The following is a 115,343-nucleotide window of genomic DNA, read 5'->3' as shown; positions in this document are numbered from 1 at the left end:
CAGTGCAGAATACTTTATCGCTAAAACGAAAGACGTGCTTTTAAGGTATCCGCTGTTGATCTCCACAGGAAATGATGGAGGTAACCCGTACGTGAATGGCGTAACACTCCAGAACAAGGGTTTCGAACTCACAGCCACTTATAGAGAAAATTCATCACTGTTCAAATACGACGTCACGGCAAATTTGACCAGGCTTCGTAACAAGGTAAGTGATCTCGGTTATGGTAAAAACCGCACATTTGTTGGCAACACAGTTACCGAGCGGGGTCAGCCGATTGGCATGTGGTACGTTCTGGAAACCGATGGGCTTTTTCAGAGTAATGAAGATGTCACTAATTATAAAAACGAGGCAGGTATGGTAATTCAGCCCAACGCCCGGCCTGGCGACATCCGTTTTAAAGATAACAATGGTGATGGGCAGATCAACAATTCTGATAAGCGGGTTGTGGGCAGTCCTTGGGCAGACTACGAACTGGGCCTAAATATGAATTTTTCATACAAGAATTTCTCTTTGAGCATGGACTGGTTCGGATCATTTGGCGCCACAGTCTTTAACGGACCCAGAAGTGTGATGGACATGTTTTCCGATAACACTAACTACCGGGCGGGTATACAACCCTGGACGCCGGAGACTCCAAATACCGACGTTCCCAGGGCATATTACGGTAGCACGATTAATTCACGAGGTGATACCGACCGTTGGCTGGAAGACGGCAGTTTCGTCCGCCTCAAATATATAGGTCTTTCCTATGAAATCCCTTCACAGATCATGCAGCGGGTAGGTTTCAGAAACGCTCAGCTAACTATCTCCGGACAGAACTTGCTCACCTTTACCGATTACACCGGACTCGATCCGGAATTTAGCAACAACAGCATCTTTGAAAAGGGGTATGACTTCGGTGCCTTCCCTAACCTCAGAACGATATCTCTCGGCTTACAGTTTGGATTTTAATATGAACAAAACATGAAAAATATTTTAGTAATACTCATACTCGCTACAACTTGTATAGTATGTTCCTGCAAGAAGGAATTGCTTAATCAGGACAATCCCAACACGCTAACCGTCGAACAGTTCTGGAAAACTGAATCAGACGCGCAAAGGGGTGTTAACGCCATATACCATATGTTTTATCAGCCAGGAGGCTGGTCGCGATGGATCTATTTCAGGCTCGATTTAACCTCAGATGAAGGCTTTAGCAAGAGTCCCTGGACCGAACTGGCCGACTGGACCCGCTTTCAATACATCAACTATAATTTCTGGGAGGGTAATGTGGCGACTTACAGAGATACATACAAAGCGATATTTCGTTGCAATCAGGTGTTGACGTATGTACCGCAGATTCCATTTTCAGACGAGAATAAGCGGAAGCAATTGCTTGCAGAGGCTAAATTCCTTAGGGCATTCTATTATTACTATGCGGCACTACTATGGGAGAACTTCCCTGTTGTTACCACCCTGCAGAGTGCGGTCGATACCCCGCCTGCGAGCAAACTTGCTGACGTATGGGCGCAGGTTGAAAACGATCTCTCTCAGGCAGCAACAGACCTGCCGCCCCAGTGGAGCGGAAATGATATCGGACGACCCACAAAGGGTGCAGCATTGGCTTTACTTGGAAAAGCCTATATGCAACAGCATAAATGGAACGAGGCAAAACAGGCCTTCGATTACCTCGTAACCGGAGAAGGAAAGGTCTATTACGACCTCGTCGATTATAAAGAAAATTTCCGTGCTGAGAACGAAAACAATAAGGAGTCAGTATTTGAGATTCAGTTCTCCGACGCCAACAAAACGGTAGAGGGAGACGGCCCTAGCTCAACCATGGGCACCAACCGCGCACAGTTTTTTGCACCGCGTACAATCGGCTGGTCAGATGGGCAGGCACGCAACTGGTTGGTAGCAGAGTTTAAAAAGGAAAAAACAGTTTCAGGACAGCTCGATCCTCGACTGAGGTATACCCTGTTCTATCCGCAGCTTGAAGCAGATTTTGGCGACAAAACTTATGGAAGGAGCTGGGCCTGGGATGCCGACGAGGCTTGGTTCAGAAAGTATTCAAGAGATTATATGCGAAACAACGAGGATTATTTTAACCAGATAAACAACCGCGTTATTCGTTTTGCCGATGTGTTACTTATGTATGCCGAAGCTTTAAACGAACTTGGCGCTACTGCCGATGCGTATCAATATGTAAACCGGGTAAGGCAGCGCGTGAATCTTGCTTCACTGGCAGTAGGTTACCCCCAGATAGGTAACGACAAGGTGCTTTTCAGAGAACGTTTGAAAATGGAGCGCGCCTTAGAATTATGTGGAGAAAGCGTCCGTTGGGCCGACCTGAAACGTTGGGGAGATCTGGATACTCAAGCTGCAGTAAATGCTGTTGCTCAGCGAGATCCTGATTTTAATAACTTCGTTGTCGGTAAAACAATCCGATTGCCGCTCCCACAAATTGAAGTAGAAAACAACCCGAATCTTGTACCGAATCCAAATTATTGATGTACGATGCGTAACTTGCCTACCGTAACACCAAAAGAAAAGCTAACAATGCGCTATGAGATTAAGCCAAAAAGCCTGGCTGCAACTGTTTTTATTCTATTGGCGGCATTTTGCTGCACTAAAAGTCAGCATCCTAAAATAGAGCAGCCAGCCGAAAAGAAAGGCAAACGCATTGAATGGGAGCAATCTACGCTCAGCAGAATTTCCTCGCCTACTGCCAATGCGAATTATTCAGGTTATTGCAGGATAGCACAGTTATCCGATGGTTCTCTTCTGGCCGTTTACGAAGCTGATGGAAGTATTGTAAGCGTCAGGAGCGGAGATGCCGGCAAAAGCTGGTCAGATGCAACGGTTGTCGCCGCCCGAAAAGATGGTTCCAACATGTCGGTACCAGATCTGTTGGTTCTTAACAACAATCATATTCTGGTGTTTTATAACGGCCGGCCCTATAATATTTCCCCCTCTCGGAAGTTTAGTATCCTGGCCAGGAAGAGTAATGATGGCGGAGCCAGCTGGAGCAGCGAACAACTTCTGTATGAGGCAGGACATGAGTTTAAGAACGGGTGCTGGGAGCCCTCCGCAATTCAACTTCCTGATGGGGAAATACAGGTATATTTTGCTAATGAAGGGCCTTATACCGACTCAGACGAGCAGAACATCTCCATGCTCCGCTCCGCAGATCATGGCGACAGTTGGACTACCAGTCCGGAGGTTGTTAGTTTTCGTCCAGGGAGGAGAGACGGTATGCCGGTTCCTTTGATGCTTCGCAACGGTGCCGGAATTGCGGTAGCTATCGAAGACAATGCTGTAAATACCTTTAAACCTTACATCATCAAAAACAGGGCTAACGGTACATGGGCAAGTCCGGTCGGGGCAGTCAGCCCCAACCGAATTTATGCTTTAGCTGATAGAATTGCAGATGATCTATACGCCGGAGCACCGTATCTGCGGCAGCTGAGTACCGGAGAGACCATCATGTCCTATCAAGGTACGGAAGGACGGACCAACAACATGAATTTTGCCGACATGAAGGTGGTTATCGGAGATGCTAATGCGGAAAACTTTACGCACAAATCCGTGCCATTTCTTATACCTGCGAATAAATCCTGTCTGTGGAACAGTCTCGTCATACTTAATGACGATACCATTATAGCTGTGGCGAGCACAAATGCCTACTCCAGCAAAACAGAGGTGTGGATGATTAAGGGCAGGCTAATTAATCACAACAAATGAATCCAATTTTTATAAACTCTATTTTTTATGAATTATCTATTTAAAACTACTGTTCCATTGCTATGTGCGCTATTGCTTTTCATGCAGAGCTGTTCTACCGTGAAATCATCTGAAGCACAAAATGTAAAATGGACAAAAGAGAAGGCTAGTGCCTGGTACGACAAGCAGCCCTGGCTTGTAGGCGCCAACTTCGTTCCAAGCACGGCGGTAAACCAGTTAGAAATGTGGCAGGCAGAGTCCTTTGACACCGTAACTATCAACAGGGAGCTTGGCTGGGCTAAATCAATTGGTATGAATACCGCTCGCGTTTATCTTCATGATTTGCTGTATCTGCAAGATCCTTCAGGCTTTTTAAAGCGCATGGATACCTTTCTGGATATAGCTGCGAAACATCAAATCAGGCCGGTGCTTGTATTTTTCGATTCCTGCTGGGATCCTTTTCCTAAGTTGGGAAAGCAGGCTCCACCCAAACCATTTACCCATAACCCTGGCTGGGTTCAGAGTCCAGGTCAGCTAGCGCTTAAAGATTCAACCCAATACCCAAGGCTAGAAAAGTATGTTAAAGCAGTCCTTACACGCTTTAAAAATGACCAGCGTATTCTAGCCTGGGATTTGTGGAACGAACCTGAGAACATGACGGGACCTTCGTACGAAAAGGTTGAAATTCCAAACAAAGTAGAGTTGATCATCCCTTTGCTTGCCAAGACCTTTGCCTGGGCGCGGTCGGTGGCGCCATCTCAGCCACTTACTTCAGGTGTATGGGCAGGCGATTGGTCGGAGGAAAGCAAGCTCAAACCCATTGAAGCGTTGCAGCTTGAACAGTCAGACATCATAACCTTCCACAACTATGGCAATCCGGATGAATTCGAAATGCGCATCAAATGGTTGCAGAGATATGAGCGTCCCATTATCTGTACCGAATACATGGCACGTCCCAACGGCAGTACTTTCGCAGGCTTTTTGCCCATCGCAAAAAAGCACAATGTTGGCATGATCAACTGGGGCTTCGTAAACGGAAAAAGCCAGACCATTTATCCATGGGACAGTTGGACAAAAACTTACACCGCGGAGCCACCGCTTTGGTTTCATGATATCTTCCATACGGACGGCACACCTTATAAAAAGGAGGAGGTCGATTTTATCCGTAAAATTACCAGCAAATAGGCAACTCACCAGCGAAGATTAATATCAAAAAGGCCGGATATATAAAAATTCCGGCCTTTTTGATAAATATTTGTACGGAGATCTTTTTTTCATATCTTTGCGCTCCACAGCGACAAGCTTTGGAAAGAAAAGATACCAGTTCGGGGTGTAGCGTAGCCCGGTATCGCGCCACATTTGGGATGTGGAGGTCGTAGGTTCGAATCCTGCCACCCCGACAAAATACCTGGAAGGTATTCAAAAGAAAGTCATAAAGACGATACCAGTTCGGGGTGTAGCGTAGCCCGGTATCGCGCCACATTTGGGATGTGGAGGTCGTAGGTTCGAATCCTGCCACCCCGACAAAATAGAAGTCAAATTCTATTAAAAAGGCCTTAAATCAACGATTTAAGGCCTTTTAGTTTTTGATCACAACGCTAGCGACGACTACTCAGGAGCAGTCATTCCAATCTCTGCCCATTCTTCTTTTGACGGGCCGTATAAACCAGGAACCGGTAAACCAAGTATTCGCATAATAACTGTCATTTGTCCGCGATGATGAGACTGATGCGTAATCAAAATATGCAGAACGGTTCCTTTAGTCCATTCGTCGCCATACATATTTACCTTCTCGGCGAGGACAGAATCTGTCCACTTTAGAGGTATGGCCTTGGCGATCTGAGCCGCGTAGTCTGCGTAGACCGAAATCAGGTCGGTAAAGCTCCCTGGCACGGGCAAATGCTCCAACGGATCTTCAGCAAATAAACCCGCTTTATGCCCCATTTCGGTAATCGTTTGGGTTAAGTGCCAGGCAAGGCGTTCTAATGAACGAACGTGTTCATGGACTAGTGTTGCACGGGTTTCCTCAGTAATGTGGTTAAGTAATTTAAGCGTGCTTTCAGTTTCGTATTTCCAGTTCTCCAGAAAATCGTGAATATTTCGGTACATACAAGTGTTGTTAAATAGTGGACCCAAATATATCATTTAAACTAATATAGTTAGTATAAAATCATCTTTAATAACTAATAAATTTAGTTAAACATAACTGTGAACGTTCTGCGGCCAAAACAAAATTGTATGCTTATTTTTGTGTATGACAAAAGCAGACATCACAGCAATTCACCCGATACATGAATGGCAGCAAGGATATATCCGGTTCGCAGACGACGTGCCGGTATCGGAAGTGTTGCAGAGGCACCGGAGTATATTCCGCGCAGATGACCTGGTGAAGCTGAAACAGTTGGGCGACCAGGTCTATGCGCCTGGAAAGTGGACGGCAAAAGATATCCTTCAGCACCTGATCGATACTGAACACATACTAAGTTACCGGGCGCTTCGCATTGCCCGTAACGATCAGACGGCTTTGCCTGGCTTTGATGAAGAGAACTTTGCTATACACACCAATGCCAGTCAGCGTACTATCGAGGATCTGCTGCATGAAGTTGACTTGGTAAGACAAAGTACCATAGCCCTCTTCAGCAGCTTCGACGAACCCATGTTGCGTCGTACAGGCCTGTGCAGCAATATCATTAATTCGACCCTTGCGCTGGCTTACATTATCGCCGGCCACCCGCTTCACCACGTTCAGGTTTTAAGAGACCGGTACTTCCCGAGGATAAATCTATCTATATAAAAAGTTCCAAAAGGTATCAGGCATGCCAGCAGCACCTTCCAGGTCGTTTCTCTAAAACGCCATTTTTCTTCTATACCCACGCTAATGGCAGAATACAGGAAAAGCAGAAACAGCGCCCCGTGTATCGGACCGAGTGCCCTCACCAGGTCCGGGTAGTCGAAAAAATATTTCAGCGGAACCGCAACGAACACCAGGACGAGGAGTGAAATGCCTTCCAGGTATCCGATCAGGCGAAGCCGGCCAATTGGGGTTTTAAGAAAATTGATCATATCGTTTTGCATTTAAAAGTTTCGGAAATAGGGGCGACTTGCCAATGGTGAAAATGGCCAGGGAATGGCTGCCAGAATGATCAGCAGCGCAATGGAAAACCAGACCAACATCGTCTTGAATTTTTCAGCACTTTCCTGTTGCCTTTTCGCTTTTGCAGAGCCAATGGTAATCAAGACAATACTTAACAGCATAAGCCCCAAATGTACAACCGCAAAAAAGGAGAAGCCTGCACGACCGCCATGGTCGGCCGGCGCAGAAAAAAATGCTTTAACCAGCGGACTTTTCGTGTAGATCAAAATACCCAGCATTAGCTGTATATGCGCAATTGTCGCTGTCCAATGGCGAAGGCTATTATGCCATTTGCTGAATGGTGAGCCTTTTACATAGGCGAAAAGCGCTGTAAAAACGGCACAGAAGAGACTGAAAAGAACAAGCCATCTGAACAAGGAATGGAGCGGGAGTAAAAGTTCGTACATCATGAAAGATACTAATTGGTATGTTTTTTTTAAAATTTTTTAAAATGCTTATTTTAATCGAGATAAATACGTTTTCATTTCTTTCAGGAAACCCGTATAGGCAGTTCTTCCCAAAACCTTCCCCAGGTTTCTGACACCACTGTAACCGGTTAGAATGAAAGTCGCCACCCCCTTGGTATCCACATCAGCCCTGATCTGACCATTCTTCTGCGCCCCAAGGAGCGCAGATTCCAGAGCCTCCGCAACCCGCTGCATCAGTCGGCCTAAGGCCTTTCTGAATGCTTCGCTTACTGGCGACATTTCCTCAACGAGATTTACCACAGGGCAACCGTATTCCACCCTGAAAACAGAATCGTCGAACAGCAATGTATGCAGCATCTTATATATCCCCTCAGTGACATCTTCACCCTGGCTCAGCGGCCTTCCGAGTCCATCCATTACCTGCGGGTAGAAGATCTCGTTGATGATGGCCAGGCCCATTTCTTCTTTCGATTTGAAATGATAAAAGAAGGCGCCCTTAGTTACATTGGTCGTCTTAATGATATCGTCAATGCTGGTGCCATGATACCCCTTCCGGTAAATGAGTTCCAGGGACTTCGCTAAGATCGCTTGTTTTGTGGCCGCAGCTTTCGACATGGTCATGAGCCAAAGATACCACTTGGTATGTTTTATAGCGCCGCTTTTGCGTCAGAATTTTGTAACTTAACGAAGGCTATGCTTATATTGCCAGCTTATTTAACCAGATAAGAACACAAATGAAGCTTGTTTTATTAACCATGCTGCTGTCCTTCAGCATGTCGCTCTATGCGCAACAACCCACCGGAACCCCACAAAGCAGGGGCAGATTTAAGCTGGGTGATGTGACTACCGATCCGGGTGTAAGGGATCCCTGTATGGCCAAAGAAGGCGATACCTATTATGTGTATTTCACAGGGGGAGGCATACAGGTATGGTCGTCTAAAGACATGAAGACCTGGGAAAAACGTCCGTCAGTGTTTAGCGAAGCACCCCAATGGGTGGCGCAGCGATTACCCGGTTTTAAAGGCCTTGGTTTCTGGGCGCCCGATCTGAGCTTTCATAACGGCAAATGGTACCTGTATTATGCCACATCTATTTTCGGTAAAAATACCTCGGTCATTGGGATGGCGACCAATAAAACGCTTGATCCGACTTCTAAGGATTATAAATGGGTAGATGAGGGCATGGTTGTTCAGTCAGTCACCGGCCGCGACGACTGGAACGCGATCGATCCAAACCTTACTGTAGATGAGAACGGTACGCCATGGTTAAGCTTTGGCTCACACTGGAATGGCCTCAAGCTTGTTAAACTCGGGAGTGATTTTAAGACACCTGCCGAGCCGCAGATCTGGCATACCATAGCAGCTCGGCCGCGCGACTTTAAATATACTGACGAGGAGGTGGGCAACGGGGCAGTGGAAGCGCCTTTCATTTTTAAGAAAGGAAAATACTATTACCTGTTCGTGTCCTGGGATGCCTGTTGCGCAGGTGCAAACAGCACTTACAATATCCGGGTCGGCCGTTCCGAAAAGATCACAGGCCCGTATCTCGACCGGGAAGGCAAGAGCATGGCCAAGAATGGTGGTACGCTGGTGCTGGGCGGCGATACTGGTCCCGACCGCAAAGTATACGCAAGAGGACACAATTCTGCCTACACTTTTGACGGGATCGATTACATGGCATTCCACAGCTATACCGACAGCTATGAGCGTCTCGGCATCGAGAAGCTATTCTGGGAAGACGGATGGCCGGTAGTTCAGAAAAAGCATTAGATTTGAAACTTACTCATAAACATGACTTTGAAAAACATTAAATTCTCCGCTGCATCGGCATTTATTGCCCTGGCGTTATTTTCATGCGGACTAAAAAAGCAGGATACGGGCAATTCAGCGACAACTGCGCCTGTACCACTGGTAAATCCTGCGCTCCCTGGAGATAACCCTGACCCTTCCATCATACGGGTAGGGAAGGTATACTACGCTACCTCTACTACCAACGAGTGGGCGCCCTATTTTACCATATATAAATCCACCAATTTGCGCGATTGGAAGCTGGTAAACCATGTATTCCCGGGAGGTTTCAAGGACATGAAAGACCAATGGGGCGAGAATAACTTCTGGGCTTCAGAGCTCGCCTACGATGCCAAACAAAACCGGATTTATGCGTATTATACCGCGCACAACAGGAAAGTAAATGGCAACCCGGGTTTGCAATGCGGTATTGCCTGGATAGATGCCGATGAGATCGAGACTGGCAAGTTTACCGACAACGGTCCGGTGATCATTGAGGACGACTGTGGAGCAATCGATGCCTTCGAGTTTCAGGATAACGGTAAAATATACGCGTTCTGGAAGAACGACGGTAACGGATGCGGCAAGGAAAGCTGGATATGGGTGCAGGAAATCAACGAAAGCCGCACAAAGTTGCTCGGTACCAAACGCAAAGTTTACACCAACAGCCAGCCCTGGGAAACAGCCCTGGTAGAAGGCGCCTGCTTTTTCAGGTTAGGCGAATACGTGTACAGCTTGTACGCTGTCGGCGGATGTTGCGATGCCAATTGCAATTACAAAACGGGTATTGCACGCACACGCAACCTGGCCGAAGGTAAATGGGAGAAGTACGAAAAGAACCCGGTGATGGTGAGCAACGACCGCTGGAGATGCCCTGGTCATGGTACCGTAGTACAATCGGCCGACAACCGTTTGTTTATGCTTTACCACGCCTTTAACAAAGAATACGATGTGTTTGTTGGTCGCGAAGGTATCATTGAAGAACTCAAAATGGGTGCCGATGGCTGGCCGGTGCTGCACAATGCCACTGTGGCCAACCGGCCTAAGCAAGAACTCGATTTCTATAACGACTTCCGTAAAGACAATCAGTTAAGCCTGGTTTGGCAATGGCCATCCAAACTGCAGAAACCGCAGATGAGTTTCGATAAAGGGCTTCACCTGACTGCAGGCAACGACAATCACGAGCTGGGCACATTCCTTGGACAGTACATCAAGACCGTTAACTTCGACATTACGGCGGAGGTGGAAGTAACCGGAGCTACAGCCGGTGTGTGCCTTGGCGGTGCTATCTTTGAAAGCAAATGGCCCGGAGAACTCGGCGGCATCGGCATCGCTGCCTCCAAGCAAGGGTTTGTTGTGTTCAATAACCTGAACAAAAAGTATGAGGTCCTGAAGCAAAGCAACGAGTCATTGTCGGGCACCATTGATTTGAAAATGCAGATCAGCAACAACGGCAAGTTCATCGATTTCTTCTATAAAAATCAAGAATCTGACTGGGTTAAGCTGTATTCAACTGATTTCAATGCTTCCAGGTATGCGCCATGGGGCATGGGCTATCGCGCAGGCATCGTAGCTAAAGGTACAGGTGAGCAGGCTATCTTCAGGCACTTCGGATTAAAGAACAATTAGGTATCGGTATCAGCAGGAAAGCATCAAGCTTCCTGCTGAGTGTAACCTGAATAGGGTGGTAGGGCCGCGCAATTCGAACTTTATTTTGTATATTGACTATTTAACGGGCCAGAACGCCCTGAAATATAACCAAATATACGATTTATGATCACGAACAGAACCTGTATAAAACACCTGTTTTTCTTTCTGGTTTTTCTTTCGGCATGTAAGAAAGACGAGAAACCTCAAGAGCCAGTTGTTGAGCTGAAGAGCGACAAAACACTGAAATCAATTGTGTTTAAGGCGGACAAAAATCCTGTGCTTGTGCACGACGTGCAGGGTGAAATAATCGGAGACACCGTTTACGCAAGAGCTTTTGCTGGAACCAATATTACTTCACTTATACCCGAATTTGAGTATGAGGGCGTCGGAATCAAAGTCGGTGCGCTCGAACAGTCGAGCGGCGTAACGGCCAATAACTTCAGCAACAAGCTCGACTACACCGTGCTGGCAGAAGACGGTACTAAAAAAACGTATACGGTAAAGTTTACCGACAATGGTATTTCAGTGCTTTACATCAATACCAATGGTGCACCTATAAACAGTAAAGATGTATATGTAAACGGTACCATCAAAATTGTAAGCAATTTCAAGGATGTGGCATTTGACGGTAAAACGGAAATTAAGGGGCGGGGCAACTCTACCTGGAACGACATGCCAAAGAAGCCCTACCGCATTAAACTGGAAAAGAAGGCATCGTTGCTCGGTATGCGCGAAAACAGGCACTGGGTTTTGCTTGCCAATTATGCCGATAAAACGCTGATGCGCAATGAACTGGCCTTTACGCTAAGCCGGAACATCGGCAGGGAATTTACGCCCGACTCCCGCTGGGTTGAGGTATATCTGAATGGCGACTACCGGGGTACGTATCAGTTGGTGGAGCAGATCAAGGAAGACGGGTACCGGGTAGATGTAGAGGATGGCGGTTACTTAATTGAGCAGGACCTGTTTGCTACCGGCGAGCCGGTCTACTTTCATACCGCTAAGCGTATGCCTTTTGTGATCAAGTACCCGGATGAAGACGAAATTACCAGCGAGCAAAAAGACTATATAAAGACGCATTTCCAAAAGCTGGAAGATGCCATGTACGGAGATCAGTATACCGATCCGCAAAATGGTTACCGCAAGTATTTCGATGTGGATAGCTATGTCGATTTTTATATTGTGAACGAGGTGATTGGCAATCCTGATGCTTTCCGGAGTACGTACATGTACAAGAAGAAAGATAACGATAAGATTTATGTGGGCCCTATATGGGATTTTGATAAAGCGGCCAACAACGACAACCGTTTGGGCAATCAGGTGAACGGCTTAATGGCCGATCATGCATTTGAACCTAAGATATGGTTTAAGCAACTGATGACCGACCGCAGTTTCAGGCAGCGGATCAGGAGCAGGTGGAATGAGCTCAAGCCCAAGATTCAGGCAGTTCCCGATCTCGTTCCGGTAATTGAAAAGCGACTTGCCGTATCACAGGTCAGGAATTTTACAAAATGGGATATTCTGAAGAAGCAATCGTATCTGGAAATGTATGTTTCGGGATGGTATACGGGCGACGTAAAATATCTTAAAGATTTCTTAACCAACCACATTGCCTGGCTGGATACAAAATTTAACAGCAATGAATATCAATAATTGGTTTTTTTGCCCAACATTTATACATTTGTGCTGCGCCGCATAAGTGCTTTATTTGCCAATGTTCGGGATGTAGCGTAGCCCGGTATCGCGCCAGCATGGGGTGCTGGAGGTCGTAGGTTCAAATCCTGCCATCCCGACTATCAGACCAGTCAGTTATTCTGACTGGTCTTTTTGTTTCCATACCCGGATTTTCCCGTGCCTTTGCTGCTACCAAGTGTCCACAAAATCTGGGATTAATCCGGGTTTTCTTCGGGAATAGTCCACAAAAGGTACCCTTTTTGCGAACAAGCCCCGGATTATTCCCGAAGAAATGTTGGACCAGGTTATACTTATCCCCGCCATTTAACCGCTGTCATGTACAAAAGAAAATGCGGGTTTTTGGAATAAGACCTGTAAATTTAACCCCGTACACACACAAATACACACGAATGAAAAGTACATTTATTTTTCTGCTTACGGCATCACTCTGCTGTTCGTCGGCTTACGCACAGGTTATAGGTAACACCTCATCAGAGGCCAATGGCGTTGGGAAGGAAACCTTTGTAAACCCTTTGCGCAAGGGTGCTGATCCTTTTGTAACAAAACATAACGGCAAATACTATACTATTTTTAACAGGGGTGGGGGTTTTGCGGTTACGGAGTCGCGTTTTCTTACCCGCTTTGAGAAAACTGAAGTGGTTTGGACGCCGCCAAAGGATGCCTGGAACAGCTATAATCTCTGGGCACCCGAGATTCATCATATAGACGGTAAGTGGTATATCTATTATGCCGGATCTGTACACAGGGGCGCGCCGTATTATGCCCAGCGTGCTGGTGTGCTCGAAAGTGATAGCCCTTTTGGCCCGTACACGGATAAAGGAATGCTATATACCGGCGACGATCCTGGAATGAAGAAGGACAATTGCTGGGCTATAGACATGACCGTTTTAAAACATGACGGTAAACTTTATGCCATATGGTCGGGCTGGGAGGCTTTGCACGACCATCACGATGTGAACCAAAACTTATACATCGCGGAAATGAAAAATCCATGGACGCTTGCGGGAAAACGGGTGTTGCTATCTAAACCTGAGCTCGAATGGGAGAAAGGCGACCATATCATCCTGCAGGAAGGTCCGCAAATCTTGCAGCATGGTAAAGATGTATTCATCATTTATTCTACCCGGGGGTCCTGGACCGAACATTACAAACTGGGTCAGCTACGGCTTAGTCCCGGCGCTAAAAACCTGCTAGATCCTAAGTTATGGGTAAAACACGGTCAGCCAGTGTTTCAGGGCACAGCTACCGTACACGGACTAGGGCATGCCAGCATGACCACCTCGCCCGATGACAGCGAATACTGGATCTATTACCATTCTAAGGCTGCTATTGGCGGGGGCTGGGACAACAGGGAGGTTTACCTGCAAAAGTTTTCTTTCGATGCCAAAGGAAACCCGGTGTTTGGAACGCCTAAGGGAAGAGGCGAGATGAAGCGCCCATCCGGTGAGCTGGAACTGGAAAAATAGACCATACGTATTCCTACGTATTTTTATATTTCGTTAAACATTTGTTGCGTGCGCTTGTAGTATAGCCAGAAATCTATTTATAAAGAACATAAACATAAGACTATGGCAACTTCAAAACAATCTCAAGACATGCCGAATGCACATCTTCACGAGTTATTCGTTGACGAGCTTAGAGATATGCTTGGTGCAGAGAAGCAATTATTAAAAGGACTTAAGAAATTGTCTGCGGCTGCAGGCAGCGAAAAGCTAAGAACTGCATTTGAAACGCACTATGCGCAGACTGAAGGACAAATTGAACGTTTAAAACAAGTTTTTCAGGCTGTGGGCTTAACCGCCAGGGGCAAAAAATGTAAGGCAATGGAAGGCTTGCTGAGCGAAGCTGACGAAATTCTTGAAAGTTTCGAAGATCAACCAGAAGTGCTTGATGCAGCCTTGATTTCGGCCGCTCAGAAAGTAGAGCACTATGAAATTGCAAGCTACGGATGCCTGGTAACTTACGCTAAGTTAATGGAGCATACGGAAGCTGAAGAGCTTCTGGCAGCTACGCTGGCAGAGGAAAAGGAGACAGACGTGCTGCTTACCGAAATTGCGATGTCGGAAGCTAACATGGGTGCAACCGCCTAAAATCCCTGTTTATACATAAATCATCTCTGTAAACCCTGCTGATTTTCAGTGGGGTTTTTTATTTAAGGCCGAAAGCGCCAAAGGTATTTGGTAAGATAGCCAAGTAATTTAGGTACAGTTCTTGTGTTTTTTGTGAAATAGTTGAAACTTTTAAAGATCTAACGGGTTATTATAGAAAATTGCATTTTTGACCATATAAAATATATTAAAAATTATGTTTATATCAAATCTAAATTTCAAAATGCGTAGTTTTACTATGCTTTTCGCAGCTGCACTAGCTGTATTTTCACTCTCGTCGTGCAAAGATGACGATGATAACGACTTTGCCATGAGCAATCAGGATTTTGTTACTAAAGCATCAAGCAGTAACATGTTTGAAATCCAGGCGGGAGCACTCGCTATCGAGAGAGGTTCAAACCCTGCTGTAAAAGCATACGGCGAGATGATGGTGGAAGAACACACAGCCGTAGGTGATGAGTTGCACAGTCTTGCCTCTCAGAAGGAATGGGGCGTTCCTGAAAAGATCCTTACGAAAGAACAGGATTTAATGGATATGCTTACACCGCTTACCGGTGCTGAATTCGATAGAGAATTTGCTCGTATCATGGTGCTATCACATAGCGACGCTGTCGGTTTGTTTACTACGGCTAGCGCAGAAATGGGTGTGGCTGATGGTGATTTGAGAAACTGGGCTGGAGCGAAATTGCCTGCTTTGAAACTTCATTTGCAGCACGCAACGGAACTTCAGGCTGTAGTTGCACCTTAGTTAGTTTGTTACATTATCAAAAAAGGCGTCAGATTTGACGCCTTTTTTATGGCCTAGCATGGAGGGATCATTCCCATTCAAGTTTAACGCGCTGATTTCCGGTAAGCTGGTACTCTAATCCGTCGTCTCGTTTTGCGGGACTTAGTTCGCGGATTTGCTTGCCTTTTCCCGTAGTTACTTTTAACTTGTAATTCTTTTTCTCATTTCCCTTTAAGACTATCCTCATCCGGCAGTAAAGCAGTTCACTACCGTTTGTGTGCAGTGTTACGCGTTTTTTTGAAACGCGAAAGGCTTTTAGTGGATAATCGACAAAAATCAGAAAGTCTTCGCCATTAACCTTAAAATATTGTCGCGGCAAAACTCCAAAAGCGATACCCGCTCCATATACTTCCTGGCCCACGGTACCCGATTTGTTCCATCCGTCCTGTAAGTCTTCCAAGGCTACCCAAAGGTTGGGATCAATTTCGCCTGTTTTAACCTCTTCACTGAGGAGCTCTTTAGGCAACATTGGCGGGTAATAGTAAGGCATGCGCGTAATAACGTACTTCACCATTTCGGAAAGCAGTAAGCTTACGGACGGTAGGAGTTTCAGTTCGGCCGCCTCTTTAAGATAGCCGTGCAAGGCAGCGTAAACCTCCTGCTCCTCATAGGCTGCCGTATACGGGGCATCGCGCAACGGGAAAATTGCAAAGAAAGTAGGGTAGTGTTTCGCGTTCCCATAGTTGCATTCCCAAAGCTGTACGTTATTCATTATAGCAGCAATACATACGTAGCTTAGGTCGAGGTAGTGTTCGTCGCCCGTTTCCTTGTAAAGCCGGAGCAGGGCAACGGCAGCGAAGGCGGTGTTGTTTCCCTGGTAAAAGAGGTCGAAGCTAAGTTTATCCAGTTTTTTAACAGCTCGCTTTGCTTCATTAAGAAACCTTTTATTTTTTGTGATCATCCAGATCTCCATCATAAGCTTGGCATAGGCCCCTGGTACATCCTTTTCTCCGCCGGCTCCCGGCTCAGTCTCTGCTTTAACTACCTCCAGGGTATCCATGCGGTAAAATACAGGCCACTCGTATTTGAAACGTTTGGCAACCTTAATGGCATAATCAATCGATTTGAGCAGCAGCTCTTCTGCATCTTTATCCTTGTATACCGCCAGTCTGGCCAGGTTCATCAATGGATGATGTAAATACCAGGAGTCCATCATCCTTTCCTGTTTTTGCTCCTCCGAACGGTCCAGGTTGCCTTCAAGAGCTGGCAACCATCTCACTATCGTACCCAGACCTTCATCGTAAAATGACCACAATCCTGCTTTAACCAGCTTAATAGACGCTATTTCTTCTCCCTTCCAACCGCCATATTCTATCATCGGCAGGAGTACAGCCAACTGTACCATTATTTCGGGCGGCGATTTATAATCGCTCACATAGGCATTAAGATAGGGATTCCCGTCGGCAAAGGTCCAGCAGCCTTTATGTGAAACCAGGTCGGCCAAGCCCTTTTCCCCAATCTCAAGCCAGTCGTGATACTTCGTTTCCGGCTTGGGAATAAGCGGATAAATGGTAGCCAGGCTGTCGAGGTATGCCCTGCAGATTTTAACATTTGTAGTGGGTACCTCGTTACTAAGCGTCACATAGGCGTCGGAGACAACAACAGCTTTTCCGGCAGGAAGTGGCTCTTCCATGCTGGTCGGCAACGAAAAACCAAGTTCAGGCCACACACCGCCCACCATGCCGCCAGCCGATGTTTTGGTGGCTTCACAGTAATCGTTCAGTGCAGAAAGATTTTGAAAATAAAAAACAGAGCCTGTTGCCGGTTTTTCAAGGGTAAAGTGCAATATACCAGATCTGGTGCCTACCTGCGCGGCGTGTATCTTACCGCCCGATTGTTTGATGTTGCCATTTTTCTGTAAAGGAAGAATATCCTTTGGCCAGTATGGAATAAGCAGGTCTGTGGCCGGGGTAAGTTTAGCACTGTAGTGAAAGAGCGGCTGGGTAGGATCCGGAAATTCGAGCGTAACCACATAGCTGAGGGACGAAGAACTTAATTTAAAAGTGTATTCGTTGTCTCCATGCTTGAGATCGTCCAGACCGAGATGGTCGGCCGGTGCAAAGGCCATTCGGAAGGCGGTTTTCCCGCCGCTTTTCCATTGGGCAACCAGCCACAAAGAATCGTTGGCCAGGTAGCATTCAAAGTTTATGCCCGCATGGGTTTTTTGTACCACTGCAGCCGTACTACGCAGGTCGTCCTGCGCATTGGCGGCCCAGGCTGTTACCGGTAACTTACTCATATACTTTAAATCATTTGTAAATGTGGTCTTATTTTAAGGTCCACTATATCGCATCGTTTTGGCTGTGCCAAACAATACAGCACGCTCATGGCGATGTCTTCGGCTTTCAGCATTTCTAATTTTTCTATTTTATCCCGTTGCTCCTCGGCCGAACTAGGCTGCATATCGGTGCCTACTGCCCCAGGTTCTATAAGGGTTACTTTGATGCCTTTCTTGTTGACCTCTTTTCTCAATGCTTCCGAGAAGCCTTGTATGGCCGACTTCGTAGCCACATAAACGGAACTTCCATCTTCACGAACGTCGGCGCTCATAGATCCGATATTTACAATATGGCCGCCGCCATTAGCTTCAAGTCTCTTGACGGCTTGGTGCGTACAGGCCATATAACCCAGCAAGTTCGTTTGCACAATGTATTGCCAGTCGGAATAATTTCCTTCGCTTATGCCCTGGAAGGCAAGAGCGGCATTGTTTACCAGGATGTCCAGTCCCCCCAGTTTACTGTCAGCCTCCGAGAAAATTCGTTCAATCTCATCCGCGTGGGCCACATCGGCGGTAAAGCCTAAGCATTCGCCTGCACCCTCCAGCGAACTGATCTCTTGCAACGTCTGTTGAAGTGGCTCCTGGTTACGACCGAATATCATGACCCTTGCGCCAACCGACGCCAGTAAAATCGCTGCAGCACGCCCGATGCCAGTCGTGCCCCCGGTTATCAATATCCTTTTACCACTAAGGTTTTCCGGTAAATAATCTCTTAAATTTTCCATAGTTAATACGTTGATGTTTACGTAATAACAAATAGAGATTCCCGTAAGTTTTATTACAAATACCAGAAAGGCTTTCGTACTTCTACGTAATTTTGATCCAGACCGGAGCGTGATCACTGGTTTTCTCCCAGCCCCGAACGTGGCGGTCTACCGCCGCCTCTGTAAGTCGCGGTGCCAGTTGCGGACTGAGCAGAAAATGGTCGATACGCAGTCCGGCATCCCGTCCGTAGGCATTGCGGAAATAATCCCAGAAGGTATAGATTTTCTCATCCGGATAAAGTTTACGGATGGCGTCTGTCCAGCCCTGATCGGTAACCGCCTTAAACGCAGCACGGGTTTCCGGTCTGAACAAAGCATCATCTACCCATCGCTCCGGCTTGTACACGTCCAGATCGGTAGGCATCACGTTATAGTCGCCCGCCATCACGATCGGAAGTCCCGTCTCCAGCAAACGCGCCGCATGAAGCCGGAAACGTTCAAACCAGGCCAGTTTATAGTCGAACTTCGGTCCGGGGGCCGGGTTGCCATTAGGCAAATACAGACAGCAGACAAGTATCCCGCCCACCGATGCTTCCAGGTAGCGGCTTTGAAGATCCTCATCGTCGCCGGGCAGTCCGCGCCTGATCTCCTGAATGTCCTCGTTTCGCGATAGAATAGCCACACCGTTCCAGCTTTTTTGTCCGGCCCAAATGGCGTGATAGCCAGCATCTTTAATGGCCTGCTCGGGAAACTTTTCCTGCGGGGCCTTTAGTTCCTGCAGGCAAACCACATCAGGCTGCGCTTCACTAAGCCAGCGCAAAAGCACAGGCAGTCTGCCATTTACTCCGTTTACATTATAGGTAGCTATCTTCATAATTTCTTAGTCATGTTACAACACAAACGTAAATATACGCCGCATTTTTGCTCGTTAGTAGAATTGTTTTAATTTAGCATCCTTCATCGGCCATATCGATGTGCCAAATATTTAAACCTCATTGTAATGAAAAGAACACTAAACACCATTTTAGCAGCAGCGCTTGTTCTTGCAGCAGCGGGCTGTAATCAGCCGGCAAAAACAGATGCTTCGGCGCAGGGCGACAGTACTGTGACCACCGTGCAGCTCGACAGCAGCAAGTTCCAGAAGGAGATAGACGGCAAGCGGACAAACCTGTACGTGCTGAAGAACAAGAATAATATGCAGGCGTACTTTACCAACTATGGCGGTCGCCTGGTGAGTTTGCTTGTTCCCGACAGTGCCGGTAACCTGGTTGATGTGGTGGTTGGATTTGATAGTGTAGAAGGCTTCGAGAAATCTACCGAGCCCTACTTTGGTGCTACCATAGGCCGTTATGGCAACCGCATTGCCAAAGGCAAGTTTAGTCTGGACGGCAAGCCCTACACCCTGTTCGTTAACAACGGTCAGAATACGCTTCATGGGGGGAAAAAGGGCTTCCAATACGTAGTATGGGATGCGCAGCAGCCCGACAGCAGCACCTTGGTGCTCACCTATCTTTCCAAAGACATGGAAGAAGGTTATCCCGGAAATCTGAACGTTAAAGTAACCTACAGCTTAACCGACGATAATGAATTAAAAATGGATTATGAGGCTACTACTGATAAGAAGACCTTGTGTAATCTGACCAACCACGCGTTCTTTAACCTGAACGGAGAGGGAAGCGGAACAATCCTGAACCATACCCTGCAGATCTTTGCCGATCAGTATACCCCGGTTGATACTACACTTATCCCTTTAGGAAAGCATGCAGATGTTAAGGGAACGCCTTTCGATTTTACTTCGCCTAAAACCATTGGGGAGCGTATTGAGCAGGACAATGAGCAGTTGAAGGCGGGTACCGGATACGATCACAATTTTGTGCTTAATGGAACTAAAGGCATGGGCATGACGCATGCTGCTACGGTAAAAGGCGATAAAACAGGTATCGTGATGGATATTTACACGCAGGAGCCTGGTCTGCAGTTTTACTCGGGTAATTTTATGCAAAGCAAGAACGTCTTTAAAGGTGGTGCTAAGGATGACTTCCGGACTGCACTTGCGCTGGAGACACAACACTTTCCGGATTCTCCTAACCAGCCATCGTTCCCTTCTACGGTGTTAAACCCTGGAGAGCAGTATAGGACATCATCTGTTTACAAGTTTAGTGTGGCTAAATAGTTTGTAAGCCATATTTACAGGTATATCAAGGCGTCTCCTCCGTATAAGGTGGGACGCCTTGTTTTTTATACCTGTTATAGTTGCTGAAAACCCTGTTTCCGAAACCTTTAAGGTTTGAAACTGTTTTATTTGTACAATTTACGCCTATGGAAGCGGATAAGGATTATGGTATAGAAGAGGTCCCCGAACAAAAGGTAGGCTCGGAGATGAATGCTGTGGAACGCCGGACATTTGATTCTGAGCAGGAGGCAATGGCTTTTTTTGAGCAGGTGAAAAACAGGATGCTCGATGTAAACCAGTGGGCCAATATGGCCAAACTTCCTATGTCGACCTTTCAGCTTATCGGCAGTTCCAGGGTGCGCGCCGAACGTCTGGCAGTAGACGGCGACTATATCCGTATTGATGTGCCGGGCCCGGGCACGCTGGCGGGTTGCGGTTACGACTGGGTACGGATTGAGCGGATCAGTGCACAGAAGTATCCTAATGTTGATGTGCTGACCATGACGGTGAGGCCATCGGTAAACCCGATGAACGACGATCAGAACATCGCGCATTTTCTGAAGGACAGTGCCACGTCTACCTTCCAGGTCAAGCGCATAGGCAAGGAAGTTTTTGCAGAAGAGCATGCGCGGAACGAGGTGCCTAATACCAGCACGACCCATACACTTGATAATATCAGAAATACACTAGTAGGCTGGAGTGCCAAGATCGGGTTGTCGTATCCGCAATGGAAGGGTTTGGTTAAAGGACTGTTGGATTAACAGGTCTTTTTGTATAGATTTGGTTATACCACATAACCAAAACCTAGATGAAAGAAGAAGCAAACAAACCTGAGGCGGCCAGGAACCGCCGCGACTTCCTTAAGACTGCCGCCATAGCCGCAGCCGGATTTATGATCGTGCCGAGACATGTTCTTGGAGGAAAAGGATTTCTGGCGCCGAGCGACCGCCTGCTCCTTGCCGGTATTGGCGCAGGGGGAAAAGGGGAGAGCGATATTTCCCTGATTGTGAAAGGCGGCAAAACAGATGTAGCCTTTTTATGTGATGTAGATGATCGCCGCGCGGCGACTTCTATACGCAATTTCCCGAAAGCGAAATACTATAAAGACTACCGGGTGCTGTTCGATAAAGAAGCGAACAATTTTGATGCGGTCACGGTGTCTACGCCCGACCATACGCACGCTCAGATCGCGATGGCCGCCATGCAGTTGGGCAAGCACGTCTACGTGCAGAAGCCCCTGGCGCATGATGTGTATGAAGCCAGGATGCTCACTGAGGCAGCCAAACGTTATAAGGTAGTTACCCAAATGGGAAACCAGGGCGCTTCCGGCGACGGGGTAAGGCGTTTACAGGAATGGTATAACGCGGGTAAGATAGGGAAGGTACATACCGTGTATTGCTGGACCGACCGGCCGGTGTGGCCGCAGGGGATAGCCTGGCCTACCACAACAGCGCCGGTTCCAAAAGAATTAGACTGGGATTTATGGCTTGGCAGTGCGCCGTACAAACCTTATATAGATAAAATGGTACCCTTCAACTGGCGCGGCTGGTGGGATTACGGTACAGGTGCACTAGGCGATATGGGCTGTCACCTGGTAGAGCCACCCTTCAGGGTCTTAGGGCTCGAGACGCCGGTGAGCGTAGAATGCAGCGTGGGCAGCGTATATGTAGATGAATTCAGAAGGGGCTATTTCCCTGAGAGTTGTCCCCCTTCCAGCCATGTGATCATGACCTTCAATAAAACAGGAAAGGCTAAAGATGATGTGCAGCTTCACTGGATGGACGGTGGTATAAAGCCGGAGCGACCAGAGGAGTTGGGTCCGAATGAAAGCTTTGGTGATAATGGCGTGTTGTTTATAGGAACAAAGGGCAAGATGATCTGCGAAACCTATGGCATGAATCCAAAGTTACTTCCGCTTTCAAGAAACGAATCCGACAAAACCAAAGTGAGCATAACCAGGGTGCCCGGACAGGAGGATGGCCATTACGCACAATTTGCCGAGGCCTCTATAGCTGGGTATGGCAAGATGGAACTGAGTTCGCCCTTTGAAACTGCTGGTCCCCTCACCGAAACACTGCTGATCGCAAATCTGGCCATTCGAGGAATTGATGTGCAGCGCAGAGATGCCAACGGAAGGATCAGTTACCCAGGTCGCGACATCAAGCTGCTGTGGGATAAGCAAAACCTGAAAGTCACCAATTTTGATGAAGTAAATCAGTTTGTAAAGAGAAATTACCGGGCAGGCTGGACGCTTGGTATATAAGCATGGACTTAGAGATGAATACGGATAAGCCCCTTCGGGTACTTGTGGTAGGCTGCGGCAATATGGGCGCTTCGCATGCCATAGCCTATCACCATATAGACGGGTTTGAGATCTGCGGACTGGTATCGACCGGCCAAAGCAAGAAGACACTGAACGACCGGCTTGGCGGCGGCTATGCCTTGTTCAGTGATTTCTACGAGGCGCTTGAAGCCACACGACCCGATGCCGTGTGTATCGCGACATATCCGGATACCCATGAAGCCTATGCAGTGAAATCTCTCGACGCCGGCTGCCATGTGTTTATTGAAAAGCCAATTGCAGATACGGTAGAAGGAGCCGAACGCGTAGCTGAGGCCGCACGCAGGAATGGAAAGAAACTGGTAGTGGGCTACATTTTAAGGTATCATCCTTCCTGGCAGAAGTTCATCGAGCTATCGGCGTCGGCCGGTAAACCACTGGTGATGCGTATGAACCTGAACCAGCAGAGCAGCGGCGCCAAATGGACGGTGCACCGCAACCTGATGAACAGCCTGAGTCCGATTGTAGACTGCGCGGTACATTATATCGATGTGATGTGCCAGATGACCCGTTCGCGGCCTGTACAGGTGAGCGCGATCGGAGCAAGGCTTACCGACGATATTCCGGCCTGGAACTATAATTACGGTCAGTTGCAGATCCGTTTTGAGGACGGTTCTATTGGTTGGTACGAGGCAGGCTGGGGGCCGATGATGAGTGAAACAGCGTTTTTTATTAAAGATGTGATAGGCCCCAGGGGCAGTGTTTCCATTGTCGCAAAAAATGCCTCAGCCAGCGGAAATTCAGACAATATAGATGCGCATACCAAGACAGAATCTTTGAAGGTTCACCATGCCGAACTAGGGGCGGATGGCCTGTTTGCACGCTCAGACGAATGGGTCGATTTAAGCGATGAGCCTGATCATCAGGAGCTTTGCAACAGGGAGCAGCGATTCTTTCTCGAGGCGATACGCAGCGATGCTGATCTTTCGGACGCTACAGCCGACGCAGTGAACAGCTTAAAGATTGCCCTGGCATGCGACGAGTCGGTCCGCACAGGCCATATTGTGATGTTGAACAGTTAAAAAAAATTAAAAAAGATTGTTGAATATTCTTTTGGACTATATTCAATAAAGAATTACTTTAGAGCGATATATTAAAAAAATATTAAAATCTTAAACGAAGAAAGACATGGACAAATTTTCAAAACTGAAAGAATTGGTTGCAAGCGTAGAGGCTGATGCTGACAAATTTTACAACTCAGGAAATGGCGCTGCTGGTACAAGAGTACGTAAGGCAATGCAGGAACTGAAGGGACTTGCTCAGGAAATCCGTACAGAAATTACTGAGAAGAAAAACACTAAGTAATCCATTGCAAGATATAAGAGGCTGGTTGTAAAACCAGCCTTTTTTATTTACAATAAGATTTGCGCTTATTTAGCCGATTTTATATCTTTGGCGCTTCTAAAGGGAATGCCTCGGTAGCTCAGCTGGATAGAGCAACGGTTTTCTAAACCGTGGGTCAGGAGTTCGAACCTCTTCCGGGGTACAGAGAAAAGGGAGTCAAAGATGGCTCCCTTTCTCGTTTCTAAAACTTAGCTGTTCTGTCGCTATCATCATTGAACACAACTTGTTTCCTATCGTACTGCTCGACTGGCTTACTTATGTCGATAATAAGCCTTACTCTCGCACTTATTTTGTATTTACGATTAGGCAATCCTTTCGCGGCCAGATAAATTTAATGAAAAGATTCGACGTTGATGCTCAAACTTTCAGGGATCTTCAGATATTTGGGGTCGAAAAGCGCGACAAAAGTGTATTTTCCCATTTCAACCAGACCTCTACACTAGGTGGAAGTGAAAAGCTAAAGCTCATCTTTGAAAACCCCTTGGTGGACGCAGAGCTGTTGGAGAGCAGGCATGCGTTGTTTTCCTATTTGCTTGAGCATGAAATAAAACTGAATTTCGACAAGGAGGCCGTCGACTTTATTGAATATTTTGTTAACCAAAGGAGCTCGCCCAGGCCTTTCAGTAAGATTGGAGTGGTATGGGAGGCGATCAATAACTTTACAGGGCTTAGCCAAGAGAGCTACAATAAGCTTCGCGGTGTTCATGAGCTCCTGGATCTTATCAAAGTCATTAAAGCATTTTGTGATGATCTTCAGGGCGAAATTCCCGAGTTGCTTTTAGCTATTAAAGATGCTGTTTTAGGGTTACTGAAGGATGTAAATATTCGCTCAGGGATAGACACCCGTCCTGGCATATTGAATATCAGCCAATTAAATAGATGTAATTTTACGATCAGAAAGAGTTTGCTTAAAGAGGTCAAAATTCTTCTCGAACTCATTTACCAGCTGGACGCGTCGGTCGCGGTCGTGAAAGCCGGCAAGATGTATGGGTTAAGCTATCCCATATTGAGTACCGGCACATCACATGTCCTCAGAATTGAAGGGGCGTTTCATTTATTTTTGAAGGATCCTGTCACGAACGATATCAATTTTTCTCAGGATAAAAATGTATGTTTCGTAACTGGGGTGAACATGGCAGGAAAATCGACATTTCTTAAGTCTGTGGCCGTATGTGTTTATCTCGCTCATCTTGGTTTACCCGTTCCCGCCAGGCATATGGAGTTTAGTGTTCTAGACGGATTAGTTACCACGATAAACCTGCCAGATAGCCTCAACGAGGGTTATAGCCATTTCTACACCGAGGTGAAGCGGGTAAAGCATGTAGCTGAAAAGGTTAGCGAGGGCAGGAGTATGCTTGTGATTTTTGACGAACTGTTCAGAGGTACAAATGTAAAGGACGCTTATGACGCGTCGCTTTCCATTATCGATTCCTTTGCTAAGATCAAAAGCAGTTTTTTTATGGTGTCTACCCATATTACTGAGGTAGCAAAGAAACTTGAGAAGAGGGAAAATATTAATTTCAGTTTTCTGGAGACTAAAATGATTGGGGGACAGCCTGTATTTACCTATCGCCTTCAGAAAGGGATTACAGATGAGCGCCTGGGGCTTTGGATTGTCGAGAACGAAGGGATATTTAGAATATTAAATAGTTAGAGGGCACCACATCGACAATACGGAATTATTGGAGCACATTTCGCGGGTAGGGATCGACTTTTTGTAAGCCCTTGCGCCTTGGCCCGAAAGGGGATTTTTCCGATATTTAGCTCAATGGAAAAAGATATGCTGGAACTATTGAAGGGACCCTGGCCCTGGTATGTTGCTGGTCCGCTGATCGGGCTTACCGTACCCACACTATTGCTTATCGGCAACAAATCGTTTGGTATCAGCTCATCATTACGGCATATCTGTGCGATGTGTATCCCTGCGGACATTACCTTTTTCAAATACGACTGGAAAAATGAGGTATGGAACCTTCTTTTCGTGTTCGGAATCTTTTTAGGCGGAATCATCGCTTCCAGTTTTTTGCCGAATCCAGATCCGGTGGAAATAAACCCGGTTTTGGCAGGAGAGCTCGCTGGATATGGAATCACCAACTACGATAATCTGGTTCCCGAGGAAATCTTTAACTGGCAGTCGCTGCTCACTATGAAGGGCTTCTTTCTGATCATTGTCGGTGGTTTTTTCGTGGGATTCGGTACGCGCTATGCGGGGGGATGTACAAGCGGGCACGCCATTATGGGCATAGCTAATTTACAATGGCCATCGCTTGTGGCTACCATATGTTTTATGATTGGCGGATTTGCCATGGGCAATTTGATTTTGCCTTTGATACTTTCACTTTAACCACGGCATATGAAGAACCTTAAATACCTGTTCGTTGGCCTGCTTTTCGGCATTGTCTTCGTAAAATCGGAAGTGATAAGTTGGTTTCGCATCCAGGAAATGTTCCGTTTGCAGTCCTTTCATATGTATGGGATTATTGGTAGTGCCGTAATTACGGCGATGATCTCGATCTTCATAATAAAGCGGTTCAAGATAAAAACCATCTACGGCGAACCGATTAAGATTGCTCCGAAAACGTTTAACAAGGGGCAGATTTACGGCGGCTTGATTTTCGGTTTCGGTTGGGCGCTAACCGGGTGCCTGTCCAGGGCCGCTTTTCGCGCAGATTGGCACGGGGGCGACGGTTGTTGGGGTGACTTTGCTGAGTGCCATTGCGGGCACATGGGTGTACGGCCTTATACGAGACAGGCTGCCGCATTAATACAGCGAGGTCATTCCAGGTTCTTGATGAAGGTACTTGGCGACATTTTGAATGCCCTGAAGAAGCTGCGACTGAAATGGTTAGGCGAGCTGAAACCGGTAATGTTTGCGACTTCTGATATTCGGTAAGTGCCTTCCGACAGCAAGGCTGCGGCTTTTTTTAACCTGGCTAAAGTGATAATCTCCGTTAGGGTAAGATTAGAGGCGGAACGCACCTTGCGATAGAGTGTGGGCCGACTTATGCACAATAAATCTGCGAGCGACTGGATGTCAAAGCCCGGATTGTCCAGGTTGCTGGTGATTGCATCATTGAGTCTTTCCAGAAACTGTTCATCTGCATTGTTGCCCGCTGTTGATTTTAAATGGCTTAGCGGCGATGATGCAAAGTAATTTCGGATGGTGTCTCGGTTTTCGAGCAGATTTTTGATCTGCGCCAGCAGGTGCCGGGGTGAAAAGGGTTTCTCGATATATGCATCGGCCCCGGTTTCGAGCCCTTCGATCCTTGATGTAAGCGTATTTTTTGCCGTAAGCAGTATGAGCGGGATATGGCACCAGGCCATGCTGGATTTGAGTTGGCGGCATAGTTCAAAGCCATCGAGGTCTGGCATCATAACATCGCTGATGATCAGATCTACTGGATTTCCTCTGAGTATATCTTCAACAAGCATGGGTTGCTGAGTCTTCAAAACCTGATAATGTGCAGCGATTGAATCTTCTATGAACTCAAGTATCTCCGGGTTATCATCAATCAAAAGAATTGTTGCATTCATCATAGCGGCAGCTTCAGGACAAATATATTCATCGCTTCATTTGTTTCCAGCACAAGTGTACCACCGTTCAATTCAGCTAGCGATCTCGCTAAAGTGAGACCTATTCCTGATCCGGAAATATGTGCTGTATCCGGGATGCGATAGAAACTTTCAAAGACTTTTTCTTTTAAATGTGATGGTATAACGAAGCCGTCGTTAGCCACCTTCATGCACAAATCAGCGTCCTTTTCAACTGTTTGGAACTCAATATATACCGCACTCTTGGCGTATTTAACAGCATTTCCAATCAGGTTGTCAACTATCTTGGTGAACGATTCTTCGTCTATACGGGCCAGTACACCGGGTTGCAGTTGGCTTTTTAACCGAATTTCGCTCTTAGCTACCATATCGGAATAGGCATCAATGATTTCCTGAAGGCAGGCAGATAAATTAATCTGCGCACTGGTTTTGCCGGCCAGCTCAGATTCTGCTCTGCGGAAATCGAGCAACTGATCACTGAGTTTTATTAGCCGTTCCGTATTGCGAGAGATGTTGTTTAAGCTTTTAGATACTGACTTCATTTGGCCAACCTCATCCATGACCTGTTCCAACGGGCCTTTAATCAAGGTAAGGGGAGTCCGGATTTCATGCGCTACATTCGTCAGAAATTCCATTTTAGATTGGTACATCTCTTTTTCTCTATTGAGCGCAAGCTGTTTTAAGTGTCGCTCGGTCTTTTCCCTGCTTTTTCTGCGGTAGTTGGAAATGAGCCAGGTCGACACTCCTAGGATTAACACACCATACACAGCGAGTGCGTAATTACTGAGCCAGAAGGGCCTGTCTATAACGATCACGAGTTGCTGTTCCGCGCCGAGCGTATCTGCTGTAGCTGCCGGCTTTACGCGGAAACGGTAGGTGCCGGGCGACAGCTTGGTGAAGTGGGCTATGTTGTTGTTTTTCAGGAAGGTCCAGGCCGTGTCGAGTCCGTCCATCTTGTAGAGGTATTGACTAACCCGCGGAGCGATAAAGCTCAATGCGGAAAAACCGATGCTGAAGGAGGACTGATCATGTCTGAGTTGTACGGTATCCGTATAGCTTATCGATCTCTTTAATATACTGCTGTCGATCTTAAGTTCAGTGTTATATACCTTAAAGCTTGTAATGTAGACACGCGGCAGGGTGGCGGACGACTGCAACTCGGCTGGCTGAAAACTTATGAGTCCGCGTATTGTACCTATGTAAAAAGTTCCTTTGTCGTTCAGTCCAGAGTTGTAGTTAAACTGATCAGTCAGAAGTCCCTGAGGCTGATCAAAAATAGTCCAGTTCCCGGCCTTGCGGTTATATCGCGCTAAACCTTTGGAGGTGGTTACCCAAATGTTTTTTTCTGCATCTTCAAGCGTCTTTAAAACAAGATTGCTCGGCAATCCATCGTCTAGGGTAATCCTCTTGAACCTTCTCTTGTTTTTGTCAAGGAAGTTAAGTCCTCCATTTTCCGTGGCAAACCAGTAATGATGGTCGCTATCCTGAAAGATATCCGATATCATGTTATTGCTAAGGCTGTTGTCCTCAGTATCACTATGTTTATAGCTTAGCCACTTTTTACGTGATCTATCTTTAAAAAACACACCGTTTCGGACGGTGCCCACCCACAGCGTTTCCTCATGGTCTTCAAGCAGGGTCGTCACATAACAGTCGCCAGGCAATCCTTCTGTCAGCCTGAAGCGATCTGCGACAGGGTCGTAGGCATAAAGTCCCCGGTCCGTCCCTGCATATATGATCTTGCTTTTGGTTTTATATAAAACGTTGATGAAGTTCGTTTTTAGTCCGCTCGAAGAACTTTCAGCCCCGTAATGCCTGATGACTTTACCTGTTTTGATATCGAGAATATCCAAACCCCGTTCAAACGTCCCTACCCATAGTTCTTTTCCCTGGGCCAGCAGCCCATGTACGTTATCAGATGACAAGGCGCCTTTCTTCGGAGCACTTCTAAAGCTGGTAATTTTACCTGTTGTTTTTTCAATTTTGTTCAGTCCGGCGTCTTCTGTCCCAACCCAGAGGTTCCCGTACTCATCCTTACATATTTCACGGACCGCATTTCCACTTATTGCGTCTGAGGCTGAGTTGGGAAAATACTTTTTAAAAACCGATAATCTTGGATGATAATAGCTTAAACCTCCAAAATACGTAGCTGCCCATATGCCGCCTTCCACATCTTTAAATAAACTATAAACGGCATTGTCGCTAAGCGCGTAAGGATCTGTATAGCTTCGCGTCAGTCGCGAAATGCTTTGCGTTTTACGGTTATAAATGACAATACCAGCCTCTGTAGCAATCCAAAACTCATTTTCACTTTTCTGCAGCATGTTTCTGACGTATACTGGCTGACCAAACGTATTGGAGCTAATGACATACCGGTGTTTTCGCGACTGACGATCAAAAGCGATCAACCCCGTAGTTGATCCCAGAAACACGGTGCTGCCTGCGCTGTATATTGTTGTGATCCGTCCGTGGCCCGCGGCAAGGGGATGGTCTGGGTTCGCGCAGACAAAGCGGTCTCCATCATTTATATACTCGTAAATATAGCCCGAGGTGGTGCAGAGCCACATCGCCTCTCCGTTTGTGTTAAAAGTTGCGATGTCGGCGTCCTGGCCGACTGAAAATCTCTTCGTTTCCTTACGAAGGGCTTTGTAACGATACAGCTTACGACCTGCAATGGCCCATATATTAGCCTGGCTGTCCACAGCGAGCTTCTCTATTTCAATCTGGGGAATCTGTTTCAACAATGAGAATCTTTCTGTCTGGTCGTTGAATTTATATACACCCGCCCTGGTCGCCATCCATATAGCTCCATCTCCAGCAGCCACAATTTTTAGGATAAACCCGCGGACGCTTTCCGGATAGCCTGCCTCGTTATAGGCTTTGAAGTTGCTGCCGTCAAATCTGATCAGCCCTTCCTTGCCGCCAAACCACATAAAACCTCGTTGGTCTTGGGTCACCGTAAAGATCGTATTGTTGCTCAAGCCGTCTTCTACGCGATAGTTCCGAAAATAGTAGGGCTGGGCAATCACATTACTGGTGATGGCAATAAAAGCAAATAGTGTAGCGGTGAGTATCCTTTTCAATGCTGATCTTTACTCAAAAGTACAAAAAGGCACCACCAATTTGAGGTGCGACTTCTCTGGCACAACGCTTTGAAACAAATTGAATAGCTTTTGAGACCCTGGGTTAATTGTATTAAATTCAACCTCAGTTATTTTGTATTCATGCATACCGCATTTAAAAACCACATGAAACGATACCTTTTACTGTTGCTGGCAGTCTGCACCCAGTCCTTCAACGTTTTGGCACAATCTTCCGCCTTATCGGAAAACCCTTATAAAGAACTTCCGCTCGGCGCTATCAAGCCCCAGGGCTGGCTGCGCGAAATGCTTGTCCGCCAGAAAACCGGGTCTACCGGCAAACTTGATCAGCTTTATCCGATCGTGATGGGCGAGCGAAACGGCTGGCTGGGTGGCGATGGGGATCAGTGGGAGCGAGGACCGTACTGGCTCGACGGACTGTTGCCTCTGGCCTATATTTTAGATGATAAGGAACTCATTGCCAAGACTAAACCTTGGGTAGAATGGGCAATTAAAAGTCAGCGGGCCGACGGATACTTTGGCCCCGCCAAAGACTATCCGTATGAATACGGCATGCAGCGCGACAATAGCCAGGATTGGTGGCCTAAAATGGTTATGTTGAAAGTGTTGAAACAATATTACAGTGCTACGGGCGACCAGCGGGTGATCCGGCTGATGACGAACTACTTTAAGTATCAGCTGAAGGAACTGCCTGCTAAACCATTGGATAACTGGACGTTTTGGGCAAGGTACCGGGGTGGCGACAACCTGATGATGGTGTACTGGCTCCACGGCATTACCAAAGAGAACTTTTTGCTTGAGCTCGGCGACCTGATCTATAAGCAGACCTTCGACTATACCAATGCCTTCTTAAATAGCAGGTTGCTTGCCACGCCGGCCAGTATTCATTGCGTCAATCTGGCCCAGGGTATTAAAACGCCCATCATTTATTACCAGCATCACCGCGAACAAAAATATCTGGATGCGACGAAAAAGGGATTTCAGGATCTGATGCACTACAATGGCATGGCCCATGGCCTTTATGGGGGCGACGAAGCTTTGCATGGTAACAACCCAACGCAGGGTTCTGAGCTATGTTCGGCAGTAGAAATGATGTTCTCCCTGGAAAGTATGCTGGAAATTACCGGGAATATTGGCTTTGCTGATCACCTGGAAAAGATTGCGTTCAATGCGCTTCCGGCACAGGCTTCAGATGATTTTCTCACGCACCAGTATTTTCAGCAGGCCAATCAGGTGATGGCTACGCGTCAGACCAGGAATTTTGAGGTGAACCATCACGGAACTGACGTTTGTTATGGGGTGCTTACAGGTTATCCTTGCTGTACCTCCAATATGCATCAGGGATGGCCAAAGTTTACGCAGAACTTGTTTTACGCTACCGCCGATAAGGGAATTGCGGCACTGGTGTACTCGCCTAGTGAGGTGACGCTGAAGGTGGCGAATGATATACCCGTGCGTGTAGTTGAGGAGACCAATTATCCGTTTAATGAGGATATTAAGTTCCGGATCAATTTCCTGAAGAAGAAGTCGGCCACCTTTCCGTTTCACCTGAGAATTCCCGAGTGGTGTAAAAACGCGACCATCCGTATCAATGGTGAGGTATATAAAGAAGAGAAGGGCAACCAGATTGTGAAAATAGTACGTGAATGGAAATCTGGCGATGTGGTTGAGCTCGTCTTGCCTATGCATATTTATAAAAATACCTGGTTAGAGCGTTCGGTATCTATAGAACGGGGCCCTCTGGTGTACGGATTGAAGATAGGCGAGGGTAAGCACTATGTGAAAAATACCCTCGACCCGCAGGAGTATGGTGAAGGTTATTATGAAGTTAAGCCGACCACGCCCTGGAACTATGGTCTCCTCAATGTTCAAAACGACCGCCTCGCGGAGAATTATATCGTTGAAAAAGCCGAGAAGCCTTTTCCGGCATATCCATGGAATCAGGAAGGGGCTCCGCTAAAGATCAAAACCAAGGCCAAGCGCATTCCGAGCTGGCAGTTGTATAATGAAATGGCCGGACCGCTGCCTTTCAGTACCATCTTCCAGCTTGAGACGGATAAGCAGACTGAAGAGATCACATTAATTCCCTACGGCTGCACGGAACTGCGTATCTCCCAGTTTCCGGTGATCCGATAGTCAGACGGCCTCCGCGATGATATGGCTGCCTTTGAGGGCGATCTTTTTGTGCGGATGCTGGGCAGCGTAAGAAACGATCAGATTCAGAATATAATCGTTTGATGGGTAGGGGCTTAGGACAGATTTCAGCGCTTCCGGTTCGGCGATGTCAGCATGGTGGGAAATATAACCCATGCCATAGAACCGGCCCTGCTCTACCAGCAGACAGCTTTGTTCGTCGTCATGCCTGCCGGTATCGATCAGTGCAAAAGAGGGCAGCATGGACCTAAGTTCTTCTATGGCATATTTTACCCTCACATTGTAGGCTGCGGCAGATTCCTTACCGATACAGGCACCGGTGCAGTTGCCTTGTGCGTGTGCTGTGCATGCTGCAGCCACACGCTGTATACAGCAGAGCTTTTCGCACAATAAATGCGATTTGATGAGTAGTCGCAATAAATTATGTCCTTCCAGCAAGGTGTTAAAGCTGTAAAGCGCCGTCAGATTTTTTTTGGCTTTATCGATGCCGAAACGGATATAGCCTTTCTGATCCTCAAAGGTGTACAGCGCATACTTATGCTCATACCGCTTCATGGCACGATTATTCTCGGGCCAAAGCCGTTTTATTTCTGCAGCTTCCAGGATAAATGCCATCAGCTCAGTGCCGCATAGTTCAAAATCGATGGTGTGGATGTCTTTCAGAAAATTTTGTCGTTGCCTGCCGGTGTTATTGCCAGTAAAATGGGAGCAGACACGCTTACGAAGGTTCTTTGCCTTACCCACATAAATGACCTTGCCCTTGCTGTCTTTGAAATAATATACTCCCGCACCAGCAGGTATCCGATCAATTTGTGCTTTAGACAGGTTGGGTGGAAGCACCTGCTCCTTCGAAGCTTTCTTTAAGGTTTGTGGTATGAAACCTTCCTGGTCGGCCGCTATAAGCATGCCCAGCAAGATAGCTGTCGCAGCCGCATCGCCGCCGGCACGGTGGCGTTGTTTAATCTCTATGTTCAGCGCACTGCACAGTTTGCCGAGGCTGTAGGAGCGATGCCCGGGCAGCAGTTTTCGGCTTAGTCTAACCGTGCAAAGTTTTCTGCATTGCAGATCGTAGCCGCAACCGCTGAGTTGATGCCGGATAAAGGAATAATCGAAATTGACATTATGGGCTACGAATACTTTATCATGCAGCATCCCGTAAATGCGTTCGGCGACCATCTTAAACGTGGGCGCAGTAGCCACCATTTCATTACTAATCCCTGTTAATGCTTCAATATAAGGAGGAATATCCTGAAGAGGATTGATGAGCGTTTCGAAGGTGTCGACCACCGCCGTACCATCGTGCACCTGGATGGAGATTTCGGTAATTCCATTTGCAGATGCATAGCCTCCGGTGGTTTCAATATCTACTACAGCATATAACATCTTCTACAGCATTTGGTGATGTAAAGATGCTAATAAAATTAGTATTAATATTAAAAATTGTGAAACTTTTTAATTTGCTGGCAGACTATCCAAAAAACAGGTAGCAGAGGCCGATAGCTGTGCAGATGCCCACCAGGTCCGCCAGGAGCATAGCGCCTATAGTATACCGGGTATTTTTGATGCTTACCGCGCCGAAATAAACGGCTACCACGTAAAAGGTAGTGTCCGACGAGCCCTGGAGGATGCTCGACAGGCGACCTGCAAACGAATCTGCCCCATGGGTGGTCATCGTATCTACCATCATGCCCCTTGCGCCGCTGCCGCTCATGGGCTTGATCAGCGCGGTGGGGATTCCATCGATAAAGCGGGTGTCAGCGCCAAGCATGCTGCACAGTTGTTTCATCCCACCGATAATCATATCAAAGGTGCCGCTGGTACGCAGCATACTAATGGCGATGAGCATCCCGACAAGATAAGGTATAATGCGTATAGCGGTTTCGAAGCCGCCCTTCGCACCGTCTACAAAGTCGCTGAACACATCAGTTTTTTTGTACACCGCCCCAAGCACAATCAGCAGGAAGATGAGCAGCAGAAGGCCGTTACTTAAAATCCCTGAAAAGGACTGCAATTCTGAGGTCTGCAGCCCAACAAGGTACCATACTAGTGCGGCAATAATGGCCGAAATACTTCCTACCCAGGCAAGTATGGCCGGTTGCAGCAAGTTTATTTTCTGCTTGAAAGACACAATCAGCATGGCTGCCATGGTCGCCGCAAATGTTGCGATCATGCAGGGGATAAAGATCTCCGTTGGGTTGCTTGCGTTCAGCGAGGCCCTCACGGCAATGATGCTTACGGGTATGAGGGTAAGCCCGGAGGCATGCAGACATAAAAACATGATCTGAGCATTTGAAGCAACGTCTTTACGGGGGTTGAGTTCCTGAAGACTTTCCATGGCCTTAAGTCCGAATGGTGTTGCGGCGTTGTCCAGTCCCAGCAGGTTCGCCGAAAAGTTCATCACCATGTGCCCGGTGGCCGGATGTCCCTTTGGTACTTCCGGAAAAAGTTTGGAAAAGAAGGGGCTGATGAGTCGTGACAACAGCCGGATGCCTCCTGCGCGTTCTGCAATAGTCATGAAGCCCATAAACAGCGCCATGATACCGATCAGCTTTAAGCAGATGTTTACCGCCGTCCAGCATGTTTCAATGATACCGTCCAGCTTTAGCGGATTGGCCGGGTCGTCAGCCTTTCCGATTACCATCCAGTTGAATATTTCTGACTGCCCCAGAAAGAAGCACTTTATTGCTGCCACAGTGATCGCAACAATGATGAATGCCGACCATATTCTGCTTAATGCCATTTTTCGCTATAGTTTGAGCTGCTCAATGTAGCATTTTTCTGAAATATTCTCAGGGCTTTTCGTCGGTCAGATCGAAACCCCAGTTTCTGCCTTTTTCTGTAGCCGGGATACCGCTAACCATCCATACCGGCGCTTTTGCCCCTTTCAGGTAGTGGTCGAAAAACTGCTGTTCCCTGATCTGTATGTCTTTACGGTTCTGGCGCTGTACCAGGTTATGGGCTTCGTTATTATAGTTGAGCATCCATACCGGTTTTCCGAGACGTCTCAATCCGTTAAACATCTCAATGCCCTGGTACCATGGCACTGCACCATCGGCATCGTTCGCCATAATCACCACAGGGGTATTTACTTTAGGCAGGAAGAACAAGGGCGAGTTCTCGATATACAGATCGGGTTTTTCCCACAAACTGGCGCCAATGCGGCTCTGCGTTTTTTCATACTGGAACTGTCGGTTCATTCCGCTTTCCCAGCGCATTCCGCCGTAAGCAGAGGTCATGTTAACCACCGGCGCACCGGCCCATGCCGCTGCATACATATTGGTACGCGTAATGAGGTGCGCCACCTGGTAACCACCCCAGCTCTGTCCCTGGATACCGATCTTCGTACTGTCTACCCAAGTGTTTTTAGTCAGCGAGCGCACACCCGAGTTGATAAACTCTTCGGCCGAGCGACCCGGGTAACCGGTCTCGTAACTGATGTCGGGTGCGAAAACAAGATACCCATTACTTACAAAATACGAGATGTTCAGACGCGATGGTGTAGGAGCTGGAGCGATATAGTTGTACAGGCCGTCCGACAATTTCTCATAGAAGTAAACAATCATCGGGTATTTCTTAGCCGGGTCGAAATCTTCTGGTTTATATAAAATACCCTCAGAACTGAGTCCTTTTGGTGTGTTCCACTTAACGAGTTCGGCAGTACCCCAGTTGTAATTCTGCTGCTGAGGGTTGGTATTGCTTAAGCGGTCTTCGGTTTTCAGGCCGGCCGACACAAACACGTTCGGTGAGCTGGTGTAACTGGCCTTGTCGTACACATAACGCTCGGCCTCTTTGGCCTTTTCCACCCCGGAGTAACTGGCCTTATTCATGACAATAAGCTCCGGGTTCTTAGTGGTGCCTAGAGTTGCCCGGTAAAAGCCTGCTTCTTTGGTTTGATTGTTAAAGGCCTTGAGCAACACACGTTCCCGCGATTCCAGGAATCGTTGCTCCGGATCGGTTTGTTCTATCCGGAAGGTAATTTCGTTAGTGCGTCCGTAACCATTGGTAAGGTTTTTTGGGGTCGATTTGCCGTCGGGTGAGCATGCCCAGATATCATACCTGTCGTATAGCAGTACAGACTTGTCATCTTCCGTCCAGCCTGCTACCCCGTAGGCCGAAGGGAAGTCCGGCACGTCATTTTGCTCATCGGTCAGTTTCACGATGATATCCCGGTTCAGGTGAATGGTATTGCCGGTGGCAACTTCGTAAGTGTACCAGCCGCCGGTTCTATTGTCGAAATAAAGTACAAACTTACCCGAAGGAGAGGGCATCGCTCTGCCGTGCAGACTCTCAATGATCTTTTTCCGGGATCCGGTTTTAGTATTTACCATGTAGTAGTCGCGCAGACTGCTCGCCGTCCACTGTGCGGCAATACGATTGCCGAAATCTGTAGAAGCCAGTACATAGTCGGCATTCCCTTCATCAACCAGACTTGCGTCGGGGAGCTTAAGATCGGTCAGCGGAATCATACGCACATCACTGCTGTACACGTCCATTACAGACAGATAACTTCTTTTGATCTCCTTATCGGCATTTTTCAGTTGCATGGGTTGCAGGTAGTCGTCTTTGTAACCCCATATATCCAGCTTAGCGTGTTCAAAGTCGACCAGGCTCGTATCTTTAGGTTGTCTGACCGGCGCGATGCCGAAGAACAGTTTCCTTCCGTTCTTGCTGAACCTGAGGTTTGCCTCTCCGCTCACAGCCCATTTTTGGGGCAGACCGGGCACGTCCTGGTCTACCAGGATCTGCGCGGTATCCAGAGTCGGGGAGCTGTAATAAATGCGATAGTTTTTGATTTCTTTCTTTTCAGGGTCAGTCTCTCCCAGGAAAGCAAGGGCTTCGCCCTCTTCATCGAATACAAAGTTTTTAAAATTGCCTTTAATGGCTACGAGTGTCTTAATGGTACCTCTCTGGATGTTTAGCAGGGAAACTCCTGCCGGTGCTGCCTTGTCGGTCTTCGATCCGGTGGTGCTGAACACCAGTCGCTCGCCTTTTTTGTCAAATTGGTAGTCGGACACATAAGTAAACCTTCGCTCAATTCCGGTACCCAGGTTCTTAAAAATCATATCAGTGCCTTCTTTGTCATCCCGTTTTGTTTTTGCTGTATCTGGTTGCCTTTCCAGTTGATATGCCAGACAAGCGTTCCCTTCTTCCGCGAGCTTATACGATTTGACCATCGCAGTTTTGGTGAGCGACAAGTTGCTCAGGTTAACAATTCCCAGCGAGTCCTTTGGCATTTCCTCTGGCTTTTTCTTTTTGATCTTAGCGGTGCGGACGTCCTGGTATAAAGGTTTGATCAGGAACACTGCAAATTTGTTGTCGGCACTGAACGCTACGTTTTCACCGCGCGGCACTTTCAGGTCAGCGTTGTTTTTCAATCCTTTGAAGTACAGGTTGCCATCGCCTTGCTGCCTGGCAATCACATAGGCAACCCAATTGCCGTCGTTAGACAGCTTTTTAGCGGAAATCGATTCCCAGTTGTCGTACACGGTATGGTCGAGTGGTTTTTTCTGTGCAAGGCATACGCTTGCACACAGCAGAAGTGTTAGGCTCAGGTACTTGTACATAGTGTGTTTGGTTATGTTACCCCAGTGTGGTGGCTTAAAAATAATAAAAAAGGGCACCTCATCGGGTGCCCTTTTGCATATTATCATAGAAAAATTACATTTTCTGCTGCTTATTTTTTCTTTTGAGCTTGGGCTTGCTGCTGCTGGCGCATGTATTCGTCTAACCGCGCCTGGAATTTAGACTTTTTCTTCTTTTCTGCAGGCTTTGCCTTATTCTCCTGAAGCGTACGATGAATCTTTTCGTCATCTACCATCGACTTGATGATAAACTGCTGAAGGAAAGTGAGCATGTTGGCCAGGAAATAGTAGTAGTTCAGTCCGGAAGGGTAGCTGTTCAGTACACCAAGAAATACCAGCGGCATGATGTAGCCGATATATTTCATCTGACCTGTCGCTCCCGAGATCTGGTTGTTGAAGTACGTATAGATCAGGGTGGAGATGGTCATCAGCAAACACATTAAACTCAAGTGATCGCCGATAAACGGAATGTTGAAGCCAAATTTGATGAAATCATCGTAGGTCGACAAGTCCTTCATCCATAAGAAGCTTTCGCCTCTTAATTCAAAAAGGTTAGGGAAGAAGAAGAAGAAGGCCATAACGAAAGGCAACTGCAAGAGCATTGGCAAACAGCCGCCCAGCGGGTTAACACCGACCTGCTTATACAGCTTTAGATACTCCTGCTGCAGGAGTGTCGGATTGTCTTCGCCTACTTTCGCTTTAATCACATCCATTTCAGGCTTCAGAATACGCATTTTCGCCATGGAGATGTATGATTTATAAGTAAGGGGCGACATAGCCACTTTAAGCAGGATCGTAAGTACCAGGATAATCAATCCGTAGTTCCATCCGAATCCTTCCAAAAAGTTGAACACAGGCAATACCACAAATCTGTTGATGTATTTCAACGGCCAGTAGCCCATATCTACCTGCTTTTCAATTTCATGTCCCTGTTCCTTAAGTACAGAGAATTTATTGGTTCCGAAATAAAAGGTAAAGCCGTAGCTTTGTGAAGCCAGTTGGTTGAAAGGCAATTGCAGGTTTGCACCATACCATTTAACCTTACCCGAATCTGTGCTGAGCTTTACCTCCAGATCACCCTTCTCGAAAGGTGCAGAGGGTAACAAAACCGCAGAAAAGAAGTGCTGTTTGAAGGAAACCCACTCAATTTTGCCTTCGTTCAACTCCAGCTTATCATCTTTAGCCACGCTCAGGTGATCCGGGTTTTCCTCCACATATTTAAAGTAAGGGGCCGAGTGTTCCTGCTCTTTCTTGCTTGACTTTTCCTGCTCCAGCAAAGTAGCTTCCCAGTTGAGCAACAGGGCATTACCCTGGACTACCTGATTAAGTCCGTTAAGATTAACGCTCAGCTCAACATTGTTGCTGTTAGGCTTTAAAGTATAATTGTACTCAAGGTACTGGTTGCCCGAATAATTGGCGCGCATGCTAACGCTGTTGCTGGTAGAACTTGCGGTGAAGTACAGATCATTCGTGTTAAAGACTTTACCTGCAAGGTTAAGCTTAAATCCGAATTTGTTATCATCCCCGTCGAACAGCACTACAGGTTTTCCGCTATAAGTTTTCTGACCTTTTACTTCTACCGAACGGATTTTACCGCCCTTGTTGGTAAAGGTCAGTTTCAATTTCTCGTTTTCCAGAACTGTTTGTTGTTCGGTGCCAGAAATGCTGCCTCCGAAAGGTCCGGCAAGCGCAGCGGAATCAATAGTATTTGTTGCTGTAGTGGCTTGGGCGACCGCCTTAGGCTGCCCGGCCGAAGCTTTACGTGCCGAGTCGGCCGCTATACGCGCCTGCTCTTGTTGTATTTCTGCTTCCGACGGCTTGAAAAAATAAAATGAGCCAGCCAGAATAATTAAAATCAGGAATAATCCTGTAAAAGTATTTCTATCCATTATGAGTATTTAAAGCGACTATTTAGTTCTCTTTTTGGAGAAATCCATCGCAGCGGCGACAAATTTAACAAAAAGCGGGTGAGGATTCGCTACAGTTGATTTTAATTCGGGATGGAACTGTCCGCCTACAAAGAAAGGATGGTTTTTTAGTTCTACGATCTCCACAAGTTTGCTGTCTGGGTTTATACCCGAGGCAACCATACCCGCCTCTTCATATTGTTTCAGATAGGCATTGTTGAACTCGTAGCGGTGCCTGTGGCGTTCGGTAATATGAGCCTTACCATAAGCAGCGTAAGCTTTGGTACCTTTTTTCAGGTCGCAAGGATAAGAACCAAGTCGCATCGTTCCACCTTTGGAAGTAACTTTCTTTTGTTCTTCCATCATATTGATCACCGGAAATTTTGTTTCCTCATCGATCTCGGTGGTATTTGCGTTCTGCAGGCCTAATACATTTCTGCCGAATTCAATAACGGAACATTGCATACCCAGACAAATACCAAAGAAAGGAACGTTGTTTTCCCTTACATAACGGATGGCTTCGATCTTACCTTCAATACCGCGGCTTCCGAAACCAGGTGCAACAAGCAGTCCGTCCAAATGCCCTAATTTCTCTTTGGCGTTGTCTGCATACACTTCTTCAGAGTGGATATACTGTACGCGGACCTTGCACTCATTCTTTGCCCCGGCGTGCACAAATGATTCTGTAATAGATTTATAAGCATCCGGCAACTCTACATATTTACCCACTACACCAATGGTAACCTCAGCAGTTGGGTTTTTTAAGCGACCAAGGTAGTCTTTCCAGCTTTCCATGTCCGGCTCATTTTTCTGAGGCAATTTCAGCTTTGTCAGTACCGTTTTGTCCAGTTGCTCCTTCATCATCAGCAAAGGCACGTCATAGATCGTCGAAGCGTCTATAGACTCGATAACAGCATTGATATTTACGTTACAGAACAGGGCGATCTTCTTACGGATGTCTGGCGTAATGTGATGCTCCGTACGGCATACCAGGATATCTGGCTGAATACCATATTCAAGAAGTGCTTTTACAGAGTGCTGCGTAGGCTTCGTTTTTAGTTCACCGGCTGCAGCAAGGAAGGGGATAAGGGTAAGGTGAATCACAATGGCGTTATTGGCGCCTTCTTCCCATTTAAACTGACGTACCGCTTCGATAAAGGGTAACGACTCGATATCGCCCACAGTACCCCCAAGTTCAGTGATCACGATATCGTATTGCCCGCTTTCACCGAGTATCCGCATGTTGCGTTTAATTTCGTCGGTGATATGAGGTACTACCTGAACTGTTTTCCCGAGATACTCTCCCTGACGTTCTTTACTGATCACGTTCTGGTATATACGACCCGTGGTTATGTTATTGGCCTGCGAAGTAGGCACATTCAGGAAGCGCTCATAATGACCAAGGTCAAGATCTGTTTCCGCTCCGTCTTCAGTCACGTAGCATTCACCGTGTTCATACGGATTCAGGGTTCCCGGATCAATATTAATGTACGGGTCGAACTTTTGAATGGTAACACTGTAGCCTCGTGCTTGCAGTAATTTAGCTAATGAAGCGGAGATGATGCCCTTACCTAATGAGGAAGTAACACCGCCCGTAACAAAAATATACTTAGTCATGTTTGAATGTGATATAGGCAGTATTTACGCTGCCTTAATTGTTTTTGTACGGGATACAAAGTTAGCAATTAAAACGAAGTCGGGGGGGTATTTTTTTAAAATCTGCTTATCTGCCCGGCGCACTTCTTCTAAAATTACCGCTGAAATTCCAGTTGATACCCAGCAAAGCATAACGGGGAATATAGCTAAAGGTGTTCTCGCTTATAACGTTACCACCCACGTAGCGGCTGTAGCCTATTTTTTGGTTTAACAGATCTGTGGCTGTAATTCTCACTTCAAGCGACTCATTTCTGAGTAGTTTTGCCGCCAGATAGCTGTTTAAAATCGCCACGTTTAAGGCGCGGTCGAACGAAGCATTCGACGGCCTGAAATTTAAAGAAAGCGTCGTGTTAAACTCCATGCGGTAGGGCAGCTGAACACTTCCGGAAAACTCATGCTCGTGCGACAGGCTCTTTCCGTCGTTCAAGCCGCCAATGGACGACTTGCCATACATAAAGTTTGCGGAGGGCGAATAACTCAGGTCCAGCCTGGGTGTATTATAATTGATATGCGTACGCAGATTGTAACGGTTGTTCCTTGTCTTGTTTGTCGTAAAGTTTATTACCGTAATTGCGTTGGCCGTATTGAAACCAAGATCCAGTCCCAGGCGCAGGTTAATCTTCGAGAAATTTCTGGAAAAATAGATATTTCCGGAGGTCGAGTTGATACCATTAAGGTTGGTAAAACTCAATATCCTTTTATTGAAGTCGTCGACAAGCTCCGTATCGGTTATCGCATTTCTGGTGAATCCATAATTCAGATAGGCCGAAACAAACAGGTCTGATCTGGGGCTGTAGGTATTATAAGAAACCCCAAAGGTATTTGTGAAAGAAGGCTTCAGATTAGTATTTCCAACAATCTGATACAGGGGGTTGTCCAACTGTTTCACCGGCTGAATTTGCTCTATGCCTGGCTGCTGCATGTAACCGTTATAATTTACGGAAACTGTACTGTTGTCGCCCAGTTTGTAAAAGATGTTCGTACTGGGCGCGAGGTTCAGATAATCACGGTCAAACTCATTACGGACATCCAGATCTTTCAGCTCAAAAGTGGTTTGTGTAGCCTGCAATCCGCCGGAAATGGAGAAGTTTTCGAACTTGTACTGCATGGTCATTTTTCCAACGTTCGAGAAATTGACAAACTTAAAATTGTTACTTAGCGAGTCAATCTTTAGGTTCCGGTTGTTTCGGATGAGCCGGTAACTGGTAGAGGATATGGTCTTGAAACTATACCCCGCCTCCAGTGTCCATTGCTCCGTAAGCGGCTCGGTATAATTAAATCGCGTTCCAAGCGAAAGGCGCTTGTTGGTATTGTCTTTATTCAGGATAACGTCTTCAAAGCGGTTCATTCCACCCTGGTCATCGAAATAGTAGGTGCGGTTTACGCTCGTGCCGGCCGCACTACTTACCTGACGCTCAGGCTGAATATCGATAGAAAGCGTGCGACCTTTCTTCTGAAATCGTTTAAACCAGTTGATGTTCCCGTTGGTTGTCGCATTTTCGCCGCTCTCGACCCGGCTTTGATTGTTCTGGCTGATGAATACATCGTTTTTTTCATTCTTTGTGTAATCCAGCCGGTCAGCCTCCGTAAAATTCCGGGATTGCTGCGCCCCAAAAGCAACTTTCAATGTCGAACCCGCATCGAGTTTATAGGTATAATTGCCTCTTACACTCTTTCCGGCACTTTTAGACCTGTCGTCATCGCGGGAAAGGGACGTAAATTGTGATCCGCCCGGCAACAGCTCCTGGGTCAGGGTTGTTCTCAGGTCCTTATTTCCGTAGTCGAATGCTTTCAGGCTAACTTTCATTCCCATTCGGTCTTTAATGCGCTGAGAGAAATAGCCGCCTACGTTCAGGTTGTTTGGCAAGCCGCCCGACGGCTGAGTATAATCCTCATCATCATCCATGCCGTATGCATACATCACTGAACTGCCATCGTCGCCCACCTCAATCACATCATAATCTTCGCCTTTCAGTTTACGCATAGAGGTATATATACGCGATTCATTGATCAGATTGGTATATGTGCCGAAGGCTGCAGCCTTTGTGCGTTCCCCAAATACCCCCGCCATTCCGCCATAGTCCTGAAAATCATTTGTTCCATGGTTAAGATCAACCGAGCTTAGATATCCATTTTTTGAGTTTTCCTTCAGTTTGATGTTCACGGTCCGGTTTCTTATGCCATCGTCAATTCCTGTCAACTCAGCCTGCTTGCTTTTCCGGTCATACACCTCTATTTCCTCAACAGCATCTGCCTTAAGATATTTCGTGGCCAATTGCGGATCATCTCCAAAAAACTCCTCACCGTCGACCAGAACACTTCGGACGGTTTTTCCTTGAGCTGTAATTGTTCCGTTCTTGTTTACCGACATGCCGGGTAGCTTCTGAAGAAGCAACTGCACATTGGAGTTCCTGCGTACCGCAAAACTGTCGGCCTGAAATATAATCGTGTCGCCCTTCAGTCTGATCGCTCTTTTAGTTGCCCGGATCACGACCTCGTTTAGTATTTTAGCTTTGGGATCGAGGTAAATATGACCCAGATTAACTCTGCTGGTGTCAGACAATTCAAGGTTCAACGAAAAGTTACCCATCGAAATGTGCGTTATTGCGAGCTGATATTTTCCTTTGCTGATACCCTTCAGAACAAATCGGCCATTAATATCTGTGGCGGTACTTTTCGTGATCACGGAATCTCCATGTCTCAAAAGCAACACCGAGCAGTTCTGCAGGTTTCGTCTGTTTAGGCTATCCCTTACCAAACCAGTAATATCTGCCTGCTGTGCCGAAACGGATAATATTGTAAAGGCAAGAAAGAAAAATACTATTAACTTTTTACGCATAGACCCCGTTACGGCTTTCCGGTATTAAATGTAATGTTTTTTAATATTCGAAGGGCGGGAAGGCAAAAATCTTCTTAAAAAAAAGGCCCGGAAAATCCTTCCGGGCACTGAAAAATATATTTGGTTAGAATAGTCAGTTTTTTATGAATTCCTGCGATCTGTCTGGATGGTATTGTTTGTCAGATCGTTTCGGTTTATAAACATAAAACTAAATATTCTATTATCATAATTTTATTTTCATCTTTTCTAAAAAAATCCTTTTTTGTTCTGGTTGCTTCCCGATATTAATCACTCGCAGCACACATAATACGGCTTTACTTTGTGCTCCTTGGCCGACCACGCGATGTATATTTTCTTCTCTTTGCCCAGGCGATAGCTGAACCCGTTAAATGCGGTCTTTCTAAGCTCTTCAAAAAATGCTTTGTCTGGCACATGTTCATCCGGCTCTTCTTCCCCGGTTACTGCAGGCTCCATGAAATTTTCATCATGCAGAAAATTTTTAGCTTCCTCTCGAAGAAAACGAAGCTGATTTTTCTTTTTATCCAGATTGATCGTTGCGTCGTAGTTGCTGAAGAGATCTGATGCCTTGATATCAACAGCATAGATCACCTTGCCGGTATACGCCGAGATCTGAAAAGCGATTTTCATGTCCTTCGGCGAATCGCCAACGATACGCACTTTAAAGGTGTCTGCATGCAAAGTATCGCTAAAAGGCTTCAATACGGAATTTTCGAATCCGGCCTCATCAGGGGTGGCCGACTGTGTACAGGCAAAGAGGCATGCTGCAAACAGGATTAAAACTGCCAGGGCCGGTTTAACAGGGAATTTCATAGTCGTTCTTTAGCTTTTTCCAGATCTTCCGGTGTGTCTATAGCCAATGTCTCTATTGTGGTAGTCTTGGTCTGTATCTTATAACCAGCAGATATCCACCGCAACTGCTCCAGGCTCTCCGCAATTTCAAGAGCGGAGGCAGGCAATTTTGTTAATTCCAGCAAAGTGGCCGACCTGTATCCGTACAGCCCGATATGCTTGTAAAACGTCCCATGCTCAAGCCAGTTCTCCTGATCCACACCTCTCAGATAGGGTATGGTTTGCCGGCTGAAATAGATCGCTTCGTCGGCTTCATTGAGGACCACCTTTGGTATAGAAACGTTCAAGAGCTCGTCGGCCGAGGTAATTTTTTTTACGAGTGTGGCCAGACCTGTGTGTTCCTGGTGGAAACAGGAGGCAAGCAGATCAATCTGTGCCGGGTCTATAAAAGGTTCATCTCCCTGGATATTAATGACGACATCGTATTGAGGCAAGGCCGCAACAACCTCTGCACAACGATCTGTACCCGTAGCGTGCTCAGAAGAGGTCATGATGTAGTTTCCGCCAAAATTCTGCACCTCTTCAGCAATTCGATCATCGTCCGTAGCCACCACAACCTCGTCCAGACTTCCGGCTTTGATAGCCTGCTCGTATACCCGTCTTATCATACTTTTACCGAGAATATCTATCAGCGGTTTGCCGGGAAACCTCGTCGATGCATATCTGGCTGGTATAACGCCCAGGATCTTCATGCTAATTAAAAATTCCGTTTATTTCCGCGTCGATGGATTGTATGATCGTGCCCAGATCCTCCGGATTATCCGTAAAATCCAGCTTGTCTTTATCCAATATAAGCACCTTACCTAATTGATAGTTCTTTATCCAGGCCTCATACTTATCGTTCAGTTTAGATAAATAATCCAACCGTATACTCGTTTCATACTCCCGGCCCCTGCGTTGAATATTATTTACCAGTGTTGGTACCGAGGCGCGAAGATAAACCAGCAGGTCAGGAGGTTTAATAAAAGAGGTAATATTTTCGAAGATAGCTTTGTAATTGTGGTGGTCCCGTGTAGTCATCAGGCCCATGTCGTGAAGATTGTCTGCGAATATATGCGCATCCTCATAAATGGTCCGGTCCTGAACAACATTTCTGTTCAAGTTCTGTATATCCACAACCTGCTGGAAACGGGTATTTAAAAAATAGATCTGCAGGTTAAAGCTCCAGCGCTTCATATCGCTGTAAAAATCTTCCAGATAAGGATTGTTATCAACCACTTCATACAAAGCTTCCCAGTTGTAGTGCTTTGCGAGCAACCCGGTAAGTGTAGTTTTTCCGGCACCGATATTTCCAACTATTGCAATATGCATATATGATCTAGTAAACGCCGGACCACCGAAGTGAGCCAACAGGAGTAAGGTAATAAAATTAAGCTAAATGTTAAAATGCTTTGAAACCGATAAGTTCTCTCACATCCCTAATCGTCTTCTGCGCACTTTCCCTGGCTTTCAAAGCACCGTGTTTAGCCACCTGTCTTAAATAAGAGGTATCCTTTGAAAGGTCCTCGATACGTTCACGTATTGGTGTATTGAAAACAATCATGTCTTCGGCAAGCTGCTTCTTGAAATCACCGTAGCGAATCGCCATTTTATTATACAGTTCATCAAAATGCGCAAGCGTATCTGGCGTAGATACGATCTTCATAAGATCAAAAAGATTCTGTATCGCTTCAGGCTTTTCCTGATTTTCTTCGGTAGGCCCGCCATCCGTCACTGCGCGCGACAATTTTTTACGGATCACCTCCGGGCTATCGGCAAGATAAATACAATTGCCGTCGCCGCTTGATTTACTCATCTTTCCCTTGCCATCTAATCCTGGCACCTTAACAAGATTCTCTGAATAGTTGAAGGCAAAAGCTTCAGGGAAATACTCCGTTTTATATAACCTGTTAAACCGGTTGCCGAAAGTCCGGGTCATTTCCAGGTGTTGTTCCTGGTCCTTGCCGACCGGAACTTTCACTGCCCTATGAATCAGGATGTCGGCCGCCATTAACGTAGGATAGGTGAGCAGACCCGCATTAACGTTATCCGGATGGGAGCGGACTTTATCCTTAAAAGAAGTACTTCTTTCCAGTTCGCCCAGGTAGGCATTCATATTCAGGTATAAATACAGTTCAGCCACCTCTGGTACGTCCGACTGAATATAGATTGTCGTTTCCTCCGGATCTATACCGCAAGCAAGATATTCTACAAGAACATGTTTTACATAACCGTTCAGGTCCTGAGGCGTGGGGTGTGTGGTGAGCGAATGCAGGTCAGCTATGAAAAAGTAGCAGTTATAATCATACTGCATCTTCACAAAATTGGTTACAGCACCAAAATAATTTCCAAGGTGTAATTGTCCTGTCGGCCGGATACCGCTCACTACCGTTTCTTTCATGGGCCGAAAATAATAAAAATATAAATACGCCGGCAAGTGATTCAGATGCAACTGAATTTAATATTTTTGATTTAATGAATAAAATTCTCCGGCACACGCATCGCTATTACACCCTGTTTGTCATAGTCGCCTTATCGCTCTCATTTTACCCATTCTACTATGCCTTTTCCAGAAATGAGCGCGGCTACGGTGTCTTAAACCGGTTGCGAAAAATCAATAGCATGATGATCAGTGTCTTCACCGGCATCTTTTTCAGCTTCGAATACGAGGAGCCGTTCAATCACCGGCAAACCTATATCTACTGCGCAAATCATACCTCAAATCTGGATATTATGATCATGTGCATCCTGGCCCGGGGCAGATTTCATTTTATGGGAAAGCAGGAGCTGCTAAACAATCCAGTGCTCCGCATTTTCTTTGAAACGATCGATGTGCCGGTCGACCGCGACAGCAAAATGTCATCTTTCCGGGCGTTTAAAAGGGTGGGCGACAACCTCGATAAAGGGATGAGCCTCATCATCTTTCCTGAGGGAAAGATCGACGACCATTATCCACCCGTTCTGCTTCCCTTCAAAAACGGGCCGTTCAGACTCGCTATTGAGAAGAATGTAGCCATTGTACCGGTCTCGCTGATCGGCGTCTGGCAGAAAATGTGGGACGACGGATCAAGGTTTGGAAGCAAGCCTGGCCTGTGCCGTATTTATGTTCACAAGCCTGTTGCCACTAAAGATTTGAACATAGATGATTCAGATACGCTAAAAGACCGTATTTTTGAAACTATAAACAGTAAACTTCTCCAATAATGAATATCGACAAGCAAACCATCCACAAAGTCGCCGATCTGGCCAGGATAGAGATAGAAGATCATCAGGTCGATACGCTGATCAGCGAAATGAACAAGATTCTGACCTTTATGGAAAAGCTTAACGAATTGGATACTACTGGCGTAGAACCACTGATTTATATGAATCATGAAGAGAATGTCTGGCGGGAAGACGTAGTGAAGCAGGAAGTAACCACTTCGCAAGGGCTTAGGAACGCAGCCTTGCATAACGAAAGCTTTTTTATGGTCCCCAAAATCATAGAAAAATAGGAACAGATGTAACAACGGCCTGCAGCAGGGTGTCTAAAAAGAAAAATCATGAGCGAAGCGTTAATTACCATTAAAGACATTGGCCGTAAATATGTAATCGGGGCGGAGGTTATCCACGCACTGAAGTCCGTTTCGCTTGAGATCTTTAAAGGTGAGTTTGTTGCGCTTATGGGACCTTCAGGTTCAGGAAAATCTACCCTTATGAACATTCTCGGATGTCTCGATACACCCAGTAAAGGTGAATATATACTGAACGGTATCAATGTGAGCCAGATGTCAGACGATAAGCTTGCGGAAGTGCGGAACCAGGAAATTGGGTTTGTATTTCAAACGTTCAACCTTTTGCCAAGATCCAGTTCACTGGATAATGTTGCCCTTCCGCTCATCTATGCCGGGGTTGGTAAAAGCGACCGCGAGCGTCGTGCCAGGCAGGCACTGGAAAACGTGGGGCTTGGAAACCGCGTAATGCACAAGCCAAATGAGCTTTCTGGCGGACAACGCCAGCGTGTTGCCGTAGCCAGGGCCTTGATCAATAATCCTTCCATCATTCTGGCCGATGAACCGACGGGTAACCTGGACACGAAGACATCCATCGAAATCATGGGGCTTCTGGAAGAGATCCATAGCAAAGGCAATACCATCATACTCGTTACGCACGAAGAAGACATTGCACAGCATGCTCACCGCATTGTTCGCATGAGGGATGGTCTGATCGAGAAAGACTATTTAAATACCGATGTAAAAGCGGTATCTCCAAGGCTTGCTGAACTAAAGAGCAAGGGTAACGATTTCGAGAAAATTGTCTAATTTTCCGTCTTAATCATTACGGATGAAGATTTACACGAAAACAGGTGATAAGGGACTTACTTCCCTTATAGGCGGTACCCGTGTCCCAAAATACGATCTGCGTATCGAAAGTTACGGCACGGTCGACGAGCTCAATTCACATCTTGGCCTTATCATGAGTCATGCCGCGGCCAATCCTTACAAGGAAATGCTTAAGCACATTCAGGACAGGCTGTTTACCATAGGTGCCTGTCTGGCGGCCGATCCTGATAAATCCAAAATGAAGATTCCGGACCTTACCGCCGCTGACATTACACTGCTCGAGACGGAGATCGATGAGATGAATCTGGAACTTCCCGACCTGACTCATTTTATTCTCCCCGGCGGCTCAACGGCAGGCGCCCAATGCCATGTAGCCCGCTGCGTTTGCCGGAGGGCCGAGCGACTTGTTGTCCACCTCGCCTCCGAAAGTTACGTAGATCAAAAGGTTGTGATCTACCTAAACAGGCTAAGTGATTACCTCTTTGTTCTGTCACGGAAAATCAATTTTGACGGGGATTTTAAGGAAGATATCTGGATTCCGCGTTCCTGAGCGTTATCATACAAAACCCGTTGTGAATAGTGGAAAAAAAAGTTTGTTTTCGTCAGGTTTTTTAATATACTTTTGCGAATTATTGTAGAACAACTTAAATAACATTAAGAATATGTATTGGACACTAGAACTCGCATCGCATTTGGAAGACGCTCCATGGCCAGCAACGAAAGACGAATTAATCGATTACGGTATCAGATCGGGAGCACCCGTAGAAGTAATCGAAAATCTTCAGGCACTCGAAGATGATGGTGAACCATATGAAACAATCGAAGAGATCTGGCCAGATTATCCAACCAAAGACGATTTCTTCTTCAACGAAGACGAATATTAAGATTGTACCAATCTCAAATAAAAACCCCGCTGCCAAACAGCGGGGTTTTTATTTTGGAACGAAGATTGTTTATGTATTGTCATGAAGTAATAAGCTTCTTACATCTATCTAAAAACATAAACTTAAAAATTAAACGTTATGGGAAATCTACTTTATTTAATTGCGGTAATCTTGGTAATCATTTGGGCGATTAGCTTTTTCGGTAATTTCTATACAGGAGGAATCATCCACATTCTTTTAGTTATTGCAGTGATTGCCGTAATATTACGAATTATCAGAAGTGCGGCTTAGTCGGTATTTCAGATACAAAAAGGGGCTTTTATATTAAAAGCCCCTTTTTTTTAGATAAATATCAGCGATCTCCAAATCCTCTGGATAGGTGATTTTGATATTTTCCCGCTCTCCTTCCGCGATATGGATGGCGTGGCCACAATGTTCAGCTACAGTGGCATCATCCGTAAACTTCTCCTCGTACGGAATATTATAGCAGTCTTTATGCGTCTCCACAATAAATGTTTGTGGCGTCTGTACTAAAATGAAATCATTCCTGTTCACCGCAAGGCTTCCTTCAGCCTCATCCAGTTTTCTGAGCGAGTCTGTAGGAGAGACGGCAACTACACAATTACCTTTTTTCTCCGCCTGTTTATAAGACCTGAGTATGAGTTCCGGCGATACAAGCGGTCTTACGGCATCGTGAATAGCTACCACACCCTGTTCCAGGATATGAGCCAGGCCATTTTTAACCGAGTGGAACCTCGTTTCACCACCCTCCACAACCTTATGCGGAATGTCGAAATGGTGAAGACGGCATAGCTCTGCCCAATAGTGATGCTGATGTCTATTTAGTACAACTATTATCTCTGGACTAAGTGTGCACTTATAAAAGGCCTGAATCGTATACATCATCACAGGTCGGCCCCTCAGCAACAAAAACTGTTTGGCAACCTTGCTCTGCATACGGCTTCCAGATCCACCGGCAACTATAATAGCGAAATATTTCATTGACTTGTTTAAACCGGTAATCTCGCTTCAAACGAATACCTATATAATCAGCATCGCATCGCCATAGCTATAAAAGCGATATTTTTCTTTAACGGCAATTTCGTAAGCGTTCATTACATGCTCATATCCACCAAAGGCACTTACCATCATCAGCAGCGTCGATTCAGGCGTATGAAAATTGGTGATCATGGAATTGGCAATACTGAAATCGTAAGGCGGGAATATGAACTTACTTGTCCAGTCATTTGCAGCTTTAAGTGTCCTGTTAGAAGAAACAGCAGATTCTATGGCACGCATGGAGGTTGTACCAACTGCGCAAACTTTTCTCTTTTCTTCAATAGCTTTATTAACAATATCTGCATCGCGCTGTTCAATGATGAACTGCTCTGAGTCCATCTTGTGTTTGGTAAGATCTTCTACTTCAACAGACCTGAAAGTACCCAAACCCACATGCAAAGTTACTTCTGCAAAGTCAACACCTTTCAGTTCAAGCCTCTTCATAAGCTCCCTGCTGAAATGCAATCCGGCGGTAGGAGCAGCAACTGCACCCTCATGTTTCGCAAAGATCGTCTGATAGCGCTCTTTATCCTGAGCGGTTGCCTTACGCTTAATATATTTTGGAAGCGGGGTCTCTCCAAGTATCTCAATGTTCTTCCTGAATTCCTCATCAGTACCGTCAAAAAGGAAACGGATGGTACGTCCTCTCGAGGTCGTATTATCTACCACTTCAGCAACAAGCAGGTCATCATCGCCAAAGTAAAGCTTGTTACCTACACGAATTTTACGCGCCGGATCAACCAAAACGTCCCATAAGCGAAGCTCGCGGTTCAGCTCGCGTAACAGGAAAACCTCAATAGTAGCGCCTGTTTTTTCCTTGTTGCCATAAAGTCTGGCCGGAAACACCTTGGTGTTGTTCAGGATCATTACATCTTTATCATCGAAATACTCTAAAACATCTTTGAAAATCCGGTGTTCAATTTTGCCACTATCTTTATGCAGAACCATTAATCGCGCTTCATCTCTCTGTTCAGATGGATTGTTTGCAACTAACGACTCAGGTAAATTAAACTTAAATTGAGATAATTTCATATTTTTCTGATGTAATAATTTAGGGCGCAAATTTACTAATATAATTTTTATAAACCTAGTTGAGCAATTTTTAAGTTAAAGTGATCCAGCTGTAACCTTTTTGGGTACATTTGATCTAAATCCTGATGATGATAATTTTTAGACTGATTGCCGAGAGTTTCCGTTTTGCAGCTGATGCCCTACGCCAGAATAAGCTGCGCACCATGCTATCGCTTTTAGGCATCACCATAGGCATTTTTGCCATTATTTTCGTTTTCTCGGCGGCCGACACGTTCAGAAGTAAGCTTCAGGAAAGTATAGATAAGTTAGGTTCCAAAACAATCTTTATCCAAAAGTGGCCATGGGGTGGATTTGGCGACTATCCATGGTGGAAGTATGTTAACCGTCCCGAACCCTCTCTCCGGGATTATGATCTGCTAAAAGAAAGATTAACCTATGCCCAGGGGGTTTCCTACGAAATCTACGCAAACGAGCGCACCGTCAAATACCGCGTAAATGCTGTGGAGGGCGCCGGACTGAGGGCGGTTTCGCAGGACTTTAACAAAACCTGGAACCTGGAATTTCAGGAAGGCAGGTATTTTACCGAGAACGAGGGTAGGGCCGGTTCGCCGGTAGTGCTCATTGGCGCTGCACTCGCAGAAGGCTTGTTCAACGGTCAGCCAGCCATAGGCAAAAAGGTCTCGGTCATGGGAAGAAAAATGTCGGTGGTAGGCGTATTTAAAAAGGAGGGGGAAGACATGATGGGCATGTCACAGGACAAGAATATCATTATGCCGCTTAATTTAGCGCGCGGTATGATGGATGTAGAAAGCGGCCGTTACGACCCCACCATTACAGTAAGAGGCTATGATCACATCGCACTCGAAGAAGTGGAAAGTGAGCTGAGAGGAGCTATGCGCTCCATCAGAAAGATCAGGCCGGGACAGGACGACGACTTTGCGCTCAACAAAAGTACCATCGCCTCCGATCAGCTCGATACGATGTTTGGGGTGGTCGACCTTGCCGGATGGATCATCGGGGGCTTTTCTATACTCGTGGGCGGCTTCGGCATCGCCAATATCATGTTTGTTTCTGTAAAGGAACGTACCAACATCATTGGTATACAAAAGTCCCTGGGTGCCAAAAACTACTTTATCCTGCTTCAGTTTCTGTTTGAAGCCATTGCACTATGTCTTTTAGGTGGGCTACTTGGCTTATTGCTCGTATATATCGGTACGCTGATCGCTGGCTCCTTCGGATTTGAGATGGTATTGTTTATGTCGAACATTATTCTGGGAATAGGTGTATCAGTGATCATCGGAGTTATCTCAGGTTTTTGGCCAGCATATTCAGCCTCCCGTCTCGACCCCGTCGAAGCCATTAGATCATAACCGCCAACCAGATCATGGGATAAAACATAAAAAGCCGGATATTTTATCAATATCCGGCTTTCGTTATCATTTGATAAGTGTCTTACGACAACTTCACTAAAGCATCTTTAATTCTTGATACCGCTTTTCTTAGCTGGTCTTCAGACGCTGCATAAGAAATCCTGATGCAGTCTTCATTACCGAAAGCTTCGCCGGTTACGGTCGAAACATGAGCCTCATTCAGGATGTATAAACACAGGTCTTCCGCATTGTTGATTACCGTATCGCCATTCCTTCTCCCGAAATAAGACTTAATCTCCGGGAAGAAGTAAAACGCACCGTCAGGAAGATTAACCTTAACGCCGGGAATCTCTTTAAGCAGGGCGTAAACAATGTCTCTGCGTTTTTTAAATTCTGCAACCATCTCCTTTACAGAATCTAAGCCACCCTGGTAACCAGCCAAAGCAGCACGCTGCGCGATTGAAGAGGTACCCGAAGTGATCTGGCCCTGCAATTTATCACAAGCAGAAGCGATCTCTTTGTTGGCCGCCATATAGCCCACACGCCATCCGGTCATGGCGTACGACTTAGAGAAGCCGTTGATCAGTATCACACGGTCTTTCACACTGTCGAATTCAGCAATAGAAGCATGCTGGCCGACAAAATTGATGTGCTCATAAATCTCGTCCGATATAATGTAAATATTCGGATATTTCTCAAAAACCTCTACCAGTGCAGCAAGTTCTTCTTTGCTGTATACCGAACCGGTCGGATTACATGGCGAAGAAAACATGAACAGCTTGGTTTTAGGTGTTATTGCAGCTTCAAGTTGGTCGGCAGTGATTTTAAACTCATTCTCCACAGTTGCGTTGATAAACACCGTCTCGCCCTCCGCCAGCTTGATCATTTCTGAATACGATACCCAGTAAGGCGTAGGAACGATCACTTCATCACCCGGATCTACCAGGCAGAGAACTGCATTTGCAAGCGATTGCTTGGCACCGGTCGATACAACAATCTGCTCAGGAGAATAGGTAAGGTTATTCTCGTTTAATAGTTTTTCAGTAACCGCTTTTCTCAAATCAGCGTATCCCGATACCGGAGTATAATATGAGTAGTTTTCATCTATGGCTTTTTTGGCTGCCTCCTTTACAAAGTCAGGCGTATAAAAATCAGGCTCCCCGAAACTCAGGTTAATAACATCTATCCCTTTGGCGGATAGCTCTCTGCCCAGCTTAGCCATTTTAATGGTTTGCGACTCAGACAGGTTGTTGATTCTTTTAGATAAAAATGTCATAATTGGTGGTGAATAGCAATAAAATTTGTGCGGACACAAAGATATGAACCTCACCGGATTATGAACTAAAAAAAATACTTTTAATGGAATGCGCGCCTTAAACAGTATTTTTGAACACCAAATCGAGAACATTGCATCCTAGAAAGACAGCCATTCTTATTGCCTTGTCCATCAGTTTTTTACTGATGCTGGCCAAGTTTGGGGCCTATCTGATCACGCATTCCAATGCCATTCTTACAGATGCAGCCGAAAGCATCGTCAATGTCATCGCCAGTGCCTTCGCCTTTTACAGCATCTATCTCGCCACCAGACCAAAAGATAACAACCACCCGTATGGCCACGGCAAAATTGAATTTTTCTCAGCCTTTCTGGAAGGCGTGCTTATTACCGCGGCCGGTGTCATTATTTTGCTTAAATCGGGGGCCGATCTGATCTATCCGAAAACACTGGAAAATCTGCTGGAGGGTGCGATCATTATCGGAGCCACTGGTATCATCAATCTGTTTACCGGCCTATATCTGATCAAAGCAGGAAAAACACACAGGTCCATTACCCTCGAAGCAGACGGCAAACACCTTTTTACGGATGCCATAACCAGCGCAGGACTTGTTGGCGGCATCATATTGATCAAGGTTACGGGACTAACATGGCTGGATTCCGTGATATCTATTTTGCTTGCCGGTTATATCATTCATAACGGTTACAAACTTATCCGCCGTTCTGTCGGCGGCCTTATGGACGAGAGTAACCAGGAAGTTGTCAAAGATGTTATCGCTATTCTGCAGCATAACAGGCGCGATCCCTGGATCGATATACACAATCTGAGGGCGCAGCAGTATGGCGCCGATCTGCATATCGACTGCCATATTACATTGCCTTATTATTTTGAACTCACACAGGTTCACCGCGAGATATCCGAGATAGATCAGACCATTAACGGCACCGCGCCGCACAAGACCGAGCTGTTTATACACGCCGATCCTTGTCTGCCTGAGTGCTGCCATTACTGCCATATGAAAGAATGTCCGGTACGCCGCGAGCCCTTCCGCGAGGAGATTGTATGGACCATTGAGAATGCTACCAAGAACCAAAAACATTTTGATCAATGAGTTACTTTAACGTACGGGTATATGGCGTGCTGATCAACGAGGAGAACCAGGTTCTGATCAGCGACGAGCAGTCGGGCGACAGGACCTTCAGTAAGTTCCCCGGCGGTGGCGTAGAACTTGGAGAAGGTCTGCTGGAAGCGCTTAAGCGGGAATTTATAGAGGAATGCGAAGTTGAGGTAGAAGTGCTTAGCCACCTGTATACCACCGATTTTTACGAGAAGTCGTCATTCAACGACAGCCAGATCCTGAGTATCTATTACCTGGTAAAACCTGTTACACCGCTCAACCTTTCCTTTAAGACCCAGGTGTACGATTTCGACGAAGGAAAGCTGCAATCCTTCAGATGGGTTGCCCTGGAGAAGCTGAGCATGAGCGATGTAACATTCCGTACCGATCAGCGCGTTGTGGAGGTCATACTAATGCAGAACGAACAAATAAAAAATACCCTACATGAATTTAACCGAAAGGGATAGTAAAGTTATGTGGCATCCATACACCCAAATGAAGGATGCACTGCCGCATATCGGCATTGTACGTGGCGAAGGATGCTATTTATACGATGATGCGGGGCAACGCTATATCGACGCGGTTTCCAGCTGGTGGGTGAATATTCACGGTCACGCACACCCGCACATCGCAGCTAAAGTGGCCGAACAGCTTAAAACGCTCGAACATGTGATCTTCGCCGGATTCACCCATGAGCCGGCTGTACAGTTGGCCGAACGGCTCCTGCCGCTGCTGCCAGGCCAGCAAGAGAAGGTATTTTACAGCGACAATGGTTCTACAGCTGTGGAAGTCGCCCTGAAAATGTGCCTTCAATATTGGGTGAACGGGGGCAAGCCACGCACTAAAATACTTGCATTTCGGGAAGCATATCATGGCGACACCTTTGGGGCCATGTCTGTAAGCGGACGCAGCATGTTTACCGAGCCATTTAATTCCCTGTTGTTTGATGTAGAGTTCCTGGATTTGCCTAGCGCAGCAAATATCAGCCAGCTAAGATCTCGAATCAATTACCTGTCGAACGAAGTTGCCTGTTTTATCTTTGAACCCATGGTATTGGGAACGGCAGGCATGCGTATGTACGACGCGGCCTATCTTGATGAACTGATCGAAAGCTGCCAGTCGCACGGTATTTTAACCATAGCCGATGAAGTGATGACTGGTTTTGGTCGCACAGGCAAATACTTCTCCTGCGAAGCCTTAAAAACCGCGCCCGATATATATTGCCTTTCCAAAGGACTTACCGGAGGTACCATGCCGATGGGTATTACGACCTGCAACGACAAGATATATCAGGCCTTTTACAGCACCGATAAGCTTAAAACGCTGTATCATGGCCATTCCTTTACGGCCAACCCGGTCGCCTGCGCGGCTTCACTGGCCAGCCTGGACATCCTTGAGCGGGAGGAAACCATGGACAACATCAGACGGATCGAGAAACAGCATAGCCAGTTTGCCGCCAAAATAGCGGGTCATCCCAAATTGAAAGACGTACGCCAAGCGGGAACTATACTGGCTATAGAATGGGAGGCAGGGGAAGATGCATCTTACCTCAGCGGACTACGCAACCGGCTCTATAATTTCTTCCTCGAACGTGGAATTATCATGAGGCCCCTGGGAAATATCATTTATATTTTACCACCTTATGTCATCAGTAACGACGATCTGGACTATATTTACAGCGCAATATCAGCAGCATTAACCGAAATTGACTATGCAAATTAAACCCATACTGGAACATATAGTGAACGATAACCTTTTGCATGCCAAATGGTTAAATACCCTTTCATTCATGGAAAATGCAGGTGCAAAAAAGATTTCCGCATCTGAGCACAAGGAAAGCGTGCATCTCATTATCCTCAAGCATGCTGCAGAGGAGCACAGGCATGCTTACTATCTTAAAAAACAAATAGACAAACTGGGTGCAAATCTCTTTCAGACCTATACCAACGAAGAATTGCTCACACCAGATCACACCAAATACTATCTCAACGCACTTGATATCGCCGCTTGTCGTTACCTGAAAAAGGAGTTCAACCTAAGCGGCTACGAGTTAAAGTTTGCCGCCTATCTTTTTGTAACCTATGTGATCGAAGTAAGGGCAGACGAACTGTATCCCATCTATCAGGAAGTGCTCAGCAACGCAAAAAGCAGGGTAAACGTTAAGTCGATTATCCTTGAAGAAGAAGGTCACCTGGAAGAAATGATCAAACAACTGGAAGAATTCTCACCAGAATGGCAAAAGCATGCAGCAGAGATCATTCGCATAGAACAGGAAATGTTCGAAGGCTGGATGAGCAACCTTGGCCGACAGATCGCTTAGACAGCCACCACATCTTTCGCGGTAATGGCATAAAACCGGTCGCCCGTTTCAGGTTTGATCAGGAACAGCCCTGTAAACACACTAAATGCCGGTAGAACAGCACAGTGACTGCTGAAATAAAAACAAGGAAACCTCAGTCGCTGCCTTGCCCTGCCATGAAGCACGACCCCCGGATGGATGTGCCCGGATATATTAAAATACGCATCAGACACCGTTGGCTTGTCGTGGATAAACCGAAACGGGGCCAGCAATAGCTCTTTATGGTAGATTTCAATATCAAGGCCCTCATATTCCGAGTCGCTCAGTCGGTCATGGTTGCCTTTTATCAGCACAACCTTCAACTCGGGATACTTGCTTCTCCATTCGCGAAAAACCTCCACGTCGCTGTTCAGATGATTATGAAACATATCACCTGTCACCAAAAGCGTGGCCGGCTCAAACTCCCTGATCAGGGATGCCAGGCGCTTCAGATCAGATGTGCCCACCAAATCTGGCACCGGTACACCAGATTTACGGAAATGTGCCGACTTGCCCACATGAAGATCGCTAATGATCAGCATGCGCTCCCGAGGCCAGAAAATCGCCCGCTCTTTACTTAATATCAGTTGTTCGCCATTGCAGTCAATGGTCATTTTTCCTTCTTGCATTCTTCTTCTCCGCCTCAGCAGTCATCCTCACGATGCGCTGACTTAACTCCTCCGAACTCATATTGTCGCGCAAACTGTCAACCTTGATCGGGAAACACAAAGGTGTGTACCTGTCGGTCCGTACAATAACAATCTCGCTGGCCTGTATCCTGTGTAAAGCCGCAGCAAGCCTTGGTTCTTCAATTTGCTGGTAAAAGGCTTCATCATAAGCCTGGCGCAATAATAAGTTATGTTTATCATAATCGCTAAACACGTTGAAAAATAATGCGGCAGACGACTGCAGGTGCTTATTGGCCACATACTTCCCAGGATATCCCTGAAATACCAGACCCGATATGCAGGCAATGTCCCGGAACTTCCTCCGGGCCATTTCTGTAGCGTTAATGCTCGAAACAATATCGTCCGCAAGGTTCACCGGACTAAAAATGCTTTTCACATTGGCTTCATCTAGCGGAATGGGCTGTTCACTCAACAGCTCAAAACCATAGTCGTTCATCGCAATAGAAAACGTGATCGGTTTAATTTTGGCCAGCCGGTAAGCAATCAGCGCAGCCATGATCTCATGTACCTGCCGCCCTTCAAACGGATATCCAAAAAAGTGGAAACCGTCGCGTGTTTCGATCATTTCAATCAAAAATTCATTGTGCTTAGGTACGTGCGACACCCTGGCCTGCCGTTCAAACAGAGGTAGGATAAAGTCCAGTTCCTCGTCACCATGCTTTTTATCCAGCGTTTCATTGTATTTTTTGCGTAGCACGCTGCCCAGATTGGCCGTAAGCGAAATCCGCCCGCCCATCCAGCTTGGGTTTATCGCCTGTTTCTGCTTGCTCTTCTTCACAATCACCATCATGTCTTTGATCATGATGAATTCCAGTACACGCCCCGCCAGGGTAAAACTATTGCCCGGTTTCATTTTTGAGATAAAAGACTCCTCAATCATGCCAATAAAGCCGCCGCTCAGAAATTTAACCTTCATCATCGGATCGCTCACAATCGTACCAATGCTCAACCGGTGCCGCATGGCGATCTGCCGGCTGGTAACTTTCCAGCGGCCCTCTACACGCTCTACTTTGCTGAACTCATTGTAGGCTGTCAGACTGTCGCCGCCGGTGGTAATAAACTGCATGATCCAGTTCCACTCCTCAGGCAGCAGTTCCCTGAAAGCGTAAGTCTGCCGCACCTCATTAAAAATTACCTCGTCGTCAAAGCCGTCGCCCACCGCAAGCGTAACCAGGTACTGTACAAGTGTATCAAACACCATCACCATGGGCTCCCGGCTCTCAATGTTCTGTGTCCGGGCGGCTTCTTTAATCGCCGCCGCCTCCACAAGTTCAAGGGCATGCGTGGGCAGGAAGTAAATCTTGGACGTCTCAAAAGGGGAGTGCCCGCTACGCCCTGCTCGCTGCAGGAAGCGCGCAACGCCCTTCGGTGATCCGATCTGCACCACGGTGTCTACCGGTTTAAAGTCCACACCCAGATCCAGTGAAGAAGTACACACTACCGCTTTCAATATACCCGAATGCAGCGCATCCTCGATCCAGTTGCGCAGTTCATGATCTATCGAACCATGGTGGATGGCCAGCTGGCCCGCCAGGTTCTCATCCGTTGCAAGCAAGGTCTGGTACCACAGCTCTGCCTGACCTCTCGTGTTGGTAAAGATCAGCGTCGTCTTGCTCGCATAGATCACAGGGAGCAGCTTAGGCGCCAGTTTATGGCCCAGGTGACCAGCCCAGGGCAGCATGTCAATATGATCGGGCAGGATGGATTTGATCGTAATTTTCTTCTCGATATCGGCGGTCACAATCACCTTCAGCAAATCCGCATAGGGAACCAGCACATCCAGGGCCTGTTCCATATTCCCGATGGTTGCCGATATACCCCATATGCGAAGCAATCTTTCCGGGTGCTGCTCATACAAAAGTCCCTTGATCCTCGATATCGCCAGCTCAGCCATCACGCCGCGTTTGCTGCCAATCAGCTCATGCCACTCGTCGGCCACAATACATTGGAGCTCACTGAAATAATTAAGGGTACTTTTTTGAGCGAGGAGCAAATGCATGCTTTCCGGCGTGATGATCAACACATCCGGCATCTGTTTCTTCTGTTTCAGCTTTTCACTCTGTGCCGTGTCGCCATTGCGTACGCCTACCGACCAGCCCAGTTCCATCTCATTACATACCACCGTCATGGCCCGTGCCAAGTCTTTAGCCAGCGAGCGCAAAGGCGTAATCCAGATCAGTTTTAAGCCGCCCGTATGTTTTTTTGTGCCGGCCGAAGCCCGCCTGTTCATTTCATCAATCACCACCGCAAGAAAGAGCGAGTATGTTTTTCCGAAACCGGTTGGGGCGTTCACCAGCCCGCTGTAGCCTTCCGCGTAGTACTGCCAGGCATCCGTCTGAAATTTAAAAGGCTTTCTGCGGTCGCTTTTCAGCCATTTTATTACCTGTTTGTAACCCTTACTTGTCTCTATATCCATAAAAATTACAGTGTCGATTGCAGCAACTGCCTCAAATCGTCCAGCGTATTGATCTCGTCCGCCTTTTTGTCTTTTCGCCACCTCGCGATGCGGGGAAAGCGAAGAGCAAGTCCCGCTTTATGACGTTTACTTTCTGCAATACCTTCAAAAGCGATTTCGAAGACCAGCTCAGGTTTCACCGTTCTTACCGGGCCGAATTTTTCTACCGCGTTTTTTAGCACAAACGAATTTACCTCTTTTATCTCTTTATCGGTTAAACCCGAATAGGCTTTCGCAACGGTAACCAGCTTATCACCATCCCGCACCGCAAAAGTGTAATCTGTATAAAAATTTGCGCGCCTGCCGCTTCCTTTCTGGGCGTAGATCATCACGGTATCTACGGTGTAGGGGTTGATCTTCCATTTCCACCAGTCGCCCCGTTTTCTTCCCGAATGGTAGAGCGAGTCCAGTTTCTTGAGCATGATACCCTCACTGTTCATATCGCGCGAACCCTGCCTTAGTTCTGCCAGCTCCTCCCAGGTCGAGAAACTGATGGTAGGCGAGAGGCTCACCATCGTGGCGTCACCTATCTCGGCGAATACCTGTTCTAACAAGCGCCGCCTTTCTCTCAAAGCGACATCGCGCATATCCCGGGTATTGTGTTCCAGCAGATCGTACACAAAAAAGCCTATCGGTGCGTCGTTCAACTGCGATTTACTGATTGTTTTGCGGTTTAGCCTCTGCTGCAGGAGACTAAAAGCCTGCACCTGTCCATCGCGTACCGAAAGAATCTCACCATCCAGTACCGTCCCATCTTGCAGCTTTTCCCGCAAAAAGTGCAGTTCAGGAAATTGTTCGGTTACCAGTTCCTCGCCGCGCGACCAGATAAAGAGTTCGCCATTCCGTTTTACGATCTGACCTCTTATGCCGTCCCATTTCCATTCAGCCTGCCATTCGCTCACCTCGCCGAGCGAGGCGGGTTCAGCTTCAAGGGCATAAGCCAGGCAAAAAGGATAGGGCCAGGAATTGTCCGTATTTACATGCACACCCGCAAGCAGATCCACGTAACTGATCACGTCCGGTTGCCATTGTCCCATAATGCTGTGCATAATCTTGCTGGGGTCTACATCACTTATCTTCGCCAGCGCGTTTACCAGCATCTTATTAGATACACCGATTCTGAAATTCCCTGAGATCAGCTTGTTAAATACAAATCGCTCCTGAGGTTCCAGGCTATCCCATGCCTGCACAATAAATGCCTTTTTCTCCTCCTCGCTCTTCGTGCGCAGCGCGCTAAGGTCAGCAACCCATTCATGCAGCTTACGTTCGGCCCTATGGGAGGGCGGGGGCAGTACCAGCGCAATCGTTTCACTTAAATCGCCCACATTATGATAACTTTCGGCAAACAGCCACTCCGGTATACCGCTCAGCTCTACGGCCCATTGTCTTATCAGAGAAGTATTTACCGGTCGCTTAGGCCGCTTGCCGGTAAACATGGCAATCACATATGGTTTATCACGATCATCTGCTTCCGTAAAATAGTTTACCAGCGCGGCTATCTTATCATTCGTTTTGTTGCTTGTTTCAAGCTCCTGGATCAGCTGAGTAAATCTTCTCATTCCACCACCTCGCTTTCTTCCTCTTCTGTTCCGTATTGGGTCTTCACCTCTTCAGCCGCAATCCCAATCTCGTTCAGGTATTTCGAGAACGTAGCCGTAAATCCATGCGTCACAAACACCTTTTCCGCTTCGGTAGCTTTAATCGCATCCAGCAGTCCCGGCCAGTCAGCATGATCGCTCAGCGCAAAACCTGCGTCCGCACTTCTCCATCGTCGGCCAGCCCGTACCCGCATCCATCCGGAGCAAACGCCTACGGCCGGACTGATCAGATTTTTCACCCAGCGACCATCGGCCATGGCCGGGGGCACAATCACCAGCCCGTTTTGCAGCTCCTCCTTTCGCAGTTCCGGCGAAATCCGGATGGCTTCAGGCAAATCCACACCAGCCGCTATAAATCTGTCATTCAGGTTCGCAATACTGTTATGTACATAGATATTGCTGAAACCAGCCAGGCCATTGATCAGCCGTTGCGCCTTACCGAGACTGTAGGCAACAAGTACACTGGTTTTATTTCTGTCTTTGTTGGCCCCCACCCAATCCCTGATCTGGTTAAAGATCACCTGCTGAGGCTGCCATTTGTAAATAGGCAGACCAAAAGTACTTTCCGACACAAAAGTATGGCACTTTACCGGTTCAAAACCCGTGCTCACGCCGTCGTGCTCCACCTTGTAGTCGCCCGACACCACCGCAACTTCACCTCTATATTCCAGGCGTATCTGCGCCGAACCGATCACATGTCCGGCCGGGAACATGCTCAGCTTTACACCATTGATGCTGATCTCCTCATTGTATCCCAATGTTTGTATGCTTAAATCCTCAGCAAGTCTTTGGCGCAAAATCGGTTCCGTCAATTTATGACATAAATAAGCCCTGTTGCCCCAACGCACGTGATCGGCGTGCCCGTGTGTAGTCACCGCAAGATCCACCGGTTGCCAGGGATCTATGTAGAACTTGCCCTGCGGGCAATAAATACCCTTGCTCGTAAAACTGATTAATGCCATTAAATGAGAAACATAGGTTCTAAGATAATGTTTGTTCTATACCGTCTATTGGTTTTTGTTTGTTACTTTTACAGCCGAGGAAAAAGTATGCAAAAGCTACATCGATGCGTGTTGCTGATCTTGCTGATAGTAGGGTTAAGTAAGTTATCTGCGGCACAGAATAAATATACCATAAACGGGACCATAACCGATGCCACAACAGGTGAAACGTTAATAGGTGCCAGTGTTAGAATAAGCGGCCAGGTTACCAGCGGTGCCGTTACCAATGCCTACGGCTTCTTTTCGTTAAGCGCCCCGGCAGGTAGCTACAGCGTTACCATCAGTTTTGTGGGCTACAAGACCGAAAACCAAACCATAATGCTGGGGAAAGACACGCGCTTAAACGTAGCACTTACGGAAGACAACCAGCTCAGTGAAGTGGTCATATCTGCTACCAGACAAAACGAAAATGTGATCAACCCGCAAATGGGCCTGCAGAAAATGAACGTTCGGGAAATCAACGACGTACCTGTACTACTGGGCGAACGCGACGTGCTCAAAACCATTCAACTGCTACCCGGGATCAAATCAGCAGGGGAGGGCAACAGCGGATTTTATGTGCGGGGCGGCTCCACCGATCAGAATCTCATCTTGCTCGACGAAGCTCCGGTATATAACGCCTCCCATTTACTCGGCTTCTTCTCTACATTTAATTCAGACGCCATAAAGGATGTTAGTGTATATAAGGGAGGTATGCCCGCTCAGTACGGTGGTCGGCTCGCATCGGTTGTCGACATAAAGATGAACGACGGGAACAAAAAGGAGTTTGCCGCAGAAGGAGGTATTGGCCTTATTTCCTCCCGGCTCAAAGTGGAGGGGCCACTCTCGAAAGACAAAGGTTCTTTCATGATTAGCGGCAGGCGCACCTATCTCGACGCCTTCCTGGCCTTGTCGCCCGACAGCTCAGTAAGAGGGAACACACTCTATTTTTACGACTTGAATGCCAAAGCCAACTATCAGATCAACGACCGGAACACCATCTTCCTGTCGGGTTATTTTGGCCGCGACAATCTCGGGATTTCAGAAACTTTTGGGTTCGATTGGGGAAATTCGACACTTACCCTGCGCTGGAACCACCTGTTCAGTAATCGCCTGTTCTCCAATACTTCACTGATATACAGCAATTACAATTACGTTATCGAAAACCAGATCGCTGAGAACAGCTTCAAGATCAAGTCCGCCATCAAAGACTTTAACCTTAAGCAGGATTTTGAGTACAGCATTGGCAACAATAACCGGCTCAAATTTGGTGTTAACGCCATCCATCATACCATAGCACCGGGAAATCTTGAATCAGGCCCTCAATCCAGTGTAAACAACACCAACTATGAAGATCGCAAAGGCATAGAGCTGGCTGGTTACATCTCTAACGAATGGAGTCCGGCAGAGCGGTTTAACCTGGTATATGGGCTACGTCTCAGCAATTTCTCCCTGCTCGGCCCAGGCAATTTCCGCACCTACGATGAAGATGGCAACACGCTCACAACCACCGCTTACGGAAATGGCGAACTGGTCAGTAACTACTTCAACCTGGAGCCACGGGTATCAGCCAGCTATCAGCTCAACACGAGCTCCTCCATTAAAGCAGCCTATACACGGAACACACAGCATATACACCTGATGTCCAATTCTACCTCAACGTCGCCTACCGACCTGTACATCATGAATAGCAACAACGTGAAGCCGGAGATCGCTGATCAGATCGCTTCAGGATACTTTCGGAATTTCAGCGATAACAAGTACGAATTTTCTGCCGAGGTATACTATAAATGGATGCAGAATCAGATCGAATACCGTACCGGTACCGATCTTCGTGGCAATGCCAATGTTGAAGCCGATCTACTGTATGGCGATGGCCGGGCCTACGGTATAGAGCTGTTTTTTAAGAAGCGTTTCGGAAAGCTTAACGGATGGCTGGGCTATACCTGGTCGCGCACCCAGCGGCAGTTTGATGCCATAGATGATGGCCGTTGGTTTTACGCCCGTCAGGACAGGACGCACGATCTTTCGCTCGTCGGAATTTACAAGCCGGGCAAACGCTGGACCTTCTCGTCCGTGTTCGTTTATAACACCGGAAATGCGGTTACTTTTCCAAGCGGTAAATACCAGATCAACGGTCGCACAGTATTCTATTACACCGAAAAGAACGGGTACCGGACACCCGACTACCACCGTCTGGATGTATCCGCGACTTTAGAAGGCAAGCCGGGACGCAAAATACAGTCCAACTGGTCGTTCGGGATCTACAACCTTTACAACCGCCATAACGCTTTTTCAATCGACTTCGAAGATAATCCCGACGATCCTGAAAGGACTCAGGCCGTTCAAACCACCTTATTTGGTATAATACCTTCGGTAACGTGGAACTTTAAATTTTAAGCAGATGGGCAGGATAAGAATTTTTATTGGTTTACTTTTAGTGGCAATTGCGGCGGCCGCCTGCGAAAAGGTCGTCGATCTTGATCTGGACAACGCCGAACCTAAAATTGTGATCGATGCGAGTCTGAATGACAACTATCAGCATCATTTCGTCCGTGTATCACGCACCTACAGCTTCACCGAACCCAATAGCTTCAATGGTGTTGCAGGCGCTAAAGTGGTGCTGTCTATCCCCGGACAGGATGTGAACCTTCGTGAAGTAGAGAAAGGCGTTTACCGTACGCCGCGGATGCGGGGGATGCCCGGCACAGGCTACACCTTGAATGTTACGGTCGACGGCGTAACCTACTCCTCCACCTCTTACATGCCCGAAAAGGTCTATCTCGACTCACTCTCCTTCAAACGGCTGAGTTTCTTTGGCGAGGAAAATACCTATGTAGCGGCCAACTTTAACGACCCGGCTAATGCGCAGAACAATTACCGTTATCTTTTAACCGTAAAAGATAAAGTTGAAGAAGACGATGTTAGTGACGACCGGTTTAACAACGGCAACGTCATTTCTAACGTCTTGTATCATGAGTTAGACAAACTAAAAACAGGGGACACGCTGGAAGTCGAACTTCAGTCCATCAACCGCGACGTGTACAAATACTTCTTCAGCCTGGAGCAGATCACAGGTGGTGGCGGGCCTCCCGTTTCGCCGGCAAATCCGCCCTCAAACTTTAATAACGGCGCATTAGGTGTTTTTAATGCGCATACCTCAAGCAGGAGAAATGCGGTAATCCAGTAAAAATACCGCTAGAATACGCTAAGAATCGTACATCGGTGCTTAAACTACTGTAAGTCAAAGTTAAATTTTGAAATCAGGGAAGAGAAGACTATATTAGCTTACCTATTGTCAAGATAAATAAAGTTAGATGGGCATGCAACCTGTTTCAAACATAGCTTCAAACGAAGCGTTAAGGGTTAAGGCTCTGTATAAATACCGGATTTTAGATACGGTTTCAGAGCCATGCTATGACAAACTAACCCGACTCGCCGCCAGACATTTTAACGTTCCTTTGGTATTTATCAGTATCGTAGACGAGGGACGTATTTGGTTCAAATCAAAATATGGCTTTCAGGCAGAACAAATAAACAGGGCGGATGGACTCTGCGGAACTGCGATTATGTATGACGATGTATATGTGATCGAAAACGCGCTGCTTCATGCAGAGGCTGTTTCCAGTCCGCTCGTTCAGGCTCACGGACTACAGTTCTATGCCGCTGCGCCCCTAAAAACAAAAGAAGGGTTTAATCTTGGTACCTTTTGCATCATGGACGTGCAGCCGCGTTCACTTTCGCCGGAAGATATTGACACACTGATTGATTTCCGGGACCTGGTTATGGAGCAGATTGAGCTCAGATATACATCAGAACTAGCCTCGGTGGGCAACAGACAGCTTTTGCATACCACTGCACACGATCTTAAGAATCCGCTTACCACCATTCCGGTCCGCGCGGATCTGATCAAACTCAAGAAAGGCGATCCGGAAATGGTCGACAAAATGTGCGACCAGATCAAAGCTTCGGTGTTAAATATCGTGCATATCATCGACGAGCTGCTGGACTCCGGAGCCGTCGAGGCGGGCAAGACCAGACTGTTGCTCGTCAAGCTTAACGCATCAGCGCTCATCGCCAACGTTATTGCAATGAACCAGCCGCTGGCCGACCGCAAAAATCAGGTTATAGAGTTTATAAATCCGGACGACATCTATATACGGGCCGACGAGAGCAAGCTCTCCGAGGTAATTGACAATCTGCTCAACAATGCCATCAAATATTCGCCGCAGCACACACGTATAACCGTAACCATACGTACCGGCAGCAACGGTCAGGTCATCGTTTCTGTGGCCGATCAGGGACAGGGACTTACCGAAGAAGATAAATCAAACCTATTTCAGCGTTTTACGCGTCTAAGTGCCCAGCCCACAGGAGGGGAAAGGTCTACCGGTCTCGGCCTGTCCATCGTTAAAGCGATGGTTGAGGCGCACGGCGGCAGGATCTGGGCAGAAAGCGAAGGAAAAGGTAAAGGCGCCATATTTAATATGTCGCTGCCTGCAGACCTTAAAAAGTAGTTACCGACCAGCTTCTTTGCCATGTCGCCCCGGCCGCGAGTGACATGATGCCGGTTTTTTCTTCCAGGCGCTGATTATGACCCACCTCATCAGCTATGCCACACCAGGGTTCCAGGCAAACAAAATCAGCGTTGGGGGCCGACCAGATACCGAAGAATGGGAAGTCCTTAAAACTGAAATCGATACCATTTCCGTTTTTAACATTGCCAAGCCTGATCCGGTCGCTCTTCATCGACTTCATGACCAGCGCGTCTTCCTGAAACAATTTGTGCGAAAGTTGTAAAGTCTTGTTGTCCAATGGAATCGTCTCAGTCTCCTCAGAAATCAGATCCTTCCTAAGCAAATGCCTCACAAGTTCATTGTCCCGGTTAAACTCCAGATAATAGTCCGAAAAGTTAGCCACAGAGGTGTCTATCGCAAATGCAGGATGTGCCCCGATAGAAAACCAAAGCTGCTCGTCACCAGGATTAACAACCTCATAGCTGCACACCACAGCAGCGCCGTCTAATGTATATTTGATGTTCAGCGTAAATGCAAAGGGATACACCTTAAGCGTTTGATCGCTGTGGCCAAGCGTAAACGTAGCATATGAATCTCCTTCCTCCTTTAACTGAAAAACCTGGTCGCGCGCAAAGCCATGTCGCGGCAAGCTATATTCACTGCGGCCAACGGTATAACGGTTATCCTTCAACCCGCCAACAATAGGGAATAGAACAGGACTAAACTTACCCCAAAAGTCGGGGTTACCGCTCCACATATATTCCTTCCCGGTTTGCTTGTTCACCAGGCTTTGTAATTCGGCACCCTTTTCTGCGATGCATACCTTAAGAATATCGTTTTCCAGAATAATCATATTCATCCGTTATGGTTTTTGTGCTTCAGCCTGTTCCCTCGCACGCTTTTTAAAGAAGCCGCGCAACAGGAAATTGTGCTGCAGCGCCTCCAGATTCTCATCAAGCTTTTTGCTGCTGGTCTCCATATTCCTCACAATTCCCTTCAGCTGTTCTGCAGTCGCCTCGTCGTTCAGTAAAACACCCAGCGCATTGTCCGTTTGGTTCAGTTTGCCAGATGCCGTGTTCAGATTTTCCGTAAGGGTAGCGGCCGAAGCGGCAGTCTTGCGCAGTTCGTTAACCGACGATTCCAACTGGGCAAACACGGCGGTATCCGTAAGCAGCTTGTCGGCAAGCCCGCCCTTAGTATTCAATCTTTTCGAGAAAGCATCGAGCTCACGCGCCATCCTGTCGGCCGAAGCCGTTGTCGTTTTCAGGTTCGCAACAATCTGTTTAAAATTCGACGCCACTTCCTCGTCCGATAAAAGCGTTCCCGCCGTTCCCTTACCTTCCACGAGGCTCCGTGCCAATACCTTAAAGTCAGCCGTCACATCCACCAGGTTTTTATTGTTCACCTGGAAAGTCTGCATGATGTCGTCGGTCGACAAGGTTGTACTTGCCCTCAACCGGTCGCCGTCTTCCACAAAAGGAAACTTCGGACTTCCCCCGGTCACCACAATGATCTTGTTGCCAATCAGTCCATCTGAACTGATGCTGGCCGTAGCATCTTTGTGGATGTATTTATGGGCCTCCTCCTCAATATTCAGGAAAACCTGCACCTGCGATGTTCCGTAAAACTGGATCTTCTTAATCGTACCGATCTTCACGCCCGAGAACCAAACGTTATTTCCGGCCTTCAAACCCTGAATGTCGTCGAACACTACGTCCACAGTAAAGCTCTTCACAAAAGCCTTTTTCTGCGAGCCGAGCGTAAATATTCCCACCACAAAAATGACCAGTCCTAATAAAATAAAAATCCCCACTGTAATCTTCCTGCGATTCTCTGTAGCCTGCATATTCTATTGTATAAAATTATAATCGTAAAATGGTTTCACACGAGGATCCGTAGTATCAAATACCTCCTCAAAGGTACCCTGGCGCTCAAATTTCCCGTCCAGGAGCATGGCTACGCGATCGCCCACCGCCTTAGCACAGGTAAGGTCGTGCGTAATAATGATAGAACTGGTGTGAAACCGTTCCTGCACCTCATTAATTAAACTATTTATTTCCAGGCAGGTAATTGGATCCAGTCCCGCCGTTGGCTCATCATAGAGCATAATCTCCGGTTTAAGGATCAGCGTGCGTGCAATACCGATCCGTTTACGCTGACCGCCCGACAATTCCGAAGGCATCTGATTAATCGTTTGCAGCAAACCCACCGCATCCAGCATCTCTTCCACAGCCAGGCTCACCTCTTGTTTTGTCAGCTTTCGACGGTTGCGTACCAACGGAAATTCCAGGTTCTCCCGCACGGTCATACTGTCGTACAGCGCACTGTTCTGGAATGAAAACCCCACCTTAAGTCTCAGTTCGAGCAACTCTTTATACGTGATCTGATCAATGAGGCTGTTCAATACGCTTACCCGCCCACGATCGGGCTTAAGCAAACCCACCACAATCTTGATCAGCACCGACTTACCCGTTCCCGACTTACCCAGCACCACAAGGTTCTCGCCCTTATACAGATCAAGGTCGACGCCCCTTAGAACATGGTAGTCGCCAAACGACTTATACAAATCCCGTATTTCAATAACGCTTTCCGGTTTTTCCCCGCTTTGTCTTTCCATCATGGTCAACTTCTGAATAAACCAAAGAACTGAACGGAAACGACTTCCTCAATAAAGATCAGGAACATTCCGATCACCACCGAGGCATTCGCCGCTCTACCTACACCTTCGGTTCCCTTTGCCGAATTATAACCCTGATAGCAGCCTACAATACCTATCGTGAAACCAAAGATCACTGCCTTGATCGTAGAAGCGGTAATATCCAGAAAGGTGATCGACTCCAGTGAAGCTTGAAAAAACAGTTTAGCGCTTGTACCCTCACTAAGCGACACATTCAGCAATGCACCCAGCATACCTACCAAAGCCGTATAAAAGGTCAGGATGGGGATAGTTATCGTCGCCGCAAGCACTCGGGTGCTCACCAGGAATTTAAAAGGATTCGTCGCCGACACTTCCATCGCATCAATTTGTTCAGTTACCCGCATCGATCCCAGTTCGGCGCCAATGCTCGAACCAACCTTCCCAGCCGCAATGAGCGAGGTCAGGAGCGGAGCGAGGGTACGCAACAGCGCAATACCCACCAGCGAAGGGAGCCAGGATGTCGCGCCAAACTCAGCCAGGGAAGGCCTCGACTGCTTGGTAAAAACGATTCCGGTGATGAACCCGGTTAGCGAAATAAGGGCGAGCGACTTATAACCAATATCATAACACTGCTTCAGCAATTCCTTGCCCTCATAGGGCGGCAGAAAAGCCTCTTTAAAAAAACGCCCTATAAACTGAAATACATCATAAAGGGTGATAAATATATTTCTAAAATTCATTCAAAATACGGTATGCACATCACTATCAAACTATGCGCCATAAATGGCAAAGGTAAACACTTTTGGCTATTTACCTCCGGGCGGACAATACGTTTGAAGGAACCTCGTGTAAGTCAGCGCCAAATGTTCCGAAGTACCATCACCTTCGTTGATGCTGTGTGTGCGGTTCGGGTAGGCCATCAGCTGGAAAATCTTCCTGTGCCTTACCAGTTCATTGATCAGCATCTCCGCATTCTGATAGTGCACGTTGTCGTCGCCCGTACCATGTATATAAAGCAGATTCCCTTTCAGGTTTTTGGCATGAGTTACAGGTGATCCTTTCACATAGGCCTCGGTCGACTTTAACGGCGACCCCATATAGCGTTCCTGATAGATGTTGTCGTAAGTCAGTTGATTGCCCACAGCCGCTATCGCGATGCCGGTCTTATATATTTCCGGATATTGGAACAAGAGGTTCAAGGTAGAAGAACCGCCGCCGCTCCAGCCCCAAACCGCTACCCGGTCTTTATCCACAAAATTCCATTTCAGAATCTCCTGGGCAGCCATCGCCTGGTCGCGCACGTTAAGTGTACCGATCTTCTGGAAAATACTTTTGCGCCATTCCCTGCCCTTAGGTGCCGGTGCACCCCGGTTCTCCACCGAGATGTAGATATATCCGTCCTGCGCCATATCACCGGCATACAGCCAGTTTCTTCCTGCACCGTAAGTGTCGGTAACCGTCTGCCCTGCAGGCTCGCCATACACGTAGAACACCACAGGGTATTTTTTTGTCTGATCGAAATTATCCGGCTTTTTCATCCAGCCATCCATCTCCACGCCGTCGGCAGTCGTCACCTTAAAAAACTCCACCTTATTTTTAGGTGGCTTAATGCGGCCCAGCTGATTGGTAATACTACCTTCCATGGTAAGCGGATTTAAACTCGTCATGCGCATCCATTCCGTGAGCGGAGGAACGCTGGCATTCTGATAACTATGTCGGGCAAACAAGGCACCCGGAGAGATGTCGTAGCTGTGTGTTCCCGGCATGATAGAAGGTGTCACCATTTCAGCCTTTCCCGAGCCGTTCAACTTCGTTTTATAAAGATACCGCTGCGTGGCATTCGTTGGTGATGCCATAAAGTAGACCAAACCGTTCTCTTCATCCACCAGCGAAGTCTCTATCACATCGTAATTCCCAACGGTGATCAGCGTTTGCTTGCGGCCGTCGCGACTGATCCTGTACAAATGACGCCATCCGTCCTTTTCGCTGGTCCAGATAAAGCTTTTGCCTTCATCCAGCCAGTGCCATGGTTTTCCGGCATCTACCCAGGCCTTATCTGTTTCTGTAAAAATATTGTTCACGCTGCCGGTCGACCCGCTAGCCACGAACAGCTTGCTTACATTCTGTTCGCGGTTCAACTGCTGCAAGATGATCTCATTGCTGTTCGGGATCCAGTCCATACGCGGAATATAATGCTGAACCATGTCGCCCGGCACCTGCAGCCAGCTTGTGGCACCGCCGTTTACGCTAACCACGCCAATGCGGCAGGAGGAAGGGTTTTCGCCCACCTTCGGGTATTCAACCGGAATGGTATAGGCATAGATCGAATCCGTGTTGTTGATCATCAGGAAATTCTTGATCCGCGTCGCATCGATCTGCCAGTAAGCAATGGATTTGCCGTCCGGGCTCCAGCGGAAACCGTCCCGGCAGTCAAATTCCTCTTCATACGCCCAGTCAAACGTACCGTTAATCAGTCGGTCCGTCCCGTCGCTCGTCAATGCCGTTATCGTTCCGCTCGTCAGATCCTCCACATACAGATTGTGCTTACTCACATAAGCTACCTTATTGCCGTCCGGCGAAAACTTCGCAAACATCAGCGACGAAGCCGGCTTATCCTTACCCAGTTTGGTGATGCGGTTGCTTTTCAGATCGGCCACAAAATAGTCGCCCCGGGTCTCGTAGCGCCAAACCTTTTTCGCGTTGGCATACAAAAGCACCTTCGAGCCATCCGCAGAAAACGCGAAGTCTTTGAAGTTCGTCAGACCGCTGTTCTGGTTGCCATACAACAGGCTGCGCCCCACGATCACTTTGCGGTCGCCCCCCGGCAGGGTAATCGAAACAAGCTCCCCGTTAGAAATTTCATAATACGAACTGCCATCTTTCCACTTGATGTCCTGCGCAGCAGCGCTAAAGAAAGAAAAAACGACTGCGGTTAACGCAAACACAAAATGTTTATATCTCATATTTTAAAGATCAGTAAATTCCTGATATACCATTTGCAGGTAAGCCTTGTTCATATTTAACACCTCAGCACTGCCCGGTTTGTCACCCTCATCGCTGTTATGCAAAACCGACTGACCTACATGATCAAAAGTAACATAATGTTTGTTATAGATAAAGCCCGAACCATTGTCCCAGCTAAAAAATGCCGAAGGTTTTACACTCGGGTTCAACAGGTTCTTGCTCCACCTGAAATCTTTAGCTGGCAGGGCAAGCTGGGCGAGCAGGGTAGCAGCAAGGTCTGTCTGACTTCCCGTTACGTCAAATTGCTTTCCCCTGTAGGCCTTATCAATCACCTCCCCGTAGAAAAGCATCGGGATGTGATAACGTTCCGGGACAGCCACATCAAAGCGGTCCTTAGGATAGGCATGGGCATGGTCGGCCACAAATACAAATAGCGTGTTGCTATACCAAGGCTGTTTTTTGGCCTCTGCAATATAAGCCTGAATGCAGGAATCCGTATAAAAAGCCGTGCTTTTAAACTTCGCTTTATTATCAGCCGAACCAAATTTAGGTTTGCCAGGAACCACATAAGGTTCATGGTTCGTGAGCGTAAGCAGGGTAGAAAAGAAAGGCTGTTTCTCCGATCGCAGTTCGGCAATCTGCTTGCTGAAAACCGCCTCGTCAAACTGGCCCCAGGTCGATTTGCCCGGAGTGTCAAAGTTGTTGCGGTCGACAAGCCTGCTGTAATGATGGCTTAAAATAAAGGCCTTATAATTATCAAATTCCGATTCCCCACCATAATAGAAAGAAGTCTGGTAGCCCTGCTTAAAAAGCGATTGAGAGATCGCCGGGAGCTTCTGCATCTTGTCGGGCCACTTCATCATACTGCTGGCGGCCAGAGTAGGGAAACCTGCCAGCGTAGCGATAATTCCTTTGTCTGTGCGACTTCCCGAGGCATAGATGCGGCTAAACAACACGCCCTCTCGGATCATAGCATCAAAGTTCGGCGTAATGCCCGGTTCATTTCCCAGGGTCATGGTCAGGTCGGCCCCAAAACTTTCTATAATGATCAGAACCACATTCGGGCGCTTATTCTTCAGGATCGACACCGTTGTATCCTTACTCACCCGATATATGCTGTCCACATAAGCAGAGGCCTGTTCAGGCTTCAGGTACACATATGGATTTTTGGTTATTTTGCCCGACGACAGTACGCTCGAAAGCAAATTCCAAGGCGTATTCACGGCAGCGTGGTTTAAGATCTGCTCTTTCGAGAAATACGCCATACTCTGTTTCATAGGCGAACCTTTAAGCCCACCTCTGATCATGACGAACGTACCAAAAAATAAAGCCAGCACCACCAGAATGCGAGGTGCAAGCGCAATCCGGCCAAACCTCAGTTTTGACGGCATCACAAATCTTTGCAGCACCAATCCAAAAGCGATCAGCACGGCAAGCGTAAACAGCGTCAGAAACACAGGGGAGGAGGCACTCGACGCCAGCGCCTCGCCCGGGGAACCGAAAGCGAAATCAATCGCCTTTGCATTCATCTTGGTGCCCCATTCCCGGTAAATATTAAAGTTTGCAACGGAAATAATGCTGAAGATAACTACCAGAAAGCCATCGTAAAACGAAAGCCAGCGCAGCCCCAATTCCTTTCTGCCGCTAAGCAGGGCAAAAGAAAAGACAAGAAGGGGTATGACCAGGATATAACCGCACATCGATAAGTCGAGCGCCAGCGCATGCACAAACACCGAGGCGGTTTCCGAAAAGGGAAACTGACTAACAGCAGCCATATTGATCAACAGAAAGCTGAGGCGGTCCACCACAAAAAACAAGAGCCAGAACAGGAAGAATCTGGCAAAAAATGCCAGGCTGTTTACCATTTGATCTGCACCTTTTTAATAAAAGAAGCCACGCCACGCTTAAAATCTTCGCTGTCACGCACACGTGCGTTGATCTGCACCGCAAAAGCCAGGTTCTTTTCCAGCAAAGGATTGTTGGTCTGCCCGATCAGTTGCTTGGTCACCATCAGCGAATTCGCGGATGTCTCTGTACAAAGCTTTTGGGCAAGTTCCAGTACACGGCCGGCGATTTCATGGCCTTCAACAACCTCTGTGATCAGGCCGAATTCAAGCGCCTGCCTGGCAGAAAACAGCTCGCCTGTAAGCAAAATCCGCTTGGCGATCGTTTCAGAAGTCTTGTTTACCAGGAAGCAGGACACAATGGCCGGCACAAAGCCAAGCTTTACCTCCGTGTATCCAAAATTTGCTTCCGGCACCGCAAACACAAAATCGCATACCGTAGCCAGGCCGCATCCTCCCGCAATAGCATGGCCTTCCACCTGTGCGATCACAATTTTAGGGAGATAATATATGGTCGTAAATAAACGCTTCAGATTTTCAGAATCGGCCAGATTTTCCTCGTAACTATTTTGCTGCAGTTGCTGCAGGTAAGCCAGATCGGCCCCTGCGCTGAATACTTTTCCGTTGGCCTTCAGCACGATCACTTTCACCTCATCATCTTCCGATGCCCTTAAAAGCGATTCCGTAAGCAAAGCCACAAGTTCCGGGTTCAGCGCGTTTCGCTTTTCAACCCTGTTGATGGTAATACTAGCGATCCGGTCCGTAACGCTGTATAAAACCAGTGGTTCATTCATTCCTCAAATATAGGCAATTTCGGCTATGGCGGAAATCGCGTCAAACATTTGTTTGGCTCCTTCAACCACCTCGTCCTCATTACCTTCCGGGAATGCGTTAAGCACATCCACGAACGATTTCCAGTTCGCCATCAGCGCCCCGCCATACACCCCGTAATAATAAAAATTCAGACCCTTGCCGGCAAATGAAGGATTAAGCTTCAGCTGTTTTAATATCACACTTCCGCCCAGCGTAGCACCTTCCATCACATATAAGGCACCTAGTGCGGCCGCCTCGTTAAAATGAAGCGGCTTCAGGCCTTTTACGATCAGTTCAGCCTTAAACAGCTGCTCGTCCAAACCAGCCTCTTCCACATCCCTTTCCAGCGCAGCAAGCTTACGTCTCGCGTTCAGATCCAGACGAGCTGCTAAATCCGGGCCAATGGCACCGAAAATAGCCTCTTCGTACGCTTTGTGCGCTATGTAATTTGTTAGTAATATTTTTTTGTATTGATCAGGGTTCAACGTTTTGCCCATGATGTTGTCTACAAACATCAGCGATTCCAGTCGCTCATGCTGCAACAGCGTGTCGTGCTTTAATTTTTCCTGAAGCATTTAAAAGGTTTAATTGATCGAGCGGTTTTGCTTAAACCAAAACTCATGCATAGACTTAACACAGGAGATCAGGTTGTTATATCCCGAAGGTTTGGTAATATAAGCGTTTGCCCCGAATTCGTACGAAGCCCTCACATCGAGCGGGTCGTCTGAAGTGGAAAAAAGGATAACCGGCGTGTACCTTAGAAAAGGGATCTCTTTGATCCTTTTCAGCAAGTCCAGGCCCGATAAACCCGGAAGGTTCAAATCCAGCAAGATCAGCTTCGGTCGCTTCCTGTGCAGCACAAACTGCTCCAGTTGCGCAATAGCGTCCCTTCCGTCTTCCACAACACTTACAGTCAGGTCGTCCCGAACTTCCTTAACCGCGTGCTCCAGGATAAAAGCAAAATCCTGGTCATCCTCTACATAAAATATATCCGGCGAAGCCATATCCCTATTTCTTAAATGCTACATAAAAAGTTGTCCCAACACCCAATTCACTCTCGAACCAAATACGTCCGTTGTGCTTTTCGATAATTCTTTTTACGATGGCCAGGCCAACCCCGGTACCCTCATAATCTCTTACATTTTCCATTCTTTTAAAGAGCTCAAATACTTTATCATGATAGTTCACATCAATACCGATGCCATTATCCTTAATGTTGTAAACAATTTGATCCTTATCCGTTTGCGCCTCAACGCGTACCACCGGAGCTTCAGAACGCTGACTGTATTTTACCGCATTTCCGATCAGGTTGGAAAACACCTGAGAGATCAGCGTATGGTCGCCCTCCAGGTCCGGACAGTCGCCAAACTCAATCTTAACATGCTCCGCTTTCAGTGCCGAAATCACCTCTGTACTGATTTCTGAAAGCAGTTTAGGCATATCGATCTGCACAAAATCAATTTCCGAACGGCCCACTCTGGCCAGCTTTAAAATCTCGTTGATCAGAAATCCCATCTTATCTGCCCCAGCAACCACACGATTGAGTAAACTTTTCCCCCGCTCGTCGAGGTCCTTATGCTGTGCCAGAAATAATTCCGTATAACTTTTTATCGAGGTCAGCGGCGTACGCAGATCATGCGAAATTGTATAACTGAAGGTGTCCAGTTCATCATACGCCAGTTTAAGTCGTTCATTGAGCTGCCTGATCTCGTTGGCCCGCTGGTTGATGGTCGTAATGATCCTTTCACGTAGTTTAAGCACCGTCGATATTTCAATTTGCGACCACCGAGCCGAAGTGTTCTTCACGATCTGCGCCCAGCTCTCAAACGAATTTCTCGGAGAAAGCATCATGAGTCCCGCAGGAGCGTTCGGATCCGTATCCTGCGCGGGCTCCATAGGCTTCTCCGGATTTCCGGCCCAGTTTATCGTTCTGATCTGTTCCGGTTTAAACCAAACAATCAGTTCACCCAGTTCACGCGAAAGCATGCATGCAAAAATACCGCTTGCTGTGTCTGCATACTTCTTCGCAGGAGTGTATACCTCCGGAAACTGGCTGGTATGGTAAATGGACTCCGACATATTCCTTTTCAGCCACTTGAAGATGTCCTTTAAATCCTCTTCCGAGGGTGTCTCACCCAGGGTGTGCATTTCATCCTCAAACAAGATGGCCACGCCAGACGCATGAGTAACCTGCTGAAGGTTATACTTATACTTAGTTAGCGCAGCAATCAGATCGGCATCCTTTTCCAGGTAGCTGCCGATTTCCTGAACGGCCTCCTTAAGCACATTATCGCGCTCTGTTTCTTCCTCCATCTCGCGGTATTCTAAGGCCGAGGACAAGATCTGACCAATCAGTTTAGCACCCTCTCTGGCTTTGTAGTCAATAAATTTCGGACTGTAGCTATGGCAGGCGATCAGTCCCCATAACTCCCCATTGCTGATCAGTGAAATACTAAAACTCGACGCCACGCCCATATTCTTAAGATACTGAATATGTACAGGCGAAACAGCACGCAGACAAGAGTGCGTCAGATCAAGCGGTTTGTTAGGCTCGAAAGTAAGAATAGGCGAAGCCTCCGCATTAACGTCAGCGATGATCCGGGTATAGTTCAGCTTATAAAGCTCCCTGGCCTGTTTAGGGATGTCAGAAGCAGGATAGTGGAGCCCGAAGAACGGCTCAAGGTCATCATTCTTGACTTCCGCTACCACCTCACCATGACCGTCTTCCTGGAACTTATAGATCATCACACGGTCGTACTCAATAATGTTTTTAACCTCCCTGGCCGCATTATGAAGCAAACCTGCCAGCGTTTTGTTGGCCAGGATCTCCGAAACCGACCTTCCGATCACATTCTGAATATCATACTCCAGCGTAGCCGGCTCAAACTCCAGCACAAAGTCGGTGGCCGACTGATGTATCACAAGGTAAGCAGCCTCTCCGTTAACAAGCAGTCGGTACGGGTTTACCGCATCAAAACTCTGCTGGGTCCTGCCAATTTTAATAAGGGCAGGGAAATCGACTTCCTGTGATCCCTGGCTAAAGCTGCCCGACAGCTCGCCGATATGCTTGCCCAGCAAATCCTTTGCACTCACGTTCAGATAGGTTTGCACATTTTCGCTTGCATAGGTAATCAAATGGCTTTCGCCATCTACCGCAATCAGGCACCCGTGCGATTGGACTTTTCCTGGAATATGTATTGGCTCTCTGTCACAATTCGTCAGGTCAACGGTAATGTTATTCATGTAATGTTAGTCGTGTATGATAAGGATATCGCACAAAAATATCAGAAATTTGAACAATTAAAAGAGCGACCCTTAAAATGTAAAGGAGTGTTAACAACCATCAGGAGTATTTGTTTGATTTTTTATTTAGAAATAAAAAGCCATTGCTCACCCGCAACCCTATGTTTATCCAGCACCGGCTTAATCAAATAACGAAATTTTTCCTTGTCGGGCTGCCTCAGTGCTACCAGCACAGCATGCCTGCCGGATAAAAAAGCCATTATTTTACCCTGCGGAAGATCAAAGCGGATAGACTTACGTTGGGACAGTGAACTAAACAGCCCCATTGTATGATAAAGCTGCGTGCACAAGCCACAGCACAGGGCAGCGATCAACAGTTGCTTTTTGCCGTGCGAAAAAGCAAACACCAATAATACACCACTAAGTGTGATCAGCACAAGTTCCGTCCGGTCAACCCAAATACCCGAAATGGTCGAACCCGGCATACCTGCAATCGCATTCAATCCCCGGTGCATCAGGTCTATCAAATATTCCAGTACGCCAGCCAGAAAACCGGCCCGCAACAAAAGCAGCGCAATACCCAGGTACATGATCATCGTAAGCGGCAGCAGTACAAACAGGTTGCTGACCAGAAAGCAGACTGGAAACTGATGAAAATAGTAGATGCTTAGCGGGAAAGTAGCCAGTTGCGCGGCAATCGACATGCATGTCGAACTCCAGAAAAAAGCAACAACGCGGTTAGGCGGGCGGTATATTCCCTCGAACTTTGGCTGCAGCCACATCAAACCAAACACCGCCAGGAAAGAGAGCTGAAATCCTGCATCCCATACCAGAAACGGATCAGCTACCAGCATCACGAGCGCTGTAAATGCAAGTACGTTGTAGTTATTGACCGGCCTTGAAGCGGCTCGCGATAATATTAAAACGCTGATCATCACGGCTGCCCGCAGGGCAGAAGGCGAGAGGCCGGTCAGCACCGCATACCCCCAGATCAAAAGCAACATCAGCATCGTTCGGATCGTCCTGAGCAAACGCCCGCCATCCATGAACCTGAGCAGCCAGGTAAGCACCATGTAGATCATTCCCACATGCATGCCGGATACCGAAAGGGCATGAATGATTCCCGTGCCCGCATACATCGTCAGCGTATGCTGATCCAATTCAGCTTTATAACCTAATATCAGCGCCGAGAGCAGCGCCTGATGATCCGCTTTTGAAATCACCTTCCGGTAATACGATACCTGCTGCGCCCGCAATTTAAAGGCAAAAGCCTGAACCGGGTTTCCCTTATCCCTCGCAAGCAGCCTAACCTTACTTTCTTCCAGGAAAGCCTGGTGATACACATTCTTCGCAGCCAGCCATGCCCGATAATCAAACTGCCCCTCATGTTGCGGTGCTTTCGGCTCGCGATATTTTGCCGGGATCAACAATTCATCACCGTAACGCAACTTAGGCAAGGCGGCGGGACTATCGAGCCTCAGGTATACCTGCAACCTGCCCAGGGTACTCCGCAGGGTATCCGATCCCCAGGCGGTCACATCAGCCGTAAAGGCGACCGAACCTGGCTTATCATGTGGTTCCGTATCTACCCTGATGCGCAGGTAGCCGCTCCGGGGCAGGTGGGAAAAGTGCTGGGGTCGGTCAGACTGCCGGTGAAGCAGGCAGCATATGCCGCCCAGCAAGAAAAGCAGCAGATAAAGTAGTGCACCGATAATTAGCTTGTAGCGGTACATCCTCGCCCGGGCATACAGCATGTTTGCCACACATAAGCAGATAAATAGTATACTGCTTAGGGCGACCAACAAGCTAAGCAGGCTACTATGCCGCAAGGCATAAAATGCACATAAACCAAGCACATAAGGTAAGGTAATTCGCGCCAGTGTAATGTCCGACAAACCATTGTTTTTCAAATGTTTCAAAACTGATATCTAAACTGTATTTTGAAGTCTGATTTCTGGTTGCCCTGTATCTCGTCGAGGCCGGTCCCAATAGTCTCCCGGTCCGAATACCAGTATATAGCATACCTCAGCCAGAGGTCGCCCGACCGCCACAAGCGCACCCGAACGTTCTGATAAAACCTTAGGCCCTTACCGCTGTATGCCGCCGAAGCGCCACCATAGAGTACATCATCCTCATAGGCATAAATCCGGCTGTTGTAGGAAGGTGTGCAAAAATAAGCCAGACGGACATTAAACGACATCCGGCCACGAAGCGGCTTATAGTCCGCATCCTGCATCACGGCCCAACCTGTTTCTTTGATCGCAGCCTTCTCATACCCGCTAAGCTCCGTACGGTGATGAAGCGCAATCCGCGGTCCCCACTTCCAGCTCCCGTCCATTCGAAGCGTTTGCTTCACGACGGGAACCACACCTTCGCCTCCGCCATCGGCATTTTGCTGCTTACGTTCTACCTTATACCTCAGTAAAAATCTGCTCTGCTTATTAGGCGTGTAGGTCGCCTGTCCGAGTGTCTCATAACCCGACGAAGGCGCATCAACGCGATATTTGAGCCACGGAAAGCGAAAATAGTCGCCATACACAGAAAACAGCCATTTTTTTCTGATGCTGTAATTGAACCCAGTGTAAAAGCCTCGTTCATTGCTGGTTTCTGTGCCTTCGCCGGGGGCGCGACTAAAGAAGTTATGATAGTCGCGGTCGTAGCGCCGGTACAAGATTACCCATGAGAGTCGCGGCGATAAGCTGCTTAGCATACCATTTACAAAAGCCCAGCCGGAGCCGATACTATTGGCCGCCTCGCCGTATATATAGGTATTCTTCCAGGTATAGCTGTAATGAAAACCCGCATTGCTGAGTTCTCTGCCCTCAAAGCTGTACATGTTGTACAGCTGATTGCCAGTCACGAAGCGATGTCCGAAGCCGGAATGATGGGCGACCAGCCCCACACTCAGATCTGAACGGTGATATTGCAGGGCTGTACCGTACAGGGTGTGGGACAGACTATGCTGGTTCTTTCGCTCGGTAGCAGTGCGGTGCAGGCCGGTCGACCCGATATTCTGTAGGGTAAATCCGTCCTCCGTTTGTTTCAAACTTGCATCCAGGCGGCGCCTTGAAACAAAAGCTGTCAGGTCAAGGTGCTGCGTCAGACGAATACTTGCTGCAGAGCCCCGGAAAAAGGAGAGCTCGTTGGCCGAGTGATAAGCTTTAAGTCCGGTCTCATTGGCCGCCACACTGGTCACATCCGGTCCCTTGCCATAAGCAAACCCGGACCATAAGGTGAGACCCTGGCCGAACTGCAGACTGTAATCGCCGAGTACCAGGCGTTTCAGTCGGCCGCGATTATACAGTGCTACGTGAAAGGAGAGGTGATCGGGACTATACTTGTTAAGCCAGGATTCTCCAGCGTCTTTTTCAGCTATTAAGGCAGCCGAGAAACGCTTGTCGACCGTATACTTATACCGCATCAGCACCTTGTCGGGGCCGCCCAGATACCTGCTGCCAGACAAATCCTTGAAACCCTTCTGTTGTTCCAGCAGCCGGCCATACCTCAGCATCAGGTCATGTTTGCCTTCGATGGCCACCCCAGTCCCCGAAAACCCAGTACCCGCGTTGCCCACATACACGAAAGGACTCAGTATCGAGAGCGTCAGCTCGTCGAAGCCCTCAACCACCTGCAGTTCCACAAAATCCTGCAGCGCACCGTTGGCCTTAATATGGTTCAGCAGGTTTGCAATTTGCAGAGGTGAAAGAAACAACAATTCTTTCAGTTGCCCGGCGTCGGCCCGGTTCAGGTCAAGAGGGTGTTTACGCAGATAAATAAGTCGTTCCGTCAATTCAGACCAGTCCGTATCCTCCGGCGCCGTCTCCGAAAGCTGTTCAATGATATCTTTAATAACATCCGTTTCCTGTGCGCCGGCACGCAAAGCCGTTAACCCAAAAGCGCCGGGCCACAAAAACACGCATAGAAATAATCTGACGGTAGACATACGCCGTCAAATCAGCCATTATTTTTCCTTAAAGCAAAATGGATAACCGGTTAAATTAAAACACACCTGAATATCAGCCAGATATTTTGAAGCGGATTTAAATTTCCTCGTTAAGTTTGAGCAGGAAATCTTTCAGACGTTCCAGGGAGGCGATGATCTTCTGATTTTCTTTCACCTCACCGCTATTGTTTTTCATGTGCTCCTTGGCACCTTTAAGCGTGAAACCCTTATCATCTACCAGGTGAAAGATGATTTTCAAATTTTCGATATCCTCTGGCGTAAAGAGCCTGTTGCCCTTTTTATTCTTCTTAGGCTGCAGTACGTCAAACTCCTTTTCATAAAATCTGATCTGCGAAGCGTTTACACCAAACATCTCGGTTACTTCACCCATGGTGTAGTACATTTTATTGATTTCCCGTTCTTTGTAAGGCATCCCGGTATTGATTATTAACGATTTACAGCTTTTATTTGAAGTTGTCAAACTTAGATAAAGTTTAGCAACAAACCATAGAACCACCGGAAATTTTTTTCGCCCTTTACCTTAGCGGAATTATGCTAATTTTGCCCTATTCAAATCTTATTACATGACAGCTAAGGAAATCAGACAGGCATTTTTGGAGTTTTTTAAATCGAAGCAGCACAATATCGTGCCTTCGGCGCCGATTGTTATAAAAAACGATCCCACGTTAATGTTCACCAACGCGGGGATGAACCAGTTTAAAGACCTGTTCCTTGGCGAAGCCGCAATCAAATACCCGCGTGTGGCCGATACGCAGCGTTGTCTGCGTGTTTCAGGAAAGCATAACGACCTCGAAGAGGTTGGTATCGATACCTATCACCATACGATGTTTGAAATGCTGGGCAATTGGAGCTTTGGCGATTATTTCAAGAAAGAAGCCATTGCCTGGAGCTGGGAATTGCTGACCGAGGTGTATAAGATTCCTAAAGATCAGCTGTACGTCTCTATTTTCGAGGGCGATGAGAAGGAAGGCCTGCCACGGGATACCGAAGCTTACGAATTATGGAAACAGTTTGTTCCGGAAGACCGCATCATCCTGGGAAATAAAAAAGACAATTTCTGGGAAATGGGCGATACAGGACCATGCGGGCCATGCTCGGAGATTCATGTCGACTGCCGCTCTGCCGAAGAGCGTGCGCAGGTAGAAGGCAAGTCGCTGGTCAACGCCGACCATCCTCAGGTCATAGAGATCTGGAATAACGTATTCATGCAGTTTAACCGGTTGAAAGACGGCTCGTTACAGCCTCTACCTGCACAACATGTAGATACGGGTATGGGTTTTGAGCGCTTAGTTCGCGTACTTCAGCAGAAGCAGTCCAATTATGATACCGACGTATTTCAGCCACTCATTCAGCACATCGCTGCGCACGCCGGTGTGGTTTACGGGGCTGATGAAAAAACAGATATTGCGATGCGTGTGATGGCCGACCACATCCGGGCGATTTCCTTTGTGATTGCCGACGGACAATTGCCATCCAATAATAAAGCGGGTTACGTGATCCGCCGCATCCTTCGTCGCGCCGTACGTTATGCGTATACCTTCCTCAACCTTAAAGAGCCTTTCCTGAACCAGCTGGTGCCGGTATTGGCGCAGCAGTTTGAGGGTGTATTTGAAGAGCTTGCCTTGCAGCAGGATTTCGTGCAGAAGGTGATCCTGGAAGAAGAACTTTCCTTCCTGCGCACCCTGGCTACGGGTATACAGCGCTTTGAAAGCTATATCAAAAAACAGGCAGATCACCTGATGTCTGAAAACGCCATAGAGCCTGAAAAGGCCTTTGAAGACCCATGGGTGTACAGCATACTGAAAGATCAGATGGTGATTTCGGGCGAGTTCGCTTTCGAACTGAACGATACCTATGGTTTTCCGATCGACCTGACCGAACTGATGGCCAGGGAGAAAAACTGGCAGGTCGACATGGAGGAATATAATGCTGCTTTACTGCGACAAAAGGAGCGTTCACGCGCGGCTACTTCGATAGATACGGGCGATTGGGTGAATATCAATGAAGATCTGGAGACGGAGTTTACCGGTTACGATGAAGTAGAAGCTGAAACCCAGATCATCAAATACCGTAAGGTTTTGTCTAAAGGTAAAGAGCAATACCAGATCGTATTGAGCAAAACACCTTTCTATGCAGAAGGCGGTGGACAGGTAGGCGATACTGGTCGACTGGAAGATCACAGCCGAATGTTTTCCGTGGAGATCACCGATACACGTAAGGAAAACGGCATCACGGTACATTACAGCGATGCGCTTCCTGAAGATCCGGAGGGTAAGTTTTACGCCGTCATAGATGAGGACAAGCGTCTGCTTACCCAGGCTAACCACACTGCTACACACCTGCTTCACGCTGCATTAAAGCGTGTGCTGGGCAGCCATGTCAACCAAAAAGGTTCCCTTGTAAACGCGGATTACCTGCGGTTCGACTTCTCCCATTTTGCCAAGGTAACCGATGAGCAGCTCGCCGAGATCGAGCACCTCGTAAACCAGAAAGTCAGGGAAAACATTCCTTTAAAAGAGCAGCGTTATGTGCCTTACGATCAGGCAATTTCAAGTGGAGTTACGGCTTTGTTTGGCGAGAAGTATGGCGACCTGGTACGTATCATCACTTTCGACGATCATTACTCAAAAGAACTCTGCGGCGGTACGCATGCCAAGGCTACAGGCGATATCGGATACTTCAAGATAACCGCCGAGAGTGCCGTTGCCGCAGGCGTAAGACGTATCGAGGCGATTACGGCCGACAAAGCTGAAGCTTTTATCCTCGATCAGAACCGTGAGCTTAACGAGCTCAGGGCATTGCTTAAGAACAGCAAAGACCTGAAAGGAAGTGTGCTGGCACTCATCGAAGAAAACAACAAACTGAAGAAAGATGCAGAGAAAGCACTGATAGAGCAGTCGGCCAACCTTAAGCATGAGATCGTTCATCATATGAAGACCCATAACGGCATCAATATGATCGCAACGCATGTCGACCTGCCCTCGGCCGATGCCGTCAAAAACCTGGCTTTTGCGGTGAAGGACCTGGTAGACGACCTGTTCCTGGTACTTACCACACTGATCGACGATAAGCCGGGTATCACCGTAATGCTTTCGGAAAACCTCGTGAAAGATAAAGGCCTGAACGCCTCCAACATTGTGCGCGAACTGGCTAAAGAGATTCAGGGCGGAGGCGGTGGTCAGCCTTTTTACGCCACTGCAGGCGGTAAAAACAAAGACGGACTGGCTAATGTACTTACAAAAGCAGAGGCGCTAATTGCTTAGCGCCTCCTTAACTAAACCGTAATTAAACCACATCAATCCGTCAGCTCTTCCGTATCGTCGTGGGATACATCGCCCAGCAGGGCGTCTGTATTTTGCGCTTTGTCCGGATTGCTCTCTTCCGGATCAGTTTCCGGTACGTAAGCCTCAGGTTTAATATCGCGATCGTGTCCCGGCTTGGCCGGAACAGCGGTGCCCGTCAGGTTTGAACCCAGCGGCTTTTCATGTTCATTTTCCATAATGCCTCCGTTTTTAGGGTGAATACTGGTTTTAAAGGGTAACAAAAAACAATCTCCTTTGTTCACTGTTTTTCCTGAAACAAATCATACAAGGCCATGGAAAAAGATCTGAACCCATACGAATTCACCATCGACATAGATGGAGAACCACATGCCATACGCGTGGAGGTACCACAGGAAGGCGATTATATTGTATATATCAACGGAGAACGCAGCGGACATTTATATACCGTGCAGGGCGACACCAAACTCGAGTGGCGTACCGACGACGAGATCAGTCAGCGCCTGGTCGACGAAATCGGCGCCGACATTCTGCTGCTCGAAAACAACCTGCCCTGATTTTAACATTTCTTAACATTTCAGCATTTAAACTATTTGCCCCTTTAGCCCTCTATATCCATAAAACACGAGGAACTGAAGATGAGAAAGTTAATTTTTACCGCCGCTGTACTTGTCGGACTAAGCACAATGGCATTTGCACAGGATGGAAGGGATAAAGGACAGGTAAGAACACCTGAAGAGCGCGCAAAGAAAATGACCGAACGTTTAAACAAAGACCTTTCACTTACGGCCGACCAGCAGTCGAAGATTTACGCGCTGAACCTTGAGGCAGCTAAAAAAGCCAAAGAGGCTCATGTAAAAGGTGTAAAGAAAGCTAAGGCCGACAGAGCGGCGTTCAAAGCAGCCAGGGAGGCGCATGAGAACCAGATCAACAGTATACTGACCGATCAGCAAAAGGCAACCTACAAAGAATTAAAAGCAAAACGGATGGAAGCGATGAAGGATAGGGTGAAAAAGAAGAGAGGCGCTTAACCAAACGACAACAAGCTGATTATTATAGGGATAAATTGGTTTGGAAGGATGTCTGGCAACAGGCATCCTTTTTTTATTACCGCATTTTATCACCGAATTTGACAATCCCTTAATATGAGAAAGGGTATTTTTGTAACACATGACAATTTCTGAAGACGACCCCATACACACAACACCAGTTTTTAAAAAAGGACAACCCGACGACACCTACAAATACCTGCCGTTGCCCCGGCCTACGGGCGCTTATCCTTATCACTTAGATATTTCCAAAGTTATTCCCGGCATTCGCCGCGATAAAATGACCTTCCAGATGGTAGGCGATACAGGCAGTATGCGCAACCCGGACTTCCTGAAGCTGGTTTCCAGGCAGATGCTAAGCCAGTTTGACGATGTGGACGAATACGGCGACAAACCGGAATTTCTGTATCACCTGGGTGATATCGTGTACAACCATGGCGAAGCCCACGAATACCAGCGTCAGTTTTTTGACCCGTTTAATGGTTATCCGGCGCCTGTGTTTGCCATACCCGGGAACCACGACAGCGATGTCAATCCCCTTAGTAAGGTTCCTTACAACAGTCTGGATACCTTTGTAAGGGTCTTCTGTTCGGAAACACCCAGCGAAGTGGAGTTTAGCGGCGGCAATGCAAGAAAAAGCGGTGTGCAGCCAAATGTATACTGGACTATGGAAACACCGCTGGCGAATTTCATCGGACTAGCCTCCAATGTCCCAAAATTTGGGGTAGTGACACCGGAGCAGCGCAGTTGGTTCATCAAAGAACTTGAATGGGCCAAAAGCGAACATGCTGACAAGGCCTTGTTTGTCTGCATTCACCATTCACCGTATTCGGGCGACATCAACCATGGTTCTAGCATGCCCATGATCGAGATGCTGGAGAGCGCCTACGTCGAGGCAGGCGTGAGGCCGCACGCTGTTTTCAGCGGACACGTGCACAACTACCAGCATTTTGAGAAACACTATCCCGACGGTGGCGTAGTAAATTATATTGTAGCCGGGGGCGGGGGTTACGATGAGCTGCACCCCATAGCCCGTAAAGACGATCCGTACTTCACTGCCGCGCTGCCGGAGTTTGAGGGTGTGCGGCTCGTCAACTACTGCGACGACCGGCATGGCTTTTTAAAGGTACACCTGGAGCGGACTGAAAGTGGTCTGTTGCTCAGCGGAGGATATTTTGCCGTGCGTGCCAAGAACGGTACGGAAGCACCGAAAGAGCCGGAAGACAGTTTCGAGATCCGCATCAACTAAACACAATAGCCCCGGTATACACGCTGTTGGAAATCGCCCGGCGGTCGTCTCTTACAAACGAGATATAGGTATGCGCCGTCAGCCCCTTCAAAGGGGCTGGAACTTCCAGCAATTGTGTCTGCGCTTTACGCTCTACACCACTTATCAGGTACACCGGATTAGATTTATCCGGGAAAAATGCCATCAGCATGGTCTTGTCTTGCGCTCCGGCATGCGGATCGTGCTCATCATAGTCCCAGTAAAACCGGAAACCATCAGCTACTGCCATTACGACGGCGTTTTCGGCAACAGCCAGCTCACCTTCGGTAAGGCGCACCTTATCATACTCGAGAAACTGATTTGGGTACACCCCACCAATGGCATGCTTTAGGTTATACGATTTCGCCGAATTATTCGCGCTGTTGCCATTGCGCAGTGCGGAAAGCTCAAATCCGATGGCGAGATATGGCTTGATGAATTGAAAGAAGGTACCCAGCACCGGCATCCGCTGCAGTACCGCTTTTTGTTTTTCCGAACGGGGCGGTACTACCTGAGGCGCAGCCCTTAAAATGAGTTTGCCTTGTTTAACATAACCGAAGATCGGCCCGATTTTGCCTTTAAAAGGACCCAATGGTCCGTACCTAGCCACACCCATAATACGATAGATTTTATTGATCAGGCTACATTGCCCGACAGCTTAAAGTTAACATACCACACCATTTGCCAAGCATATGCGCTATGAAATGATATGTTTTGACTACAATATCGATCGCCGGGTCGGCCAAAGTTGTGTGAATGACAAGTGGACGACAAGTGGATAACAGGTGGATAACAACTGGAGAATCAGGCTTATCACTAGCTTGTGCCCTAGTCGGCATCAACACGGAACACCCTGCCACCAAACTTAGATAAATCGTAGCTGAGGCCGAGGGTAAACACCCGGGTTTGTTGTTTAGTCCGGCTGTCGATGATCGTGTTGCCCGACAGCACACGTGAAATGTTATTGCCTTGGGCAAGCAGATCGTTCCCGCTCAGGTTAAACCTAAGCGTATTTTTTAAAAAGCCTTTGCTTAAGGCCATGTTGATGATCATTGGGTTGGCCTCCTGAAGGGCATAACCATAGTTGATGCGCTTATATGCGTCAAATCTGATGTGGTAAGATTTCTTAACCGTAAGTTCCGCCTGCATGTTTAAGTTGATGTTCGACACATCACGCAAGGTAGAATCGACCCCGGTGCCACTCCTGGTATTTGCATAGTTTCCGCCCGCCGAGAGCGAGAGCGTTTTTAGTCGCATGCTGCCGCTTACGTTCATCTGGAGCGCATTGCTTCGGAAGAAGGCAGGTGCGCTGATCATGCCCAAACCCATAGGCTGCTGCATATAGGCTGTGCGTAGGAGCGAACCTGCATCATTGTTGTTTGTAACCGAGTAATTCAGGTTCATGCTTACATTGAACTTCTTGAAGTTATAGCGCCCGTTGAGCCTCTGCGCAAAGTTGAGCCCCGAACCGAAGGCCCGCTGATTGTTAAACAGGATTGCCCGGTTAGAGCGACCAATATTGCCGGAGAGACCGAAAAAAAGCTTGTTTTTCAGGAACGGGAAATTGGCGTAATAATTCGCGTTGACTCCGTAATTGCCGTTTACGTTCTCATAGCGGGTGATCTGCCGGTAGCTGTCGAGCGTGTCGGGTATGAGGATTACATGATCCACAATTTCGCGCTGCGTAACGCTGGCATTCAGGCCTGTTTGCACGGAAAAGCCAGTCTTTGCATGATTGTAGTTAAAGCTCAGGCTCATACTATGATTGAAGGACGCTTTCAGGTCGGGGTTGCCAACAACGATATTTTGCAGGTTTTGGGTATTGCGGATCGGCTGAAGTTGATGGATGGAGGGATTGTTGTTGGAGCCGTTATAACTGGCGGAAATAGTCTTGTTTTTCGCAAAGGTTTTGCCTAGACTGGCGCTTGGAGCATAATTGAAAGTGTTGTTTACAAATTTTTGCTTCAGTTTCAGGTCCTCGTTGCTGAGCATGTTGGGCCGCGCATTGATTCCGAAGTTGTACCGGAAATTTTTGCGGCTATAGTTGTAGTTGAGGTTGAGTGATTGGCTCAGGCTGGTTGACCGGAACGACTGGCTGAGCGAGTCGACCAGCGCGACGCGGCCTGTGATATTGTCGTTCACAAAAGTTGATACCTGGCTGGATGACAGGTTGATACTGCCGCTGTAACCCAAGGTAAGGTGACGGTTTACCAGACTGTCTTTAGGTTTTTTAAACCCAAAGCTATAGTTAAACCCCGCATTAAAACCTCGGTTGTCCGACCGGTTAAGGAGGTCGCGATTAAGCACCGAATCTTTTTCGAGGGCGCCTGTGGCTTTGTTGTAGTACAATGTATTCGTATTGATCTGCTGTGTGCCGTTATTTCCTGATGTGGAAACGCCACCGCTGAACGTGATGCGGTGCGGTGATTTTGAAGGCTTGCGGGCAGCTGAGAAAGAAGCGTTCAGGTTGGGTGTCGAGTTCTTCGACTGTGTGCTGTTGCGCAAATCTTGCCGGACGAGGCCGAATTGATTGGTCGCCGAGCTGTTTGCCGCATCGGAGCGGTTTAAAGCACCGTTGAAGTTAGCGGTGAAGAAGAGCTTCTTGTTATTAAAATGCAGGTTACCGTTCAAGTGGTGACGGCTTCCGCCATTGTCGCCAGCACTTCTGGAATTGTTCACAAAAGTTCCCTCTGGATATACAGATTCCATAACCTGCTCCTGAGAGAAGGCGTTGCTGTTATTTCCGAAATTGTATCCAAAGCCGCCGCGGGTATATTTACCGAACTTGTCGTTATGACTGAACCCTCCGGTAATGTTTCTGCTTGTTCCGGCTCCGTTGTTTTGGGTTCCGATATTGCCCTGAGCGGAGGTCTGCTTTCCGCCCTTCCAGAGATTGCCGCTGAGGCCGCTTCCGATCATGTCGTTGGATCCCGCATTTGCAGATGCGTTGCCGAAGGTGCCGTTGTCCATACCCGGTTTGGTGACAATGTTCAGCAACTTTCTGGGTTCGCCCACCTTAATACCCGTAAAGTTCGCCTCATCCCCAAAATCGTCGATGACCTGAATTTTAGATACGATACCGGCAGGCAGGCGCCGGATGAACTCATTGACGTCGCCAGTAAAGAAATCTTCACCGTTTACCCTCAACTTAACCATCTGCTTGCCCATGGACTTCACGTTGTACTGGTCGTCGACCTCCATGCCTGGAAACTGCTTGATCAGATCTGCTACGTTATCGCCCTCAAGCACCTGAAAGGCTTCGGCATTGAACTCCACTGTGTCTTGCATGAACCTGACCGGGTTGGGTTTGCCTTTGATGACCACTTCTTTAAGCATTTGGTTGGACGGCTTCAGTTCGATAGGCTCGAGCCGCTTATGTCGTTCTTTTTCTGTAAAGCTATGCTCAAAGCTGACTTTTTGATAGGCAACACTGCTGATCTCCAGCGAAAACTTATTGACGGTTATTTTTGAAAAGCTGAAATAGCCTTCGGAATCGGTTATGCTTTTAAGCGTATCTTTTTCGGAGATCAGCAGCACTGTGGCGCCAGATATGGCCGTTTTAGCGGTATCGGTTATGCTGCCGGAGACCTTTCGGCTTTGTTGGGCGTGGAGACTCAGACTTCCGAAAAAAATAAGAAGCGTGACGATGAACCGAAGAGCAGGAGAGCGTTTCAAAACAAATGGTTATGAAACAAATATAAGGTTTTAGCCTTAAAATTGATTTTCTGATCGAGCTCATCTCTCATTCGCTTGATAGAAGTTTCTGCAAAGTAAGCTGTTAAAGACAAACGGCTTGCATGAACTTTTGACGAAAAATTAATGCGCTTTACCTACAGCGCTTTGATTTCCTCGAGGGAAAGCCCAGTGAGTTCCGAGATTTCAGCGTCACTGGCTCCTTTCTGTTTGAGTTTTCGGGCGATCTGCATTTTAAGGTCATGGGCGATCTGCAATATGCGTTCTTCTGCTTCTCTAGATGCTTCGTCATATGCTTCCTGCGCAGCTTGCTTCTTAGCCCACTCAATACCTGCGTTCCAATCAGATTTGGCTTTGAGATCTGAATCGTAAAGTTCTTGTTCTTCTTTAGTCATTTTGCTTACCTCCGCAATTTTAAAGATCTTTTGAAAAACCCTTTTGTCTAGGATTGCAGGGATTTTGTCCAGACTGCTCAGGTTCTTCAATATGTAAAACCATTTGTCCAGGTCGGTCTGCAATTCCGCTTCGCTCTTATCAAAGTTAGGCAATTCCAGGAATTTATAACCCATGCCATTGTGAAAAACCTTGCCGGTCTTAAGATTTGCCAGTTTGATGTTATGCAAGTAGTCGCCGTCGGATTCCTTGAAAGAAAACTCCATAATGCCGATCAGATATACCTCACTGAGAGCTGAGGACCAATTGGAGCTGTCTTTGGCCAGTTGGGAGCTGATCAATCTTGACATATAGAACACGCAGCGGTCGCTGAAGAACTCCTGATCGGTACGTTGCATTTCGATGATAAACTTTTCACCGTCGGCGCCGGTGCAGGTGAGGTCGAAAAGCACTTTTTTCTCTTTTGAACTAGCTCCGTTTATTTCGGTCGGACTGTAACTGATGTCGGCAATGACTTTCTCGCCCTCAAAGAGAACGTTTAGAAAGTCGATCATAATGTCTTTGTCGGGTTCGCTCCCGAAGAGGCGTTTGAAACCAAAGTCGGTAAGCGGGTCGAGGAATCTGGATGTAATTGGCATAAGAATTATTTCAGCAAACCTATGCAGATCTGTGCAGAAAAGCCAAGTTTCAAAATAATAATTATCTACACAAAATATTGATAAACAATGCTGTATACTGCTTTATATAGCGTGTTTGTGTAATTTGAATTGGTCTTCCTTACGACTTACCAACGCCGGTAACTTCTATTTCAGACCTTTCCGTGCTAATCAATCTTCCAGGAAAAAGATAATAATAATGTATCGAAGTAAAGCCTTAAATTTTGAGTAGCTCTTCCAGTTTTTTAGTGAGAAGGCCCTGGGAGTAACCACCCATGAATCTATCAGTACACCGTCCGGACTTATGATAATATAATGTGGTATTCCACTTACGCCATACCTGGCGGCCAGCCCGGACATTCCTTTGCCATCGGTCAGATGCATGGGCCACGACCATGCTCCAGAAATCGATAAGTAAATATTTGCCTTTAAAGTCTGACAAGGTATGCACTGTACCGTCCAGACTCTTCAATGCCGTGTCAGCCATCTTTTCTCCCAGTTTCACGACGACTGGTGGATAAGGGAGGGTACGGATTTCCTGTCCCGAATGACTTTCCCGTTCTGTCGCCGGCAAAGACTGTCGGAATATCACTAACTTTATGCCGCAGCAAACGCCTTAAACTGTAAACCCAGTTCGAAATTATGCAACTGCAGTTATATAACATCAAGCCAAAGCTTGCGCCTTACGTAAAGTCGATTTGTACCATGGAATGCGATAAGGATGCAGATACGAGCCATGTCCGTGTTTTGCCAGACGCTTGTGTGGAAATTTTTCTCAACTATACAAGTTCGCCTGTGGCGGTGATTGATGAGCGATTGTACACGCGAAGCATCGTAACATTCAGGATGAACCGGTATGCGGATGTTCGAATGCGAAAAGGATCCGGTTGTGTCGCCCTGTGCTTTTATCCCGGAATGGCACAGCGTTTTTTCAAGATCCCGATGAGTGAACTAGCCAATACCACTACGCCGCTTTCTGATCTTTGGAAGTCGAGTTCGGGTATTCTGGAAGAGCAACTGGAACTCAGTAGTTCAGCGCTGGAGAAAGTTAATATCTTGCAGAACTATCTCATTGCACAGCTTATGGGCAGCAAAACGGATGCTGTCTTTGTATATTGTATGAAGCATATTGAACATGCAAAGGGTAATCTTTCCGCGGGTGACATCAGTGGTCTCTCCGGATTGAGTCAGCGCCAGCTTTCCAGAAAGTTTGGTCATAACCTGGGTTTACCGCCGAAGGAGTACTTGCGGGTCACCCGGTTCATTTACTCTCTACAGCAATTAAAATACTATCCGAATCATTCGCTTACTGAGCTCGCTCATAGATCTGGGTATTATGATCAGGCACATTTTATAAGGGATTATAAGGAATTTACAGGGAGTACGCCGGGTGTATTGGTGCGCTCGGATCATATTTTGTATTGATGTCCGTTTTGTACAATTTGCCATGCTTTCGTTGCCCTACCTTTGAGCTTTAAATTAAACAGAGATGAGGAAACTAATTTTAGGATTGGCCGTTACGCTTGACGGTTATATCGAAGGTCCAAACGGTGAATATGATTGGTGCTTCACGGACCAGGATTATGGTCTGAATGAATTTTATGAGCGGATCGATGCGATGTTTATCGGGCGGAAAAGCTATGAAACTTTGCAAAAGCATGTGGCTGAGCATGGGGGTGAAGCTGTTCCCGGCATGCCTCCGCTTCAAGAATATGTGTTTTCGAATACACTACAAGAGGTGAAGGAGGGCGCGGTGTTGGTTTCGGGCGATAGTATGATCGAGGCCCAGCGCCTGAAGGAAATGCCGGGCAAAGACATTTGGTTGTTCGGTGGTGCCTCTCTGAATGAGGCCATGATGAAGGCTGGGCTAGTGGATGAGTTGTGGTTATCGGTACACCCGATATTGCTTGGCAGCGGAAGGCCATTGTTTACCGGACAGGACCATCGTTCGCAGCTTACTTTGCTGGAAAGTAAGACTTATGAAACGGGTTTGGTATCGCTGCGTTATGATATCTTAAGGTAGGGCTTGACTTTGAGATCTGAATCGTAAAGTTCCTGTTCTTCTTTAGTCATTTTTGTTGTCTGCCTAACTCTGAAGTTTGTGCACTTCTTCCAATGACAAGCCAGTTCCTGCAGAAACTTGCTCCGCGGTAAAGCCACGTTTGAGGAAGTTAAGAGCTATCCTCAATGTTGCTTCGTGATCGGCCTGCTTCTTAGCCCACTCAATCCCTGCGTTCCAGTCAGATTTGGCTTTGAGATCTGAATCGTAAAGTTCTTGTTCTTCTTTAGTCATTTTGCTTACCTCCGCAATTTTAAAGATCTTTTGAAAAACTCTTTTGTCGAGGATTGCAGGTATCTTGTCCAGACTGCTCAGGTTTTTTAAAACATAAAACCATTTGTCCAGGTCGGTCTGCAATTCCGCTTCGCTCTTATCAAAGTTAGGCAATTCCAGGAATTTATAACCCATGCCATTGTGAAAAACCTTGCCGGTCTTAAGATTTGCCAACTTGATATTATGCAGATAGTCGCCATCGGATTCCCTGAAAGAAAACTCCATGATCCCGATTAAATAGACCTCACTGAGGGCTGAAGACCAGTTGGAACTGTCTTTGGTCAGTTGGGAGCTGATCAATCTTGACATATAAAACACGCAGCGGTCGCTGAAGAACTCCTGATCGGTGCGCTGCATTTCAATAATAAACTTTTCTCCATCGACACCAGTGCAGGTGAGGTCGAGAAGCACTTTTTTCTCTTTTGAACTAGCTCCGTTTATTTCGGTCGGACTGTAACTGATGTCGGCAATGACTTTCTCGCCCTCAAAGAGAACGTTTAGAAAATCGATCATGATGTCTTTGTCGGGTTCGCTCCCGAAGAGGCGTTTGAAACCAAAGTCGGTAAGCGGGTCGAGGAATCTGGATGTAATTGGCATAAGAATTATTTCAGCAAACCTATGCAGATCTGTGCAGAAAAGCCAAGTTTCAAAATAATAATTATTTACACAAAATATTGATGGTCAGCTTATTATATTGATGTGGAGCGAGGAGGTGAGATACCGCTATGAGAATGGTTAAATTTATCGCCATCGCGATTGACCCAATAACTCACGCACAATTGAATTCACGTTTGAGTATATTTGTTAATCAACAAATCGTTGTTATGAAAAATGAGTATCTGGAAAGCGTATTAAAGCAGTTTTTGTACTACAAAATGCTGGGCGATAGAACCTTTGATCAGCTTACAGAAGAACAGTTGTTTATGCAGCATAATCCGGACAGCAACAGCATCGCGACGATCGTTAAGCATATGGCGGGTAATATGCTTAGCCGCTGGACAGATTTGTTAACGACCGACGGAGAAAAGCCCTGGCGCAACCGTGACGCTGAGTTTGAGAATGATCTGGGTTCAAAGCAAGAGATGCTGAAATTATGGGAGCAGGGCTGGAAGGTTTTACTGGATAGCCTTCGCTCGCTATTCGATGATGACCTTAGCAAAATTGTCTATATCCGTAACGAGGGCCACACGGTGATGGAAGCAATTAACCGGCAACTGGCACATTATCCTTATCATGTCGGGCAAATCGTTTATATCGGCAAGATGCTGTCTTCTAACTGGCAGTCTTTATCTATTCCAAAGGGAAATTCAGCGGCGTTCAATGCCGATAAATTTGCGCAGGAAAGGCATCGCGGGCACTTTACTGATGAGGTTCTGAATCCGAAGGGCTCTACTGAAGACTGAAATCTAGAGTATTGTAGTTTGAAAGGCCAAGAAATTTTTTAAGATCTTCAGATTTTACTTTTGTGGTTTTTCCGGCCTCGAATTCTGCCAAACTAGATTCGACCTTTTTAACAAAGTCCCGATCATAAGGTTCAACCTCTTCTTGGGTAAAAGGAACGCCTAAGGCCTTTAGTGCGCTTTTAACTTGTGAAAGTTGCCTTTTATCTCTTGGCTGAACAATAAGTTTTTGCATATAACAAATATACGCGATTTTACTGTACGTATGTCCCATAAGCAAAGTTAAGTATAACATGTAATTCAACCCAACATTTCCAAGGAAATGTGTTATATTAAAGTATTGATTTACAGCTAAATAAAATGAATTCTATTGAGGTATTTTGAAGAATAACATCTTAGCACCGTCTTTAGAACCATGGCCGCTCTTAACATTATGTCCTGAAAAAAGTTTACTATTGCGAAACTTTAGTTAAATTTATAAAGGGACACCCGTAAAGGGAAAACGCTAATTAAATGTCTGCTCGACGTGCTTATACTGATCTGGAACTGGTGGCTTTGCTGAAGCAGGGCGATGCTAGTGCTATGACCGAACTTTACGAACGGTATTGGGATAAGCTGCTGGCTGTGGCGCTGAATCGTCTGGAGCATCTGGAGGAGGCTGAAGAATGTGTGCAGGATGTGTTTCTGAAATTGTGGAAGCTGAGGGATAAACTCGAACTGAAATATACACTCGCTACCTATCTGGCGGCAGCGGTGCGGTACCGGGTGTATGACTTACTTGCGGGGCAATACTATAAACAAAAGCATGCTACCGGGGAGCTTACGGAGGCAGAAAGCGGGTTGAGCGATGAGTTATCGGCCGATGCGCAATTGCTGGAGAAGGAACTTCTGGAACAGATCGAAGCATCTGTGCGGCAGTTGCCCGAGAAGTGCCGCATCGTATATCGTATGAGCCGGGAACAGGGCCTGACGAACAAGCAGATCGCCGAGGAATTAAATATTTCGGAGAAGGCGGTCGAAGCACATATGTCGAGGGCTTTTAAAGGAATCAGAAACAATTTAGCGGTGGCGGTGCCGATTGCTGTGTTGGTATTGGGCGGCGCAGTATAACTATGAACTTCTTCGCTTAACCATTTTAGCAATTGCCCTTTAAATTGCTTTTAGGTTAAAAGCATATTTTTGATAGCTTATTATGCCTTTATTATTTTCATTTTCTAGCCAACCTAGCTCCTCATGACTGATGTCTACGATCTGCTGTGTGGTTTTGCCTTTAAACTTGTTTAACACTTTGTTCAAAACCTGCTGCTCGACATCAGTAAAGGTGTACGTTCCATTGGCTTCGGACTGGATGATCTCGCCGTAGTTCCCATCTTTCAGTAACTTGGGAACAATACTGATGCTGCCATCATCACATAGTTTCATATATAGTTTATCGTATTCTACAGGCACAGGCCCGTATGGTATGGCTCTATAAGCTATTCCCGTCATAGAATGCGCAGTGCTTTTGAACATTACAAAGTCGCAATAGAATAATATTTTATTCATCTTGGTCTTATATAAATCGATCTTAGGGCTGAAAAAACTGATAAGTGCTGCGATTTTATCTAACCTTGGCGTTTGATACCCATTGAACTCGGACGGGCAGGGATCGCCAAAAATGTGTCGATAAAGCAGGTTATTCCATTGATCATGCTTCTGTTCTTCCTGCAATTTCCTAGCTCTGTCTGTAAGCTTTTGCTGCTCTTTACCAGTTAAAAGATGGCTGCTTGCTTCTATTTGCCGGATGAATGCTTCCGGCTGCTTAACAGATAAAACAAGGCGACCGTTCGCAACAGAGGGCATCTCTCCTGCCTCGTAGAGGCGATAGGCATTGCTGCCCAATCCAAGAACCAATGACATTTTTGTAGATGAAAGTCCGTATTGCTCCCGTATTGAGCTAATTTCGTCGGGAAAGGGAATCCCATATTTCTCCCTGTACATATTATAAACCTGGGTCTGATTAATGCCATCCAATTTATCATCTGTAAACTCCTCATCTGAATCTTCACAATAATAATAATGGAAGTTGATCGTAAATGCTTCTTTTCTGAAATACAAATCAGCTTTTTTGTTTAAGACAGGCATTACTTTGCTAGTGATCGGACTTTTCATATTTTGTCTATTTCAAAGGATATTTTAAGGGGTATTCTGCCGGGTGAAAAGAAATGCAAATTACCGGATTGTTTTTAACTCCCATTGATATTTTAATATAAATCTCTACACCCTTTACTAATTTACCGAACACCCATAAGCTTGCCAAGCCATAAAGCCGGTCGTCAACCGGGCCCTGGACATAGTCTGTAACTACAAGTCCCAAAACAATTTCTTTTCTCTTTGCAGGGCTGATCTCCAGGTCTAATAAGGTTTGGGTGTTTTTGAAACGATCATTTCTAAACACAATTTGAAATATACCAGCCTTTACTTTAAATTCCTGAAGAAAGAAATTCACTTCATCTTTGCTACTCAATGCGAGATCAGTTAATTAGTTGTAGTATTCTTTTTGCAAAGATAGAATGGTAAACTTATACGTGCAACTATTAATTGAATTTTATTATATATTCAACTTTGTCGTTGAATTTAATATTTTTTAAATCTCAATTTTACGGTGCTTCATGATAATTTTTTTCTGCGGGACCTAGGGTTGCGTTATTTTTTGCCGTCTATATAGGAAAGGCAATTTAAATGAACGGCAATTTTGATAGGGCATATTTGCAGGAACTGGCTTGCAAATGGAAAAAGGGGCAGTTGACCGACCAGGAATGGGAATATCTGCGTAACTGGGATGAAAGTATGCTGGATGATTTGCTGTTATTGCCCGACAGCTCCGGCGGACCGGATGTGGTAAAAAGCCGGATGTTGAATAAGGTGCTTGCGGGGATGCTTGCAGAGGCCCGAGGGGAGAGCACAGAAATTGACAGGGATGGCAATGGACTCAAGGATAAACAGCCTTATAAACTATGGCCGCGGATTGTAGCTGTGGCTGCCGCTGTGGCGACTATCGTATTCGGGTTATGGTTCTTTAATGACCAATCGGGCCGTCATTCCGACGACAGGAGGAATCTCATAGACTATGCCAGTGACGTTGCACCGGGTAATTATGGTGCAACAATTACCTTGGCTGATGGAAAAACGATCGTATTGGATAGTGAGAAAAAGGGTGTGGTTGTTGGAGCGGAGTTGAGGTACGAAGATGGGAGTGAGGTGGGGTCATCTCGAACCGAAGGGAGAGATCTCTTGAGGGACAGGAGGTCTCTCGGTTCCCTCGAGATGACGGAGGCAAGGATAACGGCTGCGACCGCCAATGGACAAACCTACGCCTTTACATTACCAGATGGAACAAAAGTATGGCTTAACGCTGCTTCTAAAATAGAATTTCCGATATCATTCAAAGGGTTAGTCAAGCGGGAAGTAATAGTGAGTGGCGAAGCCTACTTTGAAGTATTTAGAGATAAAGCTCAACCGTTTGTGGTGAACACCAAAAATTTGAGGAACGGACAATACCAGCGGGTGGAGGTTTTGGGTACGCACTTTAACATTAATGCCTACGGTGAGGACGGCGCAATTAAAACAACCCTGCTTGAAGGAAGTGTTTCCGTTTCGTCATTGCGAGGAGGAACGACGCGGCAACCTCAACTTCTGAAACCCAACCAGCAATCGGTATTTACCAACCAGATCAAGATACAGAACGTAGATGCAGAAAATGCCGTGGCCTGGAAAGAAGGAAACTTTATGTTCGATCATGAAAACCTGGAAAGCGCTATGAATAAAATAGCGAGATGGTATAATGTGCAACTGGAGTATAAAGACAACAGCGTGAAGCAGGAAACCTTCTACGGCAAGTTCAGCAGGTTTGATAAGCTATCGACCACCCTGAAAACCCTGGAACGAACGGGAGTAGTGAAGTTTGAAATTACCGGAAACAAGGTCATTATCGATAAGAAATAACCGATAGAAAAGATCATATTATATAACCAAATAAAATAAATCATCTCCTGAATCAACCAATCTGTAAACCTAAACCAACCAAGTCATGAGAGATCAAGAGCACATTCCATAGTATAATTTGCAGAAAGCAAGCAAAATAAAAAACGGACACCGATGGCCGTCGGAGTCCGTGTAATGCTGCTTCAGAAACAATTAAACAATTATTTCGTGAACCGGGTGGTTGCCACATTCTTGAAAACAAGCAACACCCATAACAGACAAAGTAAATGTATAAAAATTATACTAGAAACTTATGTATGCCACCAGGCTACATACATAAATGGATATTAATTATGAAGTTAACCACACTCATATTAATCATATCGCTTATGCAGGTGAGCGCCGCCAGCTTTGGGCAGCGCCTTACCCTGATTGGCAACAACGTAAAACTGGAACGTATATTTAACGAGATCCAGAAACAAACCGGCTACGGCGTACTCGTATCAACAAGTAAGGTAGACACCGAGAAAGGCATAAAAGTAAACTTCAGAAATACCGCCCTGACGGACGTAATGGACCAGTTGACCAAAGGCAGCGACCTGGCTTACACCATTGAAGACAAGGTCATCGTCATCAAAGAAAAAACCCCTTCCATACTCGACAGAGTAATCGCCCGATTTCAAGCGATTGATGTACGAGGCAAAGTGGTGGACTCCCTAGGCAACGGCCTGCCCGGCGCCACCGTAAGCGTGAAAAACGGCAAAGGCTCTACATCTACCGATGCCGGAGGAAATTTTCAATTAAAGAACGTGGATGAAGGTGCTGTATTGGTAGTCAGTTATTTAGGGTATGTGACGAAGGAAGTGGCTGTGCACACAGGGACTATGACGGTGACGATGCGATTGAGTACAAGTAAGTTAGATGAGGTCTTGATACAAGCATATGGTGTTACATCCAGACGACTTAATACTGGCAATACCTCATCAGTAAAGGCGGTGGATATTTCAAAGCAACCGGTAAATAATCCTTTATTGGCTCTGTCCGGTCGTGTACCAGGATTAATAGTCTCTCAAGCAAGTGGGTTCTCTGGCAGTGGTGTTAGAATTCTTATTCAAGGGCAAAACAGTATTGGAAAGGGGAATGATCCTTTTTTTGTAATTGACGGTGTTCCCTACGTCTCACAACTGTTACCGAACTCTGGAAATGTCCTTGGAGTTTCGCAATCAGCAGGCGCTTCAGAATCGAATTTTGGAAATCCGTTGAGTTTCATTAACCCTAGTGATATCGAAAGTATCGACATTCTGAAAGACGCGGATGCGACTGCGATATACGGCAGCCGGGCGGCGAATGGAGCCGTTCTTATTACAACGAAAAGAGGAAAAGAAAGTGGAATGACAGTGGACGTCAGTTCGCAGTTAGGATTTGGCAGGGTCCCGCGAAAAATGGAATTACTTAATATTAACGAGTATCTAAGTCTGAGAAAATCAGCCTATTTAAATGACAACCTAAGTGTTCCAACTGCTCTAGATGGGTCGGACGTTTCGAATTATGACCTAACAATGTGGGATCAAACGAGAGATATTGATTGGCAAAAGGAATTGATAGGTCGTAATGCAGAATATCAAGATCAAAAAATCTCTTTATCTGGAGGAACAGACCAGATTCAATATCTCTTTAGTGCCGGCTACCACAGGGAGACTACAGTTTTCCCCGGAAACTTTTCAGACAAAAAGGGCTCTGTCCACTTCAACATGGCTAATAGTTCTAAAAATCAAAAATTTAAATTTAGCTTTTCTGGTACTTATGTCTCTGATGATAATAGATTAACTAGATACGATTTGACCGAGTACGCCATGACATTAGCTCCTAATACCCCAAGTTTGAAAAATAATGATGGGTCGTTAAATTGGGCGCCTAACTCTGAGGGCATTTCTTCGCTGGATTTTTTCCAGCCACTTGCGCTTTTAAATAATCGTTACGATAATAAAACTGTTAATTTAATCACAAGTAGTGATATTTCTTACCAAATTACGCGAAATCTTCGAATCAAAAGCAATTTTGGCTATACAAACCTCAGATCAGATGAGTTAGTCTCGAACCCGCTTTCTGCGATTGCTCCAGAAAATAGGGCTACGAGTACGAGGCGAGCAACATATCGAGATAACAATATCCGATCATGGATTGTAGAACCACAAATTGATTACCGACATGTTATATCAAAAGGTGTTTTGACTTCACTACTTGGAACGACCTTTCAACAAGTTAATAGTATTGCTCAACAATTGAATGGCTCAGGCTATAGTAGTGATGAAGTCCTTGATAATATCAACTCCGCAACATCTATTTCCACGCCGTTGGGCTCCACTATAAACTCTGTCTATAAATATCATGCTGTTTTCGGAAAGCTAAATTACAACTGGGAAAACAAGTACATCATTAACTTTACCGGGAGGTATGACGGTTCTTCGAGGTTCGGCGGTGCGAACAGCTTCCATGCTTTTGGAGCAATGGGAGCGGCTTGGGTATTCAGTAACGAATCCTTTTCAAAGGAACTGCTACCTTTTATCAGTTTTGGAAAACTGAAATTTAGTTATGGAGTGACAGGTAACGATCAAATAGGAAACTATCAATATCTCAGCCTATATGATAACATCAATCCTCCTATTTCATACAGTGGAGGGCCGAGCCTTATTGCAAACAGTATTGCTAACCCATATTTGCAATGGGAAGAAACCAGAAAATTATCCTTCGGAATTGACGTTGCATTATTTAATGACCGGTTGCTATTAGAGACGAACTACTATCGGAACAGGTCTTCGAACCAATTACTCGCGACAGCACTTCCATCCACGGCTGGTGTGCATTCGTTGACGATTAATTTACCAGCTAAGGTGCAGAATAACGGATTTGAATTCACAATAAATTCTACTGTTCTTAATTCTAAAGTATTTAGTTGGAAAACGGGTGCTAACCTCACTGTCCCTAGAAATAAATTAATTGAGTTTGAAAATCTTGAATCTTCAATCTTTTATGCTGACTATAAGGTCGGGGAACCAATTACCTTCAATCGCCTATATGATTTTGTTGGGGTAAACCAAAGTACGGGTTTATATGAATATCGGGATAAAGATGGAAACCTAATTAATGACCCAACTGTCAGCTCCGAAAACCTAACAAGGTTTGTAAATACATCACAGACTCTTTATGGTGGCATAAATAATTCATTTAGTTATCGAAGTTTCGCACTTGATTTCTTGTTTCAATTTGTAAGACAAATGGGGCAGAATTACTTTTATGGAAATGGCTTCCCCGGAGCGTTCAGTCCCGTAAATCAGCCAAGGACAGTTTTGAATGCTTGGAATGCCTCTAATAGTAACGCGCGCGTTCAAAAGTATTCAAGCGGCGATTTCGATGTATTAACTCCCGCATTCGCAATCTATAGCAGTAACGCGGTATGGGCTGACGCATCCTATATAAGGTTGAAAAACCTGTCATTATCCTGGGCAATTCCACAACAAGTTATTTCAAAGCTAAAGATGCGTTATGGGAAAGTGTTTGTACAAGGACAAAATTTATTAACCATTACAAATTACCAAGGTCTGGACCCGGAAACTAAATCAAGCCTTACTTTACCTCCATTAAGGGTAATCTCCACCGGAATCCAGGTTACCTTTTAATCCAACCGCCATGAGAACAAAATTGATCGTTATAAAAAAATGGATATTGTTGTTTACGCTATCAGGCTTACTAGTAGTTAGCTGTAAGAAGTTTGTTGAAGTAAATGCACCCTCAACGAGTACTAACTCAAGCATAGTGTATGCAAATGATGCAAGTGCGACGGCGTCTATAACAGGTATCTACACAAAAATGAGTCAAGCTGGCGCCAGAGTAGGTGTCACTGGGCTATCTTTCTTATGTGGACTTTCAGCTGATGAATTAATATTATTTAACGGGGTGACGGACGTTTCTCTACTAGCCTACTATAAAAACGAACTTACTAGTATAAACACCTCTAATTCGGATGTTTGGCTCAATACCTACCCGCTAATTTTTAACATCAACGCAGCGATAGAGGGGCTCGAATCGAGCTTGTCATTGAGCCCGCTAGTAAAGCAACAACTAATTGGGGAGGCAAAATTCATGCGTGCATTCTTGTATTTCTACCTTACAAATTTATACGGGGACGTTCCCCTAATATTGTCAACCGACTATAAGTTAAACAGCAACGCACCACGGGTTGCCCAGGAAACTGTTTATCGCCAAGTCGTATTAGATTTGAAAGATGCAGAATCGAAGTTAAGTACGGATTACCTCAACGCACAGCAAAAACCTGTATCGGACAGGACTCGTCCCAATAAGGGTTCTGCACAAGCATTACTAGCGAGAGTTTCTATTTATGTTGAAGATTATGTGCAAGCGGAGAAATATGCCTCTGAATTGATAAATAATAAAACAACATACGATACAGTTGATGTAAAATCTGTTTTTCTTAAAAACACTAAGGAGACAATTTGGTCCTTACAACCTGTAGATAATTTTATCAGCAACACATCGGAAGGAAGACTGTTTATTTTACCTTCACAGGGCCCAAGTGCATTGGATAATCCGGTCTATTTGAATAGGGATTTAGTCGAAGACTTCAGTACAATTGACAGAAGATTAATTAATTGGGTTGGCCGCGCGCAGGTCGGTATGGCGGAGTATTTCTATCCGTACAAATATAAAATTAAGGATCCATTCGCCGCCGTAAATGAATATTCAATAGTATTGCGTGTTGCTGAGCAATATCTTATCCGTGCTGAGGCAAATCTATATCTAGATAGGAACGAAGACGCCGTGCGCGATTTAAATGTTGTTCGTAAGCGTGCGGGTTTGCCGGGTATGATCTTTACTTCCAAAGAGGAACTACTTCAAGCCATTTCAGCCGAGCGAAGGAAGGAGCTGTTTTCAGAGTGGGGGCATAGATGGCTCGACCTGAAACGGCTTGGCCTTGTAAATGACATCTTACATGCGCGAAAAGGTTCGACATGGCAGTCAACTGATGAATTGTATCCAATTCCAGAGAATGATATGAGAAGAAATCCAGGCTTGGTGGGAAATCAAAACCCAGGCTACTAGAGCAATTTTGGTCCAATTAAGTTTTTAACACCTTTATAATCCAGCTGATGAGATACCTCGTTCGATTGCTTCTGTTGATCTTTTATTGTCATGGATATGCGCAAAAACCCTCACTTGACCAGGCGGCTTACAAATCCTGGCCTTCCCTAAATTTTAAATCAATTTCTAATGACGGCGAATACGTTAGTTACGAGATAAAAGAGGGCAACGATAATAAAAAATCCGTTTCTATAAATTCTACTACCAATGATTGGGCAATTAAAATATATACTAATGCGGATGCCGGTGAACCAATCTTTACTAATGATAGTCGCTTCTTCATATTACGTGTTTCTAGTGATAGTCTATGCGTGTTGAACACTCGAAACAAAAGCATACAGTATATCAGAGGCATAAAGGATGTTAAAGTTTCTAGCAGCACCTCAGTCATCGGCTACACTGAAAGGGAGCACACAACTTTGACGCTATTGAACTTAAAGTCGAACTCAAAGGTCAGAATGCACTCGGTTTTGGACTACCAATTTTGTGACAACGGTAATATGGTGTTGATAAAAATTAAAGATGAAGAGGGATCCAATAAAACGTCATTAATGCTCTTAAGCTTAACTACCGGAAAGAGCCAACGGGTCTGGACGGGAGATGAGATTCTTACCATGACTTGGAGCGGTGATCAAAAAAGAATCGCCATTCAGGCCAAGAATAAGCAGGACGAGTTTCATAGCTTTTGGCTATTTACACTTGGTGATACTGCCGCAAGATGTATAACGAGCAGCGCCGTAATTCTTCGAGATTTTCAGGACATGGAGATTGAACGTATTGAGGGTTTAAATAATGAAGGGCGTTTTCTTTTTCTATTGATGAGAGAGCGAACAGTAGAAATTACGAAACAACCTTCGGATGTAAGTTTAAATGTGTGGAGTTATTCTGATGAAAAGCTCCAGAGTCAACAATTGACTGAACCTGAAATTCGCAGTTACAGATTTGTCTTCGATATAAAGGATAGGAAAATGTTGAGACTAGAGGGCAGAAATGATTTCATTCAGGACTTCAATATGAACCAACAAGCTTTTCTGATAACACATTACAACGGGAACGTGGGCTCTGGAGAGGCTGACTGGAATATCGCCGGAAAGAAAGACTACTACATTCTTAACTTGCCTGAGGGCAGTAGAAGGCTGATAAAAAGGAACACAGACTTCAAATATAGAATATCGCCAGGAGGCCATTTTGCCATTTACTATGATCCAGACGAAAGCTCATATTTCAGTTATGAATTCGAAAATCAACGCCTAACGAATATTACGAAAGGATTGAATACAAAATGGTACAGCAGCGATAAACCTGGGAAACCTTTTGGATTATACAATCTAGCAGGTTGGTATTCGGACGATAAAGCTTTGCTGATATATGATGAGTTCGATATCTGGCAACTGGATCCCTCTGGTATTCGCCCTCCAAGAAACCTAACAAACGGCTATGGACAAAAGACAAAGACGGTTCTGCGCTTCGCTAGTGAGAGCGAGGGGCAAATCGATACAATAAAACCGTCCTTGCTGGCCGCGTTCAACCAGAATAATAAGCATAATGGTTTCTACTCGATGGTACTGAATAGCGACCGAGATCCTGAACGTTTAGTTATGGGGCCATTTATTTTTGATATCAAAAGCAACCCATATATACCTGACGGTGTTAACTTTTCCGTTCGAAAATCGTTGAATAATGATGCGTTCGTTGTTCGACGAATGAGTGCAAGTGAGTTTCCTAATCTATTCTTTACAAGAGATTTCAAGAACTTTCGTCAGCTTACGTTTTTGTGTCCTCAAAAACAATACAACTGGTACCGAACCGAGTTACATACATTTGGGTTAGAGGATAGTATCATGTCGAAAGGGGTTCTTTATAAGCCAGAGAATTTTGATCCCAAGAAAAGGTATCCCGTTATTCTGACCTACTATGAGAGAAAATCGGATGGCTTGAACGCTTATTTAACACCTGAGGATCTTTCGAACGGATGCTCAATAAATATCCCGACCTATGTTAGCAGTGAATATTTAGTATTTGTCCCGGACATATATTTTCAAGTTGGTGAACCCGGCGAAAGCACCCGAAAATATGTTGTCTCCGCAGCCAAATATTTGGCTAAGCTTCCATATGTGGACTCTGCAAGGTTGGGAATCCAAGGATGTAGTTTTGGCGGGTTTGAGACTAATTACCTGGTCACACACACAAATCTATTTTCTGCAGCATGCTCTGCTTCGGGAATTTCAAATTTCATTAGCGGCTATGGTAGTTTAGCCGGCGATGGGTCTGTGCTTCAAAATATGTACGAATCTACATTTTGGCGGATGGGCTTTACTCCATGGGAAAAACCCGAATGGTATATAAATAATTCTCCGATTTTCAAGGTCAATCAAGTTTCTACGCCGTTATTAATGTTTCATACTTCGGTTGACGGAGTATGTCCTTTTACCCAAGCAATTGAACTATTTACTGCACTTCGCCGTCTTGGTAAAAAAGCCTGGCTGTTAGAATATAACGATGGAAACCATGGGGTTGAGGGAAATTCAGCGAAAGACTTCGCAATTAGAATGCATCAATTTTTTGATCATTATTTGAAAGGTAAACCTTGCCCAAGGTGGATGCTACAAGGAATTCCTGCCAACTTAAAACGTATTGATTTAGGCTTGGAGCTTGATTCATCTGGGAAAACACCAGGCTTAGGGCTCACTAGAAGTGAATATTAATATAAAAGTGAATTGCACTTTATTATAACAATAACAGACCAATCAAAATTTTGAAATGTATAATGAAAAATAAATCAAAGTTATACCGACTCCTATTTCTGGCTATAATGCTTGTATTTCTAATGTCAAGCGCCCCCTGTCAATGGACAATTCGTCCAGCTCGCTTACAGACTAAATGGGCAGATAGCGTTAGCGCGATTAGGGTCTCGGCTGCCTATCCACGACCCTTGTTGGAAAGAAAAAAATGGACAAATCTTAATGGATTATGGAAATATGCAATCACCGAGATAGGTTCAAAAGAGCCATCGGAATACCAGGGTGACATACTGGTTCCTTATCCAGTCGAGTCTAGTCTTTCTGGTGTTGCTCAGTCACTCTTTCCAAATCAAAATTTATGGTATAAGAGGAATATTGTCAAACCACAAGTTAACCATGGTGACAAAATTTTACTCCATTTCGGTGCCGTAGACTGGCAGGCAACGGTATATATTAATGATAGGCAAGTCGGTATACATAAAGGTGGCTATACGGCTTTTACTTTTGACATTACGGATTTTCTCGATGAGGGTATCAACGAGCTAAAAGTTAAAGTATACGATCCAACCGATCAAGGTGTAGGACCGCACGGGAAGCAAGCTTTAAACCCAGCGAATATTTATTATACTTCAAGTAGTGGCATTTGGCAGACCGTGTGGTTAGAAACTGTCCCCGAAAATTTTATAGAAGACCTAGTAATAACACCGGATATTGACGAATCGTTGGTTCGCATTAAGGTCAATTCACAATGTGACGCGCCGGTTACGGTGCGCGTAGCAGGAAAGGAAATGATTGGTATCACTAACACTACACTCAGTGTTCCAATAGATGATGTTCGACTATGGTCGCCCGAAAGCCCATATTTGTACGATCTCCAAATAACGATGGGGAGTGATCAGGTAAAAAGCTACTTCGGTATGCGTAAAATAAGTATTGGCAAAGATGCCAAAGGTTTTGATCGCATACTCTTGAATAATAAGTATATATATAACCTTGGAGCGTTGGACCAAGGCTTTTGGCCTGACGGCCTTTATACAGCGCCCAATGACGATGCATTGCAATTCGATCTTAAAACGATCAAAGCCATGGGCTTTAATACAGTTAGGAAGCACATTAAAGTGGAACCTGCAAGATGGTACTACTATGCTGATAAGTTGGGGGTTATGGTTTGGCAAGACTTGGTTAATCCAAACCAAGGGTTACCAGCCGGATCAAAGGAAGAGTTTGAAACTGAAAGCCGAGAGATCGTTAAACAGTTATATAATTATCCAAGTATAACTGTTTGGGTACTATTCAATGAAAAATGGGGGCAGTATGACCAAGAGCGTCTTACTAACTGGCTTAAAGCGCAAGATCCGACCAGACTAGTAAATGGACACAGCGGCGAGTACCTTTATGTAAATGATCAACTAAGAAGCCCTAGTTCAAATGCTTATGTGAATGCCGACATTACCGACGTGCATAGTTATCCCAACCCGAGGTTGCCAGAAAGACAAACGGGTAAAGCATTGGTCTGTGGTGAATTCGGGGGAATAGGAGTTTCGGTGCCGGGGCATCAATGGGATGATTTATCGAGCTGGGGATATGTGGAAGTAACGGCGAAGGAACTGGATAGCATTTATGATACGATGGTTAACAATCTAAAAGAACTGGAAGCTCAGGGGCTATCTGCTAGTATTTATACTCAGCCGTTTGATGTTGAAGGTGAGGAAAACGGTCTTATGACATATGACCGCAGGGTTCTTAAAATACCAATTTCTCGGCTCAGAGAAATACATAGTCAGCTTGTAGGCGTAGACAGTTTAGCCTATAAAGAAGATGTAGACGCAGGTGTTGTCGATAAAGAAGATAACGATAATCGATACACAGAATTTCAAACCCAATTTGAGACAGGAAAACGGGATAGCGTTTTTTTAAGAAGACTGACCCTCATCGCAATGCGCAAGCGAGACGATATATCTGTAATGAAGTATGCGAATGCTTATTTGAATGTTGTTAGAAACTTGTTTGCCCGGGACAACTTTAGATTCATCGTCACGACTACTCGAAGAACCGAAAGCATCGGATTCAGGTTTCTCATGAACAACCGCGAAGAAATAAACAAACGTTTTGGAAATGATGTATCGGAACGAATATTAAGAAGAATTATCGGACAGAATGAGCTTGATCATTTGATGGCAAATAAAGATTTCGAGCCCAAGTGGATCGACATATCAAAAAAGCTTAAAACACGGTATGGTGATATTGGCGTGGAAAAATATAACGGTGCAAGGATGATATGGGCATGGGAAAAAGCAGACTGGAAGACGTTTAGCGTCTCATTCAAGAAATATTATTCGGTCGCCCATTCCCGCAGTGAATATAATATTAACAATATGGCTTGGTCGATTTTTGAGCACATAGCTGATCGAGAAGCGATTAACATCGCAATCTCTGTTATGGAGAATGGCGTTAAGACGTTTGCATCGAATGACTTTGAAGAAATCGATACTTATGCAAATCTACTTTATAAAGCAGGGCGCGTGGGAGAAGCGATTAAGTGGGAAACTAAAGCAGTTATATTATCTAGGAACCGGGATGAAATTGTAAAAACACTAGAAAAAATGAAAAAGGGTATTCCGACCTGGGAGGTAACTAAACAAGTGAAGTAAAGTTTATGACGAAATCTAATCTATCTCCCTATACCGGCACGCCGGTGGAAAACCTTCTAACTTACCTCCACTCAAAGTGTAAACTAAGTGACACCTTTGATTCCAGCATCATACCGATGCTGGAATCTACCAAACATGATAAGCTATACCGCAGCGCGAAGACTGACGGCGTTCTGCTTACTGCATACTGGATTGATGAGGGCTATAGTTATATGACTGAAGCTGGGCTTGATCGGGAGGGTTTGCCGGTGACGCATGTGACGGATATTTTTCCGCCGAAGATGATCATGCTGCATAGTGATGGTTTCTTTAATGGCAAGGCTACAAAGGCGGACATGTTTGTGGCGAAGGGTGCTGTTTCGATTCCTTTTACACGGGAGGCTTTTGATGTGCTTGGCTTAACTGAGACTGGGGTGGATAAACTGGCTACCTGCATCTTGGCGGAGAATTCGGACTTTATGATGGCTAAGCTGAATATGATGAAGCTTAGGGGGGATGCGAAGCTACGTGCTTTGGTGGAGTTATATGGGATAGGGGTGATGCAGTATTTTGCCCAGAAGCAGCTGGCGGATTTCTTCGGGATGACGGAGGTGCATTTTAGTAATGTGCCTAAGTTGTTTTAGCTGATGTAAATAGTTTACATTTGCTACAAACGAAAATAGTTGTTCATAAATATGACTAATATTACTAACGAAGAGTTGACCAGATTTCGTAGCCAGACTGCTGGCTGCTCCGGAGTGGTGCATTTTAATAATGCTGGTGCTTCGCTACCTCCTGACTGCGTTACTGATGCGGTTGTGGAATATTTGAAGGAAGAAGCGTTATTTGGTGGTTATGAAACTGAATCGAAATATTCCGGTAGGCTCAACGAGGTATATAGCCTGGTAGCGGAACTGATAGGTGCGGATAGGGATGAGGTAGCTTTGTTTGAGAATGCAAGTGCGGCCTGGCAAACGGCATTCAAAGGGATCGCACTTGAGGCTGGCGATGAAATTATAACATCGGAGTTGGAATATGTCTCTAACCTGATAGCTTTGGCTGATATCCGAAAGAAGGGTGTTAAAATTATTGTAATAGACAATGATGCGGAAGGCAATTTTCCCTTACAACAGCTAGACGCTTCGATTAGCGCGAAAACGAAGCTTATCGCTGTAACGCATATTCCTTCATCTGGAGGCGGTGTTCTCCCTATAAATGATATCGGAAAAATTGCCGTTAAACATGGGGTATTGTACATGGTAGATGCTTGTCAGACGGCTGGCCAGTACCCTATTGATGTTAAGGCTATCGGGTGTGATATCCTTTCGGCGACTGGACGGAAATACATGCGCGCGCCGAGGGGAACAGGCTTCTTGTTTGTTAAAAGGGAGGTGCAGAATAAGTTGACACCAGTGTTAACCGATTTTCTGGCCGCTGGTAATGTTAGTCTGGACGGGTATATCTTGCGAGATGATGCACGCCGTTTCGAATTATATGAGAAAAGCCGGGCGCTTGCCATTGGTCTTGGAAAGGCGGTAGATTATGCCTTAGCGATTGGTGTGGATCGAATTTGGCAACGCGTTCAGCACCTGGCTGATTATGCGAGAACCGTTCTGACAACTGTGCCTGGTGTAACGGTTCATGACAGCGGTGCTGTGAAGTGTGGCATCGTTACCTTTTCAGTTAGCGGTTTCGACAGCATGTTGGTCAAAAATAGGTTGACTGAAAAGGGAATCAATGTGTCTTTTGGTGGGGCACAAGCCACGCCCATCTATATGGAAAACAATCAGCTTCAAGGTATTGTACGCGCCTCTATTCATTACTATAATACTGAAGAAGAGGTTGATGTTTTGGTTGGTGCCTTAAGAGAGCTTTTATTTGATAAAAACATCGTATAGAATGCCACTGG

Annotated in this window: 96 protein-coding genes, 4 tRNA genes and 1 pseudogene (1 of these 101 running past the window's edge); 53 read left to right on the top strand and 48 right to left on the bottom strand. The window is 46.4% G+C overall.

Annotation, left to right across the window (positions count from 1 at the left end):
* The 6 genes from QEP07_RS03305 to QEP07_RS03280 form a co-directional block, all read left to right on the top strand.
* On the top strand, window positions 1-952 hold the 3' end of the coding sequence (locus QEP07_RS03305; protein ID WP_285008509.1) for a SusC/RagA family TonB-linked outer membrane protein. The gene continues 2,105 nt to the left of window position 1, outside the view; the window shows 952 of its 3,057 coding nt (coding positions 2,106-3,057); its start codon lies beyond the left edge, outside the window; it ends in the stop codon at window positions 950-952.
* Between the two features lie 12 nt (window positions 953-964).
* A complete protein-coding gene (locus tag QEP07_RS03300) occupies window positions 965-2,491 on the top strand; it encodes a RagB/SusD family nutrient uptake outer membrane protein (RefSeq protein ID WP_285008508.1) in 1,527 nt (508 codons plus the stop codon).
* A gap of 48 nt (window positions 2,492-2,539) precedes the next feature.
* Window positions 2,540-3,724 carry a sialidase family protein gene (locus QEP07_RS03295; RefSeq protein WP_285008507.1) on the top strand — a complete coding sequence of 395 codons (1,185 nt, stop codon included), beginning with the start codon at window positions 2,540-2,542 and terminating at the stop codon, window positions 3,722-3,724.
* Window positions 3,725-3,751: 27 nt separating this feature from the next.
* Window positions 3,752-4,888 carry a cellulase family glycosylhydrolase gene (locus tag QEP07_RS03290; protein WP_285008506.1) on the top strand — a complete coding sequence of 379 codons (1,137 nt, stop codon included), beginning with the start codon at window positions 3,752-3,754 and terminating at the stop codon, window positions 4,886-4,888.
* A gap of 141 nt (window positions 4,889-5,029) precedes the next feature.
* A tRNA-Pro gene (locus tag QEP07_RS03285) sits at window positions 5,030-5,103 on the top strand.
* A gap of 50 nt (window positions 5,104-5,153) precedes the next feature.
* Window positions 5,154-5,227 (top strand) — tRNA-Pro (locus QEP07_RS03280).
* 84 nt (window positions 5,228-5,311) lie between these two features.
* On the opposite strand, the gene QEP07_RS03275 is transcribed toward QEP07_RS03280, so the two are convergent.
* Entirely contained in the window at window positions 5,312-5,812 is a 501-nt protein-coding gene (locus QEP07_RS03275; protein ID WP_256005446.1) for a DinB family protein, read from the bottom strand.
* A 145-nt stretch (window positions 5,813-5,957) separates the two neighbouring features.
* Here QEP07_RS03275 and QEP07_RS03270 point away from each other — a divergent pair, with 145 nt between their 5' ends.
* The gene (locus QEP07_RS03270) at window positions 5,958-6,497 is read left to right on the top strand and encodes a DinB family protein (RefSeq protein ID WP_285008505.1); all 540 of its coding nucleotides are present in this window, start codon (window positions 5,958-5,960) and stop codon (window positions 6,495-6,497) included.
* Here the strand turns inward: QEP07_RS03270 and QEP07_RS03265 are convergent.
* Genes QEP07_RS03265 through QEP07_RS03255 form a run of 3 tightly spaced genes read right to left on the bottom strand, consistent with a single transcriptional unit; the run spans window position 6,449 to window position 7,885 of the window.
* Window positions 6,449-6,766, bottom strand: coding sequence for a DUF3817 domain-containing protein (locus QEP07_RS03265; RefSeq protein WP_256005450.1), 318 nt, complete (start codon window positions 6,764-6,766; stop codon window positions 6,449-6,451). The genes QEP07_RS03270 and QEP07_RS03265 overlap by 49 nt on opposite strands.
* A 12-nt stretch (window positions 6,767-6,778) precedes the next feature.
* Window positions 6,779-7,246 (bottom strand): hypothetical protein, encoded by a 468-nt coding sequence (locus QEP07_RS03260; RefSeq protein WP_285008504.1) that lies wholly within the window; start codon window positions 7,244-7,246, stop codon window positions 6,779-6,781.
* Window positions 7,247-7,291: 45 nt separating this feature from the next.
* Window positions 7,292-7,885, bottom strand: coding sequence for a TetR/AcrR family transcriptional regulator (locus QEP07_RS03255; protein ID WP_285008503.1), 594 nt, complete (start codon window positions 7,883-7,885; stop codon window positions 7,292-7,294).
* Window positions 7,886-7,998: 113 nt separating this feature from the next.
* On the opposite strand from QEP07_RS03255, the gene QEP07_RS03250 reads away from it, so the two are divergent.
* The 7 genes from QEP07_RS03250 to QEP07_RS03220 all read left to right on the top strand — a co-directional run bounded on the left by QEP07_RS03250 (window position 7,999) and on the right by QEP07_RS03220 (window position 15,252).
* Window positions 7,999-9,033 (top strand): arabinan endo-1,5-alpha-L-arabinosidase, encoded by a 1,035-nt coding sequence (locus tag QEP07_RS03250; RefSeq protein WP_285008502.1) that lies wholly within the window; start codon window positions 7,999-8,001, stop codon window positions 9,031-9,033.
* A gap of 21 nt (window positions 9,034-9,054) precedes the next feature.
* Window positions 9,055-10,680, top strand: a complete 1,626-nt coding sequence (locus tag QEP07_RS03245; protein WP_285008501.1) for a glycoside hydrolase family 43 protein — start codon at window positions 9,055-9,057, stop codon at window positions 10,678-10,680.
* A 144-nt stretch (window positions 10,681-10,824) separates the two neighbouring features.
* The gene (locus QEP07_RS03240) at window positions 10,825-12,354 is read left to right on the top strand and encodes a CotH kinase family protein (protein WP_285008500.1); all 1,530 of its coding nucleotides are present in this window, start codon (window positions 10,825-10,827) and stop codon (window positions 12,352-12,354) included.
* A 66-nt stretch (window positions 12,355-12,420) separates the two neighbouring features.
* Window positions 12,421-12,494, top strand: a tRNA-Pro gene (locus tag QEP07_RS03235).
* 291 nt (window positions 12,495-12,785) lie between these two features.
* Window positions 12,786-13,862, top strand: coding sequence for a glycoside hydrolase family 43 protein (locus QEP07_RS03230; RefSeq protein WP_285008499.1), 1,077 nt, complete (start codon window positions 12,786-12,788; stop codon window positions 13,860-13,862).
* A 102-nt stretch (window positions 13,863-13,964) separates the two neighbouring features.
* Entirely contained in the window at window positions 13,965-14,486 is a 522-nt protein-coding gene (locus QEP07_RS03225; protein WP_285008498.1) for a YciE/YciF ferroxidase family protein, read from the top strand.
* 241 nt (window positions 14,487-14,727) lie between these two features.
* On the top strand, window positions 14,728-15,252 hold the full coding sequence (locus QEP07_RS03220; protein WP_285008497.1) for a DUF4142 domain-containing protein: 525 nt from the start codon (window positions 14,728-14,730) through the stop codon (window positions 15,250-15,252).
* A gap of 67 nt (window positions 15,253-15,319) precedes the next feature.
* On the opposite strand, the gene QEP07_RS03215 is transcribed toward QEP07_RS03220, so the two are convergent.
* The 3 genes from QEP07_RS03215 to xth all read right to left on the bottom strand — a co-directional run bounded on the left by QEP07_RS03215 (window position 15,320) and on the right by xth (window position 19,147).
* On the bottom strand, window positions 15,320-17,530 hold the full coding sequence (locus QEP07_RS03215) for a glycoside hydrolase family protein (protein ID WP_285008496.1): 2,211 nt from the start codon (window positions 17,528-17,530) through the stop codon (window positions 15,320-15,322).
* A gap of 5 nt (window positions 17,531-17,535) precedes the next feature.
* Window positions 17,536-18,294 (bottom strand): SDR family oxidoreductase, encoded by a 759-nt coding sequence (locus tag QEP07_RS03210; RefSeq protein ID WP_285008495.1) that lies wholly within the window; start codon window positions 18,292-18,294, stop codon window positions 17,536-17,538.
* An 82-nt stretch (window positions 18,295-18,376) separates the two neighbouring features.
* Window positions 18,377-19,147 carry an exodeoxyribonuclease III gene (gene xth, locus QEP07_RS03205; RefSeq protein WP_285008494.1) on the bottom strand — a complete coding sequence of 257 codons (771 nt, stop codon included), beginning with the start codon at window positions 19,145-19,147 and terminating at the stop codon, window positions 18,377-18,379.
* 126 nt (window positions 19,148-19,273) lie between these two features.
* Here xth and QEP07_RS03200 point away from each other — a divergent pair, with 126 nt between their 5' ends.
* The 9 genes and pseudogenes from QEP07_RS03200 (at window position 19,274) to QEP07_RS03160 (ending at window position 26,896) form a co-directional block, all read left to right on the top strand.
* The gene (locus QEP07_RS03200) at window positions 19,274-20,446 is read left to right on the top strand and encodes an aldose epimerase family protein (RefSeq protein WP_285008493.1); all 1,173 of its coding nucleotides are present in this window, start codon (window positions 19,274-19,276) and stop codon (window positions 20,444-20,446) included.
* A 146-nt stretch (window positions 20,447-20,592) separates the two neighbouring features.
* Entirely contained in the window at window positions 20,593-21,207 is a 615-nt protein-coding gene (locus QEP07_RS03195) for a hypothetical protein (protein WP_285008492.1), read from the top strand.
* 47 nt (window positions 21,208-21,254) lie between these two features.
* Window positions 21,255-22,709: a Gfo/Idh/MocA family protein gene (locus QEP07_RS03190; protein WP_285008491.1), complete on the top strand. Its 1,455-nt coding sequence runs from the start codon at window positions 21,255-21,257 to the stop codon at window positions 22,707-22,709.
* A gap of 2 nt (window positions 22,710-22,711) precedes the next feature.
* Complete coding sequence (locus tag QEP07_RS03185; RefSeq protein WP_285008490.1) at window positions 22,712-23,809, top strand: Gfo/Idh/MocA family protein; 1,098 nt, start codon at window positions 22,712-22,714, stop codon at window positions 23,807-23,809.
* 106 nt (window positions 23,810-23,915) lie between these two features.
* Window positions 23,916-24,092: a BF3379 family histone-like protein gene (locus QEP07_RS03180; protein ID WP_256005489.1), complete on the top strand. Its 177-nt coding sequence runs from the start codon at window positions 23,916-23,918 to the stop codon at window positions 24,090-24,092.
* A gap of 107 nt (window positions 24,093-24,199) precedes the next feature.
* Window positions 24,200-24,273 (top strand) — tRNA-Arg (locus QEP07_RS03175).
* Window positions 24,274-24,465: 192 nt separating this feature from the next.
* Complete coding sequence (locus QEP07_RS03170; protein ID WP_285008489.1) at window positions 24,466-25,785, top strand: MutS-related protein; 1,320 nt, start codon at window positions 24,466-24,468, stop codon at window positions 25,783-25,785.
* Window positions 25,786-25,899: 114 nt separating this feature from the next.
* Window positions 25,900-26,475: a YeeE/YedE family protein gene (locus QEP07_RS03165; RefSeq protein WP_285008488.1), complete on the top strand. Its 576-nt coding sequence runs from the start codon at window positions 25,900-25,902 to the stop codon at window positions 26,473-26,475.
* 9 nt (window positions 26,476-26,484) lie between these two features.
* A pseudogene (locus QEP07_RS03160) lies at window positions 26,485-26,896 on the top strand (DUF6691 family protein).
* A gap of 10 nt (window positions 26,897-26,906) precedes the next feature.
* Here QEP07_RS03160 and QEP07_RS03155 read toward each other — a convergent pair.
* Both QEP07_RS03155 and QEP07_RS03150 read right to left on the bottom strand, forming a co-directional pair.
* The gene (locus QEP07_RS03155) at window positions 26,907-27,668 is read right to left on the bottom strand and encodes a response regulator transcription factor (RefSeq protein WP_285008487.1); all 762 of its coding nucleotides are present in this window, start codon (window positions 27,666-27,668) and stop codon (window positions 26,907-26,909) included.
* Complete coding sequence (locus QEP07_RS03150) at window positions 27,665-30,766, bottom strand: ligand-binding sensor domain-containing protein (protein ID WP_285008486.1); 3,102 nt, start codon at window positions 30,764-30,766, stop codon at window positions 27,665-27,667. Before QEP07_RS03150 ends, QEP07_RS03155 begins: the two co-directional genes overlap by 4 nt.
* A gap of 165 nt (window positions 30,767-30,931) precedes the next feature.
* Here QEP07_RS03150 and QEP07_RS03145 point away from each other — a divergent pair, with 165 nt between their 5' ends.
* Window positions 30,932-32,920 (top strand): beta-L-arabinofuranosidase domain-containing protein, encoded by a 1,989-nt coding sequence (locus QEP07_RS03145; RefSeq protein WP_285008485.1) that lies wholly within the window; start codon window positions 30,932-30,934, stop codon window positions 32,918-32,920.
* On the opposite strand, the gene QEP07_RS03140 is transcribed toward QEP07_RS03145, so the two are convergent.
* The 10 genes from QEP07_RS03140 to trpS form a co-directional block, all read right to left on the bottom strand.
* Window positions 32,921-34,321, bottom strand: a complete 1,401-nt coding sequence (locus QEP07_RS03140; RefSeq protein ID WP_285008484.1) for an exonuclease domain-containing protein — start codon at window positions 34,319-34,321, stop codon at window positions 32,921-32,923.
* A gap of 85 nt (window positions 34,322-34,406) precedes the next feature.
* Window positions 34,407-35,678: a nucleoside recognition domain-containing protein gene (locus tag QEP07_RS03135; RefSeq protein WP_285008483.1), complete on the bottom strand. Its 1,272-nt coding sequence runs from the start codon at window positions 35,676-35,678 to the stop codon at window positions 34,407-34,409.
* 49 nt (window positions 35,679-35,727) lie between these two features.
* On the bottom strand, window positions 35,728-38,502 hold the full coding sequence (locus QEP07_RS03130; protein WP_285008482.1) for a S9 family peptidase: 2,775 nt from the start codon (window positions 38,500-38,502) through the stop codon (window positions 35,728-35,730).
* A 110-nt stretch (window positions 38,503-38,612) separates the two neighbouring features.
* Window positions 38,613-40,409, bottom strand: coding sequence for a membrane protein insertase YidC (gene yidC / locus QEP07_RS03125; RefSeq protein WP_285008481.1), 1,797 nt, complete (start codon window positions 40,407-40,409; stop codon window positions 38,613-38,615).
* Between the two features lie 18 nt (window positions 40,410-40,427).
* Window positions 40,428-42,044 (bottom strand): CTP synthase, encoded by a 1,617-nt coding sequence (gene pyrG, locus QEP07_RS03120; protein WP_256005544.1) that lies wholly within the window; start codon window positions 42,042-42,044, stop codon window positions 40,428-40,430.
* Between the two features lie 106 nt (window positions 42,045-42,150).
* A complete protein-coding gene (locus QEP07_RS03115; RefSeq protein ID WP_285008480.1) occupies window positions 42,151-44,922 on the bottom strand; it encodes an outer membrane beta-barrel protein in 2,772 nt (923 codons plus the stop codon).
* 288 nt (window positions 44,923-45,210) lie between these two features.
* Window positions 45,211-45,753, bottom strand: coding sequence for a hypothetical protein (locus QEP07_RS03110; protein WP_285008479.1), 543 nt, complete (start codon window positions 45,751-45,753; stop codon window positions 45,211-45,213).
* Window positions 45,750-46,484, bottom strand: coding sequence for a 3-deoxy-manno-octulosonate cytidylyltransferase (gene kdsB / locus QEP07_RS03105; RefSeq protein WP_285008478.1), 735 nt, complete (start codon window positions 46,482-46,484; stop codon window positions 45,750-45,752). Before kdsB ends, QEP07_RS03110 begins: the two co-directional genes overlap by 4 nt.
* 1 nt (window position 46,485) lies before the next feature.
* On the bottom strand, window positions 46,486-47,103 hold the full coding sequence (locus QEP07_RS03100) for a deoxynucleoside kinase (RefSeq protein WP_256005551.1): 618 nt from the start codon (window positions 47,101-47,103) through the stop codon (window positions 46,486-46,488).
* Between the two features lie 70 nt (window positions 47,104-47,173).
* Window positions 47,174-48,172, bottom strand: coding sequence for a tryptophan--tRNA ligase (gene trpS, locus QEP07_RS03095; RefSeq protein ID WP_285008477.1), 999 nt, complete (start codon window positions 48,170-48,172; stop codon window positions 47,174-47,176).
* A 74-nt stretch (window positions 48,173-48,246) separates the two neighbouring features.
* On the opposite strand from trpS, the gene QEP07_RS03090 reads away from it, so the two are divergent.
* The 6 genes from QEP07_RS03090 (at window position 48,247) to QEP07_RS03065 (ending at window position 51,268) form a co-directional block, all read left to right on the top strand.
* Window positions 48,247-48,975: a lysophospholipid acyltransferase family protein gene (locus QEP07_RS03090; RefSeq protein ID WP_285008476.1), complete on the top strand. Its 729-nt coding sequence runs from the start codon at window positions 48,247-48,249 to the stop codon at window positions 48,973-48,975.
* Window positions 48,975-49,265, top strand: a complete 291-nt coding sequence (gene gatC, locus QEP07_RS03085) for an Asp-tRNA(Asn)/Glu-tRNA(Gln) amidotransferase subunit GatC (protein WP_256005559.1) — start codon at window positions 48,975-48,977, stop codon at window positions 49,263-49,265. Before QEP07_RS03090 ends, gatC begins: the two co-directional genes overlap by 1 nt.
* A gap of 48 nt (window positions 49,266-49,313) precedes the next feature.
* A complete protein-coding gene (locus tag QEP07_RS03080) occupies window positions 49,314-50,072 on the top strand; it encodes an ABC transporter ATP-binding protein (protein WP_256005560.1) in 759 nt (252 codons plus the stop codon).
* A 22-nt stretch (window positions 50,073-50,094) separates the two neighbouring features.
* Complete coding sequence (locus tag QEP07_RS03075) at window positions 50,095-50,643, top strand: cob(I)yrinic acid a,c-diamide adenosyltransferase (RefSeq protein ID WP_285008475.1); 549 nt, start codon at window positions 50,095-50,097, stop codon at window positions 50,641-50,643.
* Window positions 50,644-50,755: 112 nt separating this feature from the next.
* Complete coding sequence (locus QEP07_RS03070; protein WP_008240955.1) at window positions 50,756-50,977, top strand: DUF2795 domain-containing protein; 222 nt, start codon at window positions 50,756-50,758, stop codon at window positions 50,975-50,977.
* A gap of 138 nt (window positions 50,978-51,115) precedes the next feature.
* Entirely contained in the window at window positions 51,116-51,268 is a 153-nt protein-coding gene (locus tag QEP07_RS03065; protein ID WP_256005567.1) for a lmo0937 family membrane protein, read from the top strand.
* 33 nt (window positions 51,269-51,301) lie between these two features.
* Here QEP07_RS03065 and QEP07_RS03060 read toward each other — a convergent pair whose 3' ends face one another.
* Both QEP07_RS03060 and queA read right to left on the bottom strand, forming a co-directional pair.
* Window positions 51,302-51,979, bottom strand: a complete 678-nt coding sequence (locus QEP07_RS03060) for a 2-C-methyl-D-erythritol 4-phosphate cytidylyltransferase (protein ID WP_285008474.1) — start codon at window positions 51,977-51,979, stop codon at window positions 51,302-51,304.
* A 39-nt stretch (window positions 51,980-52,018) separates the two neighbouring features.
* The gene (queA, locus tag QEP07_RS03055) at window positions 52,019-53,068 is read right to left on the bottom strand and encodes a tRNA preQ1(34) S-adenosylmethionine ribosyltransferase-isomerase QueA (RefSeq protein ID WP_256005571.1); all 1,050 of its coding nucleotides are present in this window, start codon (window positions 53,066-53,068) and stop codon (window positions 52,019-52,021) included.
* 128 nt (window positions 53,069-53,196) lie between these two features.
* Here queA and QEP07_RS03050 point away from each other — a divergent pair, with 128 nt between their 5' ends.
* Window positions 53,197-54,438 (top strand): ABC transporter permease, encoded by a 1,242-nt coding sequence (locus QEP07_RS03050; protein WP_285010722.1) that lies wholly within the window; start codon window positions 53,197-53,199, stop codon window positions 54,436-54,438.
* A gap of 82 nt (window positions 54,439-54,520) precedes the next feature.
* On the opposite strand, the gene QEP07_RS03045 is transcribed toward QEP07_RS03050, so the two are convergent.
* The gene (locus tag QEP07_RS03045; RefSeq protein WP_285008473.1) at window positions 54,521-55,714 is read right to left on the bottom strand and encodes a pyridoxal phosphate-dependent aminotransferase; all 1,194 of its coding nucleotides are present in this window, start codon (window positions 55,712-55,714) and stop codon (window positions 54,521-54,523) included.
* Window positions 55,715-55,845: 131 nt separating this feature from the next.
* Between QEP07_RS03045 and QEP07_RS03040 the strand changes: the two genes are divergently transcribed.
* Genes QEP07_RS03040 through QEP07_RS03025 form a run of 4 tightly spaced genes read left to right on the top strand, consistent with a single transcriptional unit; the run spans window position 55,846 to window position 59,149 of the window.
* Window positions 55,846-56,823, top strand: a complete 978-nt coding sequence (locus tag QEP07_RS03040) for a cation diffusion facilitator family transporter (protein ID WP_285010721.1) — start codon at window positions 55,846-55,848, stop codon at window positions 56,821-56,823.
* On the top strand, window positions 56,820-57,296 hold the full coding sequence (locus tag QEP07_RS03035; protein WP_285008472.1) for an NUDIX domain-containing protein: 477 nt from the start codon (window positions 56,820-56,822) through the stop codon (window positions 57,294-57,296). The genes QEP07_RS03040 and QEP07_RS03035 overlap by 4 nt, the downstream gene beginning before the upstream one ends.
* The gene (gene bioA, locus QEP07_RS03030; protein WP_285008471.1) at window positions 57,274-58,551 is read left to right on the top strand and encodes an adenosylmethionine--8-amino-7-oxononanoate transaminase; all 1,278 of its coding nucleotides are present in this window, start codon (window positions 57,274-57,276) and stop codon (window positions 58,549-58,551) included. Before QEP07_RS03035 ends, bioA begins: the two co-directional genes overlap by 23 nt.
* Complete coding sequence (locus tag QEP07_RS03025) at window positions 58,541-59,149, top strand: hypothetical protein (RefSeq protein ID WP_256005580.1); 609 nt, start codon at window positions 58,541-58,543, stop codon at window positions 59,147-59,149. Before bioA ends, QEP07_RS03025 begins: the two co-directional genes overlap by 11 nt.
* On the opposite strand, the gene pdeM is transcribed toward QEP07_RS03025, so the two are convergent.
* The 4 genes from pdeM to QEP07_RS03005 are packed head-to-tail and all read right to left on the bottom strand — an operon-like array spanning window position 59,146 to window position 64,871.
* Window positions 59,146-59,796, bottom strand: a complete 651-nt coding sequence (gene pdeM, locus QEP07_RS03020; RefSeq protein ID WP_285008470.1) for a ligase-associated DNA damage response endonuclease PdeM — start codon at window positions 59,794-59,796, stop codon at window positions 59,146-59,148. The two genes, QEP07_RS03025 and pdeM, sit on opposite strands and share 4 nt — an antisense overlap.
* Window positions 59,771-62,272 (bottom strand): ligase-associated DNA damage response DEXH box helicase, encoded by a 2,502-nt coding sequence (locus QEP07_RS03015; RefSeq protein ID WP_285008469.1) that lies wholly within the window; start codon window positions 62,270-62,272, stop codon window positions 59,771-59,773. The genes pdeM and QEP07_RS03015 overlap by 26 nt, the downstream gene beginning before the upstream one ends.
* Window positions 62,273-62,277: 5 nt before the next feature.
* Window positions 62,278-63,870 (bottom strand): ATP-dependent DNA ligase, encoded by a 1,593-nt coding sequence (locus QEP07_RS03010; protein ID WP_285008468.1) that lies wholly within the window; start codon window positions 63,868-63,870, stop codon window positions 62,278-62,280.
* A complete protein-coding gene (locus tag QEP07_RS03005; protein WP_285008467.1) occupies window positions 63,867-64,871 on the bottom strand; it encodes a ligase-associated DNA damage response exonuclease in 1,005 nt (334 codons plus the stop codon). The genes QEP07_RS03010 and QEP07_RS03005 overlap by 4 nt, the downstream gene beginning before the upstream one ends.
* Before the next feature lie 87 nt (window positions 64,872-64,958).
* Between QEP07_RS03005 and QEP07_RS03000 the strand changes: the two genes are divergently transcribed.
* The 3 genes from QEP07_RS03000 to QEP07_RS02990 all read left to right on the top strand — a co-directional run bounded on the left by QEP07_RS03000 (window position 64,959) and on the right by QEP07_RS02990 (window position 69,406).
* Window positions 64,959-67,289, top strand: a complete 2,331-nt coding sequence (locus tag QEP07_RS03000; protein ID WP_285008466.1) for a TonB-dependent receptor — start codon at window positions 64,959-64,961, stop codon at window positions 67,287-67,289.
* Between the two features lie 4 nt (window positions 67,290-67,293).
* On the top strand, window positions 67,294-68,079 hold the full coding sequence (locus QEP07_RS02995; protein WP_285008465.1) for a DUF4249 domain-containing protein: 786 nt from the start codon (window positions 67,294-67,296) through the stop codon (window positions 68,077-68,079).
* Between the two features lie 127 nt (window positions 68,080-68,206).
* Window positions 68,207-69,406: a GAF domain-containing sensor histidine kinase gene (locus QEP07_RS02990; RefSeq protein WP_285008464.1), complete on the top strand. Its 1,200-nt coding sequence runs from the start codon at window positions 68,207-68,209 to the stop codon at window positions 69,404-69,406.
* Here QEP07_RS02990 and QEP07_RS02985 read toward each other — a convergent pair.
* The 13 genes from QEP07_RS02985 to QEP07_RS02925 form a co-directional block, all read right to left on the bottom strand.
* Complete coding sequence (locus QEP07_RS02985; protein WP_285008463.1) at window positions 69,396-70,265, bottom strand: aldose 1-epimerase family protein; 870 nt, start codon at window positions 70,263-70,265, stop codon at window positions 69,396-69,398. The two genes, QEP07_RS02990 and QEP07_RS02985, sit on opposite strands and share 11 nt — an antisense overlap.
* 3 nt (window positions 70,266-70,268) lie before the next feature.
* On the bottom strand, window positions 70,269-71,252 hold the full coding sequence (locus QEP07_RS02980) for an MlaD family protein (protein WP_256005601.1): 984 nt from the start codon (window positions 71,250-71,252) through the stop codon (window positions 70,269-70,271).
* 3 nt (window positions 71,253-71,255) lie between these two features.
* Complete coding sequence (locus tag QEP07_RS02975; protein WP_285010720.1) at window positions 71,256-72,023, bottom strand: ABC transporter ATP-binding protein; 768 nt, start codon at window positions 72,021-72,023, stop codon at window positions 71,256-71,258.
* Between the two features lie 5 nt (window positions 72,024-72,028).
* On the bottom strand, window positions 72,029-72,784 hold the full coding sequence (locus QEP07_RS02970; RefSeq protein ID WP_285008462.1) for an MlaE family ABC transporter permease: 756 nt from the start codon (window positions 72,782-72,784) through the stop codon (window positions 72,029-72,031).
* A 66-nt stretch (window positions 72,785-72,850) separates the two neighbouring features.
* On the bottom strand, window positions 72,851-75,007 hold the full coding sequence (locus QEP07_RS02965; protein ID WP_285008461.1) for a S9 family peptidase: 2,157 nt from the start codon (window positions 75,005-75,007) through the stop codon (window positions 72,851-72,853).
* 3 nt (window positions 75,008-75,010) lie between these two features.
* A complete protein-coding gene (locus QEP07_RS02960; RefSeq protein WP_285008460.1) occupies window positions 75,011-76,873 on the bottom strand; it encodes an LTA synthase family protein in 1,863 nt (620 codons plus the stop codon).
* A complete protein-coding gene (locus QEP07_RS02955; protein WP_285008459.1) occupies window positions 76,867-77,646 on the bottom strand; it encodes an enoyl-CoA hydratase/isomerase family protein in 780 nt (259 codons plus the stop codon). The genes QEP07_RS02960 and QEP07_RS02955 overlap by 7 nt, the downstream gene beginning before the upstream one ends.
* Window positions 77,647-77,649: 3 nt before the next feature.
* Window positions 77,650-78,240, bottom strand: a complete 591-nt coding sequence (locus tag QEP07_RS02950) for a biliverdin-producing heme oxygenase (protein WP_285008458.1) — start codon at window positions 78,238-78,240, stop codon at window positions 77,650-77,652.
* A gap of 9 nt (window positions 78,241-78,249) precedes the next feature.
* Complete coding sequence (locus QEP07_RS02945; RefSeq protein WP_256005613.1) at window positions 78,250-78,669, bottom strand: response regulator; 420 nt, start codon at window positions 78,667-78,669, stop codon at window positions 78,250-78,252.
* A 4-nt stretch (window positions 78,670-78,673) separates the two neighbouring features.
* On the bottom strand, window positions 78,674-80,908 hold the full coding sequence (locus QEP07_RS02940) for an ATP-binding protein (protein ID WP_285008457.1): 2,235 nt from the start codon (window positions 80,906-80,908) through the stop codon (window positions 78,674-78,676).
* Between the two features lie 122 nt (window positions 80,909-81,030).
* The gene (locus QEP07_RS02935) at window positions 81,031-82,827 is read right to left on the bottom strand and encodes a ComEC/Rec2 family competence protein (protein WP_285008456.1); all 1,797 of its coding nucleotides are present in this window, start codon (window positions 82,825-82,827) and stop codon (window positions 81,031-81,033) included.
* Window positions 82,824-84,851: a helix-hairpin-helix domain-containing protein gene (locus QEP07_RS02930; protein WP_285008455.1), complete on the bottom strand. Its 2,028-nt coding sequence runs from the start codon at window positions 84,849-84,851 to the stop codon at window positions 82,824-82,826. Before QEP07_RS02930 ends, QEP07_RS02935 begins: the two co-directional genes overlap by 4 nt.
* A 97-nt stretch (window positions 84,852-84,948) precedes the next feature.
* Window positions 84,949-85,284 carry a MerR family transcriptional regulator gene (locus QEP07_RS02925; RefSeq protein ID WP_256005624.1) on the bottom strand — a complete coding sequence of 112 codons (336 nt, stop codon included), beginning with the start codon at window positions 85,282-85,284 and terminating at the stop codon, window positions 84,949-84,951.
* A gap of 151 nt (window positions 85,285-85,435) precedes the next feature.
* Between QEP07_RS02925 and alaS the strand changes: the two genes are divergently transcribed.
* On the top strand, window positions 85,436-88,135 hold the full coding sequence (gene alaS, locus QEP07_RS02920) for an alanine--tRNA ligase (RefSeq protein WP_285008454.1): 2,700 nt from the start codon (window positions 85,436-85,438) through the stop codon (window positions 88,133-88,135).
* Between the two features lie 32 nt (window positions 88,136-88,167).
* Here alaS and QEP07_RS02915 read toward each other — a convergent pair whose 3' ends face one another.
* On the bottom strand, window positions 88,168-88,371 hold the full coding sequence (locus QEP07_RS02915; protein WP_256005629.1) for a hypothetical protein: 204 nt from the start codon (window positions 88,369-88,371) through the stop codon (window positions 88,168-88,170).
* A 96-nt stretch (window positions 88,372-88,467) separates the two neighbouring features.
* Between QEP07_RS02915 and QEP07_RS02910 the strand changes: the two genes are divergently transcribed.
* The 3 genes from QEP07_RS02910 to QEP07_RS02900 all read left to right on the top strand — a co-directional run bounded on the left by QEP07_RS02910 (window position 88,468) and on the right by QEP07_RS02900 (window position 90,451).
* Window positions 88,468-88,710, top strand: a complete 243-nt coding sequence (locus tag QEP07_RS02910) for a hypothetical protein (RefSeq protein ID WP_285008453.1) — start codon at window positions 88,468-88,470, stop codon at window positions 88,708-88,710.
* Between the two features lie 81 nt (window positions 88,711-88,791).
* The gene (locus QEP07_RS02905; RefSeq protein ID WP_285008452.1) at window positions 88,792-89,184 is read left to right on the top strand and encodes a DUF4890 domain-containing protein; all 393 of its coding nucleotides are present in this window, start codon (window positions 88,792-88,794) and stop codon (window positions 89,182-89,184) included.
* A 139-nt stretch (window positions 89,185-89,323) separates the two neighbouring features.
* Complete coding sequence (locus tag QEP07_RS02900; RefSeq protein WP_285008451.1) at window positions 89,324-90,451, top strand: metallophosphoesterase family protein; 1,128 nt, start codon at window positions 89,324-89,326, stop codon at window positions 90,449-90,451.
* On the opposite strand, the gene QEP07_RS02895 is transcribed toward QEP07_RS02900, so the two are convergent.
* From QEP07_RS02895 to QEP07_RS02880, 4 genes are all read right to left on the bottom strand, one after another.
* Window positions 90,444-91,085, bottom strand: coding sequence for a DUF6266 family protein (locus QEP07_RS02895; RefSeq protein ID WP_285008450.1), 642 nt, complete (start codon window positions 91,083-91,085; stop codon window positions 90,444-90,446). The two genes, QEP07_RS02900 and QEP07_RS02895, sit on opposite strands and share 8 nt — an antisense overlap.
* 212 nt (window positions 91,086-91,297) lie before the next feature.
* The gene (locus QEP07_RS02890) at window positions 91,298-94,144 is read right to left on the bottom strand and encodes an outer membrane beta-barrel protein (RefSeq protein ID WP_285008449.1); all 2,847 of its coding nucleotides are present in this window, start codon (window positions 94,142-94,144) and stop codon (window positions 91,298-91,300) included.
* Window positions 94,145-94,299: 155 nt separating this feature from the next.
* A complete protein-coding gene (locus QEP07_RS02885; protein ID WP_285008448.1) occupies window positions 94,300-95,193 on the bottom strand; it encodes an Rpn family recombination-promoting nuclease/putative transposase in 894 nt (297 codons plus the stop codon).
* 235 nt (window positions 95,194-95,428) lie between these two features.
* Window positions 95,429-95,803, bottom strand: a complete 375-nt coding sequence (locus QEP07_RS02880) for a TlpA family protein disulfide reductase (RefSeq protein WP_285008447.1) — start codon at window positions 95,801-95,803, stop codon at window positions 95,429-95,431.
* Window positions 95,804-95,853: 50 nt separating this feature from the next.
* Between QEP07_RS02880 and QEP07_RS02875 the strand changes: the two genes are divergently transcribed.
* Window positions 95,854-96,636 carry an AraC family transcriptional regulator gene (locus QEP07_RS02875; protein WP_285008446.1) on the top strand — a complete coding sequence of 261 codons (783 nt, stop codon included), beginning with the start codon at window positions 95,854-95,856 and terminating at the stop codon, window positions 96,634-96,636.
* A 64-nt stretch (window positions 96,637-96,700) separates the two neighbouring features.
* Entirely contained in the window at window positions 96,701-97,234 is a 534-nt protein-coding gene (locus QEP07_RS02870) for a dihydrofolate reductase family protein (protein WP_285008445.1), read from the top strand.
* A gap of 63 nt (window positions 97,235-97,297) precedes the next feature.
* Here the strand turns inward: QEP07_RS02870 and QEP07_RS02865 are convergent, their stop codons facing one another.
* On the bottom strand, window positions 97,298-98,140 hold the full coding sequence (locus tag QEP07_RS02865; protein WP_285008444.1) for an Rpn family recombination-promoting nuclease/putative transposase: 843 nt from the start codon (window positions 98,138-98,140) through the stop codon (window positions 97,298-97,300).
* A 227-nt stretch (window positions 98,141-98,367) separates the two neighbouring features.
* On the opposite strand from QEP07_RS02865, the gene QEP07_RS02860 reads away from it, so the two are divergent.
* Window positions 98,368-98,946 (top strand): DUF1572 domain-containing protein, encoded by a 579-nt coding sequence (locus QEP07_RS02860; RefSeq protein WP_285008443.1) that lies wholly within the window; start codon window positions 98,368-98,370, stop codon window positions 98,944-98,946.
* Here QEP07_RS02860 and QEP07_RS02855 read toward each other — a convergent pair.
* A complete protein-coding gene (locus QEP07_RS02855) occupies window positions 98,933-99,178 on the bottom strand; it encodes a DUF2683 family protein (RefSeq protein WP_285008442.1) in 246 nt (81 codons plus the stop codon). The two genes, QEP07_RS02860 and QEP07_RS02855, sit on opposite strands and share 14 nt — an antisense overlap.
* A gap of 278 nt (window positions 99,179-99,456) precedes the next feature.
* On the opposite strand from QEP07_RS02855, the gene QEP07_RS02850 reads away from it, so the two are divergent.
* Window positions 99,457-100,053 (top strand): RNA polymerase sigma-70 factor, encoded by a 597-nt coding sequence (locus tag QEP07_RS02850; protein WP_285008441.1) that lies wholly within the window; start codon window positions 99,457-99,459, stop codon window positions 100,051-100,053.
* A 39-nt stretch (window positions 100,054-100,092) separates the two neighbouring features.
* On the opposite strand, the gene QEP07_RS02845 is transcribed toward QEP07_RS02850, so the two are convergent.
* The gene (locus QEP07_RS02845; RefSeq protein ID WP_285008440.1) at window positions 100,093-101,094 is read right to left on the bottom strand and encodes a type II toxin-antitoxin system antitoxin SocA domain-containing protein; all 1,002 of its coding nucleotides are present in this window, start codon (window positions 101,092-101,094) and stop codon (window positions 100,093-100,095) included.
* Between the two features lie 7 nt (window positions 101,095-101,101).
* Entirely contained in the window at window positions 101,102-101,449 is a 348-nt protein-coding gene (locus QEP07_RS02840) for a hypothetical protein (RefSeq protein WP_285008439.1), read from the bottom strand.
* A gap of 215 nt (window positions 101,450-101,664) precedes the next feature.
* Here QEP07_RS02840 and QEP07_RS02835 point away from each other — a divergent pair, with 215 nt between their 5' ends.
* From QEP07_RS02835 to QEP07_RS02805, 7 genes are all read left to right on the top strand, one after another.
* A complete protein-coding gene (locus QEP07_RS02835) occupies window positions 101,665-102,927 on the top strand; it encodes a FecR family protein (RefSeq protein WP_285008438.1) in 1,263 nt (420 codons plus the stop codon).
* Window positions 102,928-103,295: 368 nt separating this feature from the next.
* Window positions 103,296-106,583 carry a SusC/RagA family TonB-linked outer membrane protein gene (locus tag QEP07_RS02830; protein WP_285008437.1) on the top strand — a complete coding sequence of 1,096 codons (3,288 nt, stop codon included), beginning with the start codon at window positions 103,296-103,298 and terminating at the stop codon, window positions 106,581-106,583.
* Between the two features lie 10 nt (window positions 106,584-106,593).
* A complete protein-coding gene (locus tag QEP07_RS02825) occupies window positions 106,594-108,024 on the top strand; it encodes a RagB/SusD family nutrient uptake outer membrane protein (protein ID WP_285008436.1) in 1,431 nt (476 codons plus the stop codon).
* A gap of 47 nt (window positions 108,025-108,071) precedes the next feature.
* Complete coding sequence (locus tag QEP07_RS02820; RefSeq protein ID WP_285008435.1) at window positions 108,072-110,768, top strand: alpha/beta hydrolase family protein; 2,697 nt, start codon at window positions 108,072-108,074, stop codon at window positions 110,766-110,768.
* 230 nt (window positions 110,769-110,998) lie between these two features.
* Complete coding sequence (locus tag QEP07_RS02815) at window positions 110,999-113,455, top strand: glycoside hydrolase family 2 protein (protein ID WP_285008434.1); 2,457 nt, start codon at window positions 110,999-111,001, stop codon at window positions 113,453-113,455.
* Between the two features lie 5 nt (window positions 113,456-113,460).
* Complete coding sequence (locus QEP07_RS02810) at window positions 113,461-114,078, top strand: hypothetical protein (protein WP_285008433.1); 618 nt, start codon at window positions 113,461-113,463, stop codon at window positions 114,076-114,078.
* Window positions 114,079-114,129: 51 nt separating this feature from the next.
* Complete coding sequence (locus tag QEP07_RS02805; RefSeq protein ID WP_285008432.1) at window positions 114,130-115,332, top strand: aminotransferase class V-fold PLP-dependent enzyme; 1,203 nt, start codon at window positions 114,130-114,132, stop codon at window positions 115,330-115,332.
* Window positions 115,333-115,343 lie beyond the last annotated feature (11 nt).

The sequence above is a fragment of the Pedobacter faecalis genome (assembly GCF_030182585.1).
In the GTDB taxonomy this organism is placed as follows: Bacteria; Bacteroidota; Bacteroidia; order Sphingobacteriales; family Sphingobacteriaceae; genus Pedobacter; species Pedobacter faecalis.
The sequence above is the reverse complement of the archived record's forward strand: the minus strand, read 5'-3'. Positions and strand labels throughout refer to the sequence as shown.

Coding starts and splice junctions, on each gene's coding strand:
- QEP07_RS02850 (WP_285008441.1), top strand. CDS start 99,457: ATGTCTGCTCGACGTGCTTATACTGATCTGGAACTGGTGGCTTTGCTG.
- QEP07_RS03300 (WP_285008508.1), top strand. CDS start 965: ATGAAAAATATTTTAGTAATACTCATACTCGCTACAACTTGTATAGTA.
- QEP07_RS03000 (WP_285008466.1), top strand. CDS start 64,959: ATGCAAAAGCTACATCGATGCGTGTTGCTGATCTTGCTGATAGTAGGG.
- QEP07_RS03170 (WP_285008489.1), top strand. CDS start 24,466: ATGAAAAGATTCGACGTTGATGCTCAAACTTTCAGGGATCTTCAGATA.
- QEP07_RS03070 (WP_008240955.1), top strand. CDS start 50,756: ATGTATTGGACACTAGAACTCGCATCGCATTTGGAAGACGCTCCATGG.
- QEP07_RS03270 (WP_285008505.1), top strand. CDS start 5,958: ATGACAAAAGCAGACATCACAGCAATTCACCCGATACATGAATGGCAG.
- alaS (WP_285008454.1), top strand. CDS start 85,436: ATGACAGCTAAGGAAATCAGACAGGCATTTTTGGAGTTTTTTAAATCG.
- QEP07_RS03100 (WP_256005551.1), bottom strand. CDS start 47,103: ATGCATATTGCAATAGTTGGAAATATCGGTGCCGGAAAAACTACACTT.
- QEP07_RS02900 (WP_285008451.1), top strand. CDS start 89,324: ATGACAATTTCTGAAGACGACCCCATACACACAACACCAGTTTTTAAA.
- QEP07_RS02945 (WP_256005613.1), bottom strand. CDS start 78,669: ATGGCTTCGCCGGATATATTTTATGTAGAGGATGACCAGGATTTTGCT.
- QEP07_RS03025 (WP_256005580.1), top strand. CDS start 58,541: ATGCAAATTAAACCCATACTGGAACATATAGTGAACGATAACCTTTTG.
- QEP07_RS02940 (WP_285008457.1), bottom strand. CDS start 80,908: ATGAATAACATTACCGTTGACCTGACGAATTGTGACAGAGAGCCAATA.
- QEP07_RS03115 (WP_285008480.1), bottom strand. CDS start 44,922: ATGCGTAAAAAGTTAATAGTATTTTTCTTTCTTGCCTTTACAATATTA.
- QEP07_RS03260 (WP_285008504.1), bottom strand. CDS start 7,246: ATGATGTACGAACTTTTACTCCCGCTCCATTCCTTGTTCAGATGGCTT.
- QEP07_RS02915 (WP_256005629.1), bottom strand. CDS start 88,371: ATGGAAAATGAACATGAAAAGCCGCTGGGTTCAAACCTGACGGGCACC.
- QEP07_RS03290 (WP_285008506.1), top strand. CDS start 3,752: ATGAATTATCTATTTAAAACTACTGTTCCATTGCTATGTGCGCTATTG.
- QEP07_RS02835 (WP_285008438.1), top strand. CDS start 101,665: ATGAACGGCAATTTTGATAGGGCATATTTGCAGGAACTGGCTTGCAAA.
- QEP07_RS03265 (WP_256005450.1), bottom strand. CDS start 6,766: ATGATCAATTTTCTTAAAACCCCAATTGGCCGGCTTCGCCTGATCGGA.
- QEP07_RS03255 (WP_285008503.1), bottom strand. CDS start 7,885: ATGACCATGTCGAAAGCTGCGGCCACAAAACAAGCGATCTTAGCGAAG.
- QEP07_RS02895 (WP_285008450.1), bottom strand. CDS start 91,085: ATGGGTGTGGCTAGGTACGGACCATTGGGTCCTTTTAAAGGCAAAATC.
- QEP07_RS03275 (WP_256005446.1), bottom strand. CDS start 5,812: ATGTACCGAAATATTCACGATTTTCTGGAGAACTGGAAATACGAAACT.
- QEP07_RS03145 (WP_285008485.1), top strand. CDS start 30,932: ATGAAACGATACCTTTTACTGTTGCTGGCAGTCTGCACCCAGTCCTTC.
- QEP07_RS03220 (WP_285008497.1), top strand. CDS start 14,728: ATGCGTAGTTTTACTATGCTTTTCGCAGCTGCACTAGCTGTATTTTCA.
- QEP07_RS03210 (WP_285008495.1), bottom strand. CDS start 18,294: ATGGAAAATTTAAGAGATTATTTACCGGAAAACCTTAGTGGTAAAAGG.
- QEP07_RS02995 (WP_285008465.1), top strand. CDS start 67,294: ATGGGCAGGATAAGAATTTTTATTGGTTTACTTTTAGTGGCAATTGCG.
- QEP07_RS03065 (WP_256005567.1), top strand. CDS start 51,116: ATGGGAAATCTACTTTATTTAATTGCGGTAATCTTGGTAATCATTTGG.
- kdsB (WP_285008478.1), bottom strand. CDS start 46,484: ATGAAGATCCTGGGCGTTATACCAGCCAGATATGCATCGACGAGGTTT.
- QEP07_RS02950 (WP_285008458.1), bottom strand. CDS start 78,240: ATGCTTCAGGAAAAATTAAAGCACGACACGCTGTTGCAGCATGAGCGA.
- QEP07_RS03185 (WP_285008490.1), top strand. CDS start 22,712: ATGGACTTAGAGATGAATACGGATAAGCCCCTTCGGGTACTTGTGGTA.
- QEP07_RS02970 (WP_285008462.1), bottom strand. CDS start 72,784: ATGAATTTTAGAAATATATTTATCACCCTTTATGATGTATTTCAGTTT.
- QEP07_RS03225 (WP_285008498.1), top strand. CDS start 13,965: ATGGCAACTTCAAAACAATCTCAAGACATGCCGAATGCACATCTTCAC.
- QEP07_RS03215 (WP_285008496.1), bottom strand. CDS start 17,530: ATGAGTAAGTTACCGGTAACAGCCTGGGCCGCCAATGCGCAGGACGAC.
- QEP07_RS02985 (WP_285008463.1), bottom strand. CDS start 70,265: ATGAATATGATTATTCTGGAAAACGATATTCTTAAGGTATGCATCGCA.
- yidC (WP_285008481.1), bottom strand. CDS start 40,409: ATGGATAGAAATACTTTTACAGGATTATTCCTGATTTTAATTATTCTG.
- pdeM (WP_285008470.1), bottom strand. CDS start 59,796: ATGCAAGAAGGAAAAATGACCATTGACTGCAATGGCGAACAACTGATA.
- QEP07_RS02830 (WP_285008437.1), top strand. CDS start 103,296: ATGCAGGTGAGCGCCGCCAGCTTTGGGCAGCGCCTTACCCTGATTGGC.
- QEP07_RS03240 (WP_285008500.1), top strand. CDS start 10,825: ATGATCACGAACAGAACCTGTATAAAACACCTGTTTTTCTTTCTGGTT.
- QEP07_RS03250 (WP_285008502.1), top strand. CDS start 7,999: ATGAAGCTTGTTTTATTAACCATGCTGCTGTCCTTCAGCATGTCGCTC.
- QEP07_RS03015 (WP_285008469.1), bottom strand. CDS start 62,272: ATGGATATAGAGACAAGTAAGGGTTACAAACAGGTAATAAAATGGCTG.
- QEP07_RS03075 (WP_285008475.1), top strand. CDS start 50,095: ATGAAGATTTACACGAAAACAGGTGATAAGGGACTTACTTCCCTTATA.
- QEP07_RS02825 (WP_285008436.1), top strand. CDS start 106,594: ATGAGAACAAAATTGATCGTTATAAAAAAATGGATATTGTTGTTTACG.
- QEP07_RS03190 (WP_285008491.1), top strand. CDS start 21,255: ATGAAAGAAGAAGCAAACAAACCTGAGGCGGCCAGGAACCGCCGCGAC.
- QEP07_RS02965 (WP_285008461.1), bottom strand. CDS start 75,007: ATGAGATATAAACATTTTGTGTTTGCGTTAACCGCAGTCGTTTTTTCT.
- QEP07_RS03155 (WP_285008487.1), bottom strand. CDS start 27,668: ATGATGAATGCAACAATTCTTTTGATTGATGATAACCCGGAGATACTT.
- QEP07_RS03200 (WP_285008493.1), top strand. CDS start 19,274: ATGAAAAGAACACTAAACACCATTTTAGCAGCAGCGCTTGTTCTTGCA.
- QEP07_RS03165 (WP_285008488.1), top strand. CDS start 25,900: ATGGAAAAAGATATGCTGGAACTATTGAAGGGACCCTGGCCCTGGTAT.
- queA (WP_256005571.1), bottom strand. CDS start 53,068: ATGAAATTATCTCAATTTAAGTTTAATTTACCTGAGTCGTTAGTTGCA.
- QEP07_RS02845 (WP_285008440.1), bottom strand. CDS start 101,094: ATGAAAAGTCCGATCACTAGCAAAGTAATGCCTGTCTTAAACAAAAAA.
- QEP07_RS02980 (WP_256005601.1), bottom strand. CDS start 71,252: ATGCAGGCTACAGAGAATCGCAGGAAGATTACAGTGGGGATTTTTATT.
- trpS (WP_285008477.1), bottom strand. CDS start 48,172: ATGAAAGAAACGGTAGTGAGCGGTATCCGGCCGACAGGACAATTACAC.
- pyrG (WP_256005544.1), bottom strand. CDS start 42,044: ATGACTAAGTATATTTTTGTTACGGGCGGTGTTACTTCCTCATTAGGT.
- QEP07_RS02975 (WP_285010720.1), bottom strand. CDS start 72,023: ATGGAAAGACAAAGCGGGGAAAAACCGGAAAGCGTTATTGAAATACGG.
- QEP07_RS03140 (WP_285008484.1), bottom strand. CDS start 34,321: ATGTTATATGCTGTAGTAGATATTGAAACCACCGGAGGCTATGCATCT.
- QEP07_RS02855 (WP_285008442.1), bottom strand. CDS start 99,178: ATGCAAAAACTTATTGTTCAGCCAAGAGATAAAAGGCAACTTTCACAA.
- QEP07_RS02955 (WP_285008459.1), bottom strand. CDS start 77,646: ATGAATGAACCACTGGTTTTATACAGCGTTACGGACCGGATCGCTAGT.
- QEP07_RS03130 (WP_285008482.1), bottom strand. CDS start 38,502: ATGTACAAGTACCTGAGCCTAACACTTCTGCTGTGTGCAAGCGTATGC.
- QEP07_RS02925 (WP_256005624.1), bottom strand. CDS start 85,284: ATGCCTTACAAAGAACGGGAAATCAATAAAATGTACTACACCATGGGT.
- bioA (WP_285008471.1), top strand. CDS start 57,274: ATGAATTTAACCGAAAGGGATAGTAAAGTTATGTGGCATCCATACACC.
- QEP07_RS03135 (WP_285008483.1), bottom strand. CDS start 35,678: ATGGCATTAAGCAGAATATGGTCGGCATTCATCATTGTTGCGATCACT.
- QEP07_RS02910 (WP_285008453.1), top strand. CDS start 88,468: ATGGAAAAAGATCTGAACCCATACGAATTCACCATCGACATAGATGGA.
- QEP07_RS03080 (WP_256005560.1), top strand. CDS start 49,314: ATGAGCGAAGCGTTAATTACCATTAAAGACATTGGCCGTAAATATGTA.
- QEP07_RS03060 (WP_285008474.1), bottom strand. CDS start 51,979: ATGAAATATTTCGCTATTATAGTTGCCGGTGGATCTGGAAGCCGTATG.
- QEP07_RS03295 (WP_285008507.1), top strand. CDS start 2,540: ATGCGCTATGAGATTAAGCCAAAAAGCCTGGCTGCAACTGTTTTTATT.
- QEP07_RS02805 (WP_285008432.1), top strand. CDS start 114,130: ATGACTAATATTACTAACGAAGAGTTGACCAGATTTCGTAGCCAGACT.
- QEP07_RS02875 (WP_285008446.1), top strand. CDS start 95,854: ATGCAACTGCAGTTATATAACATCAAGCCAAAGCTTGCGCCTTACGTA.
- gatC (WP_256005559.1), top strand. CDS start 48,975: ATGAATATCGACAAGCAAACCATCCACAAAGTCGCCGATCTGGCCAGG.
- QEP07_RS02930 (WP_285008455.1), bottom strand. CDS start 84,851: ATGTCTACCGTCAGATTATTTCTATGCGTGTTTTTGTGGCCCGGCGCT.
- QEP07_RS03010 (WP_285008468.1), bottom strand. CDS start 63,870: ATGAGAAGATTTACTCAGCTGATCCAGGAGCTTGAAACAAGCAACAAA.
- QEP07_RS02870 (WP_285008445.1), top strand. CDS start 96,701: ATGAGGAAACTAATTTTAGGATTGGCCGTTACGCTTGACGGTTATATC.
- QEP07_RS03110 (WP_285008479.1), bottom strand. CDS start 45,753: ATGAAATTCCCTGTTAAACCGGCCCTGGCAGTTTTAATCCTGTTTGCA.
- xth (WP_285008494.1), bottom strand. CDS start 19,147: ATGAAGATAGCTACCTATAATGTAAACGGAGTAAATGGCAGACTGCCT.
- QEP07_RS03245 (WP_285008501.1), top strand. CDS start 9,055: ATGACTTTGAAAAACATTAAATTCTCCGCTGCATCGGCATTTATTGCC.
- QEP07_RS02860 (WP_285008443.1), top strand. CDS start 98,368: ATGAAAAATGAGTATCTGGAAAGCGTATTAAAGCAGTTTTTGTACTAC.
- QEP07_RS03195 (WP_285008492.1), top strand. CDS start 20,593: ATGGAAGCGGATAAGGATTATGGTATAGAAGAGGTCCCCGAACAAAAG.
- QEP07_RS03180 (WP_256005489.1), top strand. CDS start 23,916: ATGGACAAATTTTCAAAACTGAAAGAATTGGTTGCAAGCGTAGAGGCT.
- QEP07_RS02865 (WP_285008444.1), bottom strand. CDS start 98,140: ATGCCAATTACATCCAGATTCCTCGACCCGCTTACCGACTTTGGTTTC.
- QEP07_RS03005 (WP_285008467.1), bottom strand. CDS start 64,871: ATGGCATTAATCAGTTTTACGAGCAAGGGTATTTATTGCCCGCAGGGC.
- QEP07_RS03090 (WP_285008476.1), top strand. CDS start 48,247: ATGAATAAAATTCTCCGGCACACGCATCGCTATTACACCCTGTTTGTC.
- QEP07_RS02820 (WP_285008435.1), top strand. CDS start 108,072: ATGAGATACCTCGTTCGATTGCTTCTGTTGATCTTTTATTGTCATGGA.
- QEP07_RS02990 (WP_285008464.1), top strand. CDS start 68,207: ATGGGCATGCAACCTGTTTCAAACATAGCTTCAAACGAAGCGTTAAGG.
- QEP07_RS03230 (WP_285008499.1), top strand. CDS start 12,786: ATGAAAAGTACATTTATTTTTCTGCTTACGGCATCACTCTGCTGTTCG.
- QEP07_RS02905 (WP_285008452.1), top strand. CDS start 88,792: ATGAGAAAGTTAATTTTTACCGCCGCTGTACTTGTCGGACTAAGCACA.
- QEP07_RS03050 (WP_285010722.1), top strand. CDS start 53,197: ATGATAATTTTTAGACTGATTGCCGAGAGTTTCCGTTTTGCAGCTGAT.
- QEP07_RS02960 (WP_285008460.1), bottom strand. CDS start 76,873: ATGGTAAACAGCCTGGCATTTTTTGCCAGATTCTTCCTGTTCTGGCTC.
- QEP07_RS03045 (WP_285008473.1), bottom strand. CDS start 55,714: ATGACATTTTTATCTAAAAGAATCAACAACCTGTCTGAGTCGCAAACC.
- QEP07_RS02885 (WP_285008448.1), bottom strand. CDS start 95,193: ATGCCAATTACATCCAGATTCCTCGACCCGCTTACCGACTTTGGTTTC.
- QEP07_RS03035 (WP_285008472.1), top strand. CDS start 56,820: ATGAGTTACTTTAACGTACGGGTATATGGCGTGCTGATCAACGAGGAG.
- QEP07_RS02810 (WP_285008433.1), top strand. CDS start 113,461: ATGACGAAATCTAATCTATCTCCCTATACCGGCACGCCGGTGGAAAAC.